Source organism: Micromonospora sp. NPDC002296, assembly GCF_040296145.1.
Classification (GTDB): Bacteria; Actinomycetota; Actinomycetes; order Mycobacteriales; family Micromonosporaceae; genus Micromonospora.
In genome coordinates, this window is sequence record NZ_JBEOWQ010000003.1 from 1 (window position 1) to 113935 (window position 113935).

Genomic DNA, 113935 nt, shown 5'->3' on the forward strand with positions numbered 1-113935 from the left:
AGGTACCCCGGGGATAACAGGCTGATCTTCCCCAAGAGTCCATATCGACGGGATGGTTTGGCACCTCGATGTCGGCTCGTCGCATCCTGGGGCTGTAGCAGGTCCCAAGGGTTGGGCTGTTCGCCCATTAAAGCGGTACGCGAGCTGGGTTTAGAACGTCGTGAGACAGTTCGGTCCCTATCCGCCGTGCGCGTAGGATACTTGAGAAGGGCTGTCCCTAGTACGAGAGGACCGGGACGGACGAACCTCTGGTGTGCCAGTTGTCCTGCCAAGGGCACGGCTGGTTAGCTACGTTCGGAAGGGATAACCGCTGAAAGCATCTAAGCGGGAAGCTCGCTTCAAGATGAGGTATCCCACCCACCTTTGGTGGGGTAAGGCCCCCAGCTAGACTACTGGGTTGATAGGCCGGAAATGTAAGCTCGGTAACGGGTTGAGTTGACCGGTACTAATAGGCCGAGGACTTGACTACTAAGCTGCTACGCGTCCACTGTGCAACTCTCGACAAATGAACAACAGACCAGTGTTTGGTGTTGTTTGATATGTCGATAGAGTTACGGCGGTCATGGCGGAGGGGAAACGCCCGGTTACATTCCGAACCCGGAAGCTAAGCCCTCCAGCGCCGATGGTACTGCACTCGGGAGGGTGTGGGAGAGTAGGACACCGCCGGACATCTTTCGGTCAGGGCCACCCCTTCGGGGGTGGCCCTGACGCGTTTCCGTGACCATTTCCGTGAAACGCCTCCCGTCGGTGCCACCGGGCTCGGTAGCGTCGCTGAGGGACCCGCCGACGCGGCGTTCCCCGCGAGCGTGGCCGGAAAACCGTACGTGGCGTATGCCTCCAGCACTCTTGGGACGCGCGGGTCGGGGTACCTGCCCACAGTTCGACCGGATCTGACCGCCGACAGGCGGAGGCAGGAGTGGTCATGAAGATCGGAATTGTCGGGTCGGGGCACATCGGTGGCACCCTCACCCGTCGGCTGCGCGCCCTGGGTCACGACGTGACGGTGGCAAACTCACGCGGGCCGGCGTCCATCACCGAGCTTGCCCAGGAGACGGGCGCAACCGCAGGGACCGTGGAGCAGGCCGTCGACCATGCCGACCTGGTGGTGATCGCGATTCCGCTGCTGGCGGTGCCGGCGCTGCCCGCGGAACTTTTCGAGGGCAAGGTCGTCGTCGACGCCGACAACTACTACCCGCAGCGAGACGGGGACATCGCCGAGCTGCTGGACCGCAGCCTCAGCTCCAGCCGGTGGACCGCCGAGCACCTCAAGGGCGCCCGGGTGGTGAAGGCGTTCAACAACATCCAGGCCCAACACCTGCTGGAGAACGGTCACCCTGCCGGCTCGGCCGATCGGATCGCCCTGCCGGTGGCCGGCGACGACGCCGAGGCCAAGCGGATCGTGATGGAGCTGGTCGACGCCCTCGGCTTCGACCCGGTCGACGCCGGCACCCTCGACGAGAGCTGGCGGCAGCAGCCCGACACACCCGTCTACGGCACGGACCGCGACGCGGCCGGCGTACGCCAGGGGCTGGCCGCGGCGCGGCCCTGAGCGACCGCCGGGGCGACGTTCCGCGTACCCGATGGAGAATGTGCCCCGCCGGCGTCGCCGGCGGGGCATTCGCGTGCTGGGGCCCGACGGCCGCTCAGTCGCCGGCCCGGCCGCAGACGTAGCGGGGCTCGGCCAGGTACCGCCAGGTGAACTTCTCCCGCTTGACCACCTTGCCGGCCTTCTTGATGATCCGGAAGGCGTCCTGGGTGAAGCCGTCGATGCCGTTGCTGGAGATGCACGACGGGCCGGCATCCAGGTGGATCGTCTTCGGGCTGGTGATGCCCCGGCGGGGGCCGTACTCGGTCTTGACGCTGTCGTAGATCTTCGTGCTCCAGATCGACACGGTCACCGAGCCGGCGGTGTGCGAGGTGTCGATGAGGACGCCGTACGGGGTGTTGTTGCGGAACTTGAAGTCGAGGTTCGGCCAGAAGATCGTCGACTCGATGACGGCCGGGTACCGGCTGAACCAGTACGAGTGCGGCTTGTGCTCGACGTCCTCCAGCCCGGCGTAGTAGGTCGCGTTGAACAGGGTGGTGGTGAACTGGGAGACGCCGCCGCCCACGCCGGGGACGAGCTTGCCGTCGAGGATCACCGGCGCGTCCTGGTAACCCTGGTCGTAGCCGCGCTCGCCGGTGTGGCCGTTGAGCGAGAACGTCTCGCCGGGCAGTACGACGGTGCCGTCGACCTCCTTGGCGACCTGGACGATGTTCTGGCTGCGGGGCGAGGAGAGGCCGCCGGTGAAGTGGGTGGTGAAGCGGGACACCCGCTCCTTGATGCCGAGGCCGGCCAGCTTGGCCGTGGTCACCTCCGGCTGGGTCTCCTTGAGCTGGCCGGTGACGGTGCGGTCGTCGGTGCGGGGCAACACGGCGAGCAGGTCGCGGCTGAGTGCGGTCGCGTCGAGCTGCGTGCCGGGCCGGCCGTCGATCGGCGTCGGCTTGCCGCCGGTGACAACCATCCGGGCGTCGCGGGGTTCCACCTCGATGGCGTCCAGCTTGCCACCGAGGGCGGAGCGTAGCCGCTTCACGTCGATGCGGGGGGTGAGCTTCCCGCTGTCGTCGGCGGCGAAGCGCAGGCCCCGGGCGATGGCGGTGGGCGGGATGGTGACCGCGCCCTTGGGCGTGCGGAGCGTCACCGGGGCGGCGACGGCGGGACGGGCCAGCTCGGCGACGAGCCGGCTGACCTCCTCGTCGGTCGTCGCCGGCCGGGTCTCCACCAGCGGCACGGTCACCGGCTGGCCGGTGAGCCAGCCGTCCCGGACCGCCTGGGCCGAGCGCTGCGGGTCGAGCGCGAGGCCGGGTTTCGGGCGGACCGGCTTCGGGGTCGTACCGGTGAAGATGATCGCCGGCACGGTCCACTCGCGGATCTGGTCGCCGGCGGCCTTGCGCAGGGCGGCGTCGAGCCGGGCGGCGTCGACGGTCACCACCGGCGCGACGGTGCGGGAGCCGACGAGGCGGCTCACCGGGTGGGCCCGTGCTTTGGCTGCCGCGTCGACGGTGGCCTCGACGTCCACCGTGAGCCCCACGTCGGCGGGCTTGACCTCGACGGTCCGTTCGCCGACGGTCATCCGTAGCGGGGCGGTGAGGGAGCCGCCCCGGGCCAGCTCCGTGCGCAGGTCCCGGACCGCGTCGGTGCGGCTGCGTCCGCCGAGCTCGGTGCCGAGGACGCTGGTGCCGCGCGGGACGTCGCCGGCGTAGGCGTACGCGCCGACGCCGGCCACGGCGCCGAGGACCACCGTGGTGATGCCGGCGGCAAGCAGGATCCGCAGTCGCCGGGAACGGGGGCCCGGCCCGCCGCTGCCGGCGACGGTCGCCGCGCTGGGCTCCGGCTCGTCGTCCGGCCAGCTCACCGCGGTCACCTTGACGGTCGGCCGGTCATCGGCGGGCGGTCGTGTTTCGCCGTACAGAGTCACAGCAACCTCGATCGATACGTACCACGTGGGGTGGCCCCCACCCGGAAGACACCTACGGTAACCAACGGCCGGGCGGAGCGGCAGTCTGCGCCCCGACCCCGTCCGCGCAGCGTGTCGACGCCCGCCGCACCGGGTGTGCGTCGCAGCCCCGGTGCCGGGCGGCCGTTGCAGGGTTGGCGGGCGCGGCTGGACGAGCGGGGGCGGAGGCTCGACCGGGCGGCCCGCGCCGCGCGGAGCCCTGGAGCGGGTCTCGGGAGCGAGTGGTGGAGCCGGTGAACCAGTCGCAGCGACTCTTCAGTATCTCGTTACCAAAAAGTTACCGTTGGGCGCCGCGACTACCGCACGTGAAGCGCGCGGCGCGGCCTGCTGCGCTCTGCCCGATTTGCCCGGGCGGATTCCCCGGCGGGCGTTGACTCATGGTGATCGATGTCGATCTCTGTGTTGCGAGATGGTTACCGGTCAGTAGCAAGGGGCTTGTGAGCCGACTCCCTTCGCGGAAGCATCCAATCCGCAGCCCGCGCCGTCCGTCGGGCCCGGCGGACCGCGGCACCACCACGCCGCAGCTTTCCCTCCCGATCCGCCACCGCGCTCGGTGAGCTCCGTCCCAGGAGGACCCGTGAAGGAAGTCGACGAGCTGGTGCCCCGGCCGGAGCCGGGCGAGGACGTCGCCGGCCCGTTCACCGACACCCCGCCCCGGCCCCGGGACCCGCTGCGCGAGCCGTCGCCCGCCGACCGGGGCCACGACAGCACCCAGCTGCGGCTGCCGGCGGTCGGCCGGCAGCCGGGCGGCCCGTACCAGGGCTCGAAGCTGCTCGCGATCGCCCTGGTGCTGCTCGGCGTCTCGGCCGTCGGGGCGCTCGCGCTGCGCGAACAGGGCCCCGTGCAGGCCGCGCCGGCCACGCTCTGCCCCACCCCGTCACGCACGGGCGCGAGCCCGACCGCCGTGAGGCCGTCGGTGTCCGACCCGGCCGGCGAGAGCCCCGGCCCCACCCCGAGCCCGAGTCCCAGCCCGGGGAAGACGTCGGGCGGCAACCTGATCGCCGACCTCACCGACGGCATCGGCGACCTGATCACCGGCGACGACGACGCGCCGGCGGCCGGCGGGACCGGGGTCGCCGGGGCGACGGAGGGCCCTGAGGCGACGGCGCGGGCCACCCCTGCGGCGACCGCCACCCCGACCCGCCGGCCGGCCTCGTCGGCCAAGCCCACCCCGGACGCCTCGGCCGGCACCGGTAGGCCTACCCCGGACGCCTCGGCCGGCACCGGCAGGCCTACCCCGGACGCCTCGGCCGGCACCGGCAAGCCCACCCCGGACGACCCCGGGTGCGCCACCCCGAAGCCCACCGATCCGGGCGAGGTGAAGCCCGGCAAGCCGCTGCCCCGGATCGCCGCCGAGCCCGGCCAGCCCCGGGTCGCGGCGGAGCCGTCGAAGCTCACCGGCTCCGAGGTCACCATGACCGGGCTGCGGTTCGAGGGGATCGTCGAGCTGGACACCGACGCGGGCAAGCTCAGGACGCTCAAGTTCAGCATGGACAAGGCCGTCACCGACGACTTCCTGCTCCAGGCCGGCGGCCCTGGCGGAAAGACCATGCGGTACGCCACCGACCAGCTGACCGTCCAGGGCGACGTGGCCTTCTACGCCACCCGGTTCGTCGGGCGACTGCTCGGCGTCAAGATCACCCTGGCCCCGGACCTGCCGTTCCCGGACGGCATCCCGATCACCTCGCCGTTTCCGATCACCTTCACCGACCCGGTCATCGACCTGGCGTACGTCGACAGCGACGTCCTGACCGCGAAGCCGGAACTCAAGCTCAGCCTGGCCTGACACGGCCACCCGCCGGACGGGGACCAGCGGCCAGGCCGGCCCCGGTTATCGCGCGGCGGTCGGGACCCAGGGGTCCGCCCCTGCTCCCGGCCGCCGTCGTCGCCTCAGATCCGGGCCAGCGCCCGGCGTAGCGGGTCGAGCCCCAGCGCCCCGAGGTCCAGCGCCTGCCGGTGGAACTCCCTGAGGTCGAAGTCGGCGCCCTTGCGGGCCTTCGCGTCCTCCCGGGCCTGGAGCCAGATCCGCTCGCCCACCTTGTACGAGGGGGCCTGCCCCGGCCAGCCGAGGTAGCGGTTCAGCTCGAAGCGCAGGTTCTCGTCCGGCACCCGGCAGTGCGCCCGCATGAACTCCCAGCCCAGGGCCGGGGTCCACCGCTTTCCGGGGTGGAAGCCGAACGGGTTGTCCTTCGGGATCTCCAGCTCCAGGTGCATGCCGATGTCGACGATCACCCGGGCGGCCCGGAACGCCTGCCCGTCGAGCATGCCGAGCTTGTCGCCCGGGTCATCCAGGTAACCCAGCTCGTCCATCAGCCGCTCCGAGTAGAGCGCCCAGCCCTCGCCGTGCCCGGAGACCCAGCAGAGCAGCCGCTGCCAGCGGTTGAGCAGGCCGGCCCGAACGGCGGTCTGCCCGATCTGGAGATGGTGGCCCGGAACGCCCTCGTGGTAGACCGTGGTCACCTCGCGCCAGGTGGAGAAGTCGGTGATCCCCTGCGGCACCGCCCACCACATCCGTCCGGGGCGGGAGAAGTCCTCGCTCGGGCCGGTGTAGTAGATCGCGCCGTCGCTGGTCGGGGCGAGGCAGCACTCGATGCGGCGGACCTGCTCCGGGATGTCGAAGTGGGTGCCGTGCAGCTCACCGACCGCCTTGTCGGCAAGGGCCTGCATCCAGTCCCGGAACGCCTCCTTGCCCTGGATCGTGCGGGCCGGGTCGGCGTCCAGCGCGGCCACCGCCTCGTCGACGGTCGCGCCCGGCCCGACGATCCGGCCGGACACCGTCCGCATCTCGGACTCCAGCCGGGCCAGCTCGGCGAACCCCCAGGCGTACGTCTCGTCGAGGTCGACCTTCGCGCCGAGGAAGTACTGCGAGGCCAGCTCGTACCGCTCCCGGCCGGCGGCCTGCTTGTCCCGCCCGAACGGGGCCAGCTCGTCGCGGAGGAACTGGCCGAACCCGGCGGTGGCCGCGGTGGCCGCCGCCGCGCCCCGGCGCAGCTCCGCGCCGAGCGTGCCGTCCGCGCCGAGCCGCTCGACCAGCCCGTGGAAGAAGTTGTCGCCGTCCGGATCCGTCCAGACGTCGCACTGCTTCGCGACCTCGACGAGCTGGGTCTTCGAGCTGACCTTCCCGGACGCGGCCGCCTCACGCAGCGTCGTCTTGTAGCCCTCCAGGGCGCCGGCGAACCGGTTGAGCCGGGCGGCGATGTCGGCCTGCGCGTCGGCGCTCCCGGTCGGCATCAGGTCGAACACCATGCGGAGTTCGTGCAGGCCGCTGGCGATGACGTTGACCTCGCTGGTCGTCTCCCCGGCGTCGTAGCGGGCGAGGTCCAGGCCGAGGCGCTCCTGCATGGCCTCCTTGGCCGTCCGCTCCGACTCCGACGCGGGTTCGGTGACGTCGAGGTCGGCGAGGGTGCGCCGGGTCAGGTCGGCCCGGGCCGTGTAGCCCTCCGGCGACAGGTCGTCCAGTTGATCGTCGTGTCCGGCGATGCCGACGTAGGTCGCGCCGGTCGGGCTCAGCGCGGCCCAGTCTGCGACGTACCGGTCGGCGAGGTCATCGATTCGTCCCACGGCTGCGACCCTACGCGACCACGCCGCCGCCCTGCCGACCTGTTCAACGTGTTCAGGGCAGCAGCTCGGCCGGGTCGAAGTCGATCGGGAACGGCGCGTCGGCCCGCAGCCGCTCCCCGCTGACCGCCCGCGCGACGGTGTCGTAGCCACCGAACTTGCCGAGGGCGAACAGCTCGACCGCCGCGCGTGCCGCAGCCGGCGGGAGATCTCGACCCGCATGAAGCACGGCAACAGACGGGCCGGGATCGCACCATCACTTGAGATGGTTCCTATGGCGCGGGACACGGCGGCCGAAAAGCGCGGGACTTCGTCGTACGGCTCCGGCAGAGTGTCAGGAGTGACACCGGAGATCACCCCTGACAGATCGGCGCTGCGCAGCTGGCTGCCGGGCTTCCTCGCGCTCGCCGCGATCTGGGGCTCCAGCTTCCTGTTCATCAAGATCGGCATCCGGGAGCTGCACCCGCTGCACCTCACCCTCTACCGGGTCGCCGCCGGGGCGCTGACCCTGCTCGTCCTGCTTCCGCTGCTGCGCGACCGGCTGCCCCGGGAGCCCCGGGTGTGGGCCCACCTCTTCGTGGCCGCCGCCCTCGGCGTGGCCCTGCCGTTCACCCTCTTCGGGTACGGCGAGCAGCGGGTCGAGTCGATGCTCGCCGGGATCTGGAACGCCACCACGCCGCTGGTCGTGCTGCCGCTGGCGGTGCTGGTGTTCCGCACCGAGCGGTTGACCCCGCGCAGCGCGGTCGGGCTGGGGCTGGGCTTCGTCGGGGTGCTCGTGGTGCTGGGCGTCTGGGAGGGCGTCGGCGGGGCGCACTTCACCGGCCAGCTCATGTGCCTCGGCGCGGCGGCCTGCTACGGCGTCGCCATCCCGTACCAGAAGCGGTTCATCGCGGGCAGTTCCCACTCCGGGGTGTCGCTGTCGGCGGCCCAGCTTCTACTGGCGACCGCCCAACTCGCCGCGGTGGGGCCGCTGGTGGCGGGGGCGCCGCCGGTGCCCACCGGCCTCTCGGCCGAGGTGCTCGCCAGCGTGCTCGCGCTGGGCGCGCTCGGCACCGGGCTCGCCTTCGTGATCAACCTGCGCAACATCCGGGTCGCCGGGGCGAGCACCGCCTCCACGGTGACCTACCTGATTCCGATCTTCGCGGTACTGATCGGGGCGTTGGCGCTCGGCGAGCGGCTGAACTGGCACCAGCCGGTCGGCGCGCTGATCGTGCTGGCCGGGGTGGCGGTGACACAGGGCCTGCTCGGCCGGCGCAGGCGGCCGGCGGGGGCTCCCGGCCCGACCGGGGCTCCGCCCGGCCCGGCGGCGGTCGGGAAGACGGCCGCCCCCGCGGTCGACGGGCGGGCCACCCCGGCCGCCGACGGGGGTGGCCGGGGTGCGCCGGCGACCGGGCCCGCCGTCGGCTGATCAGCCCCGGGCCCACTCCACCAGGCGGTCCGCCGGCCAGGTGTTGACCACCCGGTCGGCGGGGACGCCGCACAGCGCCGCACGCTCGCAGCCGAACCGCTGCCAGTCGAGCTGCCCCGGGGCGTGGGCGTCGGTGTTGATCGCGAACCGGCAGCCGGCCTCCAGGGCCCGGCGGATCAACCGCTTCGGCGGGTCCTGCCGCTCGGGGCGAGAGTTGATCTCGACGGCGACGTCGTGCTCGGCGCAGGCGGCGAAGACGGCGTCCGCATCGAAGTCGCTCTCGGCCCGGGTACGCGGCCGGTGCGCCCGGTCGCCCGGCCCCTTCACCCCGGCGGGACGGGAGGCGACCATCCGGCCGGTGCAGTGGCCGAGGATGTCCAGGTTCGGGTCGGCGATCGCGGCCAGCATCCGCCGGGTCATCCTGCCCCGCTCGTCGCCCAGCCCGCTGTGCACCGAGCCGACCACCACGTCGAGGCGGGCCAGCAGCTCCTCGTCCTGGTCGAGCGAGCCGTCGGCGAGGATGTCCACCTCGATCCCGGTGAGGATGCGGAACCCCTCGGGCAGCGCCGCGTTGACCGCCGCCACGTGGTCGAGTTGCTTGCGCAGCCGGTCCGCGGTCAGCCCCCGCGCCACCTTCAGGCGGGGGGAATGGTCGGTCAGCACGACGTACTCGTGGCCCAGCTCGACCGCCGCGAGCGCCATCTCCTCGATCGGCGAGCCGCCGTCGGACCAGTCGGAGTGGGTGTGGCAGTCGCCGCGCAGCGCCGTGCGCAGCGCGGTGGCCGCGGCGTCCAGGTCGGTGCCCTCCGTGGCGACCAGTCGGCGCAGGTAGACCGGCTCCTCGCCGGCCAGCGACTCGGCGACGCAGCGCGCGGTGACGTCGCCGACCCCGGCCAGGTCGGTGAGCGTCCCGGCGCGGGCCCGCTCGGCGGCCTCCTGCGCCGGCAGCGCGGCCAGGACCTTCGCCGCCGAGCGGAACGCCCGGACCCGGTACGTCGCCTCGTTGGCCCGTTCCAGCAGGAAGGCGATGCGGCGGAGGTCGGCGACGGGGTCCCGGGCGGTCATGCCCTGCAACCTACGCCCCGCGCCGCCGGTCGGGGCGACCGGCGGCGCGGGGGTGGTGGTGCGTCGGATCAGGAGTACGGCAGTTTCACGACCGACTGGTTGCCGAGTCCGAGGGTGGTGGGGTTGTTGCCGATCGCCGACCAGACCTCCACCCTGACCGTGCCGCCGGTCAGGTTGCCGAGCGTCCCGCTGCTGGAGGCCAGCCCGGCGGCCTGGGTGTAGTGCTCGTACCCGGCGACCGGGTCGGTGGCGAAGTAGCGGTACGTCTCCACCCGGTCCCAACTCCCGTTGCCGGTCAGGTCGTAGGAGACCCGCACCTGCACCCCGTTGCCGACTGCGGCGCCGGCGTCGAGGAACAGGTCGAACGACGTCTGCCCGCCGGCGTACCCGAGGTTGAGGCCGGTCGCGGTGAACACCCGGGCGTTGGTCGGGGTGCCGTCGTGGTTGCCGTTCGCCGCCGCCACCGTCGTGGTGGCCGCGCCGCCGGCCGCCCCGAGGCCGCCGCCGGTGAGCAGGTACCGCGTCGACGAGCCGGACGGCGGCGGGGTGGTGGTCGGGCTCGGTGACGGGCCGGTCGGGGTGGGGGTCGGCGACGGCCCCGGGCCGCCGCCGGTCGCGTTGCCGCCGCTCCAGGTGTACGCCCCGGTGGTGGCCGTCTTCCCGGCCGCCACCGCGAGCGTGGTCCCGTCGGAGAACCGGACGGTGATCGGCGTCGCGGTGATGTTCGACGCCACATACGTCCGTGCCCCGTTGCGGCTGAAGACGGCGCTCAGCGGGTGGTTCGCGCTGACCGTGGTGTCGACGGTGCCGAGTGCGGCGAGGTTGCGGATCCAGTGGAAGGTGTGCGCCCGGCTCTCCCCCTCCTCCGGCGTGTAGCCGGGGTTCGCCCGCAGGCTCGACAGCGCCGCGTTGCCGTCGCCGAGCGCCTGGAACTGCCAGAGGATGTCCTGCCACACCGTCGGCTGCCCGCCGTTGTTGCGGACCAGCTCCGCCCAGTTGGTGCGGACGTACGCCGGGTCGTAGCCGAGGTAGAGGTGGCCGCCGGTGACCGGCAGCAGGTTGATGCCCTGGATCATTTCCGGCTCGGCGCTGAACCAGGTCGAGTACGCCCCGCCGTCGCCCCACACCATGCCGACCGTGGAGTGCCCGAAGGCGGCCGGGAAGTTCTCGTTGGCGTGGTCGAACCAGTACTCCTGGATCGTCGCCGCCTGGGTGGTGTAGAGGAAGATGCCGGCGTCGCGGACGGCGGTGTCGCCGGTGGCCTGGCCCCACTGGATCAGGGCGTTGGCGAAGTTCATCCCCTCCGACGAGGACTCCTGGTTGTTGCCGGCGCCGAACGAGCCGTGCCCGGAGGCCCAGTCGTGGCCGGCGTAGATGTCGAAGTCCCGCAGGTACGGGAACCGGGTGTCGTTGCGGTCGTAGTTGTCGGCGTCCCGGATGAGCAGGTCCACCATGCCGCCGTAGCGGGCGTCGGTGGCCCACTGCGGGTCGTACTTGGCCAGGGTGGCCGCCGCGGCGATGAAGTAGCCGTAGTGGAAGTGGTGGTCGTTGAGTTCCTGGTCGGACCCGTACGACGCCGGGTAGCCGATCAGGGTGCCCCAGTTCTGGTCGTAGTAGAAGACCTTCGCGGACTTGCCGGGCGAGGCGGTGAACCAGTCGGTGAGGGTGGCCCGGATGGCGTTCAGCGCGCTGTCCCGGGTGGCGGTGTCGTCGACCAGGTCGGCCACCTCGGCGATCCGGGCGGCCCGGCCGAGGCCCTTGCCGGTCCAGTACGTGTCGCCGCCGCGCTGGTCCATCGGGTTGCCCCGGACGGCGGCGAGCTGGTCGCGCAGCGTGTTCAGGTCGGCTCCGGAGCCGTCGCCGACGGCGGGCAGTTCGGGCAGCACCCCCTGGAAGGTCATCGCGGTGCGGAACTGGCTGACGCCGGTGAGCACCTTCATCCGGCCCCGCGCCGACGGGTAGCTCTGGGCGATCGGGGTGGACCCGGTCAGCGCCTTCCACTGGTGCGGGTAGAGGCTCACCACGGTCTGGGTGGCGGTGCCCTCCCGGGCCGTGGTGGTGAACGCGTACGTGGTGGTCATCCGGCTGCTCGCCTGGTCGTAGGCGTACGAGACCCGGGTGCCGGTGACGTGGGCGTGCGCGTACCGGCCGTAGGAGGCGGCCAGGTCGGCGCGCTCCTGCGCGGTGCTGCTCGCGGTGGTGGGCAGCAGGGCGAGGGAGAAGTAGCCCCTGCCGGCCAGCGTGGACGAGATCCGGCCGCCGCTGACCGTCCAGCTCGCCCCGGTCGGGGCGTACCCGACGTAGTCGTGGCCGGCGATGGTGAAGCCGATGGTGGCGCCGCTGTTCGACCAGACGGTCGGGGTGCTGTTGGCGCTGACCACCGCGTCGCCGCCGGTGGTCTGGAAGTACGCGAACGGCAGCCCGTGGCCGATGGTGGCGCGCATGGTCCGGGCCCCGTCGCTCCAGTACGGGGTTACGGTCCAGTCGGTCCAGTTGGCCACCTTCACGGTCGGCGCGGCCAGCCCGGCCACCCCGACGCGGATGTCCTGCACGTACGGGTAGTGGAACTCGCCGACGCCGGTGGCGGTGCCGCTGATCGCCGGGGTGGAGTTGGCGGAGAAACCCAGCCCGTCGGTGAACGTGTCGTAGGAGAGCGGGTGGGCGTGCAGCGGCTCGCTGTAGGCGCAGTCGGTGCGCTTGAACAGCAGCGACGACCACCAGTCGTTGGTGGGCACGGCACCGGCGGGCGCGTCGGCGGTGACGAACTGCCGGGGGTTGGTGGAGAGCTGACCGCACCCGGAGGGCAACGGGCCGACCGGGGTGGTGGTGTAGCTGCCCGCGCCGACCGGGGCGGCCTCGGCGGGGGCGGTGCCGGCGGCGACGGCGAGGCCGCCGGCGACGAGGGCGAGGACGGTGGTCGAGGCGAGGGCCCAGAGGCGGTGGCGGTGTGGTGCGGGAGGTGTCACGGGTGCCTCCATCGCGCGGGGGCGCCGGACGGGCCGGCGGCGGCGTTTGGTGGTAATCGGGAGGTTCGTTACCTGTGAGAGCGCTCTCTCACGATAGGACGTTAACCGCTTGCCGAGACATGCGTCAATGTGTCCGACCGGTTAAGCCGTGATGTCGCGATTGGCCCGAGGGGTGGGCCCGCTCCCGGCGGGCGGCCCCGTCCGGGCCCGGTCAGCCGGCTGCCGGGGCCTTCGGGCAGCCGTGCTTCCGCCGCCACGCGCCCACCTCGGCGGCCGGCTCCCGGTTGCCGAGCCGCCGCCACGAGTCGAGGTAGCGGGCCGGCCAGACCACCCCGCGCCGGATCCACCAGTCGCCCCGGCCCGTGCAGGCAGGCGAGATGCCGAAGTGCACGTGGCAGACGTTGTTCGCGTTGCCCGTCCGGCCCACCCTGCCAACCTGCTGACCGGCCCGCACCCGGCTCCCCGTGTCGATCCCCGCGGTGATCGCGCTGAGGTGCGAGCCGTAGTAGCGCACCCCGTCGTCGCCCAGCAGCGACACCGACAGGCCCCCGTTGTTCGGCCCCAGCGGCCCTCGCCGGTCGAACCGGTCCACCCGGCTCACCTCGAGAATCGTCCCGTCGGTCACCGCCACCACCGGCTCGCCGCAGTCGGCGAAGATGTCCGTCCCCGGGTATGCGGAGTGGGTCGGGTGGTAGTCGACGTTGCCGGCGCGTACCGGGAAGACGTGCCGCAGGCCGCCCCGGGTCGGCGAGGCCGAGGCCGACGGCCGGGCGGCCGTCGGCGCTGGTGCTGCCGTCGGCGCGGCCGGCTGGTCGGCGGTGGCCGGGGCCGTCGGCCCGACCCACCCGCCGCCGTTCGGCGCGGCGGACGGCGGCGCCGAGCAGCCGGCGGCCAGCACCGGCGAGAGCAGCAGCAGGACCGGGTAAGCCGCACGCGCGCGGCGCCGGCGCGAGAAGCGCGAGGGCATCCGGTCATCCTGACAGAACGGTTACGGTTGGGTCGGTACGGTCCGGGGCGCCGCCGGCACCCGTCCCGCGTGCCGGCCGGACCGGCCGGTGCGGGAGCGCCGGCTCGGAAGGAGTGACGGTGACGACGTGGCAGCCTGCCCTCCCGGCCCACCCGGAACCGGGGCGCCCCGGTTCGCGTACCCCCTCGGGGCTCTTCCCCTCCGGGCCGCCGACCCGGCCGACCTGGCGCGAACCGCACCCCGTCACCGGGGCGGGCGTCGCCTCCGGCGGCGCGCTCGCCGCCGCCTGGCTGGCGTTGTTCGGCCTGCTCGGCCGCGACGTCCCCGGATACGCCTGGTGGACCGTCCTTGCCGGCGGGCTGGCCTGGCTGGCCGCCCTGGCGCTCGTCCGGTTCGGCGACCGGGGGGTGGCCACCGGGGTCGCCATCGTCACCGCCGGAGGCTGGAGCGTCGCCGCCGCCGTGGTCGCCGTGCGCTGGGCGAGCGTCGGCGACTGGCCCCTGTGGTGAGACCGCAGCGGGGAGGCGCGAGGTCGATGACCGCACCCCCGCCGCGCCACCACCAGGCCGGCGGCGGGCAGCCGCCGGCCGGTCGGCCGCGCACCGACGGTCGCGGCCCGGTTGCGCACGGAAGTCCCGTCTTGACGTACCCGCTCGGACGGCGCACCCTCGGCGTATGGCCTGGACCACCTCCCGCCCCGACCCCGAGCGGAGCCGCCGCCGCCTACAGATCCTCGCCGAGCTGGCGGGGGCCCGGGCGGAACGCAGGCAGGACCGGCCGCAGCGCGCCCGCACCGAGCAGTTGCGGCAGCTGATCGCCACCCGGCGTCGCGTCGGCGGCTGAGCCGGCACACCCACACTTTCCACGGGATTGACCGGCCCTTCGGGGCGTTGACCGGTCGCCTGCCGATCCGACCGGTTACCGTGCACGCGTACGGGTCGGCGAGTAGGGCCGAGGCTATTTGGGGGGACCGTGTCGTACTTCGCTGCGGCCGTGGTGCGCGACGAGGGCGGCTGGACGGCCGCCGAGGTGAACCTGCGCGGCGCCACCGACGTCGACGAGGTCGCCGACCGGCTGCGCGACGTCGAGCCGGACGCCGACCTGTCGCTGCTCTTCGTCGAGGCCGACGATGCCTACCTGGTCGTCCTGCGCCTCGACGAGGCCGAGGACCTGCGGGTATTCGGCTCCGACTCCGCGTACGCCGAGGAGTCCCGGCTCGGCGCCATGTTGATCGGGGACCTCAAGGGGTCGGTCACCGACTTCGACGACACCGACGAGCCCCGGTCGAACGCGACCGGAGGCGACGACGACAACGAGCAGCCGGCGGTCGACCCGGAGGCCGACCCGGTCGGCGACGCGGACCTCCTGGCCGACCTGGGCATCTCCGCGCAGCGGCTGCTGGCCCTCTGCACGCACGAGGGGATGCTGCCGGCCGACGTCACCGCCGAGGTGTGTCAGATCCTCGGGTGCGTGGACGAGGTCGAGGAGCTGCGTGGCGTCTGATCCGCCGTCCTCCACCGACGGGGCCGGGCTGGCCGGCGGCGGCTCGGCAGCGAGGGGTGCCGCCGAGCCGGCCGATGCGACCGACCCGGCGCTGGGGCCCGTGCGACCGGGCCAGCCGACCCCGGGCGCGGTCGGGCGGATCGGCCCGGGCGCGGACGAGGGCCTGGCGGAGCTGGACGGAGCCGGCCGCCGGCAGCGGCACGAGCTGTGGATGCGCCGGGCGCTCCAGGTGGCCGTCACCGGCCCGGAACCGACTGTCACCGGCCCGCCGGCGGACGACATGGCGACGGACGACGTGCCGGTGGGCGCCGTGGTCTACGGCCCGGACGGGACCGAGTTGGCCGCCGGGCGCAACGAGCGGGAGCTGACCGGGGATCCGACCGCGCATGCGGAGGTGCTGGCGCTGCGCCGGGCCGCCGAGCGCCTGGGCCGCTGGCGGCTCGACGACTGCACCCTGGTGGTGACCCTCGAACCGTGCACGATGTGCGCCGGGGCGATCGTGCTGGCCCGGATCCCGACCGTGGTCTTCGGGGCGTGGGAGCCCAAGACCGGGGCCGCCGGCTCGCTCTGGGACGTGCTGCGCGACCGCCGTCTCAACCACCGCCCCGAGGTGTACGGGGGAGTGTTGGAGGCCGAGAACTCCGCCGTCCTGCGAGCCTTCTTCCGCTGAGGCGCTGCCTCCGCCTGCGGCGTGGCCCGGGGATCGGGCAGGATCGCGCTCGATCCGGGATGTGGTGGCCTCCGGGGCGACCGGACGCCACTGTTTCCCGGATCGAGCGCGACCCTGGGGTACGGAGTGGTCAGGCGACGATGGTGTCCAGGCCGATCTCGACCATCTGGGAGAACGTCTGCTCGCGCTCCTCCGCGGTGGTCTTCTCGCCGGTCTTGATGTGGTCGCTGACCGTGAGGATGGTCAGCGCCCGGGCCTTGAACCGGGCGGCGATCGTGTAGAGCGCCGCGGACTCCATCTCCACCGCCAGCACGCCGTAGTCGGCGAGCGTGTCGTACAGGTCGGGACGGTCGGTGTAGAAGGCGTCCGCCGCGAGGACCGAGCCCACCCGCATGGTGACGCCGCGCCGCTCGGCCACCTCGACCGAGGTACGCAGCAGCCCGAAGTCGGCTACCGGGGCGTAGTCGATCAGCCCGTCGAAGCGCATCCGGTTCATGTTCGAGTCGGTGGAGGAGCCGATCGCCGCCACCACGTCCCGCAGTTGGAGGTCCCCGGCGAGCGCCCCGCAGGAGCCGACCCGGATCAGGGACTTCACGCCGTAGTCGTTGACCAGTTCGTGGGCGTAGATGGAGGCCGACGGCATGCCCATGCCGGAGCCCTGGACGGAGACCTCCACGCCGTTCCAGCGGCCGGTGAAGCCCAGCATGCCCCGAACCGTCGAGTAGCACCTGGCGCCCTCGAGGTAGGTCTCCGCGATCCACTTGGCCCGCAGCGGGTCACCCGGCATCAGGACCCGTTCGGCGATCTCTCCCGGCTTCGCGCCGATGTGCGTACTCATGGCAAAGATCCTGCCAGGCCGATCCGGGCGATACCGGTTCGGCGTCCAGACCCGGCGTCCTGTACCCTTCTCGGCGGTGGCGTGTCCGAGTGGCCTAAGGAGCACGCCTCGAAAGCGTGTGAGGGTTTACGCCCTCCGCGGGTTCAAATCCCGCCGCCACCGCCATATAGCAGGGTGAAATGCCCGGCAGCTCCGCTCGGAGCCGCCGGGCATTTCCTCGTCCGGTCTCAGCTGACTGAGCGGACCTGGTCATGACCGCGATGAGCCGAGCAGGTCATTTTTCGATCTATCGGGTGGACTCGCGGTTGAACAGCTTCTTCGACCAGAGGTAGCCGCCGAGGGTGATGACGACGCACCAGCCGATGGCGATGACGGCACTGTTCCCGATCGGAGTGCCCATCAGGAGACCGCGGATGGTTTCGATGAGCGGGGTGAACGGCTGGTACTCGGCGAACCAGCGCAGCGCGGTCGGCATCGAGTCGGTCGGGACGAACCCGCTGCCGAGGAACGGAAGCAGGACCAGCGGCATGCCGACGTTGCTCGACGACTCGACGGTCTTGCTGGCCAGACCGAATGCGACCGACAGCCAGATGAAGGCGAAGGCCATCATCACCAGGACGCCGGTGAGGGCGAGCCAGTCGCCGAGACCTGCCGACGGCCGGAAGCCGATGAGCAGCGCGACGCCGATGACCACCGCGATGCTGAGCATCGTCTGGACGAGGCTGCCGATGACGTGGCCCGTCAGGACGGAAATGCGGGCGATGGCCATGGTGCGGAACCGGTCGACGATGCCCTCGGTCATGTCCATGGCGACCGAGATGGTGGTGCCCTGAACCGCGGCGGTGATCGTCATCAGGATGATCGCGGGGGTGACGTAGTTGACGTACTCCGCCCGTCCGCCGGAGGGGCCGCCGAGCCCGGCGCCGAGTGTGCCGCCGAGGACGTAGACGAACAGCAGCAAAAAGACGATCGGCATGCCGATGAGCATCACCGTCATGGACGGATAGCGCACCATTCGCGTGAGGTTGCGGCGCAGCATCGTCGCCGAGTCGGTCAGTGCGTACGACACGGTGCTCATCGCGTTGCCACCTTTTCGTTCCTGGGGTTGCCGGTGAGGGCGAGGAAGACGTCGTCGAGGTCGGGGGTGTGCATGCTGAGCGAGTCGACCTCGACCGCGTTCTCGTCAAGCCGGTCGAGCAGGGCCTTCAGCGCACGGGGGCTGCCGTCGTGCGGCACCCGCAGGGCGAGCGCGTCGCTGTCGCGGGACGTCTGGCCCACGACGCGAGCGGCAGACTCGAGGTCGCCGGGGCCGGCGAACCGCAGCAGGATGTGGCCGCCGGGGATGCGGCGCTTGAGTTCGTCCGCGGTGCCCTCGGCGACGATCTTGCCGTGGTCCAGTACCGCGATCCGGTCGGCGAGTTCGTCGGCCTCCTCCAGGTACTGCGTGGTGAGGAAGATGGTGACGCCATCCGCGACCAGCTCCCGCACGATCTGCCACATGCCACGGCGGCTGCGCGGGTCCAGCCCGGTGGTCGGCTCGTCGAGGAAGATCACCTGGGGTGTGCCGACCAGGGTCATCGCGAGGTCAAGCCGCCTGCGCATGCCGCCGGAATAGGTCGCGACCGGCTTCTTGGCCGCGTCGACCAGGTCGAACTGGTCGAGCAGTTCGGCCACCCTGCGCCTGCCCGCCGCCCGACCCAGGTGGTGCAGATCGGCCATCAGGGTCAGGTTCTCCTGGCCGGTCAGCAGGTTGTCGACCGCGGAGAACTGGCCGGTGACGCCGATCGCGGCGCGGACCGCGTCGGGCTCGGCGGCCAGGTCGTGGCCCGCGATTCGTGCGCTGCCCCCGTCGGCGCGGATCAGCGTGGACAGGATCTTCACCGTGGTGGTCTTGCCAGCTCCGTTCGCGCCGAGCAGCGAGAAGACGGTGCCCCGCGGGACGTTCAGGTCGATTCCGTCGAGCACGACGTGGTCGCCGAACGACCTGCGCAGTCCGGTCGCCGTGATCGCCGGCTGGGATGGCGTGGTCATGGGAGGGCCCCTTCGAGAGGTCTGGTCAGGAACGGCGGACGGTGATGTCGCCGAAGGAGGTGTTCGCACGGACTTCGACGGTCTCCTCGGACGTCTTCGGTCCTTGGCCGATGTCGTCCAGCGCGTTGTGCACTCGCCCGTGCCCGGTTTTCAGGTCGAGCCACGCGGCGGTGCCCGCAGCGACACCGATCTCCAGGTCGCCGGTCGCGGTGTGCAGCGTGACCGAGCCGCGCGTGACCTCGCCGATGCGAATGGTTCCGTTGGAGGTCTTGGCTTCCACTCCGGCATCGGCCCGGTCGACGGAGATGTCGCCGTTGGCCGTACGCGCACGCAGCTCGCCGGTGACGGTGCCGATGTCGGTGTTGCCGTTGGAGTTCTTGATGACGGCGGCCCCGCCGATCTCGCCGATGTGAACCCGTCCGCTGCCGGTGGCGACTTCGGCGTTACCGTCGATCGTGTCGACCGTGACGTGGCCACCGGAGGTGTCCAGGCGAAGCTGGCCGATCCGGTCGAGTCGGAAGTGACCGACGGAGGTCTTGAACCGGCACTCCCCCAGCGCGCCGGTGCTGTGGAAGTCCCCGACCGACACGTCACCGTGCACCGCCGAGCCAGTGGGAAGTTCGACGAGCACAGCGACCGACCTGGTCTTCTTGGAGAAGCCGAACACCCGGGCCTTCGGCCCGCGCACGGTCAACGTGCCGTTGGCGTACTCGACGCGGGTCTGCTGTGCGGCCTCCACGTCGGATTCGTCGGACTCGTCGCTCGGCCGCACCTCGACGACGGTGTCGGTGCGGTCGCTCGCGATGAGCCGCACGCCGCCGACGGCGATGTCAATCGTGACGGAGATCGATTCCGGGGTGGCAAAAACAGGCATGGCTGTCCCCTCAAGATGAGTCGGAAGAACATCCCCGCTGGTGGGGGACGTGAAAGGAAGGTAGGGCCGGGTTCGGCTAACGCGCCCAGCCGGTGTAGCGCTGCGCACTGGGCTTGCCGCGCCGCTCGGAGCCGTGGTCGCGCTCCGCGGCTCGCAGCGCGGTCGAGGCGGCACGCACCAGCCACGCGTTGACCGACCGGCCCTCCTTGCCGGCCGCTTCCTCGACCGCGGCCTTGAGCTGTTCCGGGAGGCGGACGTTGATGCGCGCCGTGGCACCGTCCTCGAAGCCCGCCGCGGCTTCGTCGGCCGGCACCGCGCCCCGGTCGGTGGCCTCCTCCTGTGGCTGCTCCGCCTGATGAGGTGCCACGACGAACTCCGGGTCACGGCCACGCAGGCGAACCTGGACCGAACCGGGAGCCAGCTCCCTGGTGATCTCGTCGGCGGCGGCCGACAGTGCTTCGAGCAGGGCGAGCCGGATCGCCGACTCCATCGACACGGTCAACCGCTCGATCAACGCGGTGTCGTTGTCATTACCGGTCTCCACGGCCGTCAGCAGCTCACGACCGAGAGAGGCCACGTACGGGGTCAGGTCCATGGCATCACTATGGCACACGATGGCACCATGGGCAACCGATCTGGCTCAATCTGGCTCAGGATGGCAGCAGAATGATGCCAGTGGTGCCGCAGTGGCTCCGGATCGGTTCAGCCGTCCTTGAGAGCGATGCTGTCGACGGGTGGCGGCCGGCGCGGTCTCAGCGTTCCCGCCGGCACCTGGTCCGCGAAGAACTCGAGCAACTCCCGGTGGACGAAGATGTACCCGTCTCCGACATCACGCAGGAAGAGACACTGCACCGCGTAGTCGAGGAACGGCCGTAGCGGTCGGGGCAGGGCGTCCTCCCGGGCGAGCCGCCGACGGACCAGCCACTGCTCCACGATCGGCCCGACCGCGACGGACGCCAGCAGGTACAGCACCGCCGCCGTCCCGACGAGCAGGCCGTACCGGAAGCCGTCGGCGTCGGTCCGCTGCCAGGCGACGAGCAACCCGGCCGGGGCGCCGGCGATCACGCCGAGGGGCGGCGTAGCGCGGAGGGCGATGCGGAGGCGCTGGCGCAGCGCGGGGCTCGGGACCTCGCGACGTGGGGCACCCCCGGGCGGGCCCACGACGTAGAGGTGGAACGCCACGGTGTTGCCGACGCTCATGGCGAGCAGCGCGGCGAGCGCGAAACCGATCCAGTACGCCAGGCCGGTGAGCAGGCCCGCCCAGCCGTCGGAGAGGCCGAAGATCGCCCCGACCGCGAGCGTGCCGGCGACGACCGATCCGCCGACGGCCGACTTGAACAGGACCTCTGTGAACTCCGCGGCCGTGTCGGTCAGCCAGTTGACCTGGGTCGAACGCCGGCCCTCGGGCCGTCGTCCCCAACGCGCGATCAGGGTGAGGTCGTCGTACTCGCCGAACGCGAGGCCGAGCGCCGTCAGGACGGCGGCCACCGGGCCGGCGGCGATGCCGGGCCGGCCCGCCAGCGCCGCCCCGCAGAGAGTGACCACCAGCCCGACGGCGATGCTGATCGCGGTCCGGCTGTACAGGTCGGGGTTCCTGAGCGGCCAGGTCGGTGACCAGTCAGGGGCCACCAGGTCCAGGACGAAGATGGACTGCTGGCGTGCCCGCATCCGGTCACCGAGCAGCGAGAGGTACCGGGTGGCCTGCTCAGGCCGGTAGCTGGGGTGCGGCCGGTGCCGCAGCATCGTCTCGGTGTACCGGGCGAAGAGCCGGTGCCGGCGGCTGCCGGTGCCGGTCTCCGGGCCGGGACCGTCGGCGTAGGCCAGCGCCATGATGCTGAGCAGCAGCGGCGACCCGGTGAATTCCCACAACTCCTCGTCCGCCGCGAGGGCGTCCCGCAGGCCGGCGAGGGCGGGCCCCGACCGGTTCAGGTGCCGCTCGATCTGCGGCCGGGTCAGCGGCTCGATGGTCACGTTGCCGTAGACGGGCAGGCTGGTCCGCAGCCTTTGGTACTCCGCCGCACGGCAGCAGAGGGCGATCGGGGTGAGGGGCTGTTGGGCGTGGAACGCGGCGATCGCCGCCACGCATTCGTCGCGGCGCGCCTCGACCACCTCGTCGAGGCCGTCGAGCAGGGGCAGGATCTCGCCGGCCGCGACCCATGCCGCGGCCTGGGCCGACGGTATCCCGTACCGCTCGGTGAGCTGCTCGGCGAGCCACTGGGCGAGGGGCTGGCGGCGCGTCGCCCACGACGAGAGGTTCAGGACCACCGGGACGGGCGCGTCCCGGTCCGTCTCGGCCCCGTCGAGCAACTCCCGCGCGAGTTCGAGCAGCGTGGTCGTCTTGCCGGCGCCCGGTGCCCCGAGGATCACCATGGCCCGGTCGAGTCGCTCGAAGATCGTGGCGACCGACGTCCGGTCGTGGAGGACGCCGGTGAAGCCGTCCCGGTGGCTGGCCCGCAGCGTCCACGGGTACCGGCGGTCGTCGGCGGACGCCGTGATGCCCAGTTGGAGCCGCGCCTCCACGTGCAGCGAGCGGTCCAGCACGCTCGTGATCCAGTAGCGGCGTACCCGGTCGAGCAGCACCCGGCGGGCCCGCCCCGCGCTCGCGCCGCCCACCGGACCGGGTTCGCGGGCCCGGCGGATCTCGACCACCGTCAGCGCCGTGGCCACGAGGGCGAGCAACGGCCAGGCGAGCCAGAGGTACGGGGACCAGCGGTCGGGCAGCACCCCCGTGGCGACGTTGGTGACGATCCCCAGCAGGGTCACGCAGACCACCGTGAGGACGACCGTGGTTACCCGACGCATGCGTAGTCTCTACCGTCCGCCGCCGTGGCGCACAACCCGTGATCGGGTGCGGCCGGCGCGCCGTGCGGCTGTCGCTTCGGCGGTCAGCAGGGGCCGTGCCCCTCGGCGAAGAGGCGGCGGGCCCAGTTGGCGTACCCCGCGATGATCTTCCGGACGGTGCGGCCGTCGTGCAGGAAGAGGTACGCGCGGTCGCCGCGTCGGGCCAGCAGGCCGTCGAACCGGTACGTCCCGTGTGGAGCGGCCAACCGGCTGACCCGCCCGTAGCGGGCCCCGACCTGGTCGACGGGTGTGCCGACGGTGACGCCCTCCGGGGTGCGGACCGGATCGTCGAGCCAGAGCAGCACCAGCCGGTCGTCGACGAAGATCGGGCTGGTCTCCTCGTGGCCGGCGAGCGTCGGCCCGCACGCGTCGACCTCGGCGCGGAGTATGCCGCGCCGGGTCAGGTCCGCCTCGGTGTCGCCGAACTCGACGTTGCGCAGGCCCCGCAGGTTGACGACCTCGTCGGTGCCGGACGGTTGGTCGGCACCGGGTCGGTCGGGCGGGCGCAGGTCGCCGACGGCGTCGACCGGCCCCTGTGGACATGCGCCGCTGCCGGCGATCGAGGTAGCCGTCAGTAGTGTCGCAATGAAAACGAATTGTCGCAATCTCATGGAATCCCCCAGTCCCCAACGGGACCGGGGCGCTCAGGTTGCTGCCGATCGGCGGATTCCCTGATTTCCCATTCCTCGGCCAGCTCGTCCCAGTAGTCGGCGGTCAGTCCGCGCCGTCCGTGGATCAGCCAGCCGTCGGCGTTCCGCTCCAGGTGCAGGCCCAGCTCGGCGAACGGGTCGATCCACCGGCCCGGCTCCGCGCCGAGGCGGGTCAACGCCGCGTTCAACGGCCACTGCTCGCGCGGGGAGCCCAACACGTCGTCGAAAAGGGGCCCCCAGCTCACCGCGCCGGCCAGCCAGACCACCGCCGCCTGGTGGCCGACGCCGCCGGAGAACTCGGCCTCCAGGTACGCCACCGGCCCGAGCCGCGACCACCCGGCGAACAGCGCGTTCAGGCCCGGCGAGAGCACCAGCTCGAACGGCTGGTCGGGACCGGGCCCGTCCACGACGAAGTCCGGCAGCGCCCCGGTCAACTCCTCGACCAACTGCGGGGTGACCGGCAGCAGCGCGAAGTCCTGACGCAGGGCGGCGAGCACCGCATGGTCCAGGTCGGCGGTCTGCTCGCGGAGCAGCTCGCCGTCGGCGACCACCGCGCTGAGCTGGTAACTCATCGGAGCCCCCCGGTGTCCACAGCCTGTGGATGGAACATGTGTACGACCGGGGGTGGAGCGCCGGCGCTGCCCCGGAAGATACCGGGTGTGCGCGGCCCCCCCCGTGTCGACGGGGCCCGCCCGCTCAGTACACCGGGCCGCCGCCCTGAGGCCCGGCGATGCGCAGGCCGTAGCGCAAGGGCCAGACGCGTTCGGTACGCATGGTCGAGCCGCTCCACGACGTCGACTGCGGGACGAGACCGCCGGTGGAGCCCCGGAACACGGTGATCGACCCGGACGCGTAGCCGGGGATGTCGCCGGCCACCTCTTCCCCGTACGACGCCACGAGGGCGTCCAGTCCGCCGACGCCGTCGAGGTTCAGCAGCGCGACGGAGGCGCCGAACTTGTCCCCGCGCTCGGACGAATCCGGGACGACCGCGTGGTTCTGGTCGAACTGCTGGGCACCGCTCCCGGTCAGCCCGCCGGCGGCACCCAGGAGCAGGGTGACGACGCCGGCCTCGGCCGTCGAGCCGACGGCCTCGCCGGGCACACCGACCAGCACGTCCGCCCTGCCGTCGCCGGTAACGTCCCCGGTCGCGAGGGTCGCGCCGAAGCGGTCATCGTTCCCGGGGTCGCCCGGCACACCGGCGGTGCGCTGCGTGATGACCCGTACGGCGCTGCCGGACAGGCCGGCGGAGCGGCCCGTGAGGACCGCGATGAGGCCACCGTTGAGGTGCGGGGTCTGGGCGCCGGGCGCACCGGCGATCACCTCGCCCAGCCCGTCGCCGTCCACGTCGCCGATCGCGAGGGCCTCACCCAGGTACCACGCGATGGTGTCGCTGCTGCCCGTCGACCCGTACACCGCCGCTCCGGTCACCGACGTGGCCCCGGTCAGCGAGACCCCGGCCGCTGAGCCCCACATCAGGGTGACCATGCCGGTGCCGTCCCAGGAGACGCCGTCGTTCTCGTGCGGGGCACCGATGGCGAGGTCGGCGTACCCGTCGCTGTTGACCTTGCCGATCGCGAGCGTGAAGCCGAAGTGGTCGTTGCGCTCGGCCGCGCCCGGCACCGCGGCCTGGTCCTGGTGGAGCTGTTGGGCGCCGGTGGCCGTGAGGCCCCCCGATCCGCCGAGCAGTACGGTGACCGTGCCGGCCTCGGCCGCGGCCCCGATCGACTTCCCGGACGCGCCGATCGCGAGGTCGTCGCGGCCGTCCCCGTTGATGTCGCCCGCCGCGAGCGCCGACCCGAACCGGTCGTAGTTCGCCGGATCGCCCGGAATGCCCGGGGAGCTCTGGGTGAAGTGCGTTGCCGAGTCGACGACCAGGCCCGTCCGGCTGCCGGGGAGGACCCAGACGCCGCCGGCGTGGGTCGCGGTGCCCGGGACCACCTCGTCCGAGTCGCCGACAGCCAGGTCGTCGTAGCCGTCGCCGTTGAAGTCGCCCGCCACGAGCGCGGTGCCGAAGCAGCCGCAGCCGCCGTCCGTCGACAGGACGCCCAGGAGGTAGTCGACCTGCGGCGCGGACGAGTAGCGCACCGTCACCACGCCGGTCGGGTAGTGGGGGAGGTTGGTTTCGAAGGGGTCGCCGGTGGCCGCGACGTCGTCGACGCCGTCGCCGTCGAAGTCGGAACGGGTGATACCGGTGGGCTTCACCCGGATGCCGATCTTCTTCACCGGGCCGCCCAGCTTCGCCACCCGTTGATGTTGGAGGACGACGCCCTCCCGGATGACGGTCCGGAAATCGTCCGCCGCCTCCGCGGGGGCGCCGACTGTCAGCCCGGCCAACACAGCCAGAACCGAGACGCTCGCAACTCTCCGACGCACCAGAACCCTCGCTCACTGTGGACGCCCCGACACCTTATATTGACCGCGATAAAGAATCGTCACTGCTCACACGGAAGGACACGAGTGGAACGCCGACTTCTGCATGCGCTGACGGCCATGACTGTCATCATTGCCGGTACGGGCGTGGTGGCCACGCCAGCCTCGGCCAGCGACGCGTGGGGCATCGTCTGCAACCTCAGGGAAAACACCTGGCTCCGCGCCGCACCCCAGAGCGGCTTCGTGCTGCGCACCCTGACGGCCGGGCGCGGATTCCGCTGGCACGGTCAGGTCTGGGCCATCGACGCCGACTCCTGGGTCTACGGCCACGGCGCCGAGGATCCGTCGCTGGACGGCTGGGTCCCGGCCCGCAACACCACCTGCTGAACCCATGGTTGACGGGGACGGCCGTAGGCGACTGCGGCCGTCCCCGCGCCCGGGCTCGCCGGCGAGCCCGGGCCCGCCTGGACGCGCGGCGCCGGACGGCCCAGGTCGAACGGGCCCGGGCCAGGCTCAGGTGCATCCCGGCACAGACAACGCCGGGCCGATCCGGTGAGGGGATCGGCCCGGCGTTCGTGCTGCTCGGACGAGCGGAGGATACGAGATTCGAACTCGTGAGGGTGTAAACCCAACACGCTTTCCAAGCGTGCGCCCTAGGCCTCTAGGCGAATCCTCCGTGGGACAGGATACAGGTCCGTCCCGGCCCCACCACCCCACCACCCCCCGAAGATCGACCGGCGGTCGGGTAGGGTGGGTGTCACCTCCCGTGCGGCGGTATCTCGTGAACCTCCCCAGGGCCGGAAGGCAGCAAGGATAAGCGAGCTCTGCCGGGTGCACGGGAGGCCTTTTTGTCTCCGGGCGCCGGTACCGTACCCGAGGTCAGGGTCACGGGGTGGTGGGTGGTCACGCGTGCCCGACCGGCGCAGAATGGCTCGGTCGAGAGGAGGCGGGACGGGTGGCACTGGCGCTCTACCGCAAGTACCGGCCGCGCACCTTCGCCGAGATCATCGGGCAGGAGCACGTCACCGAGCCGCTGTCGCAGGCGCTGCGCAGCGGGCGGCTCAACCACGCATACCTCTTCTCCGGCCCGCGCGGCTGCGGCAAGACCTCCAGCGCACGCATCCTGGCCCGCTCGCTGAACTGTGAGCAGGGCCCCACCCCGGAGCCGTGCGGGCAGTGTGAGTCCTGCCGCGCGCTGGCCACCGACGGCGGCTCCATCGACGTGCTGGAGATCGACGCGGCCAGCCACGGCGGCGTCGACGACGCCCGGGAGCTGCGCGAGAAGGCGTTCTTCGCGCCGGCGCAGAGCCGGTTCAAGATCTACGTCATCGACGAGGCGCACATGGTCTCGTCGGCCGGCTTCAACGCCCTGCTCAAGCTGGTCGAGGAGCCCCCGGAGTACGTCAAGTTCATCTTCGCCACGACCGAGCCGGAGAAGGTCCTCGGCACGATCAAGTCGCGGACCCACCACTACCCGTTCCGGCTGATCCCGCCGAAGGTGCTCCGGCCATACCTTGAGCAGCTCTGCGAGGCCGAGGGGGCCACCGTCGAACCGGCGGTCTTCCCCCTGGTCGTGCGCGCCGGCGGCGGCAGCGCCCGGGACAGCCTCTCCGTGCTCGACCAGCTCATCGCCGGCGCGGGCCCGGAGGGGGTCAGCTACGCCCGGGCCGCCGCGCTGCTCGGCGTCACCGACTCGGCGCTGATCGACGAGATGTGCGACGCGCTGGCCGCCGGGGACGGCGCGGCGGCGTACGCGACCGTGGACCGGGTGGCGGAGGCCGGGCACGACCCGCGCCGGTTCGCCTCGGACCTGCTGGAGCGGCTGCGCGACCTGATCGTGCTCCAGCAGGTGCCCGACGCCGCCACCAAGGGCCTGATCGACGGGCCGGCCGACGAGATCGAGCGGATGACCGCCCAGTCCCAGCGGCTCGGCCCGGCCACCCTGTCCCGGTGCGCCGACATCGTGCACAACGGCCTGGTCGACATGCGCGGCACCACCGCGCCCCGGCTGCTGCTGGAGCTGATCTGCGCCCGGATGCTGCTGCCGGGCGCGGACGACTCGACCGGTGCCCTGCTCCAGCGCCTGGAGCGGATGGAACGCCGGCTCACCCTCGGTGGCACCGAGCCGCCGCCGGCCGCCGCCGGCCCCGCGCCGGTCGCCCCCACCGCTGCGGTACGCCCCGAGCCGGCCACCCCGCCCACAGCTGCCGCGCCGGCGGCGGCGTCCGCCGCCCCGGCGGGTGGCCCGCCTCCGCCCGCCGCTCCCGTGTCGGCGGCTCCGGCCGCCCCGGTCGCGCCTCGGCGGGAGGTCCCGCCGGAGGCGGTCATGCCCGACCCCGGCACCCCGGCCCCGCCCCGCCCCGGCGCGGCGGCCCCGGGTGCGCTGGACGCGGTGGCGGTGCGTCGGGCGTGGCCCGAGGTGGTCGGCAAGGTCAACCGGACCAACAAGCGGATCGCGGCGCTGATGCGTGACGCGGTGGTCCGGGAGTTGGACGGCGACGTGCTGCTGCTGACCGTGAAGTCGACGGTGCTGGCCAAGATGATGTCCGACCATGCCCAGGTGCTCACCGACGCCCTCTACGAGGAGTTCGGCGGGCGTTGGCAGATCCGCTGCGAGGTCTCCGGCGAGCGTGGCGGCGGCGGCCCTCGGGCGGCGGCTCCCGCGGCGGCCCGTCCGACCCCACAGGCACCGACCGCCCCCGCCGCCCGCCCGACGTCCGGCGTACCGGACGGCCGGGCCGGCGCGGCTCCGGGCGGGCCGGCCACGTCGGCCGGTGGGAACGAGGAGTGGCCCGAACCGGCCCGCCCCGGCGGGGCCACGCCGGCCACGAACGCGACGCAGGAGGACGACTGGCCGGAGGCGGCCCGCCCGGGCGGGACCGACCCCGCCGGGCCGCCCACCGACGGCGCGGGGGCGACCGCCCCGCCCCGGACCCCCGCCGCCGCTGCCCCGACGCGCGAGCCCGCCCCGGCTCGGGGCGCGGGCCCGGAGTCGGCCGCCCCGTCGGCCAACGGTGCCGCCGGCAACGGTGGCGGCGCGGGCGGCGCACCGGTCAGCAGCGCCATCGCCGCCGCGCGGGCGGCGGCGGCCGGCCGCGGCGGCCCGCGTACCCAGAACGGGGCCCGGCGGTCCGCGGACGCGGACTGGGCCGGCGAGCCGCCCTACGACCCCGACTACGACGGGCCGGTGCGCGGCGGTGGACGCCCCGGTCCGGCGGCGTCGGCCACCCCGGCCTACGAGGGCTTCGACCCGGGTGACGAGCCGCTCGACGAGGTGATCGACGAGCGGACCGCCCGGCAGTCCAGCGAGGAGCAGGCGGTGCAGCTGCTCCGGGAGGCGTTCGGCGCCGAGAAGATCGACGAGGTGGACGCCCGCTGACGCGGGTGTCGCCCGTACCGGAGAACGGGCCACGCCCCCGACTAGGCTGGGCGCGGCCGAGCAGACGAGTGCGAGAAGGAGCCCCCGTGCGCCCAGGTGGACAGCCGAACATGCAGCAGATGCTGAAGCAGGCGCAGAAGATGCAGCAGCAGATCGCCAAGGCCCAGGCCGAGCTGGCCGAGGCAGAGCTGACCGGCACCGCCGGCGGCGGCCTCGTCACCGCGACCGTCTCCGGCTCGGGCGACATCAAGAGCATCAAGATCGACCCGAAGGCGGTCGACCCGGAGGACGTGGAGACGCTGGAGGACCTGGTGGTCGCCGCGCTGCACAACGCCGCCGAGGCGGCCCGGGTGCTGACCGAGCAGAAGATGGGTCCGGTCGCGGGCGGCGCGGGCGGCCTCGGCCTCCCCGGTTTCTGAGCCGGCGACCAGATGTACGAAGGTGCCATCCAGGACCTGATCGACGAGCTGGGGCGGCTGCCGGGCGTCGGCCCGAAGAGCGCCCAGCGGATCGCCTTCCACGTCCTGTCGGCGGACCCGGCCGACGTCAACCGGCTGGCCGGGGCGCTGCGCAAGGTCAAGGACCTGGTGCGGTTCTGCACCACCTGCTACAACGTCGCCGAGTCGGAGCAGTGCCGGATCTGCCGGGACCCGCGCCGCACCGACGAGGTGCTCTGCGTGGTCGAGGAGCCGAAGGACGTGGTGGCGGTCGAGCGGACCGGAGAGTTCCGGGGCCGCTATCACGTGCTCGGTGGGGCGATCAACCCGTTGGAGGGGATCGGCCCGGACAACCTGCGCATCCGGGAGCTGCTGACCCGGCTGAGTGGCGGCGCGGTGCGCGAGCTGATCCTCGCCACCGACCCGAACACCGAGGGTGAGGCGACGGCGACGTACCTGGCGCTGATGGTCAAGCCGATGGGCATCGCGGTGACCCGGCTCGCCAGCGGCCTGCCGGTCGGCGGCGACCTGGAGTACGCCGACGAGATCACCCTCGGCCGCGCCTTCGAGGGCCGCCGGGCGGTCTGAGAGTCCGGTTCCCGATGGCGAAACGGTGGGCCGCTGGTGGCGTGTCGGTGACCTCCGTCGCGAGGCTGGTGCTTCTCGCACCCCGCGACGGAGGTCACTGTGCGGAGAATCTTGATACCTGTGCTCGGACTGGCGGTGCTGATGCCGTTGGTCCCTCACGGACGACCGGCATCGGCGGCACCCCCCACTCCGGCCGGACCGAGCGCCGCCGCCCCACAGGACGACCGTAGCGCGCCGGTGGCACCCGACCGCGTCCTCGATCCTGACCGGAGTCTCGGGCCTGGCTGGCGACGGTCCACCGACCGGGCGGTCACCACCTCTGCCGACGAGACCGGCCTGCACGTGCTCGTGGCGGACACCAAAGCGGCGTACCAGTGGCGGACCGCCGCGACTCTCGCCGAGCCGGGCGTGACGACGGACCAGTGGACGGGCCAACTCTGCGTCACCGGCTCCGGGCGGCGAGCCGTCGTGGTCTACGCCCCGCGACAGTTCGCCAACAAGGAGAACCTGCTCAACGCGGGCGCTTTCGCGGCCGTGGTGGACCTGAGCACCGGCGCGGTCACCAAGCTGCCCGAGCGGTACTCCCTGGCGTACCACAACCCGGGCTGCGCGGCCGGTGAGAGCGTGGTGCTGACCCGGCTGGAGCTGCCGGCCACGGCGAATGGGAACGCGGCGGCCCGGACGGTGCTCACCACGGTGGACACCCGCCGGCCCCTCGCCGGTCACCGGGTGTACGCGTCCGGCCAGCTCACCTCGGCTGTCCCGGTCGAGGGCTCGATCCTCGCCGCGAAGGGGGACGCGCTGGTCACGGTCGACAGGAAGGGGACGGTGCGGACGGCGGCCCGGACCGGTGGGACGCCCTTCCGGCTGATGCCGGACGGGTCCCGGGGCGTCGCCTTCCAGGTGGCCCGGACCGACAAGGTCGACCTGCTCCGCTGGACCGGCGGCCGGCTCGCCACCGTGGCCACCGTGCCGAGCGGGACGGTGAAGCTCCGGGCCGGTGGGCAGGGCCGGGTCTTCGCTGTGGGGGCCCGGGCCGGCGCGAGACTCGCCGGACGGAGCCTGCCACCCGGCTGGCGTTCCATCGACGCCCCACCTGACAGCGACGTTTCGCGGACCGGGGACCTGGTCGTGACCCGGGCGGGCACGGGTCGGGAGGCCGCAGGGCCGGCGGCCGGCGACGGCCGGGCGGACCGGGTCCGGATCACGGCCCGGGTCCGCAGCGGCGCGCAGGTCGAGTTCGACGTGGAGCCGTCGGTCGACGCGGCCGGCCGGCGGCTGTCGCCCGCCGTCGGCGGGACGATCGGCGTGGAGGAACCGCGGGCCACGCTCACCGGTCCCGACCCTGCCACGGTCGCCTGGGACGAGGACCGTTCCTGCGCGGTGCCCCGCAACGACCCGATGATCCAGGCGTACCAGCCCACCCGGGAGCAGATGGAGTGGGCGGCCGACCTGGCGGTACGGGGGCAGCTCACCTTCCAGCGGCCGGCCAACTGGTCGAACAACGGGCTGCCGGCGTACTCCCCGCAGGGGATGTTCCCATCGCTTGCCCTCTCCGGCGGCGGGTTCGTGCCGGCGCAGGTGTTCCTCGGGATCCTGGCGCAGGAGTCGAACCTGCTGCAGGCCAGCTTCCACGTGGTGGACGGCCTCGCCGGCAACCCGTTGACCAGCCTGGGCTACTACGGGCTCGATCTGATGAACCCCGACGTCACGAAGATCGACTGGTCGAAGACGGACTGCGGGTACGGTGTCGGCCAAGTTACTACCGGAATGCGGAAGGCCGACACCGGCCAGGTGATCACCGGCGTGCAGTGGGACTACACCAAGCAGAAGGCCGTGGCTCTGGATTACGCCACCAACGCCGCGGCCGGCCTGCGCATCCTTCAGGACAAGTGGAACACCACGCGCAACGCGGGACTGATCGCGAACAACGGTGATCCCCAGTACATCGAGAACTGGTGGTTCGCCATCTGGGCGTACAACACCGGTTTCTACCCGCAGGCAGGGTCGCAGCCCTGGGGGGTCGGCTGGGCCAACAACCCGAGCAACCCGAACTTCCCCCCGGACCGGCAGATGTTCCTGACCGCACCGCTCGACGTGCCGGACGCCAACCCGCCGGTGGACGACGACATCGGATACGACAACGCCAAGCACCCCAACCACTGGTCGTACCCGGAGCGGGTCATGGGCTTCGCGTACACCTCGCTGCGGCGGTACGACTACGAGACGCAGAACTACGCCCCGACGTATGCTACGGCGCAGGTGCGCAACAAGTTGGTGGCGCAGCCATCGCGTCACACGTTCTGCGTCCCTGCCCAGAACGCTTGCGATCCGAACGTCTCACAGGTGCCCGGCGACTATCCGACAGAGAAGCCGGGCCCGTGCACCCGGAACGACCTGAAGTGCTGGTGGAACTCGCCCGTGACGTGGACGGACTGCTCGATCAACTGTGGTCTGGAGAACCGGCGGTACACGACTGTCGAGCCGCGTCCGTTCGGCAGCAGCATCTACGACTCGCAGTGCAGCCGGACCGGCCTGCCGAGCAACGCGCTGATCATCGACGACATCGACAGCGCCAGCGCGCTCGGCCCGCAGGGCTGCGCCCGGGACTACACCCCCGCCGGGAAGTTCTCGTTCAGCTTCGACGGGCGCGCCGGGCCGTCCGGAGGAACGATCTATCCGGGCAAGGTTGACACCCACCAGATCGGCGGCGGCTTCGGCGGCCACTTCTGGTTCACGCATACCCAGGGCTCCACCACTACGCCTGGTAAGGCGACCGGCCGGTGGACGCCGACCACCAGGTTGAACGGGTGGGCGAAGGTCATGGTGCACATCCCGGACCATGGCGCGCACACCCAGCAGGCGCGGTATCGGATCAACACCGGGTCCGGGCAGAAGACGCGGTACATCCCTACCCGTACCGAGGCCCACCGTTGGGTGACCCTGGGGACGTACCAGTTCTCCGACCAGGGAGCCCAGTCGGTGGAGTTGGACAACATCACCGAGGACGGCACGGGGGTCGAGGACGTCGCCTGGGACGCCTTGGCGTTCGTGCCGCTCAGCGCCAAACCCCAGCACTTCGTGGTCGCCATGGGTGACTCGTACGGCTCGGGTGAGGGGGCCGGCAGCTACTTCTACGAGAGCGACAACAACTACGGCAGCCGCGCGTGGAACGCCTGCCGCCGGAGCACCAAGTCCTGGCAGCTGCTGACCCGGCTCCCCGGATCGTCGAGCTCCATCGCCAACCGGTTGGCTGCGCACGACCCGAACGTGGACTTCCAGTTCGTGAGCTGCTCGGGGGCGACCGCGGCGAAGATGGGGAGCACCGTGACCCCCAGTCACTGGCAGAGCCCGCCGCCGAGCATCGGCGGCTACCACCAGGCAGCGGAGGGGCAGTTCCGCGAGATGTCCCAGATCGAGTCGGGGACGCTGGACGGCAACACGACCCTGGTTCTGCTGTCGGCCGGCGGCAACGACGCCAGGTTCGCCGGAACGATGACCTACTGCGCCGAGTCGTCCTGCAACGAGGCGGGCTACGAGGCGCTCGTTCGACAGCGCATCGACAGCTCCGTGACGGAGGTGCGCCAGCTGATCGACTCGACCGCCGCGAAGGCGCCGAACGCAACCATCATGCTGGTCGGGTATCCCCGGCTCTTCGCGGGCTACCACTTGGACTCATGCGTCTTCGGCAGGTTCACGGGCGGCGAGATGGACATGGTCAACCGGCTGGCCCTGTACATGCGGGACGGCCAACGCGACATGGTGGCCCAGGCCCGCGCGGCCGGACTGAAGGTCCAGTACACCGACATGGTCGAGGGCCTGCTCGACCACGGGACGTGCCGCAAGTACGACACCGGCCACGACGTGCTGGTGCCGGACGACATCAACAGCGTCGTCGCCGGCCCGGAGGGTGAGGGTGACTTCCGCATGGTGGAGGGTGACACCGCCGCCACCTGCGTCGGCTGGATCACCGCTGGTCTGAACGTCTGCATCAGCCGGGCGTCCTTCCACCCGAAGGACACCGGTGCGGTGACGTATGCCAACGCCGTATCCTCCCGACTGTCGGCCGTGGGCTACAACTGATCCAGGTCCGTGGGCACCTCGCCGATCGGCGAGGTGCCCACGGACATCGGGAGGTGGCTGTGAAACGGCGGCCGGATGAGCGGGAACCTCTGGCACCGGGGGTCCTGACGGCCCTGCTGCTGATCGCCTTCGTGGGCGGGGCGGTGTGGCTGGAGGCGAAGGCGCGGCAGCACGGAAAGGCCAGCCGGGCGGGCGAGGCGCGGGCGGAGGCGGCGCTGGCACAGCGAGCGCGGGAGTACGCCGACGCGGTGCTCGCCACGGGGGCGACGGCGCCGACCGACGACCGTGTCCTGGCGATCGCCGACGAGATGGGTGTGGAGGTGCGGGAGATTCACCGGACGCCGGACCTGTCCGTGGTCCTGCACGACGCCCAGGGGCACGGCCCGGGTCCCCTGCCCACCGTCGTGACGCAGTGCCACCGGATCACGTTCCGCCGCCCGGCGGTGGCGACCCCCGCCGCGCAGGTCGAACTACTGCCGACCTGTCCGACCGTGACCGCCATCCCGACTCCCTCCCGTTCTGGATCCTGATCCCGCACTCGCCGCTGGCTGAAGTACGCCGGCCGTCGGTCCTTCCGGCGTCCCGATTCACGGTGGGGTGTCTGACATGTGGTCGGACGGGGGCGACGGTCGATGTAACAAGTTCGCATCTATGAATCAGTGCAAATCGCCCCTTTGCTGGCGGCCCGCCGGGCCGACGCGTGCGAGGCGCACCGGTTAAGACACGATCCGGTACCAACCGCTTCCTCGGCAGTTTCCCGGGGGTCCGAACGGCAGCTAAGGTCACGGCCATCGGTGACCCCTGTCACCACGTTGTCCGTACCCCCAAGGACGAGGTGAAGCACCCATGCGTGCACCCAGGCCGAAGGTCGCAATTGCGGCCGTCGCGGTCGCGGCCCTCGCGGTAGCAGGCTGCGCCGAGAGCGACCGCGATGACAGTTCCGGCGGTAGCAAGAAGGACACTCTGGTCTTCGGCGTGGCCGGCGACCCGAAGGTCCTCGACCCCAGCTTCGCCAGCGACGGCGAGTCGCTGCGCGTAGCGCGTCAGGTCTTCGAGACCCTGGTCCGGCCGGAGGAGGGTGGCACCAAGGTCACCCCGGGGCTGGCCGAGTCGTGGACCCCGGACGCAGCCGGCACCACCTGGACGTTCAAGCTCCGCTCGGGCGTGAAGTTCCACGACGGCGCCGACTTCAACGCCGACGCGGTGTGCGTGAACTTCAACCGCTGGTACAACGCCAAGGGCCTCATGCAGAGCCCGGACGTGACCGCGTACTGGCAGGACGTCATGGGCGGGTTCGCCAAGAACGAGAACGCCGACCTGCCGCCGAGCCTGTTCAAGTCGTGCACCGCCAAGGACGCCACCACGGTCGACCTGGCGTTCACCCGGGTCTCCAGCAAGATCCCGGCCGCGCTGATGCTCCCCTCGTTCTCCATCCACAGCCCGAAGGCGCTGGAGCAGTACGACGCCAGCAACGTGGGTGGCACCGCCGAGGACATCAAGTACCCGGCGTACGCGATGGAGCACCCGACCGGCACCGGCCCGTTCAAGTTCAAGGCCTGGGACGTCGCCAACAAGACGCTCACCATCGAGCGCAACGACGACTACTACGGCAACAAGGCCAAGCTGAAGACCCTGATCTACAAGACCATCTCGGACGAGAACGCGCGCAAGCAGGCGCTGCGCTCCGGCGACATCCAGGGCTACGACCTGGTCGGCCCGGCCGACGTCGAGCCGCTGAAGTCCGAGGGCTTCAACATGCTCACCCGCCCGGCGTTCAACGTCCTCTACCTGGCGATCAACCAGAAGGGGAACCCGAAGCTCGCCGACGTCAAGGTTCGCCAGGCGATCGCGTACGCGCTCAACCGCCAGGCGCTGGTCGACTCGAAGCTGCCCCCGGGCGCCAAGGTCGGCGTGAACTTCATGCCGGACACCGTCGAGGGCTTCAACGGCGACGTGGCCAAGTACGACTACAACCCGGAGAAGGCCAAGGCGCTGCTGGCCGAGGCCGGCGCGTCGAACCTGACCCTGCGGTTCCACTACCCGACCGAGGTCACCCGGCCGTACATGCCGAACCCGAAGGACATCTTCGAGCTGCTCTCGGCGGACCTCAAGGCGGTCGGCATCAAGATCGAGGCCATCCCGCTCAAGTGGAGCCCGGACTACCTGAACGCCACCACCTCGGGCAACAAGCACGACATCCACTTCCTCGGCTGGACCGGTGACTACGGCGACGCCTACAACTTCATCGGCACCTTCTTCGACCGGCCGAAGGACGAGTGGGGCTTCACCGACAAGGCCCTCTTCGACCAGTTCAAGGACGCGGACACCACCGCCGACCAGGCGGCCCGGGTGGAGAAGTACAAGGCTCTGAACAAGGCCATCATGGAGCTCGTGCCGGGTGTGCCGATCTCGCACTCGCCGCCGGCGATCGTGTTCGGCAAGGACGTGACCGGGATCAAGGCGAGCCCGCTCACCGACGAGCGGTACGCCACCGCCGAGTTCAAGTCCTGATCTGACGCAACGAACGCGGGCGGGTGCCGTTACCACGGCACCCGCCCGCACCCCTCCGCACCCCCTTCCGAGGCCGCCGTGTTCCGGTTCATCGTCAGACGCCTGCTACAGCTCATACCGACGCTGATCGGGCTCTCCCTCCTGCTGTTCATCTGGCTGCGCCGGCTGCCGGGCGGCCCCGAGACCGCCATCCTGGGTGAGCGCGGCACGCCGGAGATGCGCGCCGCCATCCGCCGCAACTTCGGTCTCGACGAGCCGATCCTGATCCAGTACGGCCGGTTCGTCCGGCGGCTGATCAAGCTGGACCTGGGCACCTCGACCTCCACCAAGCGCCCGGTCGTCACCGAGTTCATCGAGCGGTTCCCCGGCACCGTCGAGCTGACCGTGATGGCCATGGTGATCGCGATCGGGATCGGCATCCCGCTGGGCTACCTGGCCGCCCGCCGTCGGGGCCGGATGCTCGACCACCTCTCGGTCGGCGGGTCGCTGATCGGCATCTGCATCCCGGTCTTCTTCCTGGCGTACGTGCTGAAGGCGGTCTTCTCGGAGAACCTCGGCTGGTTCCCGTCCAGCGGACGGCAGGATCCGACCCTCGGGGCGACCCGGATCACCAACTTCTTCGTCTTCGACGGGCTGATGACCCGGGAGTGGGACGCCGCCGCCGACGCGCTCTGGCACCTGGTGCTGCCGGGCCTCGCGCTGGCCAGCATCCCCCTGGCGATCATCGTCCGGATCACCCGGGCCAGCGTGCTGGAAGTGCTCAACGAGGACTTCGTCCGCACGGCCGAGGCCAAGGGCCTGACCGAGAACACGGTCCGCCGCCGGCACGTGCTGCGCAACGCCATGCTGCCGGTGGTCACCTCGATCGGCCTGCTCACCGGCGGCCTGCTCTCCGGCGCGGTGCTGACCGAGACCGTCTTCGCCTTCAGCGGCATCGGGGCGTTCGTCGCCGAGGCGATCGGCCAGCGCGACTACCCCGTCCTGATGGGCTTCATCCTGATCATCGCGGTGGTGTACGTGCTGGTGAACCTCCTGGTGGACCTCTCATACAGCGTGATCGACCCGAGGGTGAGGGTGCGATGACGGCCATCAGCGGCAAGAAGCGCGAGAAGATCGACCGGCTCGCCGAGTTGGCCGCCCGGGACGACGAGCGCGGCGTGAGCCTCTGGCAGGAGGCGTTCCGCCGGCTGCGGCGCAACCCGGCCGCCATCGTCGGCGCGGTGATCCTGGGCCTGTTCCTGCTGGTCGCCATCGTCGGGCCGTTCCTGGTCCCGCACCCGGCGGACGCCCAGCTCTGGAAGGGCGAGATCCGGGACAACATCGGCTACTTCCCGGGCCCCCGGGCGGAGAACTGGTTCGGCGTCGACCACATCGGCCGTGACGAGTTCAGCCGGATGATCGTCGGTGCCCGGCAGACCCTGCTGGTCGGCATCATCTCCACCCTGATCGGGCTGGCCGTCGGGTCGCTGCTCGGCGGCGTCGCCGGCGCCGCTGCCGGTCTCGGCGGCAAGTGGGGCCGGGCCCTCGACAACGTCATCATGCGCTTCGTCGACATGCTGCTGGCCATGCCGAGCCTGCTGCTCGCGATCAGCATCGCCGCGCTGCTCGGCTCCGGCCTGACCACCGTGATGATCGCGGTCGGCGTGGTCTCCGTGCCGGTCTTCGCCCGGCTGCTGCGCGGCTCGATGATCTCCCAGGCCAACAGCGACTACGTGCTGGCCGCGACGTCGCTGGGCGTGAAGAAGCCGAAGATCGCGCTGACCCACGTGGTGCCGAACTCGCTCGCCCCGGTGATCGTCCAGGCGACGCTGACCCTGGCCACCGCGATCATCGAGGCCGCCGCGCTCTCCTTCCTCGGCCTCGGCAACAACGACGCGTCCATCCCGGAGTGGGGCGTCATGCTCGCCGACGCGCAGCGCTACCTCGACGCCGCGCCCCGGCTGGCCGTCCTGCCCGCCCTCGCGATCATCGTCACCGCGCTCGGTTTCACCCTGCTCGGCGAGGCGATGCGCGAGGCCCTCGACCCGAAGCTGCGGAAGTAGGCCGTCTGTCATGGCACTGCTCGAAGTGGACGACCTCTCCGTCACGTTCGCCCGGCGCGGTCAGCGCACCGTGCACGCCGTCGACGGGGTGTCCTTCGCGGTCGACGCCGGCGAGGTGGTCGGCCTGGTCGGCGAGTCCGGCTGCGGCAAGAGCGTCACCTCGTTGGCCATCATGGGCCTGCTGCCCAAGCAGCCCGGCCTGAAGGTCGGAGGCAAGGCGGTCTTCGACGGCACGGACCTGCTCCAGCTCGACGACCGGTCCCGTCGGGACATCCGGGGCCGGGACGTCGCGATGATCTTCCAGGACCCGCTCTCCTCGCTGAACCCGGTGATCCCGATCGGGTTGCAGGTGACCGAGGTGCTGACCCGGCACCGGGGGATGCGGGGGGAGGCGGCCAAGAAGGAGGCCGCCGACCTGCTCGACCGGGTCGGCATCCCCGACCCGCGCCGCCGGCTCAAGGAGTACCCGCACCAGCTCTCCGGCGGCATGCGGCAGCGCGCCCTGATCGCCATGGCGGTGGCCTGCCAGCCCCGGCTGCTGATCGCCGACGAGCCGACCACCGCGCTGGACGTCACCATCCAGGCGCAGATCCTGGAGCTGCTCAAGGACCTGGTCCGGGACTCCGGCACCGCGCTCGTGATGATCACCCACGACCTGGGGGTGGTCGCCGGCATGTGCGAAACGATCAACGTGCTGTACGGGGGCCGGGTGGTGGAGACGGCCCGCCGACGGCCGTTGTTCCGCGAGCCGCGGCACCCGTACACGGTGGGTCTGCTCGGCTCGGTGCCGCGCCTGGACGCCGGGCGTGGCGAGCGGCTGAACCCGATCCCCGGCTCGGTCCGGGACCTGCTGGCCTGGTCGGACGGCTGCGCCTTCGCCCCACGCTGCACCCGCCGCCTCGACGAGTGCGTGGGGGAGCCGCCGGAGCTGGTGCTCGCCCACGACGGCCGCAGCTACCGGTGCCTCAACCCGGCCCCGGTCCCGGGTACCGTGCCCTCGGGCGTCACCGGCGGCCGGGCCGCGACCGCCCCGGGCACCGTCCCGGCGGCCGGTGCCGCCGCCCCCGTGGTGGCCGACGACGCGACCGCGGGCCCGGTGCCCGCCCCGCGCGAGGAGGAGAAGCCGTGACCGAGAGCGACATCCTCGTCGAGGTCCGCGACCTGAAGGTGCACTTCCCGATCAAGCGGGGAATCCTCCTCGACCGGGTGGTCGGCCACGTCAAGGCGGTCGACGGGGTCGACCTGAGCATCCCGCGCGGGAAGACGTACGGACTGGTCGGCGAGTCCGGCTGCGGCAAGTCCACGCTCGGCCGGGCCCTGCTCCAGCTCACCCCGCCCACCGCCGGCGAGGTCCACTTCGACGGCGTCGAGCTGACCACGCTCCCGGCCGGGAAGCTGCGCACCATGCGCCGCCGAATGCAGATGATCTTCCAGGACCCGATGTCGAGCCTGGACCCCCGGCAGAACGTCGAGTCGATCCTGGTCGAGGGGTTGCAGACCCACGGCATCGGGACCGACCGGGACGACCGGCGGCGGATCATCGGCGAGACCCTCGACGCGGTGGGGCTGCCCCGTTGGGCGCTGTCCCGGTACCCGCACGAGTTCTCCGGCGGCCAGCGGCAGCGCATCGGCATCGCCCGGGCCCTGGTGCTCGGCCCCGAGCTGATCGTCGCCGACGAGCCGGTCTCCGCCCTGGACGTCTCCATCCAGGCCCAGGTGGTGAACCTGCTCGACGAGCTTCAGGACAACCTCGGCCTGACCTACCTGTTCATCGCCCACGACCTTGCCGTGGTCAAGCACATCTCCGACGTGGTCGGCGTGATGTACCTGGGCGCGCTGGTCGAGGAGGCACCGAGCGACCGGCTGTACAGCGAGCCGCTGCACCCGTACACCCGGGCGCTGATGTCGGCCGTGCCGGTGCCCGACCCGGACGTGGAGGACCGGCGGGAGCGGATCCTGCTCGCCGGGGACCTGCCGTCGCCGGCCAACCCGCCGTCGGGCTGCCGGTTCCACACCCGCTGCCCGTGGGCCCAGCCCACCCGCTGCGCCGAGGAGCGGCCGGCACTGCGGGACATCGGCGGCAGCCGGGTCGCCTGCCACTTCGCGGAGCGGATCGCCAGCGGCGAGCTGCGACCGCACAAGGTGAGTGTGCAGATCGTCCGGCCCGAGGATGAGGGCGCGGCCCCGGCCGTCGTCTCCGCCCCCACCGAGCCCGGCTCGTACGTGTGAGCGAGGGGCCCTTGTCGGCGCGGCTCGCGTCGCGGGGGCCCCGGCCAGGTCAGCCCTCCGGGCGGTTGAGCAGGCCGACCGCGATCGTGTGTACGGCGTCCAGCCCGGCCGGGTCGGCCAGCGGGGCCGTCCCGCCGGTCACGACGTACCACTCGTCGGCCTCCCGGTACTGCACGCGGAGGACGACCTGGCCGTCGGCGTACTCCGTGCGCAGGGTCAGTTCACCGGTCACCACGCCGGCCTCGTCGGTCATCACGCCGCCCGGGCCGGGGACGACATCGGCGGTACGGTTCTGCGCCCCGCCGCCGGCCGGAGCGCCCGTGGGCGGGGACGCCGCGGCGTCGGTGGCCCCCGCGTCGGCGGACATGCCGGCGCCCGAGACGTCGGCCGGACCCGCCGGGCCGCCGTCCGCGATCATCCCGGCCGTGGTGGCACCCTCGTTCGTCCCGGCCCCGGTCACGGCTTGCTCGCCCATGTGCAGCCCCCCAGCATGTCGGTCAGGGCGGCCTTCTCGGCACTGGTCACCGTCAGCCGCCAGTGGTGCTTGACCGTCACCCAGTTCTCGGCGTACTTGCACCAGTACGATCGGTTCGCCGGCTTCCACTGGGACGGGTCCTGGTCACCCTTTGCCCGGTTGGAGGAGGCGGAAACCGCGAAGAGCTGCGGTCTTGTGAGATCGTTCGCGAAGTCGCCCCGCTTGGCGTCGTCCCACTCGTCCGCCCCAGAGCGCCACGCGTTGGCCAGCGGCACCATGTGGTCGATGTCCACGTCCGAGGGGTCGGTGAAGACCCGGCCGTCGTACACGCTCTCCCAGTGGCCGGCGACGACGTTGCAGCCGGAGAGCCGGATGTCCTTACCGTCGCGCTTGAGAACGCTGTCCCGCACGTCGCAGTTCTTGCCGGTGTTCCGCCAGTGCGGGAAGTGGTCGCGGCTGTAGCCCTTCATCGAGCCGGCACCGGCGACGGTCAGCTGGCCCAACTGCTCGCTGACGTTGCCGCCGCCGCCGCTGGGCGGTGCCTCGGGCTCGTCGACCGCCGAGCAGCCGGCGGACACGAGGGCGAGCGCCGCGGCAAGCACGGCAGCCCCGGCCACACGACGTCCTGATCTGGTTCGCACAGACGACACCTCTCCAGCTTGCGGGCTCCCGGCGATTGCGCACAGTACCCCGGCACCGTTTCCATGAATCGTGGCGTCCGGCAAATCGACCGGAGGAGGATGGGTACCCGTGACCGAATCCGCACCCACGCCCGCGCTCCGGATGGGCACCCCCGCCGGCCGGGGGACGCTGCTCGCCGCGATCCTCGCCTCCGGCATGGTCTTCCTGGACAGCACCGTGGTCAACGTGGCCCTGCCCCGCCTCGGCGCGGAACTCGGCGCCACAGTGGCCGGTCTCCAGTGGACCATCAACGGGTACCTGCTCATGCTGGCCGCGTTCGTACTGCTCGGCGGGGCGCTCGGCGACCGGTTCGGGCGGCGGCGGGTGTTCCTGATCGGGGTGGTCTGGTTCGCCGTCGCCTCGGCGCTGTGCGGCCTGGCCCAGGGCACCGGCTGGCTGGTCGCGGCCCGGTTCCTCCAGGGTGTCGGGGGTGCGCTGCTCACCCCGGGCTCGCTGTCGGTCATCCAGTCCAGCTTCCACCCCGACGACCGGGGCCGGGCGATCGGGGCATGGTCCGGGCTGGCCGGGGTCTCCACCGCGCTCGGCCCGCTCGTCGGGGGCTGGCTGATCGACGCCCTGTCCTGGCGGTGGATCTTCTTCATCAACCTGCCGCTGGCCGTGCCGGTGGTGCTGGCCGCGCTGCGCTGGGTGCCGGAGAGCCGCGACGAGGACGCCTCGCGTACCGGGGCGGGTCGGCGGCGGTTCGACGTGGCCGGCGCGCTGCTCGGCGCGCTCGGCCTGGGCGGCGTCACGTACGCCCTGATCGACGCGCCGGCCCGGGGCGGTTCGCTGCCGGTGTTGGCGTCGGCGCTGGTCGGGGTGCTCGCCGCCGTCGCGTTCGTGCTGGTGGAACGGCACCGGGGCGACACCGCCATGCTGCCCGTCGGGCTGTTCGGCAGCCGGCTCTTCTCGGTGCTGAACGTCTTCACGGTGGTGATGTACGCGGCGCTGGGCGGGTTCACCTTCTTCCTCGCCGTGTACCTGCAGAACGTGGTGGGCTGGTCGGCGCTGCTCACCGGCCTGGCCACCGTACCCATGACGGTCCTGCTGCTGGTCGGCTCGTCCCGTGCCGGGGCGCTGTCGGCCCGGATCGGCCCCCGGCTGCCGCTGACCGTGGGCCCGGTGGTGGCCGCGATCGGCCTGCTGCTGCTGCGCGGGGTGCGGCCGGGCGCGTCGTACTGGACGGATGTGCTGCCCGGGGTGACCCTCTTCGGCCTGGGCCTGACCCTGGTGGTGGCGCCGCTGACGGCCTCGGTGCTGGCCGCCGTGGCGGACCGGTTCGCGGGGGTGGCCAGCGGGTTCAACAACGCGGCGTCCCGGGCCGGCGGCCTGCTCGCGGTGGCCGCGCTGCCCCTGCTGGTCGGCCTGAGCGGCACCGGGTACGCGCAGAAGGCGGCGCTGACCGACGCGTTCCGGGGCGCGCTGCTCTGGTGCGCGGGCGGGCTGCTGGCCGGGGCGGTGCTGGCCGGTCTGCTGATCCACCGCCCGCCCCGCGAGGCACCCGGCTCGCAGCCGTGTCCGTCGCTGCCAGCCTCGACCCCGCCCGACGGGCGGTAGGCGGCGCCCGGCGGGTGCCGGGCGCCGCCGGGCGACTCAGGCGCGGGCGCGGTTGACGGCGCTGGTGACCGCCTTCACGGAGGCGGTGACGATGTTCGCGTCCACCCCGACGCCCCACACGGTGCGGCCGTCGACCTCGCACTCGACGTACGCGGCGGCCTGCGCGTCCCCGCCGGAGGAGAGGGCGTGCTCGTGGTAGTCGAGCACCCGTACCGCCACGCCCACCGATCCGAGCGCGTTGACGTACGCGTCGATCGGGCCGTTGCCGACGGCGGCCAGCGACCGGATCTGCCCGCCGACGCCCACCCGGGCCTCGATCTCGACCTTGCCGTCGGCGGTGCCGATGGCGTAGCCGGCCAGGGTGACGGCCGGGTCGGGCTGGTGGTCGAGCAGGTAGTGGCCCGCGAAGATCTCCCACATGGTGCCCGGGTCGACCTCGCCGCCGTCGTGGTCGGTGACCTGCTGGACCACGCCGGAGAACTCGATCTGGAGCCGGCGCGGCAGGTCGAGCTGGTGTTCGCTCTTCATGATGTACGCGATGCCGCCCTTGCCGGACTGCGAGTTGACCCGGATGACCGCCTCGTAGGTGCGGCCCAGGTCCTTCGGGTCGATCGGGAGGTACGGCACGGCCCAGGTGTGCTGGTCGACCGGCACCCCGGCCGCCGCCGCGTCGGCGTGCAGGGCGTCGAAGCCCTTCTTGATCGCGTCCTGGTGGGAGCCGGAGAACGCGGTGTAGACCAGGTCGCCCGCGTACGGGTGGCGCTCGTGCACCGGGAGTTGGTTGCAGTACTCCACGGCCCGCTTGACCTCGTCGATGTTGGAGAAGTCGATCATCGGGTCGATGCCCTGGGAGAACAGGTTGAGACCCAGCGTCACCAGGTCGACGTTGCCGGTGCGCTCGCCGTTGCCGAACAGGCAGCCCTCGATCCGGTCGGCGCCGGCCAGCAGGCCCAGCTCGGCGGCGGCCACGCCGGTGCCCCGGTCGTTGTGCGGGTGCAGGCTCAGCACCAGGCTGTCCCGCCGGGGCAGGCGGCGGTGCATCCACTCGATCGAGTCGGCGTACGCGTTCGGGGTGGCCATCTCGACGGTCGCCGGCAGGTTGATGATCAGCTTCCGGTCCGGCGTCGGGTCGATCGCGTCGATCACCGCCGAGCAGACCTCCAGCGCGTACTCCAGCTCGGTGCCCGTGTACGACTCCGGAGAGTACTCGTAGTAGATGTCCGTGTCCGGGGTGTGGATCTCCGCGTACTTCTGGCAGAGCCGCGCGCCGGTGGTGGCGATGTCGGTGATGCCGTCCCGGTCCAGCCCGAAGACCACCCGACGCTGGAGGGTGGAGGTCGAGTTGTAGAAGTGCACGATCGCCCGCTTCGCGCCGCGCAGCGACTCGAAGGTCCGCTCGATCAGGTGCTCCCGGCACTGGGTGAGTACCTGGATGGTCACGTCGTCGGGGATCAGGTCCTGCTCGATGAGCTGCCGTACGAAGTCGAAGTCGGTCTGGCTGGCCGACGGGAAGCCGACCTCGATCTCCTTGTAGCCCATCTGCACCAGGAGCTGGAACATCCGGCGCTTGCGCTCCGGGGACATCGGGTCGATCAGCGCCTGGTTGCCGTCACGCAGGTCGACGGCGCACCAGCGGGGCGCGGCCTCGACGTGCCGGGTCGGCCAGGCGCGGTCCGGCAGGTCGATCCGGAACTGCTGGTGGTACGGCTGGTACCGGTGGTACGGCATCCGGCTGGGACGCTGCTGGGCGATCGGATCGGTGTCAGCGTCGGTGGTGCCGGTGGGTTGAGCCATGACGGAGTGCTCCCCTGAACATGTGGCGTCAGCAATCGGAAGGTCGGCGACGATGCCGGGTCGGCGCGAGGCGCCGATGAGAAAGCGCGAATGTGCTGGACGGCGCGGTTCGACTCCGCGACGAGGTGCCGGCCGGTCAGGCCTCGTCGCGGCGACCAAGGAGAAGGTGCGCCTGCCACATGACAGAGTGACCCTACGTGATGAGGTGAGGGGTGGAAAGGTCGGTCCGGAGTTTGAGATCGACGTCGCAGCCGCCGGCCGGTCCGTGCCGGACGGGTGAGCGCCGGCTCAGTCCCGGCCCGCCGACCCGGCCCGCGCCGACCGGGTCAGCGCAACAGCAGCTCGGCCAGCGGACGGCGGCGGCGCAGGCCGGTCTCCTGCCGCTGCAGCTCCTCGGGCAGGCTGAAGGGGTCGCCGAGCCGGCCGACCGCCGCCACCACCAGGGGACGGATCCCGGCTGGCAGATCCAGGTCGGCGGCGAGCCCGGCGGCGTCGAAGGCGGCCAGCTGGCGCACGTACAGCCCGAGCGCGGTGGCCTGCACGGTGAGGTGCGCCACCGCCTGCCCCAGGTCGTACGCGGCTCGGCCGGCGGGACCGGACACCGCCGACCCGCGACCGTCGCCCACCCCGGCCGACCGGTCCGGTCCGGCGGCGGGGCCCCCCGCGCCGGCCGCTCCCGCGTCGTCGGCGTCGACGGCCCGGGGCGGACGGCCCGGTGCCGCGGTGACGGCCGGGTCGGCCGTCAGGTGGGCGCCGAGCAGCAGGGCGGCGGCGTGCCGGGCCCACCGCTGCTCGGCCGCCGGCAGGTTGGCCAGAATCCGCTTGTACGTCTCGTCGTCGCGGTGCCCGAGGGCGAACCGCCACGGCTGGCGGTTGCCGGCGGAGGGTGCCCAGCGGGCCGCCTCCAGCAGCGAGTCCGCCTCGGCGGAGGGCAGCGCGGCGGTCGGGTCGAATGCCCGGGGGCTCCAGCGGAAGGCGAGCAGCGGGGTGAGGTCGGCCATGGGGCAAGCGTCCCGTATCGGGCATTTTGCCCGAAGGTTAGGGGTGGGAAAATGTGGCCAGAACCACCCGTAACGGGACGCGAGGTCAGGGCGTTCCCGTGGACAGGGGCGTCGGCTCCTCCACGTTCGGCGCCGCGACGCCGAGCGGCTCGCCGTCGGCCACCGGCCCGGCGAGCTGCACGGTCGCTGGGGCCGGCGCCGCCGGACCGGCCAGGACGAGGGTTCCGGTCACGGTCCGCACGGCGGTCGGCGTGCCGTCCGGGGCATAGCAGTAGATCCCGACATCCAGCGGGGCGTTCAGCGAGGCCGAGGTCGAGTCGACCGAGTAGCAGGCCCCGGTCGCCCCCGCCGGCGGCCGGGCCGGGGAGACCGCCAGCGGGGCCAGCCGGTCGGTGAGCACCTCCAGCCAGTCGGTGAACGGGTGCTGCACCCGGGGATCCAGCCGGCTCGGGACGGCGTCGTCCGGGTCGCCGAGGCGTACGCAGCTCGCCGGCTCGGGGCGGCCGGCCGACGGCAGGCCGCACTGGAAGAGCCCGTCGGCGGTGCCGGCGAACGAGACGTCCGCAGTTCCGCCCAGCGCCCCACCCGGGACGTCGACCCGCCAGGTGTCGTCGTTCGCGCTGGTCACCGTGATCGTGCGGTCGGGGCCGTCGCCGGTGAGGGTGTACCGGGCGACGAAGTGCCGGTCCTGGGCCGCCGCGGCCAGGGCGGCCAGCTCCTCCCGGGCGGAGTCGATCGCGGCGGGCGCGGGGTCGCTCGACGGCGGCGAGGTCGTCGCGGCGGGCGGCTCGCCGACGCAGGCGGCGAGCAGGGCCGGCAGGGTGAGCGTGAGGGCGCCGAACAGGCGCCGGGCCACGCGGAGGTGGGCATGCACCGGGTCATTCTGCGGTGTGCCGCCCCCGCCCGGGGGCCCGTGCGACGTCGGTCGGCCGGCGTGTCGCGTACCCCCTGCCGACCTGGTGGGACGGCGGCCGGGCCGGCCCGCGCCGGCCGGATGGTGGGATCACCCGTCCCGGCCGCGTGGGGCGCCGGATACCCTGATGTGGTTTGACATGCGCCGCCGACCGGTTTCCCGGCGGCGTCGGCACGCTCAGGGACTGCTGGGAGGGAGTGCGCCGTCGTGGCACTCGTGGTGCAGAAATACGGCGGGTCCTCCGTCGGGAACGCCGAGCGGATCAAGCGGGTGGCCGAGCGGATCGTCGCCGCCCGCAAGGCCGGCGACGACGTGGTCGTGGTCGTCTCCGCGATGGGTGACACCACCGACGAACTGCTCGACCTGGCCAACCAGGTCAGCCCGCTGCCGCCGGGCCGTGAGCTGGACATGCTGCTCACCGCCGGGGAGCGGATCTCCATGGCGCTGCTCGCCATGGCCATCCACAACCTGGGGTACGAGGCCCGCTCGTTCACCGGCTCGCAGGCCGGTGTGATCACCACCTCGGTGCACGGCCGGGCGCGGATCATCGACGTCACCCCGGGGCGGCTCAAGGGCGCGCTCGACGAGGGCGCGGTCGTCATCGTGGCCGGCTTCCAGGGCGTCTCGCAGGACACCAAGGACGTCACCACGCTGGGCCGGGGCGGCTCGGACACCACGGCGGTGGCCCTGGCCGCCGCGCTGCACGCCGACGTGTGCGAGATCTACACCGACGTCGACGGCGTGTTCACCGCCGACCCGCGGATCGTGCCCAACGCCCGGCACATCCGGGACATCACCTACGAGGAGATGTTGGAGCTGGCCGCCTGCGGCGCCAAGGTGCTGCACCTGCGCAGCGTCGAGTACGCCCGGCGCGCGGGGTTGCCGATCCATGTCCGTTCGTCATACTCGACCAACACCGGCACCATGGTCACCGGATCGATGGAGGACCTTCCCGTGGAACAGGCACTGATCACCGGGGTCGCCCACGACCGCAGCGAGGCGAAGATCACCATCGTCGGGGTCCCGGACGAGCCGGGCGCCGCCGCGCGGATCTTCGACACCGTCGCCGGGGCCGAGATCAACATCGACATGATCGTGCAGAACGTCTCCACCGAGGGCACCGGCCGCACGGACATCTCGTTCACCCTGCCGAAGACCGACGGCCCGACCGCCATGGCCGCGCTCAGCAAGATCCAGGAGCCGGTCAAGTTCAAGGGCCTGCTCTACGACGACCACGTCGGCAAGGTCTCGCTGATCGGCGCGGGGATGCGGTCGCACCCGGGCGTGGCGGCCGGCTTCTTCGCCGCCCTCGGCACCGCCGGGGTCAACATCGAGATGATCTCCACCTCCGAGATCCGGGTCTCCGTGGTCTGTCGGGACACCGACCTCGACAAGGCGGTCCGGGCCATCCACGACGCCTTCGAGCTGGGCGGCGACTCCGAGGCCGTCGTGTACGCGGGGACCGGGCGGTAGCGGCGATGCCGGCGCTGCCCACCCTTGCCGTGGTCGGGGCGACAGGTGCCGTCGGAACCGTGATGTGCGAGCTGCTGTCGTCCCGGCGCAACGTCTGGGGCGAGATCCGGCTGCTCGCCTCCGAGCGGTCGGTGGGGCGGCAGGTGCGCTGCCGGGGCGAGGAGTTGACCGTCGGCGCGCTCACCCCGGAGGCGTTCGACGGCGTCGACGTGGCGATGTTCGACGTGCCGGACGACGTCTCCGCGCGGTGGGCGCCGGTCGCGGTCAGCCGTGGCGCGGTGGCGGTGGACAACTCCGGGGCGTTCCGGATGGACCGGGACGTCCCGCTGGTGGTTCCCGAGATCAACCCCGAGCAGGTGCGTAACCGGCCGAAGGGGATCATCGCCAACGCCAACTGCACCACCCTTGCCATGATCGTCGCGATCGCCCCGCTGCACCGCGAGTACGGCCTGCGCGAGCTGGTGCTCGCCTCGTACCAGGCGGTCTCCGGGGCGGGGCGGGCGGGGGTGGATGCCCTGCACCTACAGCTCGGCAAGATCGCCGGGGACCGGGCGCTCGGCTCCCGGCCGGGTGACGTGCGGCAGGCCGTCGGCGACGAGCTGGGGCCGTTCCCGGCTCCGGTGGCGCTCAACGTGGTGCCCTGGGCCGGCTCGCTCGCCGACGACGGCTGGTCGTCCGAGGAACTGAAGATGCGCAACGAGTCGCGCAAGATCCTCGGGCTGCCCGACCTGAAGGTCTCCGCGACCTGCGTCCGGGTGCCGGTGGTGACCGGGCACTCGGTGGCCGTGCACGCCGTCTTCGCCACCGAGGTGGACGCCGAGGGCGCCCGCGAGGCGCTACGCAACGCCCCCAGCGTGATCCTGGTCGACGACCCGGCCACCGGGGAGTTCCCGATGCCGATCGACGCCGTCGGCACCGACCCGTCCTGGGTCGGCCGTATCCGCCGCGCCGTCGACGACCCGCGCGCCCTCGACCTCTTCGTCACCGGCGACAACCTCCGCAAGGGCGCCGCCCTGAACACAGCCCAGATCGCCGAACTCCTGGCCAAGGAACTGACCCCCCACCCCTGAACCCCTCCCGCCCCCGCCCCGGGACGGGGTGGGTTAGGAGGTGGCCAGGTGGACGGCGTCGCGGCCCTGGCGCTTGACCGCGTAGAGGGCCTGGTCGGCGCGGCGGAGGGTCTGCTCGGGCGACTCGCCGGGATGGGCCAGGGCGACGCCGACGCTGATCGTGCGACCGGTGCCCCGGGCGGCCTCGGCCAGCCGCTCGGCGATCCGGACCGCCTCCTCGGGGCGGCTCACCTCGATCACCGCGACGAACTCGTCCCCGCCGATCCGGTACAACTCGTCGCCCTGGCGCAGCGCCGCCTCCAGCGCCCGGGCCAGCTCGACCAGCAGCCGGTCGCCGGCCTGGTGACCGTACGTGTCGTTGACCGCCTTGAAACCGTCCACGTCGATGGCCAGCAGGGCCGTACGCCCCGGCGTGGCACGAGCGATCCGCTGCCCGAACGGCCCGGTGTGCCGCAGCCCCGTGAGCGGGTCGGAGCTGGCCTGCTCGCGCAGCCGGGCCAGCGTGCGCAGCCGGTCCAGGCAGGTCCACGCCTGCCCGGCGAGCAGCTCCATCAGGTTGACGGTGGTCGAATCGGGCCGCAGCAGCCGCTCGTCGGCGACCAGCAGCACCCCGCCGGAGTCCGGGGGGCCGACCGGCACCGCCACCAGGGTGCGCACTCCGGCGTCGGCGAGCGGGCGGTACTCCGCCGGGGGCGGATGCCCCGTCTCCCCGAGCGTGTAACCGGAGCCGTGCCGGTGGGCCCGGGCGATCATCCCGTGCAGCGCCGGGGCGCCCGCCTCGGTCAGCTCGGCCCGGACGCGGGACTCCAGCTCGCCGGTCGCGCCCGTGGGGACGTCCAGCCGGGGGCCGGTCCCGCCGGCCAGCAGCAGCACCGCCGCGGAGAGGGTGGAGACCTCCCGGGCCGCGCGGATCGCCGCGGTCATCAGGTCCCACTCGGTGGGGGCTGTGGTCAACGCGGCGGCGTGCCGCAGCAGCTTTTCGCTCCGGCTCTCCGCAGGCGGGCCGCCCAGCGCCGTGATCCGGGCGCCGAGCCGGCCGGCGACGCGCTCGGCGGTCTGCCGCCACAGGGCCAGCTCGACCGGCCCGCTCCACTGGAGGTCGAGCACTCCGACCGGGCGGCCCGCCGGGTCGAGTATCGGCACGCAGATCTCGGCGGTCACGTCGGGGCGGGCCGGGAGGGAGTCGGGGGCGGTGGCGACGTCGGGGACGGTGGCACCGATGCCGGAGGCGTACACCCGGCCGACGATGCCGGCCTCCGGCGGGACGGTCGAGAAGACCTGCCAGGCGCCGGTTGCCGCGACGCAGCGGAGCCGGTCCGGCACGGGGAGCAGGACGGAGATGGTGGCCGGCGCGTACCGGGCGAGCGCGGTGACGGTCCACCGGCACGCCTCGACGGCGGTCGACGCCATCGGCAGGCGGACCGTGACGTCCCGGACGAGCCGGTGGTGATCTACGCGCACGTGGTTCCAGACAGGGGAGGGGCGGCTTTCCGATCAAGCGTACTCACCGCAGCTCAGGGACGTTCTTCCAAGATCAATTTCGTCGTACACATGTGCTATCCACAGGGTGTGGACGGAGCCTGTGGATCCGGGCGGCCGGCATTAGCCTGGACCCCCCGGTCGACGTGGAGGACTCGATGCTCATCGCCCAGCTAAGCGACACCCACCCGACCGGGGCGTGCTGACGGCCGTGGACGGGCTGCTCTGGTACGTCGCATACGGGTCCAACATGCACGCCGACCGGCTGAACTGGTACCTGGGCGGGGGCCGTCCCCCGGGCGGGCTGCGGACGTACCCCGGCTGCCGGGACTGCCGGCCGCCGCGCCGGTCGGCGGCGGTGCTGGTGCCCGGCGGGATCTACTTCGCCGGGGAGTCCCGGGCCTGGACCGGCGGGATGGCCTTCTACGACCCGGAGCTGCCCGGGGTGGCCGCAGCCCGGGCGTGGCTGCTCACCAGGGAGCAGTTCGCCGACCTCGCCGCGCAGGAGATGTACCGGGAACCCGGTGCCGACCTCGATCTGATCGAGGTCGCCGTCGCGCGGGGGCGGGCGACCCTCGGCCCCGGCCGGTACGAGACGCTGGTCCGCACCGGCGTCCGGGACGGCGTGCCGATGCTGACCTTCACGGCACCGGGGCGGGCGGCGGACGTCGAGTGGAACGCGCCCGCGCCGGTGTACCTCGCGATGCTCGCCGGGGGCCTACGCGAGGCGCACGGCTGGGACGCGCCGCGGATCGCCGGCTACCTGGCGGACCGGCCCGGGGTGGCCGGCCGGTGGGAGCTTCCCGCCGTCGAGTCGTTGGTCGCCGGGGCGCTCGACGGGTGAGGTGCGGCGCCGTTCGCGTCGGGCCCGTGTGCCGTTCGCGCCGGCCGGGGACGCCGTTCGGCCGCGATCGGTCGACCCGCGGCCGGTAGTTGGCGGCGCGGGGCGCCGCACGGTCCATAGTGGCCGGACGAGTCGGTAGCCTCGTGCACGTTCCACGCCGGCACCGTCAGAGGCCGGCCGTCAACAGGTGGGGGATCGTGTTGAAGAAGAGGTTGACCGGTATCGCCATGGCCGTCGCCGTCGGCGGTTCGCTCGCCGTGGCCGCGCCCGCGCAGGCCGCCACCCCGGCCCTGGAGATCACGAAGGCGTACTACAACTCGCCGGGCACCGACAACCGGTCGAACAGCAGCCTCAACGCCGAGTACGTGAAGCTGACCAACCGCCTGTCCTCGACCGTCAACCTGAAGTCCTGGACCCTGCGCGACAAGTCGAGCCACGTCTACAAGTTCACCAGCGACTTCCGGCTCGCCGCCGGCGCCAGCGTTTACATCCACACCGGCAAGGGCACAAACACCTCGGCCGACCGCTACTGGGGGTCGGGCGCGTACATCTGGAACAACACCGGGGACACCGCGTACGTACGCAACTCCGCCGGCACCCTGATCGACTCCTGCTCGTGGGGGAGCAGCGGCAGCTACACCAACTGCTGACCGCGGGGGCCGGACCCGTCCGGTCGGTGCGGCGGTCGGCTCTCGTGAGGGGGGAGCCGACCGCCGCACCGTCGTCTCAGCCGAGCAGGCCGCGGCGCAGCTCGGGGGCGAGCCGCTCCGGTGGCACCTCGTGGAAGCCGTCCTCCAGGCCCGACGTGCCGCGCCCCCGGCGCCGCGCCGTTCGGTCCGGCATATCCACGAGCGCTGAGGGGCCCGTGCGGCTCCGCAAGGTCATGCTCGTTCACGGAAACTGTGGCTTCCGGCCGCTGGAAGGCCCCAGTTTCCGTGAACGAGCGGCGATCCGTGAACGAGCACGATTCGGGTGTGGGCGTGGTCAGGCGGCCGGTAGCGGGGTTCGCGGTGGCGCGGAGACCGGTGGGCGGCCGTCCTGGGCGGGGGTGAGCAGTCCGCGCAGGGACAACGCGAGCAGCGATGCGGCCAGGCAGCCGCCGACCACGACGGCCACCCAGATCCGGCCGTCCGCCGCGCCGATGAGCGGGCCGGCGGTCACCGGGCCGATCACCCCGCTGATTCCGAAGATCATCGAGCTCATCGCGTTGTACCGGCCGCGCAGCTCGTCGGTGGCCAGCGCGTTGGTGAGCGCGGGCATCACCGGCGAGAGCATCGTCTCGCCGAAGCCGAAGACCGTCGCGCAGGCCACCACACCGAGCGCGGCGACCAACGCGTTGCCGCGCCCGATCAGGCCGGCCGCGCCGAGGACCAGCCAGGCGCCCGCGAAGACCGCCCCGACCAGGGCCAGCGCGCCCGTCCGGCTGCGCCCCTCCATCCGGCGGATCATCAGCAGCTGGGACAGCACGATCATGACGGTGTTGCCGGCCAGGGCCCAGGCCACCACCCGCGGGGTCACCTCGGCCACCCGGACGGCGTACGCGGTGAAGCCGACCTCGATCTGGGCGTACCCGCAGGTGGTGAGGACGAGCCCGAAGACCACCAGCCGGCGGAACGGGCGGTCCCGCAGCACTGTCAGGTAGCCCCCGGCCGACGCCGCACGCCCGCCCGGCCCGGTGCCCGCGATCCGGTGGCCGACCCTCGGCAGACTCATCAGGATCAGTGCCGGCATCAGGTAGCTCACCGCGTCGAGCAGGTAGACCAGTTGGAAGGTCACCGGGCGGGTGACGTCCACGATGGCCCCGGAGATCAGCCCGCCGACCCCGATGCCGAGGTTGAGCAGGGCGAAGTTCAGGCCGTACACCCGTTGCCGCTCGTCGGGGTCGGTCAGCGAGGCGAGGATGGTGTTCTGCCCCGACCAGATCGCGGAGCTGCCGATCGCGATCAGCGTGATCACCGCGAACGCCGACGCGGTCCCGGAGATCAGGGCCAGCGAGCCCGTGCCCGCCGCCTCGACCAGCAGGCACGGCAGTACCACCCGGCGCGCGCCGAACCGGTCGATCAGCGTCCCGCCCAACGGGGACAGCGCCAGGGTGACCACGCCGTACCAGCCGATGACCAGGCCGGCGCGCGGGTCGGAGAGGCCGCGCACGTCGGTCAGGTAGATGAACAGGAACGGCAGGGTGAGGCCGCGACCGACCGCCGAGAGCAGGGTGCCGACGAGGATCCGCCGGGCTTCCGGGCGACGGGGCAGGGCGCGACGCAGCATGTCGGCGATTCTGGGCGGACGGTGCGACAGACCGCGAGCCGTTTTCCGGCGCGTACGCGCTCGGCAGAGCCGGTGGTGACGCGGCCCACAACCGTCGGCGCGGGCGGCGGCCGGGGCTCCCGCCGACCGGGCCGACGACGCCGGCTGGTCGGTCTGCGATCCTGGTCCGGATGACGACGACGACCTGGCGACACCTGCCCGCACCGGCCCGCGAGATCGCCGTGGCGGCCACCGAGGCCGTGTCCGCGGCCCGGGCGCGCGACCGGGAGGCGTACGACGAGGCGGTCGACCGGCTCGCGGGGGCGGACCGGTCCGGCCTGGTGCTGGGCGCGGTGGTCCGGCTGCTGCTGGAGGAGACCCACCCCGACGGGCTGGACGGCGACGACGTCCGGCAGGTGCTGGAGGCCTGCGTTCGGGGCGCGGCGAGCTGGCGGCCGGACGTCGACCCGCACGTGGTGCTGGTGCTGCTGGCCGGCGCCCTCGGGGTGTACGACCCGGACGACGACGCCACCCCGCCCGACCCGGCCGCGCTGGCCCGGCACGCCCCGCTGCTGCTCGCCGACCTGCTGCCCGGGACCGACCGGCCGCTCGACGGCTGGCTGACCGCCGCGTTCGCCGAGATCCGGCGCACCGAGCTGCACGACTGAGCCGCACGGGGCCCGTGCGATTCCGTTCTGCCGCCTGATCCGAGGGGATACGAATGCTGCTTCGGGGAGTCGACGCCGGTGACGTCGACGCGTACCGCCGGATGCGCTGCGATCCGGTGATGATGGCCGACCTCGGCGGGCCGATGCCGCCGGAGTCGGTGCCGGGCCAACTCCGGCACGACATCGACCTGGTGGCGCGGGGCGTCGGGCTGATCAGGATGATCGTGCCCGACCCGGCCGACCCGTCGACGGTGGCCGGCACGGTGACCCTCCACCGGCACGACATCGACGGCGAGCCCGGCGGCGAGATCGGCTGGATGGTGCTGCCGGAGCACCAGGGGCGGGGAGTGGCCAAGCGGGCGGTCCGGCTGCTGCTTGACGAGGCCCGCGAGGACGGGCGCTGGTCGCGGGTGCACGCCTTCCCCGAGGTCGGCAACGGTCCCTCGAACGGCATCTGCCGGTCGCTGGGGTTCGTTCTCCTCGGCGAGCGCGAGACGCCGTTCCGGGGCCGGGTCTTCCGTACCCGACACTGGGTGATCGACCTCTGACCAGGTGACCGGTCCCGGGCGGGCGACGCCGCACGGCGGGTTCGCGGGGCGTTCGCCTGGGAGTCCCGGTTGTGGGAATGTCGTGTCTGTCTATATACATGACAGACGATAGTCCGCCGACCAGGACGGAGCACCATGAACCGTACGCCGCGCATGGCCGCGACCACCCTCGCCGCCACTCTCGTCGCCACCGTCGGACTGGCCAACCCCGCCTGGGCCGCCAGCTACTCCGCCCCACTGCGGACCGCGGTCGCGGCCCTGCCCGTGGCCACCGAGGTACGCACCGGCTACAGCCGGGACCTGTTCCCCCACTGGATCGACGCCGACGGCGACCGCTGCAACACCCGCAACGAGGTCCTGCTCGCCGAGGCGGTCTCCGCGCCGACGATCACCGGCACGTGCACCCTCTCCGGCGGGCGCTGGTACTCCTACTACGACAACGCCTACTGGACGGCGACCGGCGACGTCGACATCGACCACATGGTCCCGCTCGCCGAGGCCTGGGACTCCGGCGCCCGCAACTGGTCCACCAGCCGCCGGCAGGCGTACGCCAACGACCTGGGGGACTCCCGTCCGCTGATCGCCGTGACCGACAACGTCAACCAGTCCAAGGGCGACCAGGACCCGGCCACCTGGATGCCGTCGTACAGCTCCGCCCGGTGCCGCTACGTCAAGGAGTGGGTGGCCACCAAGACCCGCTGGCGGCTCACCGTCGACACTGCCGAGAAGAACGCCCTGACCAGCCTGGCCAACTCCTGCTCCAACGTCACCATCTCGGTCACGTACGCGTACTGATCCGTCATGTCGCCGGTCCGTCAGCGCAGTGTTCGCAGCCGTCCACCGCTGCCCTGTCACTCACGTGGTCACCCAGGAAACACTAGAGGGCACATCCATCGATCGGATGTGCCCTCTGACCTCTGTCGGGGTGGCCGGATTCGAACCGACGACCTCTTCGTCCCGAACTGGCGGCGAGGCGGTCGGATCGGGTGTCGTCCGAGGTCATCCAGCATCCTGAGGGTCGTTGGGGTCGGATGTGGTCGGTTCGGTTGCTGTACTCCACAGCTGTACTTTCTCGGCGGCGTCGAGGAGGTTGCGGGCGGCGGTCGCCACCGGGCAGTTCGGTGTCCGGCAGACCGGGCAACGGCCGTCCGGTCCGGTCCGGTGGTCGCGGAGGATCGCTCGGGCGGTGAAAATCAGCCGGTTGCGGATCTGGGCCAGGGACAAGAATGGTGCGGTCATAGTCAGGTCACCCCGAGGGCGGCGGCGAGTTGAATGATCGTGGCCGGGGCGTGTGGGTCGCGGGCCACCTGGGCGAGGACCTCCCGGCCGGCGGGGCGGTGGCGTATCTCGGCCGGTGCGGTGCGGTCGGCGTCGATCAGCGTCCGGCCGGCGTTGGCTGGGTCGTCCGCTTGGAGGTAGGCGCGGGCGGCGTCGAGCAGGTGGGCGGCGCGGTGTTCGACCGGTAGCCACCGCCAGGCGTCCCGCTTGGTGGTCTTCTCGTGCCAGGCGACCGCGTCGTGTGCATTGCCCAGTTCGAGGGCTGCGGCGGCACGGGCCAGGTCGACCGCCGTCGGCCCGAACGCGGTCCGGTGGTGATCGTGGCCGTCGCCTACCCGGGCTGCCATGTCGGCCGCCTCGCCGATCAGGTCGGCGGTGGCCTGGTCATCGCCGTGGCGGGCCGCCGCCAGAGCCGCCTGCACGAGCAGCGTCCCGCACAGCGACAGTTCGGCGGGGGTGCCGTCGTCCGGGTCGGGCGGGGCGATCCGGTACGCGGCGGCCAGCGTCGCCGACTTCGCCGCCCGCGTCCGGCCCGATGCGCGCAGCACCTGGCCGAGCTGCACTGCTGCGGCTGATACCAGCACCCGATCGCCGGTGGCGGTGGCCATGGCCCGGTCGACGGCCAGCCAGGCCAGGTCGGCTTCGCCGAGCTTCACTAGCAGTGATGTGGCCACCCGGTATGCCTCCACCAGCGACACACGCCCTGCAGCAGGATCCTCGGCGTGGGTGCGTTGCGCGTCGGTCAGTAGTTGCGGTAGCAGGTCGATCGCCTGCGGGTATCGGGCGTGCTGGTAGGTGACCCACGCGTGGGCCACCTCCCGGGCCAGCCGGTCGGCCGGCAGGACGGGGTGGCGAGTTGCTTGCCGACCGAGCGCGATCTCGTACGTCGACAGCGCCGCCCGGATCCGCTCGACGCCCTCGGCCCGCTCGGTCAAGGCTGCGGGTTGCGCGTCTCGGCCAAGAAGTATGGCGGTGTCGATGCGTAGAACGGCGGCGATGTCCTGGAGGGTGGACACCTTGTCGAGGGACCGGACTCCCCGCTCGACCTTGTCGACCCAACTCTTCGACTTGCCGAGCCGGTCGGCGAACACCTGCTGCGACAACTTCCGCCGCCCACGCCAGTACGCCACCCGCCGACCGACCGGCAACAGCTCACTGCTGTCCACGCCGCCACCGCCGGTCCGGCACCGCCCGGGTCGTCTCCTCGACCGGTATCCGATCCGCCTCAGCCTGCGCCAGGATCCGACGTTTGGCAGCTTCCCGTTCCGCCTGCTGGATCTGCTCGCCTCTGCCCTCGGCCGGAACAGCGTCGCTCATCCCTACCTCCGCTGGGGAGGGACGCGACGGCGGGTGCTCTTGGAAGGACCGCCGCCGTCGCGTCCCGTATCGAGGGACGCGACCGCAGCGGCACTGATGCCGGTGGGTGCTCAATCGCGTCCATGCTCGGACGGTAGAGCGGTCGACGTGACGGCAAGCTAACTGTCAGTTAGATTCCGTGAGGCTCGGGATCCAACGGATCGATACCGATGCGAATTGCGAGGTCCCGCAGCTCGGGGGAACCCCGTCGGCGGGCATCCCTGACCATCTGTCCGACGATTTCCCGCACGCTCGGCCGGGACCGCAGCTCAGCGGGTGACGCGTTGTCCGCCTCCAGGAACGCCAGGACCGCCCGGTCCTGGTCGCCGGCCGCATACCAGCCGCGTCCCGCGTCCAGGTGCAGGCGGCATCGGCGGTTCGGGGTACGGACCTGCGACCGGTCGACGCGCCGAGCCTGTTCCGGTGCGCGCTCAGGTGAGCCGTTCTCGACGGCCACACCCACCCGCCAAATCCCGCAGTTCGCCGGGGTGAACTCCATTCGCCACGGGTCGGACCCGGCCCGACGCGCGGCGCTCTCCGCCTCCGCCAAGTGCCCATCCGGGTCGCCGGCGCCCAGCGAGGCAGCCGACATCGCGGAATGCAGATGAAGCATCCCGTACCAGGTCAACGACTCATCGTCCCCCATGTCGCCCAGCCGCTCCGCCGCGCTCGTAGCCACTGCCAGCGACCGCCGCCGACCGCCATGCGTACCCGATGACAAGGCACTCTGCGCCGCAGCGAAGGCTGCGGCAGCAACCTCCGCCGGTCCAGCGAACGTGGCGGCCAACTCAGCACGCTCCGCATACCGCGCCGCCAAGTCGATGTAGCCAAACGGCTTGATCGCCAACACCGTGGTCACGGCAGCCCGGACGAACAAGCGCGGCCCGTCCGGATGCCCGGAGTCGGCGAGCTGCCGAGTGGCCCCGACCAGACCAGGCAGCAACCGCGCAAGCGCCTTGTAGTCACAGGCCATCCTGGCAGCCATCGCCTGGCCCACGGACGCACGCAAGACGGACGGATCCAGCGGATACCCCGGCGCTTCCGGATCATCGTCGAGAGCGCCACGCAGTGCCGGAACAGTGGCGTAAATGGCGAGATCATCTTCACTGCGGGGCAGATGCGGCTGCCCGGTCAGATCAGTGACACTCACACCGAGAGCGCTCGCCAAGGCAATAAGCCGCGAACGCTTGGTGACCGGCCGTCGTCCCGACTCGATCATCGAGATGTAGGAGGCGGTCACACCTACCCGATCGGCCAGTTGCTGCTGCGTCATCCCGGCGGCGTCCCGCCAACTGGCGACGCGCAGCCCAATGTAGTCAGCCATGACTCCTCCTGCACGCGGTCGACGACTTCCGGCGTAGAGCCTGCACAACGGACGGTACGTGCGGTCACGCTTCGCGGCTAGCCCAACACCGCACGCGCGCCGCCAGGTCACCATCAACCGCCAGCCCTCCGGTCGAACCGACCTCTCGCTTGTAAGTTCTGGGCGCTTCGTCTGGCGGGGTCCGTCCGCATCCGCGACCTCGGGCCCCTGTCCGCGCCCGGCAGTCGGCGGCTGGCCTCGTCCCGCTTCGTTGCTGTCACCGTTGCTGTCGCCAGCCACCCCACGAGGTGGGGCGGTTGCTCGTGATCCTCGGATCAGCCCTGACCGCACGAGCCGATGGCCTTGCTCAGCGCCTCGGCGAGTCGCGTTCCAGGCGCTCCAAGTCGCGCTCCCAGGCGGCGATCAGCCCTTCGCTGATGGCGTCGTCGGTAACGCCTCTGCGTATCCAACCGAGATCACGGTCGTTGTAGCGAAGCGCAAACACCAGTCCAAGCTCGCCTGAGACCTGCTCCAGCCACGCCACCAGCCACCGGACCTCGGCAAAGAACCGCCGTTCCACCACAGGCGTCGTCCATGGTCCCGGCGCAAGAAAAGCGTGTGTAAGCCCGATCTGGCGCGCGCCATCCCGGTCGACCTCGTCGAACGCTTCCGCCTTCTCGCCAAACCAGCTCAGTCTGCCGCAATCGCGCTCGTAGGCCCGCAGGAAACGGCTAACGTCCCTGTCGTCCAAGCGTCCCTCGCTGTAAGCAATCAGCTCATCTATCGGCACAGGCATGGTCCGATCCTAAGGACAGGCAGAGAGCTGTCATCCGGACGACCGCGCGCCCGACGGCAGGCCAGCGCCACGACTCCTTGACCCCCAGGCAACCGGCACCGCCACGTGAGCTGCTGTTCTTTGGCCCTTGACCTGGAAACGCGGTCCGCCATCGTCCGTGCTCGTCCGTTGGCGTCCGCACCGATCGTCACTCAGTTAGTCACGCACTCGGCCACCCCCTTGTGCAGAGTCCGAGGTAGGTCCAGGACCATGGCCTCATGGATGAAGCTGCTCGACGGCGGTGGCACCAGCAGCATTCCGGGTCCTGGCTCCAGCTCGTCGCCACCCTTCGGAATGAGGGCTGGGAAGCGCAGGTGACGTGTGAGGCAGCTCCAGTGCAGGTAGAAGGGACTCTGCCGAGTGGCGAGCGGTTCTACTTCCGCGCCCGGCACAGTGACGTGTCATTGGGCATCGGAGGCGACGACCCGGCAGACATCGCCGAGTGGGAAGCCAGCGAGTCACATCAAGAGGCCAGCTACCTGCCCGCCGCCGTCGGCGAGGCCATGATCAGACGACTTGCTCGCCGCTACCTTGAGGAGCGCTAGCCGACCGGGCAAGCACCCTCCCTCAGTTTGGAAGGTGCATAGCCTCAGCTTGGGAATCAGTTTGAAAGGCACCTTGATTGGGCCTGCCGACCCTTGAAGCAGCATGTCCAGCGAGGTCAGCCTATCCCTTCGGTGTCGTGCAATCCCGTCCAATCGTCCGTCGTTGACCCTTGTTAACTGAGAGAGCGGGCACGCATCGGGCACGCCAGCATGGGTGCCATCGTAGCCTCGACATGTCGAAGTCGTGTGTACCGTGCGCGATCCGACTGGGCCGTGCAGGCGTCGAGATCTTGTCCGTCAGCGCGCTTGCGCCTGGGTGGGAAAATATGCAGGTGACAAGAGATTTCGCCGCCCTCCTGGCTCAAGTCGTCCCAGTCTTCGCAATAGCACTTGCGCTGGAAATACGTGCTCTAGGGCCACGCCTGGTGGAGATATCAAAACAAGAGCGAGCAGAAAGGGGGGGTCGGGAACGCTGGCTAGACGAGCCTGTTTCGAAAGCAAGTCTCTTCGAGATGGCGTACGTGATCGCTTGGACAAACATGCCAGCACTCGGAGCATTAGAGATGAAGGCATTGTATGTTGCTGGCGAGGCCAGCAAAGATGTCCCCTTCGGCGCAATCTTCATCGGCATAGGAATCGTGTGCACGATCCCCCTAGTCCAAGGTGCGCTTTACTTTGCCGAGGCACGGGACGCCCGGGGAAAGTCATGGAAGGAAACGACGTTCTGGAGAAAGGCCTTCATTCTTCTGATAATATTTGCAGGACTTACTACAGTGAGCGTATTTGTGTAAACCGCCGCAAGGATTTGCGCCGTCCCGTCTGCCGTCGACCCGCCCTCTTGGGGAGCGGGCCTCCGCCCGGCCCGCCACGTCAAGACGGCCTTGACGGCTCGTACGGACGCTGGCGGGTCGGGTGGTGGTCTGCTCGGCTCGCCCGGGTCGACGGTGGGCGGGATGGCTCCCCACCCCAACCACCCACGGACCGCAAGCCGCCGACGGACCCCCGGCCATCCTGGAGCCGGAGCGCCCCCGCCGGAGGCGCAGTAGCCGCAACCCCGCCACCCACCCGGCAGCCGCCCACGGACCCGGCGTGCGCTCCCCTACGCCGCGCGGTGCTCGCCGCGCGGCCCGGCCGGCTGCCGGCCCACCACCCCACCGGAAACGGCCTGTCGTCATCCGGCGGCCCACCGGGCTCCCCGCCCTCCGCGCCAGCCGCCGGGCGTGTTGCGTGGCCGGCGTGGAGCGACAGCGCAGCGTCGGACGCGCGCCCAGGCGGCGGCGCGTGCGGCCCGTTCAGGGCCGCCTTGATAGACGTACAGAAAGTCCTCCCACACCACTGGCCGGCAGTCGGTCGATCGGTCGGCACCGGGATCACGGCGGGTTGACGTGTCGGTACCCGGTGCTACTCTGGCGATCGTCGAGCACGCCAGCGCGGTCTTCATGCCGGATCGCTGGACTCGACCACTGAGGTGCTGAGCGGCCTTCCTGCCGCTGATGCGGGCCACGTCCCGCCGGTCCTCGATCGCACCGGCCGCCGTGCCGGTTCCCCCGGAATCCGCTGAGCGACCCAGCACGGCCTTTTTGCCGTCCACGATGGTCCGGATTCGCGTACCTCGACGGGTGGGCTTGCCTGCGGCAACTCGCCGGATGCCGACGACCAGGCACCCCACCCGTTCCGGCATCACAAGGTCCAGCAACCTAGAAGGACGCATCTCAGCGGCGGTGTGGCAATGGCCACGCTTCCACCCTCCGGCGTCAGCCGCCCTCTAGGCGGTGCCAGGAGACACCACGAACACCACCGACGGAGGCAGCTCCGCGACCGGTGGCAGTCCGTTGCCTGTTCCTGTCACCCCTTGAGGAGAGATCCGTGTCCACCCTGCTCACCCTGCGCCGCCCCGGCGTCGCCGCCGGCCGTGACGCCCAAGCCCTACATCGCGCCACCAGCCCGGACTTCTTCGGCTGGCTGGAGCACACCCGCGCCGCCGGAGGCTGTACCCGCCCGATCCGCCTGACCGGCACCCTCACTGCCGTCGAGACCGACACCGGCCGCGTCCTGGAGCAGCGGCACACCGACGAACTGCCCGACCGGACGCTCTACAAGGCGTGCGGTAACCGGCGTGCCGCCCAGTGCCCCGACTGCGCCTGGGTCTACGCCGGTGACGCCTTCCAGGTCGTCCGCTGCGGCCTGACCGGCGGCAAGACCATCCCCGCCACCGTTGCCACGCACCCGGTCGTGTTCGCCACCTTCACCGCCCCGTCATTCGGGGCGATCCACCACCGGCACATCCCCCGTCACACCTGTGCCGACCGGCGGCGCTGCGACTGCCGTCCGGCACCCTGCCGTGCCCGCCGCACCGCTGGCACCTGCCAGCACGGGCAGCCCGCGGCGTGCTTTGCCCGCCACGACAGCGATGATCCGCAGCTCGGTCGGCCGCTGTGCCTGGACTGCTACGACCACGACCACCAGGTCGTCTGGAACTACTCCTCGGGCGAGCTGTGGCGACGCACCAAACAGGCCATCGAACGCCACCTCACCGCGCTGTGCCGCCGACGCGGCATTCCCCACGTCCAGGTCACCACCGACTCCAGCCGGGTGCGCCGAGTGCCGTCGGTACGGGTGTCGCACGGCAAGGTTGCCGAGATGCAGCGCCGGGGCGCGGTGCACTTTCACGTCCTGCTCCGCCTCGACGGCGTTGACCCTGACGACCGGCACGTCCTGGTGCCGCCGCCAGCCGGGATCACCGCCGACGACCTCGACGCCGCCGTCCACGCCGCCACCCGACAGATCACCCTCACCACCCCGCCGCATCCCGACCAGCCGCACGGCTGGCCGATCGCCTGGGGCGAGCAGGTCGACGTCCACCGCATCGGCACCAGCGACGGGGACGTGACCGACGGGAAGGTGGCCGCCTACCTCGCCAAGTACGCCACCAAGGCGACCGAGGTGACCGGCCACTGCTCCAACCGACTCACCCCCGACACCATCGACGCCTACGCCGACCCGGAGGGCGACCACCTGGCCCGCCTCATCGACGCCTGCTGGCGGCTCGGCCGCCCCGCCCACCACCACACCACCCACACCGCTACCCCGGCCGGCGAGCGTCAAGCCGGCCTTGACACCAAACCCAACGTCTACGCCGGGCTGCGCCGTTGGGCGCACATGCTCGGCTACGGCGGTCACTTCCTCACCAAGGCCCGTCGCTACTCGGTCACCTTCGGCCTGCTCCGCGACACCCGCGCCGTCTACCGCCGCACCGAGCACGACGACACCGCCGACACGATCACTGTGGGCACGCTGGCCTTCGTCGGCTCCGGCTGGCTCACCAACGGGGACGCCCTTCTCGCCAACACCGCCGCCGCCCAACACCGCGAACGCCAACGCATCGGCCGCGAAGAACTCGCCCACGAAGCCTGGCTGACCGGGGCCGCTGCATGAGCAGAGGCCTCACCCCGCGCTGGTACTCGCCCGCCGAGGTCGCCGTCCTGCTCGGCTTCGGCCTGTCCAAGGTCAAGATGAAGATAGCCACCGGTGAGCTGCGCTCCGTCAAGGACGGCAAGTACCGCCGCGTCCTCCCCGAATGGGTCGACGAGTACGTCCGTGACCAGGTCGAACGGCAGGAGGCCGCCTGATGCCCGGACGCGCACGAGCCAACGGCGAAGGCTCGATCTTCCCATACCGCAATGGCTACGCCGCGTACGTCTGGGTCACCAAACCCGACGGCAAGCGCACCCGCAAGTACGTCTACGGCCAGACCCGCGAAGCCGTCCACGACAAGTGGATCAAACTGCACCAGCAGGCCAAGGCCGGTCCGGTCGCCACCCGCGTTCCCACCCTCGGCGACTACCTGACGTACTGGCACCGCGAGGTCGTGCGCCCCAACCTCGCGCCGCTGACCTGCGCCACGTACGAGACGATTCTTCGGCTGTACGTGATCCCCGGCCTCGGCGGAAAGCGGCTCGACCGGCTTCAGGTGCGCGACGTGCAGACGTGGATCAACGAGGTGGCCCGCGCCTGCCAGTGCTGCGCACAGGGCAAGGACGCCCGCCGCCCGGAGGCCAGATGGCGGTGCTGCGCGCTCGGCCGGTGCTGCGGTGACACTCCGTCGTCCCGCACCGTCAAGGACATCCGGGGCGTGCTGCGTTCGGCGCTCAACCACGCCGCGACCGAGGAACTGGTCACCCGCAACGCCGCCGCCCTGGTCAAGCTCCCACCGGTCCGCCGCCGCAAGGGCAGGGCGTGGACCAGCGACGAGGCGCGTCGCTTCCTGGAGTCCGCGCGGGCCGACCGCGATCCGTTGTACGCCGCGTACGTGCTGATCCTGGTGCTCGGCCTGCGCAAGGGCGAGGTGCTCGGCCTCACCGAGGACGCCGTCGACCTGGCGGCGGGGGAGCTGTCGATCGGCTGGCAGTTGCAGCGGGTCGGCGGCCAGCTATTGCACCGTGAGACCAAGACGCAGACCTCGGACGCCACGCTCCCATTGCCGGACATCTGCGCGGCGGCCCTCGACCTCCGCCAGAGCGCGAGGAAGAACGACCGCGATCAGGCGGGCATCGCCTGGCAGGGCTCGCGGCTGCTGTTCACCACCCGCTACGGAACCCCCGTGGAACCGCGCAACTTCAACCGCTCCTGGGACGCCCGCTGCGCCCGAGCCGGAGTCCGCAAGATCACCGTGCACGACGCCCGGCGTACCTGCGCCACGCTCCTCGTCGATCTGGACGTGCACCCGCGCGTCATCATGCAGGTGCTCCGGCACGCCGAGGTCTCGGTGACGATGGAGATCTACTCCCAGGCGTCCTCGGACGCCACCCGGGACGCGCTCAAGAGGCTGGGCGAGAGCCTGCGATAGCCGCTGCTGTACTCAACTGCTGTACGGAAACACTAGAGGGCACATCCATCGATCGGATGTGCCCTCTGACCTCTGTCGGGGTGGCCGGATTCGAACCGACGACCTCTTCGTCCCGAACGAAGCGCGCTACCAAGCTGCGCCACACCCCGAGGCGTGCGGACAAATAGTAGCCCACCCTGTCCGGCGGTCAAACTCGGTACCCCGTCCGCAGCTGGACACCCCGCCGGGTTCCGGGCTGACCGGAGCCGATGTCGCAGGCGACTCAGCTCCAAAGGCGCGCCCACCAGCCTCCCGGACCCCGGCGGCCTACCGCGCAGGACAGCGGATGCCCAGGCGAACCCGTGCCTGACCGCCCGCCGGACAGCCCGGGGCGGTGCCCGGACCGGCCGGCGGTAGCGCACGCGGGGCAGCTCCAAAGCGGCGTAGATCACACCCGGACAGGCCGACCTGAATCGGGCCGAGTCGTGTCTGACCGGGCGTGGGTCAGCGCGGGATCAGGGTGAGGATGCTCGCCTCCGGGCGGCAGGCGAACCGGACCGGCGCGGTCGGGTGGGTGCCCAGGCCGGCGGAGACGTGCAGCCAGGAGTCGGAGCCGGGCCAACGGTGCAGGCCCTTCGCCATCGACCGGGGCAGCCCGCAGTTGGTCACCAGTGCCCCGTAGCCGGGCACGCAGACCTGGCCGCCGTGGGTGTGGCCGGCGAGCAGCAGGCCGAAGCCGTCCTCGGCCATCCGGTCGAGCACGGCCGGCTCGGGGGAGTGGGCCAGGGCGATCGACAGGTCCGCCGAGGCGGAGACCGGGCCGGCGACGGCGGGGTAGTCGTCCCGCGCGACGTGCGGGTCGTCGACCCCGACCAGCTCGATCAGCCGGCCGCCCGCCTTGACCGTCGTGCGGGCGTTGTTCAGGTCGGCCCAGCCGGCCCCGGTGAGGACGTCACGCAGCTCCTCGTACGGCAGTTCGACGCCCTCGGTGTACTCCCGGTCGGGAAGGAGGTAGCTGAACGGGTTCTTCAACACCGGCCCGGTGTAGTCGTTCGAGCCGAAGACGAACGCGCCGGGCAGGTCCAGCAGCGGGTGCAGGGCGCGCAGCACGCCGGGCACCGCGCCCGGGTCGGCCATGTTGTCCCCGGTGACCACGACCAGGTCCGGGTCCAGCGCCGCGAGCGACGCCACCCAGTCCTGCTTGCGTCGCTGCTCCGGCATCATGTGCAGGTCCGACAGGTGCAGCACCCGCAGCGGCTCGGCGTCGGCCGGCAGCACCGGGACATCGAACCGACGCAGGGTGAACATGTTGCGCTCGACGAGTGACGCGTACGCCAGGGTTGCCGCTCCGGCGGCGGCGGTCCCGAGGGCGAACCGGAATAGTGTGCGCTTTCGCATGCCAACCAGGGTAGTTTCACCGTTCATGAGCACGTTGAAGGACCGCCTCACCGCTGACATGCGCGCCGCACTCAAGGCACGCGACGAGCTGACCACCTCCACCCTGCGGATGGCGCTGGCCGCCGTCGGCACCGCCGAGGTCGCCGGCAAGGTCAAGCGCGAGCTCACCGACGACGAGGTGCTCGGGGTGCTGACCAAGGAGGCGAAGAAGCGGCGCGAGGCCGCCACGGCCTTCGGCGACGCGGGCCGCGCCGAGCAGTCCGCGAAGGAGACCGCCGAGGGCGACGTGCTGGAGCGCTACCTGCCGAAGCAGCTCTCCGACGAGGAGTTGGCCGAGCTGGTCGCGGGGGCGCTAACCGCCGGCGGGTTCAGCGGCAAGGCCCAGATGGGCCCGGCCATGAAGGCGGCCCAAGCCGCGGTGGCGGGTCGGGCCGAGGGGGGCCGGGTGGCCGCCGAGGTACGCCGCCAGCTCGGCCTCTGACGTGGCACCCCCGGCCGAGCGGATCGGCCGGGCGCGTCGTCTGCTCGGGGGACGACGACGCCTGACGCGCCTGGCCGCTGCGGGCGTCGCCGTACTGCTTCTCGTCAGCGCCCCCTGGCTGTGGACGAAGATTGCCGCGCACGGTCACGTGTACGCCGAGTCCGATGCGCCGGCGGCGGACGTCGTCATCGTCCTGGGGACCGAGGTGGCGGCGGACCGACGCAGACCGGCGGAACGGCTCGCCGGCCGCCTGGAGACCGCCGCCGCGCTCGTGCGCGCCGGGCGGGCCCGGGTGATCCTCGTGTCCGGGGACGGCGGCGGCGCGTCCGGCGACGAGCCGGCGGTGATGGCGTCGTACCTGACCGGGCTCGGGGTCGACCCGCGGCGCGTCGTGGCCGACCCGTCCGGTCTGGACACCTACGACAGCTGCGCCCGGGCGCGTGAGGTGTACGGGGTCACCCGGGCGCTGATCGTGACGCAGTCCTACCACCTGTCGCGGGCGGTGACGCTGTGCCGGCGCCTCGGCCTCGACGTCGACGGGGTGGCCGCCCGCTGTGCCGGCTGCGCTGCCACTCTGCTCGCGGAGAAGGCGGTCCGCGACTACTTCGCCAGCGGGAAGGCGGCGTGGGACGCTGCGCGGCGTAGGCCGCCGGCGGTCCGCTCGCCCGCAGACCCTGCTGTCCAGGACGCGCTACGGGACAGCTGAGCCCGTCCGGGCCGCACTGGCCGGGACTGTCGTGGTTGCGCCTCCGCGGTGTGGTGTCCCGGTTGCGGTGACCCAAATCCATGGTCAGTGACGGAACGGGCGGGCACCCCCGAAGGGATGCCCGCCCGTCACCTTGTGGCCGAGGGGGTGGGTCAGCCGGGGCGACCCGGGCGGCCGCCCTGGCCCGGTGGGGTGCCTGGAGCGTTGCCGGTGCCGTCGTTGTTCGGCGGGGTGACCGGTCTGTTGCTGCCGCTGCTGACCTCGATGGTCACCACTCCGCCCTTGATGGTGCGGCCGTTCGGGCTGGTGCCGGCGGCCTTGCCGGCCGCGCAGCTCGACGCCACCCGGCTGGAGGAGACCACCACGTCGAAGCCGGCGCCCTTGAGCCGGTTCTTGGCGGTCTCGAGGTCCTGACACTTCACGTCGGGGATCGAGCGCTGGTCACCCTCCATGATCTTGCCGCTGGGCGGGGTGAACTCGATGCCCTTCTTGCCCTTCATGGCGTCGCGCAGCGTCTCGTACACCGGGGGGTTGATGCCATTCGAGACGTCGTGACCCATCTTCTGGTTGGTCTGCGGCCAGTCCGGGTCGGCCTGGATGCCGGCGACCGCGTACTGCTTGGTCATCGCGACCAGGGAGGAGGTCTTCTCCGAGTCGGTGGTGCCGGACTTGCCGGCGACCGGCTTGCCGACGATGCCGCGCACGTTGCGGGCGGTCGCGCCGACGCACTTGGAGGTCGACGAGCGGTCGCCGACCGGGCAGCGGGCCGCGTCCACGGCGGCCCGGGCGACCTCGGTGCTGATCCGCTGCTCGCAGCGCGGGTTGGCGATGTCCAGCTTCTTACCGTCCGGGCCCTTGATCTCCTGCACCGGGATCGGCTCGCAGTAGTTGCCGTCGGCCGCCAGGGTCGCGTACGCGTTGGCCAGGTCCAGCGGCGTGGTGGCCGAGACGCCCAGGGTGAACGCGCCCCACTGGTGCGCGGCCTCCTTGTTGTTGGCGAACTTGGCGTCCTCGGCCGAGCGGAACTGGATGCCCAGCTTCTGCGCCGCCTTGATCACGTTCTCCGAGCCGACCTGTTGCTGGAGCGGGACGAAGAAGGTGTTCACCGAGCTGCCGAACGCGCTCCACATGTTGTGCACGCCGGCCATCGACTCCACGGAGTTGGTGGGGCAGTAGAAGTGCGTGCCCGGGCAGGCCGCGTTGCTGCTGCTGTTGATGATGTATTCCGACTTGAACTGCTTCGGCGAGTTGATCGTGTAGCTGAGCGGGATGCCCTTTTCCAGGGCGGCGACGATCGTGAAGATCTTGAACGTCGAGCCGGCCTGATACCCCTTGATGTCGCCGCCGCCGGTGAGCAGTGGGATCACCGTGTTGGGGTAGTTGCCCCGGATCTTCTTCTTGGCCTTCGCCGGGTCACTGTTGATCTTGTTCTGCGGCTTCTTCGGATCGTCGATCTTGAAGTTGCGGTTCACCGCGAGGGCGCGGACGCGACCGGTGCCGGGCTCGATCGCCGAGACCATCCGGGCCGCCTTGCTGTTGACCCCGAGGCCCTTGCGGACCGCCTTGTCGGCACCGTTCTGCGCCTGCACGTCGAGCGTGGTGATGATGGTGTAGCCGCCGCTCTTGAGTCGCCGCTCCCGGTCGTACGAGGTCGAGCCGAACGTCTCCTGCTGCAGCCACCAGCGGTAGAAGTAGTCGCAGAAGAAGCCCCACTCCTTCTTGTTGGTGGCGACGCAGCCGTTCGGGGTCTTCTTGTCCTTGACCACCATCTTGGTGGCCTTGGCGGCCTCGCCCTCCTCCTTGGTGATGGCGCCGATGTCGACCATGTTCCCGATGATGTAGTCACGCCGGGCGAGGGCCAGCGGGTATCCGGCCTTGGTGGTCGGGTCGTTGGTGGTCGGGGCCTTCACCATGCCGGCCAGCATGGCCGCCTCGTCGATCCTGAGCTTGCTCGGCGGCTTGCCGAAGTAGACCTGGCTGGCGGCGTAGACGCCGTACGCGCCGTTGCCGAAGGCCGCGATGTTGAGGTAGCGCTCCAGGATCTCGTCCTTGGAGAGCTCCTTGTCGACCTGGAGGGCCAGCCGCATCTCCTTGAGCTTGCGGGCGCTGGTGTCCTCGGTCGCGGCGACCACGTCGGCCGGGTGGGTGGCCGAGTACGCGATGGCCAGCCGGACGTACTGCATCGTCAGGGTCGACGCCCCCTGCTGGGAGTTGGCGCCGGACTGGTTGTTGACGAACGCGCGGGCGATGCCGTTGAGGTCGACGCCGTTGTGCTTGTAGAAGTCGTGGTCCTCGGCGGCGATGATCGCCTTCTGCATGTACGGCGAGATGTCGGCGAGCTTCGCGTTGCGCCGGTTCTCGTCGTACATGATCGCCAGCGGTGTCTTGGCGTCGGAGGCGAGCAGGTGGCTGATCTGGGGCGGGAGGCCCACCATCAGTTCCTTGGGCAGCGCTCCGAAGGTCTCCGCGCCGGCCTTGGCGGCCAGCCCGGACATCGCTACCGCGGGGAAGGCCGCCGCCGCGACCACCACGCCGGCCAGCAGGCCACAGATGAGTAGCGATGCGGCGTTGGTCAGCACATTGTGGTCACGTTTCCGCATCCAGGTCACCTCGACAGAGTACGCGAGTAGGGAATGAGGGGCGCTGGGGCGTCTTTCTCCCATTTCCTGCGCGCGCCGACCTCGTTGTGCTAAACGCACGAACCCTGGTGCGAGGTTGCGTGGATCGGGCGACGAGTCTTCACCGATCGGAGGAGCGGCGCGGAGTTTTCACGTACCCCGGCCGGGTAGACGGGGGCCGAAGGCCCGGGAAGCCGGGAGTGTCCGTAATAGTGGATTTTGCCGACAACGTTGCGTAATCAGTCGACTACAGAGCATGATGGTGGCGGTGACCGAGCCACGCGTCGTCCGGGCCGCCCGGGGGGTCGGGCGGACGGCAGAAGTATTCGACGGCTGGTCGCGCGACGTCGGTAGGTACTGCAAGGGGGGACGTGTACACATGGGCATGATCACTGACTGGCCGTCGCTGGCGGCGTGTCAGAACGGGGACCCGGACGCGCTGTTCGTGCAGGGCGCTGAGCAGAACGTGGCGAAGCGGATCTGCCGGAGCTGCCCAGTTCGGTACGAGTGCCTGGCCGACGCGCTCGACAACCGGATCGAGTTCGGGGTGTGGGGTGGCATGACCGAGCGGGAACGCCGGGCCCTGCTGCGCCGGCACCCCCAGGTCGCGAGCTGGCGGAAGATGTTCGAGGCGGCCATGAAGAAGAACGCCAAGGACAAGCCCGGCAAGGACAAGGTCCTGGTCACGGCCGGCTGACGCCGGTCACGGCCGGCTGATCGCCGCGCCGATCGTCCGCAGCCCGTCGATGTCGTGCACGTCGGCGGGCTGCGCCGTCACCGACACCGCCGGCACCTGCGGGAACGCCTCGCTGAACCGGGCCGCCACCCGCTGCTCGCGGTGCGCCTGCTGGGCCAGCGCGGCGTGGGCCCGCAGCACGTCCACGGTCCCGGAGTGCCCGCCGGCCTCGGCCAGCCGGTCGGCGGCGGCCAGGCTGGTCGCCGCGTCCAGGGAGTCGACCGCCGGCCGGTGCACCCGGTTGAGCACCAGGCCGGCCAGCGGCATCCGTTCCTTGCCCAGCCGACCGGCGAAGTACGCCGCCTCCCGGACCGCGTCCGGCTCCGGGGCCGCGACCAGCAGGAAGGCCGTCTCCCGCGCCTGCAGGATCCGGTACGTCTGCTCGGCCCGCTGCCGGAAGCCGCCGAACATCGAGTCCAGCGCGGCCACGAAACCGGACAGGTCGGTGAGCAACTGGGCGCCGAGCACCTTCTGCACCACCTTCGAGAACATGCCGAAGCTCGCGGTGACGATGCTGAACATGCTCCGGCCCCCGCTGCGCGCCGGTGCCAGCAGCATCCGCAGCATCCGCCCGTCGAGGAAGCGGGACAGCCGGGCCGGCGCGTCCAGGAAGTCCAGCGCCGAGCGGGACGGTGGGGTGTCCACCACGATCAGGTCCCACTCGCCCCGGGCGTGCAGCTGGCCGAGCTTCTCCATCGCCATGTACTCCTGCGTGCCGGCGAACGTGGAGCTCATGGCCTGGTAGAAGGGGTTGGCGAAGATCTCCGCCGCCTTCGCCGGGTCGGTGTGCTGGAGCACCACGTCGTCGAAGGTCCGCTTCATGTCGAGCATCATGGCGTGCAGCTCGCCCCCGCTGGCCTCGACGTCGATGCCCTTGACCTGGCGGGGAGTGTTGTCCAGCTCGGTCAGGCCGAGCGACTGGGCCAACCGGCGGGCCGGGTCGATGGTGAGCACCACCGTACGCCGACCGTGCTGCTCGGCGGCCCGCAGCGCGAGCGCGGCGGCGGTGGTCGTCTTGCCCACCCCGCCCGCCCCGCAGCACACCACGATCCGCACGCCGGGGTCGGCGAGGATCTGGTCGACGTCCAGCTGCGGCGCCGCGTCTTCGGAAGGCACCAATCGAGCGTATCGGGCTTCGGGGGATCTCCGCGCCGTGCTGGCTGCAGTGTGCGTCACTCCGCCCGGACGAGCGCCCGGGCCAGCGTTTCGAGGCCCGCCCGGTCGACCCCGTCGGGCAGCAGCGGCAGCTCGGTCAGGGTGAACCCCAGCTCGACCAGTTCGGTCCGCAGCGAATCCTCCAACTCCCGGCGGATCAGCTGGTCGCGCGCCTCGGCGGCGAGCCCGGCGACGGTGTTCCGGTCGGCGGGCAGCCCGGCGGCGACCAGCCCGCGCTTCAGCTCCGCCGCGCTCACCGCCCGGCCCGCGGGTCGCGGCGGCCGGGCCGCGTTGACGACCACCCGGCCCACCGGGAAGCCGAGCTTGGTCAGCTCGGCGATCGCGTCGACGGTCTCCTGGACCGGCATCTCCTCCAGGAGCGTCACCACGTGCACCGCGGTCATCGGGGAGCGCAGCAGCGCGGCGACCCCCTCGCTCTGGGTCTTGATCGGGCCCACCTTGGCCAGCCGGGCCGTCTCCGCCGTCACGTTGAGGAACCGGCCGATCCGCCCGGTCGGCGGCGCGTCCAGCACCACCGCGTCGTACGCCCGGCGCTGGCCGGCGGTGCGGGTGGTGGCCTCCTTGACCTTGCCGGTCAGCAGCACGTCGCGCAGGCCGGGGGCGATGGTGGTGGCGAAGTCGATCGCCCCGAACTTGCGCAGTGCCCGGCCGGCGGCGCCGAGCTTGTAGAACATGTCGAGGTACTCCAGCAGGGCCTCTTCGGCGTCCACCGCCAGGGCACGCACCTCGCCGCCGCCGGGGGCGGTGATCAGGTGCCGCTCGGCGTACGGCAGCGGGTCGGTGCCGAAGAGCTGGGCGATGCCCTGCCGCCCCTCGACCTCGACCAGCAGGGTGCGCCGGCCCTCGGTGGCCAGCGCCATGGCCAGCGCCGCCGCCACGCTGGTCTTGCCGGTGCCGCCCTTGCCGGTCACCACGTGGAGGCGTGCCGGCCACTCGGCGCCGGTCGGGTCGGCCCGCCGTTCAGCTGCTCGCACCCGTCGAGCCTATCCACCCGGCGGCCCGGGCGGCGGCGGCCGGCCCCTGGGTGGTCCGGGCCGGTCGCCGCCCGAGCGGTCAGGCGATCTCGCAGACCCACCAGCCGGTCTTCCGCACGACCGTGAAACGGAGGTCCTGGTCGGCGACCTTCTCGTCGGACGTGGTCATGGTCACCTTGGTGCTGACCGTGGCCCGGTCGCCGGTCTGGTTGTCCACCTTCGGGCTGGGCCAGGAGAACCGGGGGCTCTTGTGCTGCTCGACGTACCCGCGCACCTCCGCCACCTTCGCGGCGATCTTCTTCTCGTCCCGCGACGCGGCGCAGACGTGGCTGGCGGCCTTTTTCGCGTCCTGCTCGCGGTAGACGGCGGTGAGGAAGGAGACCACCGCCTCGGCCGGCTCCTTCGCGCCCTCGCCGCTCTCGACGTTGCGCAGGGTGAGGAAGGCGGCGGTCCCACCGCCGCCGCACAGCAACAGCGCCAGGACGGCCACGATCGAGGCGATCAGCACGCCGCGCCGTTTCTTCGGCGCCGCCGGGGCTGCGGCGGGGTACGGCGGGTAGCCCGGCGGGATCGCGCCCGCAGGGCTACCCGGGCCGCCGGGCGCGCCGAACTGGACCGGGCCGCCGACCGGGGGCGGGCCCCCGAACTGGACCGGGCCACCGGCCGGGGGTGGGCTACTGAACTGGGGCGGGCCACCGGCCGGGGGTGGACCACTGAACTGAGGCGGGCCACTGAACTGAGGCGGGCCCCCGAACTGGGCGGGTCCGCCGGCCTGGGGTGGGCCGCCGAACTGGGGTGGGCCGCCGACCTGAGCGGGGCCGCCGACCGGGCCGGGTGTGGTGCCGGGCGGGACCTGGCCGGGCGGGACCTGGCCGGGCGGGACCTGGCCGGGCGGGACCTGGCCGGGCAGGAGGTGGTCGGGCGGGGCCTGCTGGGGTGTGGCCTGGCCGGGCGGGCCGGGGAGGCGGTCGCCGGAGGGCGGACCGCTGGGCGTGCCGGTGGCGCCGCCGTCGGGCGGTTGGGTCATGTCGATCCCCCGGGGTACGGCCGTCGTCGTCGCGCGGACGCGAGGGCTGTCGAACGAAGGCGGACGGGCCGTGCGCGTCGTCCGTCGGAAGGGTAGCGGTGAACGGCCCGGCGGGTGGGTCCCCGGGCCGGGCGGGGGGCGCGTCGATCATCAAGCGCCGATCCGCGCCATCCGGTACCGGACCCCCGATCTGTCGCATATGTGACTTGAGGTGTCCGGACATGCGCGTCCCGTTGTTCCTGTCGGGAATCGGTCCTACGTTCGTGCCGGCGCGGGGGGACGGATCGGCAGATGTCCGAGCCACATGGTGACGACTTGATCAGGTGCGAGGCCCGGAGGCAGTACATGCGCGACACCGAGAACATCTCCCGAGCCCAGTTCCCGTCCTGCGGCAGCGCCCGGTGGGGCGGGACCGGCCCTGTGGGCGAGGAGGGACCGGTCACGGGCCTGCCGTTCAACGAACGGTCCTACCGGCGGCTCACCGACCCGGGGGAGATGCTGCGGACCCTGAGTCGCCCGGCCGAGCGCTCCCGGGACGAGGAGGAGCCGGGGTACGTCATCCACCTGCCGATCCGGGTGGCAGACCTGGCGGCGGCGGCCGCGCTGGCCGGCAAGGTCGCGATCTCGCTGGGCTTCCTGCCCGAGCTGGACGCCGGCGAGACCACCGTCTCCACCGCCGACGACCAGAACAACCGGCACCGGGTCTTCTGCGACCTCCTGCTGCCCGACCGGTCCCGCTGCCCCCAGCGGTACGACCACGAGGGGCCCTGCGGCGAGCCGCCAACCACCCCGGAGCAGCGTCCCGCGCCGCCCGGCGGCGCCGGATCGTAGGCTGTGGGCGGAAACGTCACTGCCTTCTAGGGAGCCCTGCGCCGATGCAGAAGTGGGAATACTCGACCGTGCCGCTGCTGGTCCACGCGACCAAGCAGATCCTCGACAACTGGGGTGAGGACGGTTGGGAACTCGTGTCCGTGGTGCCCGGCCCCAACCCGGAGCAGCTCGTCGCGTACCTCAAGCGCCCGAAGGCGTGAGCGACGTGAGCAACGGACCGCACGCCAAGCTCGCCGAGCTCGGGCTGACCCTGCCCGAGGTGGTGCCCCCGGTGGCCAGCTACGTGCCGGCCGTCCAGTCCGGGCAGCACGTCTACGTCTCGGGGCAGCTCCCTGTGGCGCAGGGCAAGCTGCTGGCTACCGGGAAGGTGGGCGCCGGGGTCTCCGCCGAGCAGGCCAAGGACCTGGCGCAGCGGTGTGCCCTGAACGCCCTCGCCGCCGTCGACGCGCTGGTCGGCCTGGAGAACGTCGTCAAGATCGTCAAGGTGACCGGGTTCGTGGCGAGCGCCCCGGGCTTCACCGGCCAGCCGGGCGTGATCAACGGCGCGTCCGACCTGTTCGGCGCGGTCTTCGGCGAGGCCGGCCGGCACGCCCGCTCCGCGGTCGGCGTCGCCGAACTCCCCCTCGACGCCCCCGTCGAGGTCGAGCTGATCGTCGAGGTCGCCTGATCCCCTCCCGTTCCCCGCGATCATGCACTCAGGGCCCGGATCAAAGCCGTGAACGGGCACAAATCCCGGGCCGTAAGTGCAAGATCGCGGGGAGCGGCGGGCGGGGTCGTACGATCGCTGACATGACGGGGCACATCACGGCGGCCGTGGGGGCGTTGGCGGGCGAGCTGCCCGGGTGGGTGACGCTGCTGCGCGCGCCGAACCCGGGGCCGATGACCCTCGACGGCACCAACACCTGGGTGCTGCGGTCCGGCCCCGGCGAGCCGGCCGTGGTGATCGATCCCGGGCCGGCCGACGACGGGCACCTGACCGCGATCGCGGCGCACGGCCCGGTCGCCACCGTGCTGATCACCCACGGCCACCCGGACCACACCGAGGGCTCGCCCCGGCTGCGCGAGCTGCTCGGGGGCGTGCCCGTGCGGGCCGTCCACCCGGCGCACAGCCACGGCGGGCCGCCGCTCGACCCGGGCGGCGACCTCGACCAGGCGGGCCTGGTCATCCGGTCGCTCCCCGCGCCGGGCCACACCGCCGACTCGATCTGCTTCCTCGTGGAGCGCGACGGCGAGCGGGTGGTGCTCACCGGCGACACCATCCTGGGCCGGGGCACCACCGTCGTCGCCCACCCGGACGGGCACCTCGGGGACTACCTGACCAGCCTGGAGCTGCTGTCGACGTACCGGGGGGTGCCGGCGCTGCCGGGGCACGGCCCGGCGCTGGCCGACTGCGGGGTCGCCGCCGAGTTCTACCTCGCCCACCGCCGCGCCCGGCTCGACCAGGTCCGGCGGGCGGTCGCCGAGGGCGCCACCACCGCGCCCGAGGTGGTGGCGCGGGTGTACGCCGACGTGGACCGCTCGCTGTGGTGGGCGGCCGAGTGGTCGGTCCGGGCCCAGCTGGAGTACCTGGGGGTCGCCCCGGACGGGGTGGAGCGGCCGTGACCTGCCCGGTCTGCGGCACGCTGGCCGTCCCGGGGGCGCGGTTCTGCCACAACTGCGGCGTCGCACTGCCGGCCGCCGCCGCCCTGCCGACCGCCGAGCGGCGGGTGGTCACCGTGCTCTTCGGCGACCTGTCCGACTTCACCTCCTGGTCGGAGGACCTCGACCCGGAGCGGGTCGGCGCGGTCACCGACCGGGTGCTCGCCTCCCTCGCCGGGGCGGTGAAGACCTTCGGCGGGCACGTCGACAAGCTGACCGGCGACGGGATCATGGCGGTCTTCGGCGCCCCGGTCGCCCACGAGGACGACGCCGAACGGGCCGTCCGCGCCGCGCTGTCCATGCAGCGGGCGGTGCGCCGGGTGCTCGACGACGAGCGGGGCGGCGGTGCGCCCCTCGGCCTGCGGGTCGGGCTGAACACCGGCGACGTGATCGCCGGCATCCAGGCGGCGATCGAGTACACGGTCATCGGCGACACCGTGAACACCGCCGCCCGGCTCGCCGACGCCGCCGCCGTCGGCGCGGTCTACGCGGGAGCCCGCACCTCGGCCGCGACCCGGCACGTGGCGTCCTGGCGGACGCTGCGCCCGCTGCGGCTCAAGGGCAAGCGTGAGCCGGTCGAGGCGTACGAGCTGCTCGGCCTGCTCGACGCGCCGGGCACCCGGTCCGGCCTCGGCGACGAGGCGCCGTTCGTCGGCCGCGAGACCGAAGTCGGCCGGGTGGCCGGCCGGCTCGCCGAGGTGATCGACAGCGGCGAGCCCCGGGTGCTGCTGATGACCGCCGAGGCGGGGATCGGCAAGTCCCGGTTCTCCGCCGAGGTGGAACGCCTCGCCGCCGGCTACGACGTCGGCCCCGGCCGGTACGCCGCGCACACCGGCGCCCGGGTGCTCTCGGTGCGCTGCGCCGCGTTCGGCGAGCGCCGCCGGCTGGCGCCCCTGGCCGACCTGGTCCGGGCCGCCGTCGGCCTGCCCAACGACCCGGCCACCGCGCTGACCCGCCCGGCCGTGGAGGAGCGGCTGCGCCGGCTCGGCCAGCGCCTCGGCCGGCTCCGCGACGACGTTGCCCCCGTCGCCGTCGACCAGCTCCTGGCCCTGCTCGGGTACGCCGACCTGCCCGCCGGGAGCCCGGCCGACCAGGGCGAGTGGGGTTCCGCCCAGCCGCCCGTCGATGCGGACGCCGTGCCGAACGCGGTGGCCGACCTGCTCAGCGCCCTGGCCGCCGAGGCACCTCTCGTGGTGATCGTCGACGACCTGCACGACGCCACCGCCGAGACCATCCGGGCGCTCGGGCTGGCCCTGTCCCGGATCACCGGGCCGGTGCTGGTGCTGCTGCTCGGCCGCCCCGAGCTGGTGCGTACCGCCGGGGCGCTGACCCGGGTGGCGGACGCCGAGGTCCACGCGCTGCCCCCGCTGCGCGGCGCCGACGCGGCCCGGCTGCTCACCAGCTACCTCGGCGGCGGGAAGCTGCCGCAGCCCGACGCCGACCGGCTGCTCATCACGGCCCAGGGCAATCCGTTCTACCTCGCCGAGCTGGTCACCCTGCTGATGGAGCGGGGCGCGCTGACCGCCGTGGCCGACCGGTCCGCCCCCGCCAACGCCGGCTGGCGGCTCGCGCCCGGCTCGCTCGGCAGCCGGCTGCTCTCCCGGGACCTGGCCGCCGTGCTCGCCGCCCGGATCGACGCGCTGCCGCCGGACGCCCGGTCGGTGCTGCGGGACGCCGCCGTGGTCGGCGACACCGTGCCGGCGGGTGCCCTGGAGGCGCTGCGCGAGCAGCGCGCCGGGTGGGCCGGCCGGCCGGCCGCCGTGGTGGCCGTGGAGCTCGACCGGGCCGTCGAGGAGCTGCTGCAACGCCGGATGCTGCACCGGACCCGCACCGGGTACGCCTTTGCCACGCCGCTGATGCGGGAGGCCGCGTACTCCGGGGTGAGCAAGGCCGAGCTGGCCGAGCGGCACGCCGCGCTGGCCCGCTGGGCGGTGCCCGGCGTGCCCGGTGGGCCAGCCGCCCCGGGCGGGTTCACCGACGCGGCCCGGGACGCGTTCGTCGCCGAGCACGTGGAGCGGGCCGCCGCGCTCGCCGACGCGGTGAAGCTGCGCCCGGACGCGCCGGCGCGCACCGTCGCCACCCTCGGGGTGACCGCGCTGGGCCGGGCCGCCCGCCGCTCGTTGCAGGCCGGGGAGCCGGCCGTGGCCGTCGAGTACGCCGAGCGCGCCGCCGAGCTGGCCCGGGACGGGTTGCCTTCGGCCGACCGGGTGGCGCACGCCCGCGCCCTGCTCCAGGTCGGCCGGGCGGCCGACGCGCTCGCCTACGCGGAGAAGATCGCCGCCAACGCCGGGGACGACGCCGTCGCCCGGACCAGCGCCCTGCTGCTCGCCGGGCAGGCCCACCAGACCCAGGGCGACCAGGCCCGGGCGGCGGCCTGCTGGCAGGAGGCGTTGCAGGTGGCCACGGCCGGCGAACTGCCGGCCCTGCGCGCCTCGGCGATGCGCCGGCTCGGCATGGCCGACTTCGTAGCCGGCCGGCTGGGTCAGGCGAGCAGCCGGCTCGCGGCGTCGTACCAGGTCAGCCTGACCGCGCAGGACCGGCGGGGGCAGGCGTGGTCGTTGCAGAACCTGGCCTGGGTGACCACCACCCGGGGTGACTTCGCCGGCGCCGACGCGGTGCTCGGCCGGGCCGCCCGGCTCTTCGCCGAGCTGAAGGACCCGTACGGGCGGGCCTGGCTGCGCGGCACCACGGCGTTCGCCCGGCTGCTCGCCGGCCGGCTGGGGGAGGCGTGCCGGCTCGCGCGGGTCTTCCTCCCGTTCGGCGAGCGGGTCGGCGAGGCGTGGGCGGTCGGCACGCTGCGCGCGGTGGAGGCGTTCGCCGGCGCGGAGCTGGGCGAGATCGCCGAGGCCGACCGGGCGGCCCGCCGGGCGTACCGGGACTTCGCCGAGGTCTCCGACGACTGGGGGCAGGGCTTCGCCCTGGTGGCGCGCGGGGTGGTCGCCCGCGGGCTGGGCGAGCCGGAGCACGCCGCGGACCTGCTCGGCGACGCGATGTCGTACGCCGAACGGACCTCGCACCCGCTGCTCACCGGGATGGCCGGCACGCTGCGCGGCTTCGTGGCGCTGGACATGGGCGACTGCGACACCGCCGAGCGTTCGGCGCGCGCGGTGCTGACCGCCGTCGAGCCGCACAACCCGCAGGCGCCCGCTCAGGTGGGCCCCCGGGTGCTGCTGGCCACCGCCCGGCTGGCCGCCGGTGACTCCGCCACGGCCGTGGGGCTGCTCGCCCCGGTGGCCACCGCCTCCACGAACGCGCCGTCGCTGCTGTTCTCCCGCCGTCAGACCATGGCCCGGTACGCCTCGGCGTTGCTCGCCCACGGCCAGCACGAGCAGGCCCTGGACTGGGCCCACCGGGCGGTCGCCGTCCCGGCGGAGGACGTGCGCAGCCAGGTGATCGCGGCGAGCGTGCTGGCCGAGGCGCTGGCCGCCTGCGGCCGGCCCGCCGAGGCGCTGGCCAGCGCCGAGGAGGCCGTCCGCCTGGCGTACGCGACGGAGCAGCGCAGCGAGCGGCTGGCGGCGAACGCGTTGCGGGTCCGCCTGCGGGGGTGAGCGAGACGCCGGTCCGGCGCGTCGCGGCGGGCCTCGTCGCGTCCCGCCGGACGGCCGGCGCGCGGGTCGGTTAGTCTGCCGGTTCCGCCGATGCGACGGCGGATGGCCCCGGTTACGGTGTCATTTCCGAGTGGTGGTCCGCTGTGGCGACCGTGCCGGTCCTGGGGAGGACGCGATGAGGCTGCCACGCTCCAGCGCCGGCTGGACGATCGCGGTCTTCGGCGTCCTGGCGCTGCTGATGGGCGCGCTCGGGCTGCTCTGGCCGGAGGCCCAGCTGCGGATGCTCGGCTTCGAGGTGCCGCAGAGCCGGGCCGCCGGTGACTACACGGGCACCTTCCTGACCGCGTCCTCCATGGCGTCGTTCAACATGGGGGTCTACTACCTGCTGGCGACCGCCACCGAGTGGCGGCCCTTCTACCGGTTCACGGTCCTCTTCCGGCTGGTCACCTTCACCGTGTTCACCATCGCGGTGCTGGCCGACATCGCGCCGGGTCGGTTCTTCACGGTGGCGCTCTGGGAGGGGCTGGGCGCGGTCGCCACCGCCGTGGCCCTGCGTCGGGACGCCCGCCGGCCTGCCGTGACACCACCGGCCGCGCACGGTGACCGGTCGGGCGCGGTGGACGGTGTCGTCCCGCCCGCTGACGCGAACCGCTGAGCGGCCGGGCCATTGGGTATTTTCGAACAGTGACCGACACCTCGCCCGGCGCCCGGCGGGTGCCCATCGTGCCCGGTCTAACCGATTTGGAAGCATTTGCCCGGGGCGGCTATGCCACCGTGTACCGGGCCACCCAGATCTCCGTCGGGCGCGAGGTCGCGGTCAAGGTGGAGAACCGCACCCTGGACAACGACCGGGACCAGGCCCGGTTCCTGCGCGAGGCGCGGGCGGCCGGGAGGATGTCGTCGCACCCGCACGTGGTGGACCTGTTCGACGTCGGGGTCACCGTCGACCGGCACCCCTACCTGATCATGGAGCTGTGCGACGGGTCGTACGCCGAGCGGATGCGCACCTCGCCGCTGGGCGCGGCGGAGACCCGCGACCTCGGTGTGAAGATCGCCGACGCGCTGGCCCACTCGCACGCCAACGGGGTGCTGCACCGCGACGTCAAGCCGGCGAACATCCTGCACTCCCACTTCAACCCGGCGGTGCTGGCCGACTTCGGGCTCGCCGTGCTGGCCGAGGTGCGTGACGCGTCGGTCACCCTGGAGGTGCTCACCCCCGCGTACGCGCCGCCGGAGATGTTCAACCACAGCCCGCCGTCTCCCGCGGTCGACGTGTACGCCCTCTGCGCCACCCTCTACGCCGTGATGCACGGCCGCCCGCCCCGCTGGCAGTCCGAGCGCAATCCCAGCCTGGTCACCGTGCTGGAGATGTTCCACCAGCCGATCCCCGGGCTGCCCGGTGCACCGGAGGAACTGCTCGACGTGCTCCGGGCGGGCATGGCGAACGACCCGGGTGCCCGCCCGTCCGCGGTGGAGCTGCGCGGCCTGCTCGCCGCCCTGCCGCTGGACCCGGTCAGCGCGCCGGTCAGCGGGGCTCCCGTGTCCGGCGGCCCGTCCTCGGGCGGCCTGTCCGGCCCGACGACCGGCACCATCACCGGCAGTCCGTCCACCTCGGGAGGCCTGTACGGCACTGGCCGGCCGGGCCGGCCCGCCCCGCGTCCCCCGGTCGAGGACGACCACCCCACCGTGTCGACGACGTCCGGCCGGCGCTGGCGGCGGCGCTGGTTCCTCGGCGGGGCCGGGGCGCTCGCGCTGGCCGCGTCGGCCGGCGGCGGCGCCTGGGTGGCCGGGGGCGCCCCGGCAGCCTTGACGCCCACGCCGGTCGCCAGCGCGGTCGCCACGTCGACGATCGGGCCGTGGGGCGCGCTGCCGGGCTGTGTGCCGGGTTCGCCGGGAACCGGGGGGCTGCCGACGGGCGCGCGGTGCGTCGCCGAGCTGGAGTGCTTCGGGCCGGTGCGGGTGCGCGGCACCCGGGCCGAGGCCCCCCGGCTGCCCTGCGACGGCCGGCACACCTGGGAGACCTACGCAGCCGGCGAGCTGCCCGCCACCCTGGTCGGCGCGGGACACGCCCAGGTCAGCGCCGACCCGGCGGTGCGGCGGGTCTGCAACCCGATGACGTTCCGGCTGACCAGCGGCATCGCGTACGCCAGCGGCTGGCACCTGGAGGTGCTGCCGCCGGAGGGGGCGGACACCGACCGGACGTACCGCTGCCTGGCCGGTCGCGGCGTCGACGGGCTCGACGAGCCGACCCTCACCGGTCGCTGACCCCGCCCGTGCGCCGGCGGCGCTCCTGGACCGCCCGGAGCGCGCTCCGGCTGTCCAGGGCCTCCAGCGTGTCCGCGTCGACGCCGCCCAGGCCGGCGATCCCCGGCGTCGGCCACTCCGCCGGACCGTCGCCCGTGCGCTCGCGGGCCTCCTCGCGGCGCTGCCGCGCCTCGGTCACCGACACCCCGGCGACCATCACCAGCAGGACGCAGAGCAGGGCGAGCACCACCGCCAGGATGCTGCGCGGACGCCACCAGGCCAGCGTCACCAGCAGGGCGAGCGCCGCGACCGAGGCGGCGACCGCCCCGGCGAGCGCGTCGGGCCGAGGGAATCGGGTCACCCGTCAAGGATGGCGGAGCCGGCGCGCGTGTCAACCACGAATGATCTGTTGCATCAGTCGGGGAAATGACCCTCTCCCGGGCCTTTTGTGGGCGGTGTTCCTGGGCTCGGTTTCCTAGAGTGACGCAGGTCGAGGTTTCCTCGACGCGTCCTGTTTCCCACCGGAAGGCAACCGCATGCCACGGAGAACCCGGTCCCTGGCCGCAGCAGGAATCGCCGGCATCGTCCTCGCCGGAACGGCCGTCGCGCCCGCCGGCGCGGCGCCGACCACCGTCGGCTGGGGTCGTCCGGCCACGTCGGACCGGACCGACCCGGTCGAGGCCCGGCGGGTCGACCGCGTCCCCACCCCGAAGCTCGACTGGTACGCCTGCTACGGCTACGCCGAGTGCGCCACCGTCGACCTGCCGCGCGACTACGACTCCCCGACCGGCGCCACCACGGAGGTGGCGGTGCTGCGGGTCAAGGCCCGCGACCAGCAGCGCCGGATCGGCAGCCTCTTCGTCAACCCGGGTGGCCCCGGCGGCTCCGGGACGGACATCGCGCTCGCCGCGCCGTACTTCCTCGGCGACGACCTGCTGGACCGGTTCGACATCGTCGGCGTCGACCCGCGCGGCGTCGTGGCCAGCGAGAACGTCCGGTGCTTCCCGTCGGTCAAGGAGCAGACCAAGGCGTACGCGGGGCTGAACGTGGCCTTCCCGTGGACGAAGGCCGAGGAGAAGGCGTACGTGGCCGCGTCGAAGGCGGTCGGCAAGGGCTGTTCCACCACCGGCAGGCCGCTGACCGGCGCGATGTCCACGGCCGAGGTCGCCCGGGACATGGACGTGCTGCGGCGGGCGGTCGGCGACCCGAAGCTGACCTACCTCGGCTTCAGCTACGGCACCGCGCTGGGCCAGTACTACGCCAACATGTTCCCCGACCGGGTCCGCGCCCTGGTCGTCGACGGCGTGCTCAACCCGAACGCCTGGGTCGGCCAGGGTAAGGCGCGCAACCAGCTCCAGGAGACCCGGCTGCGCAGCGCCGACGGCGCGTACGCGGCGCTGCGCGAGATCCTGGTGCGCTGCGACGAGGCCGGGACGGCGGCCTGCCCGCTCGCGGCCGGCGATCCGGTCGCCTCGTTCGAGCTGGTGGCGAAGCGGCTGCGCAAGAAGCCCGTGGTCATCGACGACCCGGACACCGGGGAGACGTACACCGTCAGCTACGCCGACTTCGTCGGGGCCGCGCTGAACGCCCTCTACAGCCCGTCCGGCTACGAGGACATCGTCACGATCACCGCCGAACTGCTGGTGCTCACCGACCCCGGGTCGGCCACCGCAGCCCGCCGCGCCGAGGCCCGGACGGCGATCGCCCGGCGGGCCGCCACCGCCGGCCAGCAGGTGCGCAGGGGGTACGACTTCCCGTACGACAACACCCTGGAAACCTTCCTCGGGGTGGACTGCACCGACGCGTACCACCCGAAGGACGCCGGTGCCTGGCCGGCGCTGGCCGCCAAGGAGGACGAGCGGGCCCCGTACTTCGGCCGGCTCTGGGCCTGGCTCACCGCGTCGTGCGCCCGCAACACCTGGACGGTCCGTGACGAGGACGCCTACACCGGCCCGTTCACCCGGCGGACCAGCGCCCCGGTGCTGGTGGTCGGCAACTACTGGGACCCGGCGACCAACTACCAGGGCGCGGTCGGCTCGGCGGCGCTGCTGCCGAACAGCCGCCTGCTCAGCAGCGACAGTTGGGGGCACACCGCGTACGGCACCTCGGCGTGCGCGACGGGCGCGATCGACGCGTACCTGATCAGGGGGACCCTGCCGGCGAAGGGCAAGGTCTGCGTCGGTGACATCCAGCCGTTCGCGGAGCAACCCGAGGAGGCGGCGGCCGAGCGGGCCCCGGCGGCCAAGAGCGCCCTGGCCAACCGGGGCGCCCCGGCCCGGGGCGAGCCGAAGCGGCTGCCGCCGGTGGCGGCCCCGCAGCCCGGGATCGGCTCGCTGACCGTCCGTTGAGGACAACTCGGGGGTACGGCGGCGCTCGGGCGCCCGTCGTACCCCCGGGCCTGGCCGCGCGGATGAGCACGCGGATGGACGCGAGCCGCTACCCTCGGTGTCCCGCAGGGTACCCGTCAGTGAGGTCGCCGATGAATCAGTTCCTCACCCGGTCCCGGGTCCGCTCGGTCGCCACCACCCTGGCGGTCGCGCTGACCCTGACCCTTGCCGCTGCCGCCGGTTGCGACAGCCGGCAGGAGCCGCAGATCCCTTCCGTGAAGGAGACGCTGAGCAAGACGCACATCTACGGCCAGCCGACGCTGAAGATCGGCGTCTCCACCACCGGCCCGCTGATGGGCGAGCTGCACGGCGGCACCTACAGCGGGTTCGACGTCGAGATCGCCCGGTACATCGCCGCCCAGCTCGGCTACGAGGGCGACAAGCGGATCGAGTGGGTGCCGGTGGCCACGGAGGACCGTATTCCCGCCCTCCAGGGTGGGGCGGTCGACCTGGTGGTCTCCACCTTCTCGATGACCGAGGAGCGCGAGAAGCTGGTCAGCTTCGCCGGGCCGTACCTGGTGACGACCCAGGAGGCGATGGTCCCGACCCGGCTGAAGGACAGCATCCACACCATCGAGGACCTGCGCGATCCCCGCTACAAGGTCTGCACCAGCGGCGGCTCCACCACCGAGGCCGAGCTGGGGAGGCACCAGATCAGGGTGTTCGTGGTCAAGGAGGTCGGCGACTGCATCGACGGCATCCTCGAGGGGCGCTACGACGCGGTCAGCTCGGACGAGACCATCCTCGCCGGCTTCCTCTCCAAACACCCGAAAGACTTCACGATCATCGACATGCCCTTCGGCACCAGCGAGCAGATCGGCGTCGGGGTGCCGATCAGCGACCCGGCGCTGCGCGACCTCGTCGCGTTCTTCCTCGACAAGAGCTACCAGCAGGGGCGTAAAGGGCTGAGCAGCCCCTGGCTCACCGCGTACCACCAGACGCTCGGGCCGTGGCTGAGGGCGCCCAAGGTCCAGCCCCCGCCGCTGAAGGTGCCGGAGCTGGTGGACTTCGACGACAAGGCGCCCCGGTAGTGACCGCCCCGCCCGTCACCGACGCCGACGTGGACGCCGGAACGCCGACGCCCCGGCCCGGCGAGGCGCGGCACCTGGACGAGCGCCGGGCCCGGGCCAGCCAGTCGTTCTGGACGGCAGTGGTGGCCGTGCCCGCCGTGTTCTCGGTGCTCCGGCTCGGCGTGGAGGCCGGCGGGGAGCTCCAGACCACCCTCCTGCTGGTCGCCAACGTCGGGCCGGTCAACCTGCTCGCCGGCTTCCTCACCACGGCTGCCCGGCTGCTCTCCACCGGTCTGGTCGCGGTGTTCGCCCTCGGCGCGGTCCTCGGGGTCAGCGTGGACCGGCTGCCCGGGTACCGCCGCCCGCTCTTCGCCCGCTGGGCGGACATCACCCCGGCCTGGTTCGTGGTGGCCAGCTTCCTGCTCGCCCTGATCACCTGGCCGCTGCTCTACCTGCCGCTGCTGCTGCCCGCGTTCGCCGCCGCGTTCCAACTCCGCCCGGAGCGGCTGCACGACCTGCGCGCGGCCCGGGCGCTGATCGTCGCGGCCCTGCTCGGCGGGTACCTCTTCCTGCTGACGCCGACCCTGCTCGACGCCTGGCAACAGCGGGAACAACTGGTCATGGCGCTGCTCGTCGTCCCTCCGGTGCTCGCGCTCGGCATCGCCGGGCCGTTGCCCGGGGCGGTGATCCGGCCGCTGGCCTCGGCCACCGAGGCCGCCGTGTTGGCCATGCTGATGTGGGCGGCGCTGCCGGTGATCAGCACGCCGGTGCTGCCGCTGACCGTCAGCACCGTGCAGACCGAGTCCGGCGTGATGGAGGACGTGCGCGGCCACGTGGTCGTCGTCGACGACGTGAACATGGTGCTGCTCCAGGAACAGGGCGGCGTGCGGTACGTGCCGATCGACCAGGTGAAGGCGCAGGTGCTCTGCCCGAGCGAGGAGGAACTGCCCCGACACCGGCTGCGGGTGCACGACTTCCACGTGGAGGACTCGCTGCTGGAGGGGCTCGGACGCCGGGTCCGCCCGCTGCACCGCATCGACGCCGCCTGCCGCGCGACGGGCTGACTTCGCCTTCGGTCAGCGCTCGGGGACGGCGGCCGGCAGCACGCCCTCCCTGAGCAGGCTCTCCCCGACGAGGCAGGCGTGCTCGGCGGCGTCGGCCAGTTCGGCGGCGATCTCCGGGCTGGCCGAGGCAACCGCTGCCGACAGCAGCACGTCGACCGGCGTCGGGCCGGCCAACCAGCGTCGCATCGACTCCTCCGCGTCGCCGTGCAGGGAGCCGCCGTACGACCAGTGGTGGATGACGTCGGCCAGGTGCCGGGCGGGGGCCTCGCCCGGGACGCCCGCGAACCCGGCCAGGTACGGCCCGACGTCGACCCCCAGCTCAGCGACCGCGTCCAGCAGGTCCTGAGCGGGCGGGGCGGACGGGTACCCGCCGAGGGTCCGGCACCACCAGACGCGCACGAAGTGCTCGACCGCGTCCCGCTCCGCGGCCGGCCAGTTTTGCCACCGGCCGCTGATCCGGCGGGTCACCCGGTCCGGCCAGACCCAGTGCTCCATCTCGCCGGTCGCGTACGCCTCCAGCAGCCGGGGCAGCAGGTGCGGGAACTCCGTCTCGTCCCCCCAGGTGCCCGGGTTCATCAGGTAGGTGCCGAGCTGGTCCGGGGCCAGCTTCCGCAGCGGCGTACGCGCGAACAGCGCCACGTCGGCCGGGTCCACGCAGTGCTCGCAGGCGGTCATGTCGGCCGGCAGCGGGTGGTGGGCGAAGGCGGCGTACAGCCGCTCCACCGCCCGCTCGAACTCGACATCATTCCGCACGGGCCCAGTATTCCGACCCGGTCAACGCGAATCCCGGAACGAAATGGCCCCTCCAGGGGCCGCTTCCTTCCACGATCTCGATCGTCTGGATCTTGACGGGCGTCGGCGGTGCTGGGTGACTCACGGTGGGCGTGGCAGGATCGCGCAGGTGACCAGCAGACCCACCGCCGCGCAGCACCTGCTCGACCTCGCGCGGCTGCGCCGCGTCCGCGACCGGATCGACCGGGAGTACGCGCAGCCGCTGGACGTCGAGGCGCTCGCCCGAGGCGCGCACATCTCGGCCGGGCACCTCAGCCGCGAGTTCCGGCTCGCCTACGGTGAGTCGCCGTACAGCTATCTGATGACGCGGCGGATCGAGCGCGCGATGGCGCTGCTGCGTCGCGGCGACCTCAGCGTCACCGAGGTCTGTTTCGCGGTCGGCTGCGCGTCGCTGGGTACCTTCAGCACCCGCTTCACCGAGCTGGTCGGCGTGCCGCCCAGCGTCTACCGCCGCCAGGCGGCAGCCGCGACGGCGGGGATGCCGTCGTGTGTGGCGAAACAGGTGACCAGACCGATCAGGAATCGAGAAGCGCAGGTCACGGCGCTGCACCTAGCCTGATTGCCATGGACATCACCATTCACACGACCTTCCTGCCGCACACCGACCCGGACGCCTCCCTGGCCTTCTACCGCGACACTCTCGGCTTCGAGGTCCGCAACGACGTCGGCGGCGGCAAGATGCGCTGGATCACGGTCGGCCCCGCCGGCCAGCCCGGCACGTCCATCCTCCTGGCTCCGCCGGCCACCGACCCCGGCATCACCGACGACGAGCGCCGCATCATCGCCGAGATGATGGCCAAGGGCACGTACGGCTGGATCATGCTGGCCACCTCCGACCTCGACGGCACCTTCGAGAGGCTGCAGGCCGGCGACGCCGAGGTCGTCCAGGAGCCGACCGAGCAGCCGTACGGGACCCGCGACTGTGCCTTCCGCGACCCCGCCGGCAACCTGATCCGCATCCAGGAACTGCGCTAGCTCGACCCGCGACCCGCGCCGACGGCACCGTGAAGCCGCCGGGTGCGGGGGTGCCGGACGCCTCACCCGGCGGGACGCACCGATTGGACACTGTAAGTACTGGCGGTCGGTGAGGCCCGAGTTGCTACCTTCCGTGACAGCCAGCCGCGCCCGCCGGTACCCACCCGCCCGCTTTGCTCTGCTGCCCTCCTGGCAACACCAGCTTTGAGCAGGAGAATCTCCAAATCAATCCGGGGTGATGCCTGTGCGCTGATTTCACATCGAGTGACTGTTGCCTCCGCCGCAGCAGAGCAAAGGGATCGCGGAGGGGGTGGCCCGGGCCCGACTTCGGTAACCCTTGGTGACTGTCTGCGGGATTGTTGGGCTCGCCAGCACCCGCGGCAACGTCTGCCAAGTTCTGAGCCTGCTCGTATGCGAAGGAGAATTCGTTGCGCTGGAACAAGTGGATTCGACAGCTCCACCGGTGGGTGTCCATCGCCTTCACTGTGACCGTGATCCTCGGCTTCGGCGCGGCGAGCGGGGCGCTGCCCGACTGGGTGTTCTACCTGCCGCTGCTTCCGCTCGCCCTGCTGCTCTTCACCGGCCTGTACATGTTCGTGCTGCCGTACGCCGCCAAGCGGCGCGGCGGGCGAGGCGCGGTGTCGAGGCCAGCCGCGCCGTGACACCCCGGGCCGCCGACGTTGAGTGGCGGCTCGGACGCCCTGCCCGTGCGTGCTCCTGAGGCAGAACGGGGACCGGTCGGTTCACGGCAGAGCCGGCTGGTCAGTGGCAGAGCACCGCCACGTTGACGAAGAGGCCGCACGAGGCGATCGTCGTCAACGTGATCGCGCTGGCCGCCCGGAGCGCGAAGTGGGCGCGACCGCGTCCGCGCCGGGTGATCGATAACGTCTGTTCCAGGACGACCAGGACCAGCCAGCCGAACAGCATGGCCGTCAGGTAGAAGTCCCAGGCGGGGTTCGCGAACGTGCTCGCGTTGCCGTTTCCGCGGAGACAGACCCGGAAACCGCTGAGCCGGGAGGGCCGCTTGCGGTCTTCGATCATCAGCTCAGCCTATTGGCATCTTGGGCTCAACCACCCCTGCTCTCAGCCTCCGCTCTCCGTCGCGGACGGTAGCGGCCGTTGGTAGAGGGCTGGATGCAGGCGCCGTGATCGGGCTGAAGGTTCTACTGTGCATGGCTCGTCTAGTCGATCTACATGTGCCATCATCTCCGGTGAATCGGTGACGATCAGTTCGATGGGGAGAAGACGCATGCGGTTGATGAGGCTCTGTGTCGCCGTGCTCGGCGCGTTCGTCCTCGCCCTCACCTCGGCGGTCCCGGCCTCGGCGGCCACCACGGCAACACACGACCTCTGGGTCTGGAACGTCGCGGGCTGGACCATGCACCGGGCCTCGACCACCGACGGCCTCATTCCGGCCCTGACCGGCTCGATCCGTGCCCGGGGCGCCGACTTCGTCGGCCTCAACGAGCTCTGCTACCAGCAGTACCAGGCGATCGTCGCCGACCTGAGGGCCTCCGGCTGGCCGCAGGACTCCACCAACTTCGCCCGCTTCGAGTCGTCCCGCGACACGGTCTGCAACGGGCAGGCGTTCGGCAACGCCATCTTCAGCAGGGCACCGCTCGGTGCGGCGAACCGCTACACGTTGCCGTCGGACGGCAGTGCCGAGCGGCGGACCCTGCTCTGCGCCCCGCTGTCCGCCCGCCCGCACCTGCGGTTCTGCGCCACGCACATCACGCCGTCGAACACGGTCATCAACGGCACGGCGATCAACGTGCAGCAACTGAACTCGGTGCGCAGCCGGCTGGAGGCCTTCGCGGCGAACGGTGACACGGTGCTCATCGCCGGGGACTTCAACTCCCAGCCCCACTACGGCCGGCTGAACAACTGGTACGCGCCAAGTCTCAACGTGGCCAACAACGCCAGCAACACCGGCTTCTACCGGGAGCTGGACGACCTGGACTCCCGCTGTGTCGGCTACGGCGAGACCACCGTCGGGGCCGGCAACACCGGCGGGCCGTGCGGCCTCGGCAACAAGATCGACTTGATCTTCGTACGGGAGAACCGGCTCGCGGGCAGCTACACCGCCGATTCGCTGGCCATTCCGACCACCTGCACGATCGGTGCCTGCTCGGATCACCGTGTGGTGACTGGCACGGTGACGGTCAGCATCAACTAAGCATGGCCGTGTCCTGCTGACCCGGGCACACTAGGCTCGCGCAACGGATCTGCGCGGTCCGGGGCGGTGTGCGGGGAGTGGCTGCGTTTGGACGATCAAGCCCGCCGGCTGTACGAAGATCGACCGTTGCGCGACCGCGTCGCCCTTGGCGTTGAGCTGGTAGCCGTCGAGCCAGATCCAGTGGTCGTAGGTGATCCAGTCCTTGTGTACCCGGATCAGCCGGAAGAAGATCGGCTGAACGAACTGTGGGCTCGCCGCCCGGGTCACGTGAGCCGCCGCGGTCGGCGATCGCGTGGATCTTGGAGCCGGGCTTGCCTCGGTCGACCGGGCTGGGTCCGGTCAGGTTTCCCTTTTGACCGCCCGTACGTTCATGGCGTCGATGCTTGCCCGGGACCAGTCGATCTGCCCGGCCGCACCGAGGACGTCGAGCACGGCCCGGTGCAGAGCGGTCATCACCCCCGCCGCGACCCACTGGGCGAACCGGCGGTGCGTGGTGCGCCAGTGCACCGGGAAAGAACCGGGCAGCTTGCGCCGGGAGCAGCCGGACTCCAACACGTACAGAAGAATCGCCGCGAGCGTCGTCCGATCATCGCTACGGGACCGCCCACCACCTTGATGCCTTTCCGGGTGCGGGGGCAGCAACGGCTGCGCGAGGTGCCACAACGCGTCCGGGCTGTACTTCTCCACAATCCACACCCAGTGAACGAACGACCTTGCACTTCAACAACCCCAACTGACACACGGTCTAAGGCGGGATAGCGAGGAGGATAACGGCGTAGGGTCAGCGGGCGGGGACGATGGGGCCGCGGTGCAGCCAGTCGATGAGGTCGGGCTCGGCCAGCTTCGCGACCCGATCCTCGTATCGTCGCAGGTCATCTTCGTCGAGCAGGTCCCGCCACTGGCCGCTGACACCCTGGTTGAAGAACCGCTCCGGATCGCTCCACATCGCTGCGACCGGGGTCAGAGCCTCCGCCCGGCCGCGCATCGAGTCGAATGTCGCTGCCCGCACCAGATCCGGCCAGCGCGACTCCGGCACCTCGATTCCGAGGCGCCCGGCGAGGAACCTCATCTGGCCTTCAAGATCTGACTTCAGATCGTCGTAGTGCAGCAGCAGCACGTTGGGCCGCTCCCGCTCGGCCCAGAACCCTGACAGGTGGTGCAGCATCGACGGCAGGCCCACCTGCACATTGGTGTCCTCCAGCCAGGCCCAGAACCGGTTGTACGCGGACTCCGCAGGCGCCGGAGCCGTACCGGCGGGCTCCTGCGCCGGGTTACCGCCGGCCGTCAGCATCGCGTCGAAGGCCTCCTGGGCGATGTTCTGGGAATGGGCGTCCCAGGAGATCGCGACGTCCCGCGGATCCCGACCGACCGCGACGTAGGTCACCCCATCACGGATGGGCAGCCCGTCGAAGGGCGTATGAGTCTTGATGAAACGGCGATGCCGCTGCGCCTCGTAGAACGCGAAGATGTCGTCCCGGCTGCGAGTCAACATGTCGAGCCAGTAGGTGAGGTCGTCCAGCCGTGCCGGCAGCTCCGGTGTCTGGAAGATCAGCAAGGCGCAGATCGTCTGGGTCCACGTCGTCCCGCACTTTGCGGGGGTCGAAACCACGATGTCACCTTCGCGGAGCGGAAAGCCCTCCCACCGTCCGCTGTCCATGAGCTCGTTCTGGTACCGAACCGTCGGTTGGCGCAACGGTCCTCCCCGCTTTCCGTTGGTCAATCCATAGTCGACTAAACCTATCGAACCGGGCGACCGTCGACCAGCCTGCGGGCCGATTCGAAGATCCCGGCACCCTCGTACGCCTTCGTCGCGCTCTCTGGTGCGATCGGGCTGCAGTAGCAACACCGGCTTCTACCGTGAGTTGGATAACCTGGACTCCCGCTGCGTCGGCTATGGCGAAACCACCGTCGCGGACGGCAGCACCGGCGGGCCGTGTGGCCTCGGCAACAAGATCGACTTGATCTTCGTACGGGAGAACCGGCTCGCGGGCAGCTACACCGCCGACTCGCTGGCCATTCCGACCACCTGCACGATCGGCGCCTGCTCGGATCACCGTGTGGTGACTGGCACGGTGACGGTCAGCATCAACTGATGCATGCGCCCGAGTCTCGCCAAGCACCTTGCGCCGGATTGAGCAGGGTCGGGTGGGCTTGAAAGGTGCACTGCCTGAGCTCGGTGTGCGGACTAGTCGACGCCGTAGGCATCCAGGAGAGCCGTGGTGTACGCGGGGGCGAGCGCCCGGACCGCAGTCTCCGGCATAGCACCATTCAGAGCCTCAACCGCCAGGCTCACGCCCTGGGAGCGGCGGCGTCCGAACAGTTCGCGGAGGTGCCCCACGCCTTGACGCACGCTGTCGCCAGCGACGTCATCAGCGCTGATCTCACGCAGCCGCCGGCCGACCTGCTCAGGCGGGTCTGCCTGCATGAGGCGGATAACGTCGCTCGCGTCCTTCGGCTTCAGGCGGGAAGGCTTTGCCTGTGCGTCCCGGAGCCGTTCGTGCAGCTTGTGCGCCTTGGCCACGAATAGCGCGGCGCTGCCGGCCACCGGCACCAGCACGGCACGCGGGTCGGCCTCCGGATCGAGGCTGGAGATCATGACGTCCGAGTGGTCCGCTACCGCCGCCTCCAGTCCAGGAGTGCGTCGCGTGGCGTTCTTGCCGTGCTCAGGCAGTTGCGCAGACCTGCGGCCCTTTCCTGCCAGCGCCTCCGGCACCAACAGGTCCACCGGCACCATCACCTGCTGGCCAGCGATGAGCACAGGCCGTTCCCAGATTCCTGGTTCTGTGGTCAGTGAGAATCCGGCGGATTCCATCGCCTGCTTCAGTGCCGGGTTGGCGCCGAGCACCCGAGGGTCAAGGGCAAGATCTGCATCCGTGGTGTACGGCGCGATGCTGACGTCAAGCTCGGCTTCACCGGTGCGTACGTAGATCGCCTGTGCGCCGGCCAGGATCACTGCCTTGCGGTGTTCGGCGAGCGCGTCGAGGGCATCCAGGAGGACACGACGCGCTGCCACATACAGCGGTGAGGTCGCCGGTGACGTCATGGAGAGTGACCCTATGCATCGGATTCCGTGAGATCCCGTAAGCGCCACTGCGATTCGTGTTTCTGCATCCAGTCGATGAGCGCGTGCCCCTCCTCAGGCAATCGTCCGTTCCCGCCGAGGCAATCGAGCACCAGCTGGCTCAGACCGACATGAGTGCGGCCCGAGACTCGGCGTGACCGGGCTAGCTGCGCCTCATCCTCTGGCCGCAACAGCACCACATCTGCGCCCCGGTCGGCTGGCAGCAGTCGTCCGAAGTTGCGCATCTCGGCGGGATCGCTGGTGTAGAGCACCAATTGGGCCGCCGCAGCAACCGGTGCGACCGCCGACGCAGCAAACGACCCCGTGATCACCGCTGGCGGGGCGTCGTCATCTCCGAGCCGTTTGAACAACTCGCCCGCGCCTGCCGGCGCGACGAACAGTGTGCTGGCGTTGGTCTTCAATAGGTCGTAGCGCTCGGAGGCGGCCACCAGAAGAGCGGGCCAGTCGACCTCGGTAACGGTGCCCCTGCGTTCGCGATCCACTATGGCCTGGTCGTCGAGTGACTGCAGGAGACTGGAGACGTAGCCGCGATTCAGGCCACCGATCCGCGCCAGATCGGTCAGCCGGAGCGGGGGAGCGACGTCGGCCAGCAGGCGAACGAGGCGCCGCGCCTTGGGGCCGTGGAGTCGGGCCGGACCGCGCTGAGCCGGGTACGGATCGCGGTCCGCTCCCTGCATCCTGACGAACACCGCCGGCCGTTCGGCGCGTAGGTGGATGTTTCCCGTCAGGTCGAGGTACGAGTAGCCGCGTTCCTCCAACAGGGCTCGGGATCGAGGGCTCAGCCAGGGCGTAACCACCAAGATCACCGGGTTTTGCGTCGCTCGCTGAGCCAGGTCCGCCAGGCGTTGATCGGCCCTTTCCACCTCCCGAGGTGTGAAAGACGTCTTCGCCTCGACAAGGATCAGCGTGGAGGTGCCGTGGTGCTCCTCCAACTGCCAGAGCGCGTCCCCGGAGCCTGGTTCCGCCGCCTGCCCGTCGATCATGGCGTCAGTCAGTTCGAAGTGCGCCGGGAGCAGGGCAGCCAATCGGCTTCGTGCGACTTTCAGCAGCTCTGGCTCGGGCGTCTCCACCCTCGAAGTTTGGCATGCGCCCGAGTTTGCTGTCGTGCCAAACACGCCATTTCACCAAACTTGACGGCGAGGGGGTGAAGTTTGACGTTGCCTCTCTGCCCGGATGGTGGTCTTCGTCTTCGTGACACCCCAGGGAGAGGCTGAGCATGGCCGTGTCCCTGCTGACCCGGGCACACTAGGCTCCCGCAACGGATCTGCGCGGTCCGGGGCGGTGTGCCGGGAGTGGCTGCGTTTGGACGATCAAGCCCGCCGGCTGTACGAAGATCGACCGTTGCGCGACCGCGTCGCCCTTGGCGTTGAGCTGGTAGCCGTCGAGCCAGATCCAGTGGTCGTAGGTGATCCAGTCCTTGTGTACCCGGATCAGCCGGAAGAAGATCGGCTGAACGAACTGCGGGCTCGCCGCCCGGGTCACGTGGAAGACCATCCCCGCGCGGAAGTCGATCACGCCAGCCACCCGAGGAACCGGCGGTGGAGCGTCCCCGCCGGGGCCCAGCTCATGTCCTGACTGGCGGCCACGAGGTACGAGCCCATGTAGAGCGCCAGGGCGACCGGCGAGGCCGCGTACTCCTGGAGCAGTTCGTGTCGGCGGGCGGCGCAGGGCCAGGGGGCGGCGCAGCCACCGCAGAGCCAGATGGGCAGGACGGGGCCGTGTTCGGTCACTGGTCCTCACCCGGCCAGTGGCCCCGGTTGATCGGGATCTTGTGTCTATGCCGGCAGGGCAGTTCGTTGCCGCACTTGCAGACGTACCGCCACCTGATCCACGACCAGACCGGCTTGTGCCGGCGAGCGAGGGTCATCGCGACTGCGGCCAGGTACTGGCCGTAGGTGACGCGTCTGCCCATCCCATGCCTCCTCGGGTGAGGGGCGTGGCAGCCGGGCCACTCAGGGTCATCCGACCGCCGCACCCTGCGCTCAGGCAACACCCCGAAAGCCCGGATCGCAATGTTTCATTTCGGGTGAAAGGCGGCTAGGCTTTCATTCTGAAAGGCTTCATTGCTCACGGTGGTCGAGAGGTGGTTACATACCGAGCGCAGGTGTCGCCCGGTATGTAGTCACAGGAAGGCAGGGGTCAGTGACGACGGATACCGGCTCGACAGTCCCCAGGCGGCAACTCGGGCGTTACCTGCGGCAGCTTCGCGAGGAAGCACGCATGACAGTCAAGGCGGCGGCCGACGCGCTGGAGTGGTCCACGCCGAAGATGTGGCGGATCGAGACCGGCGCGACGTCCATGCGGTCGCTGGACGTGGAAGCGATGTGCCGCCTTTACACAGCGTCACCAGAAATTACCGAGGCGCTGATGGGCCTCGCGAAGGAGACGAAGGCTCGCGGCTGGTGGCACTCCTACGGGGACGCCATCCCGGAGTGGTTCGAGCTGTACGTGGGACTGGAAGCCGGCGCGTCCCGTCTCCGCAAGTACGAGCCGCTGCTGATCCCCGGGCTGCTTCAGACCAAGGCGTACGCCACCCAGGTCTACGAGATTGGACGCCCGGACATGACCGCCGAGGAGGTCGATCGAGGCGTGGCGGTGCGGCTGGGCCGCCAAGCCCTGCTGACGCGCACCATGCCGCGCGCTCCGCAGGTCGACATCATGCTCGATGAGGCGGTGCTGCGGCGCGGCGTGGACGCTGAGCAACTCAACCACGTTGTCACCGTCAGCCGTCAGCCCAACGTGTCCGTGCGGGTACTTCCGTTCGGCGTGGGCCTGCACCGCGCCGGCTTGGCCAACGGCGCGTTCACGATCCTCGACTTCGATGGCGGCAGTGAGCCGTCGATCATTTACTCCGATGGCCTCACCGGCGCTCTATACCTCGACAAACCCGCCGAGGTCGCCGCTTACGGGGACGTGTGGTCCGCCATCGAGAAGAAGGCTCTGAGCGAGGCGCAATCTCGCAAGCTCATCGCATCAGTCGCAGGGGAGTAGCAGCCATGACCACGCTCAAGTGGAAGAAACCCAGCCGCAGCAACGCGGGCGGAGACTGCGTCGAGGTCGCTACGCCTCCCCAGGTCGTCCTGGTCCGCGACAGCAAGGACCCGCAGGGCCCGGTCCTACACTTCGCGGCCGGCCAGTGGACCGGCTTCGTCAAGGGCGTCAAGGGCGGGAGCTTCGACGCCTGACTCGGGTAGGCGAAATTGCTTACAACCTCCGCCGGGATAGCGATCACAGCGACGCGCTCGCGACACAGCGGGTGAGATCCAGCGGCACGCTGCGGGAACTCGGCGGACCCAACGAGGAGAGCCTTGACCAGCATCTCTGCCGGTCAGGGGTAGCATCTGTACCTGTTGGCGGGTGAGGATTCGAACCTTCGATGCTTTCGCGACGGATTTACAGCTCGTTCAAGATCTCAGTACGACTTGTCCTGCCCCAGCACATGCTGCGCGACGAAGTTCAGGATCATCTCCCGGCTCACCGGCGCGATCCGCCCCGCCCGTACTGCCCCCAACAGCGTCGCCACCCCGTACTCCGTGGTCATGCCCGCCCCGCCCAACGCCTGCACGGCCGTGTCCACGGCGAGCGCGGCGGCCTCCCCGGCCGCGTACTTCGCCATGTTCCCGGCCACCCCGGCCTCCAGGTCCCGCCCCGCGTCGTACAGCGTCGCCGCCTTGTGGATCATCAGCCGGGCCAGCTCCACCTGCACAGCCGCGTGGGCGAGCGGGTGCGACACCCCCTGGTGCGTACCGATGCTCCGACCGCCCCAGACCTTTCGCGTAGCCGTGTACTCGCTGGCCCGCTCGATGGCGTACCGGCCGGTGCCGGCGCCCATCGCGGCGACCGTGATCCGCTCCGGGTTGAGGCCGGCGAACAGCGCGGGCAGGCCGGCGTCCAGCGACCCGCCGACCAGGGCGTCGGCGGGCAGCCGCACGTCGTCGAGGTAGAGCAGGAACTGGTTCTCCGGGGAGACGATCTCCATGTCCAGCTTGGAGCGGGTCAGGCCGGGCGCGTCGGTGGGCACCATGAACAGGGCCGGCTTGAGCTTGCCGGTGGACGAGTCCTCGGTACGGGCCACCACCAGCACGTACTGCGCCTCGTCGACGCCCGAGATGTAGCACTTGCGGCCCGAGAGCAGCCAGTCGTCGCCGTCGCGGCGGGCCACGGTGCCGAGGCGGTGGAAGTTCGAGCCGGCCTCCGGCTCGGTGATGGCGAAGACCACCTTGAGCGAGCCATCCGCCATCCCGGGCAGGAAGTGCTCGCGCTGCTCCTCGGTGCCGTGCTTGGTGATGATCGTGGCGACGATGGCGGGGGAGACCACGAGCAGCAGCAGGGGACAGCCGGCGGCGGCCAGTTCCTCGCAGACGATGACCAGCTCGGTGATGCCGCCGCCCCCGCCGCCGTACTCGGTGGGGATGTTGACGCCGAGGTAGCCGAGCCGGCCGGCTTCGTCCCACAGCTCGGTGGTGTGCCCGCCGGCCTTCGCCTTCTCGACGAAGTAGCCGTGGCCGTACCTGCGGCCCAGCGCCCGGACGGCGTCGCGGAGCTGGTCCTGCTCGTCGGTGAGGTCGAAGTTCATCGGGGGTCCTCCTCGGGGTTGACCACGGCCAGCACGGCCCCGGTGTCGACCTGGCCGCCGGCCGGCACCGGCAGCTCGGCCACCACGCCGTCGGCCGGGGCGAGCACGGGATGTTCCAGCTTCATCGCCTCCAGAGTCAGCAGCAGGTCACCGGCGGCGACCCGCTGACCGACCTCGACGTGCACCCGGGCCACCGCGCCGGGCAGCGGCGCGAGCAGCGACCCGGCGGCCAGTTCCGCGGTGGGCAGCGGGAAGCGCGGCAGCTCGACCAGGCTCGCCGCCCCGTCCGGGCCGTCCACGAAGACCGCCGACCCCACCCGGTGTACGCGGAAAGTCCGTCGCACCCCGTCGACGTCGAGCGTCACCCGGTCGTGGGTGGCCCCGACGAGGGTGACGGTCGGCGCGTCGTCGCCGGAGCCGTCCCCGGCCACCGGATGCGTCGACCACTCGGCGAGTGCGCCCGCGCGGTCCAGCCGGTACCGCACCTCGATCTCGCCGCCGGGGCCGGTGAACCGGGCGACCTGCGGGAACGCCGGCACGTTGCGCCAGCCCGAGGGGAGCCCGGCGAGCACCGTGGCCGTCGACCGGCGGGCCGCCGCCGAGGCGAGCGCGGCGGCGAGAGCCGCGAGGGGCACCCCGTCGGGCGGCAACAGCGGGGCGAAGACCCCGTCGTGTCGGTCCAGGAAGCCGGTGTCCACCTCGGCGGCGCGGAACTCGGGGCTGCGCAGCACCCGTACCAGCAGGTCCCGGTTGGTGGTCACCCCGTGCAGCTCGGCCCGGGCCAGCGCGCCGGCCAGCAGGCGGGCCGCCTCCGCGCGGGTCGGGGCCCAGGCGACCAGCTTGGCCAGCATCGAGTCGTAGTGCACGCCGACCGTCGAGCCGTCGACGACGCCCGAGTCGAGGCGCAGCCCGCGGGTCGGGGCGAACTCGCCCGCCACGCCGGGGATCGCGAATCGGTGCAGGGTACCGGTGGCGGGCCGGAAGCCCTCCGCCGGGTCCTCGGCGCACAGCCGTACCTCGATCGCGTGGCCGGTGACGGGCGGGGTGGCCGCCAGGGGCAGCGGCTCGCCCTCGGCGACCAGCAGTTGCAGCCGGACCAGGTCCAGCCCCGTGACCGCCTCGGTGACCGGGTGCTCCACCTGGAGGCGGGTGTTCATCTCCAGGAAGAAGAATGCCCCGTCGGGCGCGAGCAGGAACTCCACCGTCCCCGCGCCGACGTAGCCGACCGCCCGGCCGGCCGCGACCGCCGCGGCGTGCAGCCGCTCCCGCACCCCGTCGGGCAGGAGCGCGGGGGCCTCCTCGACGATCTTCTGGTGCCGGCGCTGGATCGAGCAGTCCCGCTCACCGAGCGCCAGGATCGTGCCGTGGGTGTCGCCGAAGACCTGCACCTCGACGTGCCGGCCCCGCTCGACGTACCGCTCCACGAAGACCGTGCCGTCGCCGAACGCGCCGGCCGCCTCCCGCCGGGCACTGGCCACGGCCTCGGCCAGGCCGGCGGCCTCCCGGACGATCCGCATGCCCCGGCCGCCGCCCCCGGCGGACGCCTTCACCAGCACCGGGAAGTCGGTGATCTCGTCGGCCTCGGTCCAGGTGGGCAGCATCGGCACGCCCGCGTCGGCCAGGAGCGCCTTCGCCGCCATCTTGTCGCCCATCGCGGCGATCGCCTTGGCTGGCGGGCCGACCCAGGTCAGGCCCGCGTCGGTCACCGCCGCCGCGAACTCGGCGTTCTCGGCGAGGAAGCCGTAGCCCGGGTGCACGGCGTCCGCGCCGGCCTTGCGGGCCGCGTCGAGGATCAAATCGATCCGCAGGTACGTCTCGGCGGGCGTGTTCCCCGGCAGGCGTACGGCCTGGTCGGCCTCGGCCACGAACGGCGCGTCCGCGTCGGCGTCGGAGTGCACGGCCACCGTCTCGACGCCCAACATCCGGCAGGTGGCGAGGACCCGCCGGGCGATCTCGCCCCGGTTGGCCACGAGAAGTCGAGTGATCATGAACGGCAGCCCCTCACATTCGGAAGACGCCGAAGTTGTCAGCGCCCCTGACCGGTCCGTTGTGGATCGCCGACAGGCAGAGCCCGAGGACGGTGCGGGTGTCCCGGGGGTCGATCACCCCGTCGTCGTAGAGCCGCCCGGAGAGGAACAGCGCCCCGGACTGGGACTCGATCTGCTGCTCGACCATCATCCGCATCGCGGCGTCGGAGTCCTCGTCGTACTCGCTCCCCCGGGCGGCGGCGGCCTGCCGGGCCACGATCGACAGCACCCCGGCCAACTGCGCCGGCCCCATCACGGCCGACTTGGCGTTCGGCCAGGTGAACAGGAACCGTGGCTCGTACGCCCGCCCGCACATGCCGTAGTTGCCGGCCCCGTACGAAGCGCCCAGGTTCACCGTCAGGTGCGGGACCTTCGAGTTCGACACTGCGTTGATCATCAGCGCGCCGTGCTTGATGATGCCGCGCTGCTCGTAGGAGGTGCCGACCATGTAGCCGGTGGTGTTCTGGAGGAAGACCAGCGGGGTGTCGGAGGCGTTGGCGAGCTGGATGAACTGGGCCGCCTTCTGCGCCTCCTCGCTGAACAGCACGCCCCGGGCGTTGGCCAGCACGCCGACCGGGTACCCGTGCAGCTCGCCCCACCCGGTCACCAGGGCCGTCCCGTACGCCGGCTTGAACTCGTCGAACTCACTGCCGTCGAGCACCCGGGCCAGCACCTCGCGCGGGTCGAACGGCACCTTCAGGTCGGCGCTGGCGATGCCGAGCAGCTCCTCCGGGTCGTACTTCGGGGGCTGCGGCACCGGGTTGCGCGGCGGCGGGCCCTGCTTGCGCCAGTTGAGCCGACGGACGCACTGGCGGGCCAGCCGGATGCCGTCCCGCTCGTCGGCGGCGAGGAAGTCGGCGAGGCCGGACGTGGTGGCGTGCATCGCCGCGCCGCCCAGGGACTCGTCGTCGGTGACCTCGCCGGTGGCCATCCTCACCAGGGGCGGCCCGGCCAGGTAGACCTGCGACCGGTCCCGGATCATGATCACGTGGTCGGACATCCCCGGCACGTACGCGCCGCCGGCCGTGGCGTTGCCGAAGACCACGCTGACCGTGGGGATCCGCTCGGCCGAGAGCCGGGTCAGGTCGCGGAACACCCGGCCACCCGGGATGAAGATCTCCGCCTGGGTGGGCAGGTCCGCCCCGGCGCTCTCCACCAGGTTGACCATCGGCAGCCGGTTGGTCAGGGCGATTTCGCCGGCCCGCCGGGTCTTCGCGAGCGACCACGGGTTCACCGCGCCGCCGCGTACCGTCGGGTCGTTGGCGACGATCAGGCACTCCACGCCCTCGACCACCCCGATCCCGGTGACCACGCTGGCCCCGACCGGGAAGTCCGTCCCGTACGCGGCGACCGTCGACAGCTCCAGGAACGGGCTGTCCGGGTCGAGCAGCAGCTCGATCCGCTCGCGGGGGAGCAGCTTGCCCCGCCTGTGATGCCGGGTCACGTACTTCTCGCCGCCGCCCGCGCGGGCCCGGTCGAGGGCCGCGTCCAGCTCGGCGAGGCGCTCAAGCAGCGCCTCCCGGTTGGCGGAGCAGACCGGCGAGGACGGGTCGAGCGCGCTGTCCAGTGTGGTCACAGGCTCATGCCCTTCGCGATGATCTCGTTCATGATCTCGGTGGTGCCGCCGCCGATGCCGAGGATGCGGGCGTCCCGGTAGTGCCGCTCCACCTCGGCGTCGCGCAGGTAGCCGTACCCGCCGTGCAGTTGCAGCGAGGCGTCGACGACGAAATCGCAGGCCGCCACCGCGACGTTCTTCGCCATCGCCACCTCGGTCACCACCGGCTCGCCGGCGGCGACCCGGGCGGCCACGTCGTGCACGTACGCGCGGGCCGCCTCGGCACGGGTGTGCATCTCGGCCAGCCGGTGCCGGATCAACTGCCGGCTGGCCAGCGGCCGGCCGAACGTGGACCGGTCCCGGCACCAGCCCACGGCCAGCTCGACGCAGCGCTGCGCGGTCGCGTACGCCTGGGTGGCCAGCGACAGCCGCTCGGCGGCGAAGTGCTGCACGATCGCCAGGAACCCGGTGTTCTCCTCGCCGATCCGGTTGTCCACCGGCACCCGCACGTCGGCGAAGGACAGCTCGGCGGTGTCCGAGCAGTGCCAGCCGAGCTTCTCCAGCCGCCGGCCGACGGTGAACCCGGGCGTGCCCTTGTCGATCACCAGCAGGGTGAGCTCCCCGCTGCCGGGGAAGCCGGTGCAGACCGCCGTGGTCACGAAGTCCGCCCGTGCGCCGCTGGTGATGTAGGTCTTCGACCCGTTCACCACGTAGTGGTCGCCGTCGCGTCGGGCATGGGTGCGGATCGCGGCGACGTCGGAGCCGCCGTCCGGCTCGGTGATGGCCAGCGCGCCGATCATCGCCCCGTCGAGCGTGGGCCGGACGTACCGGTCGACCAGGTCGTCGTCGCCGGAGGCCACCATGTGCGGCAGCGCGATGCCGTGCGTGAACAGCGCCGCGACCAGCCCGGACGAGCCGCCCGACCGGATGATCTCCTCGGTCACTACGATCGAGTCGAGCAGGTCACCGCCGCTGCCCCCGACGGACTCGGGGAACCCGATGCCGAGCAGGCCCAGTTTCGCGGCGGTGGCATGCAGCTCCCGGGGCACCTCGCCGGCCCGCTCCCAGCCGGTCAGGTGCGGCAGCACCTCCTTCGTGACGAACGCCCTGGTCAGCTCGCGTAGCTGCCGCCGCTCGGGAGTGTCCACGATGGTCATCGGGCCACCTCCCCGGCTGGCCCGGTGTTCCCGACCGGCGGCCCCGTGGGCAGGTCGACCACGCGGGAGCGGAGCAGCTCGCCGAGCGCCTTGGCCTGCGGGTCGAACCGGGTGGAGGCGGCCACCCCCTGGCCCAGCAGCCCCCGGAGCACGAAGTTGACCGCCCGCAGGTTCGGCAGCTCGTACCGTTCGACGGTCAGCGGGGCCGTCTCCGGCAGCAGCTCGGCCAGCCGCTCGACGGTCAGCCAGCCGCGCAGCCACGCCCAGGTCGCGTCGGTGCGGGCCCAGACGCCGAGGTTCGCGTCGCCGCCCTTGTCGCCCGAGCGCGCCCCCACCAGCTCGCCCAGCGCCCTCCGCCGACTGGCGCGCGACGACAGGTCGCCCCCGGCCGGCGGCCGGTGCCGCACCGGGTCCTCCGGCGTACCCGTCACGGGCGGCGGCGCGATCGGGACCCGCTCGCCGGACGGGAGGACGGCGACGTGCTCGACCCCGACCTGCGGCACCGCGTCGGCGGTGAACACCCCGTACGGGGTTGCGTCGCCGGGCAGCGTGGTCAGCGTGCAGCCCGGATAGGAGGCCAGCGCCAGCTCCACCGCGGCGGCCGAGAACGCCCGCCCGGCCCGCGCCTTGTCGCCGTCACGCAGGTGTACGTGCAGCAGCGCGCTCGCCGCCTCCGTGTCGACGGCGTCCGGGTGGTCGGTGCGGGCCAGGACGAACTCCAGCCCGTCCGTGCCGACCGCCGCCTCGACCTGACCCCGGACCAGGGCCGCCTTGGCCGGGATGTCCAGGCCGCACAGGACGAACGTCATCGAGTTGCGGAACCCGCCGAGGTTGTTCACCCCGACCTTGAGGGTGTCCGGCGGAGGGGTGCCCCGGACCCCGGTGACCCGGACCCGGTCCGGGCCGTCCGCGATCAGTTCGACGGTGTCCAGCCGGGTCACCACGTCCGGGCCCAGGTAGTCCGGGCCGCCCACCTCGTACAGGAGCTGGGCGGTGACCGTCTCCACGGTGACCGCGCCGCCCGTGCCGGGGTGCTTGGTGAGCACCGACGAGCCGTCCGGGTGGATCTCCGCGATCGGGAAGCCGGGGCGGTGGCCGCCGTCCGGCAGTTCGGTGAAGAAGCTGAAGTTGCCGCCGGTGACCTGCGCCCCGCACTCGATCAGGTGCCCGGCGACGGTCGCCCCGGCCAGCGCGTCGAGGTCGCCGTGCCCCCAGCCGAACCGGGCGATGGCCGGCCCGACCGCCAGGGACGCGTCGGTGACCCGGCCGGTGACCACCACGTCCGCCCCGGCGTCGAGACAGGCGGCGATCCCGAACGCGCCCAGGTACGCGTTCGCGGTGAGCGCGTCCGGGCGGGCGAGGGCGTCGCCCTCCACGTACCCGATCCGGGCGGTGAGGCCGAGCCGGTCGGCGAGCGACCCGATCGCGGCGGCCAGGCCGGCCGGGTTCAACCCGCCGGCGTTCGTCACGATCCGCACCCCGCGCTCCAACGCGGTGCCGAGACAGCCCTCCAGTTGGCGCAGGAACGTCTTCGCGTACCCGAGGCCGGGGTCGCGCAGCCGGTCCCGGCCGAGGATCAGCATGGTCAGCTCGGCCAGGTAGTCGCCGGTCAACACGTCGAGTTCGCCGCCGTCGAGCATCTCCCGCCAGGCGGTGGCCCGGTCGCCGTAGAAGCCGGACGCGTTGCCGACCCGCAGCGGCGCGGTCACGCCGTCGCCCCGGCGCCGCGCGGCCCGCCGGGCGGCGTCGTCGGCCCGGGGGAGGCGGCCGACCCGGCCAGCGGCTCGCGGCCGGCGCCGGGCGGGCCGGCGAACGCCTGCGCCACGTCGAGCCACTCGTCGGCGACCGGCCCGACGGCCATCAGGGCCAGGTCTGCGCGGTGCCGGCGCTGGGTGACCAGCAGGCAGAAGTCGCGCGCCGGCCCGGTGACCCGGTCGGCGGCGTCCGCCGGGCCGTGGGCCCAGGTGCCGCCGTCCGGCGCGGCGAGTTCCAGCCGCACCGGTGCCGTCGGCGCGGCCCGGCCGTGGGCCGCGAAGCCGTGCCCGAGGGTACGGAAGCCGAGGTGCGCGACGTGCCGGAGCCGGGCGGTCGGGGCCCGGGTGACGCCGAGCGCGTCCGCCACGTCCTCGCCGTGCGCCCAGGTCTCCATGATCCGGGCGGTGGCCATCGAGGTGGCCGACATCCGGGTGCCGTACCAGGGCAGCTTCGCCCCGGCCGGAACGGCGGCGAGGGCCTCGGCCAGCGCGGCGCGGCCCGCCCGCCAGCGGGCCAGCAGCTCGGCCGGCGGGGCGAGGAACTGCTCCGCGCCGTCATCGACCAGCCGGGTCGGATCGGGGGCCGAGGTGACCGAGGCGAAGAACGCCCCGGGGTCGGTGGCGGCGAGCAGGGCGACGTGGTCGGTCCACGCCAGGTGGGCGATCTGGTGGGCGACCGTCCAGCCGGCCGCCGGGGTGGGCCGCCTCCAATCGCCCGCCGGCAGGGGGGCGACCAGGGCGTCCAGCTCCCCGGACTCGCCGGTCAGGTCGGCGAGCAGGTCCGTGAGCAGGTCCGTGCGGTCGGCCATGGGACCTCCAGGGCTGGTCGGGCCGGGCCTCGGCGGCCCAGGCTGGTCGGGCCGGGCCTCGGTGGCCCGGTCAGGGCGTGAGCAGGGCGGCGAGCTGACGTTTCCAGGTGCTGAGCAGGGCGGCCCGGCGGGCCGAGTCGTCGGTGAGCAGGTTGGCCACCCCGAGCCCGCGCAGCAGGTCGAGGGTGGCCTGCACGGCCTCCCGGACCCCGGGACGGCGCTCGTCGACGCCGAGCAGCGCGACGGTCAGTCGGTGCATCTCCCGGCCCACCCGGGCCTCCAGCGGCACCAGGGCACCCCGCAACTCGGCGTCGGTGCGGGCGGCGACCCACAGTTCGAGGGCGGCGACGAAGAGCGGCCCGGTGAACGCCACGCCGAGCAGGTCGATCACCCGGTCGAGCCGCTGCGGCCCGGCGGGCAGCGCCTCGGCCTCGATGCGCAGCTCCTCGGCCCGGCGCTCGGCGAGGTGCGCGACGGCGGCGGTTACCAGGGCGGCCTTCGTGGGGTAGTGGTGCAGCTGGGCACCCCGCGAGACGCCGGCCCGGGCCGCCACCACGGTGGTGGTCGTGCCCGACCAGCCGTGCTCGACGAGGCACTCGACGGTCGCCTCCAACAGCCGGGCCTGGGTGGCGCGGCTGCGCTCCTGCTGAGGGACGCGGGTCGATGTGGAGGTCACGGGGACAGCGTGCCGCCGCCGAAACAAACAGTCAAGCCTGACTTTTTCGCCCCCGGAGCGTCGCCGCGTATTCGCCGCGCACCCACACCCGCTCGCCCGCGCACCCGGACTGTCCGCCCGCACATCCGCCCGTGTGCTCGCCCGCGCATCCGGTAGGCCGGCGGTCGTTGGCCGAGCTGGGGTACGGCAGGGGACCGACATGCACACGTGGCCCAACCGTGACCCGTGCTCCGCTCCCTATGGAGCTGCCCGCATGAACGGGGCACTCCAGGGCGGGGGTGGTGGCGGGTATGGGGCTGTCCGCATTAGCGGGGCAGCCCAGGGCCGGGTGGTGGCGGGGTGGCAAGGGCGGGGGCGTCTGCTCCGGGTCGTGCTGCCGGCTGGGCGCGTGGGCGGGGCAGCTCCATAGTGCCCGCGAGGTGGTGTCTCCGCGGTTGCGAGGGCGGAGCGAGAAGCGAGTAGTGAGAAGCGCGCGGGGCAGGGCGGGACGGACACCCGTTGGCCGCAGCCGGTGGTCGCCACCCCTCCCCGGGCGGCTCGGTGCGGGGCAGACGGCTCGGTGCGGAAAGACGGCTCGAGCGAGGCAGGCGGCTTGGGCCGGGCATCCCGGCCTGGTCGCGCGGGCGCCGGGTGCTGGGTCAGGTGTCGGGTGTCGGGTCAGCGGCCGTCGCGGGGGCCGAAAACGGCGAGCGCGTCGGCGTCGCTGTGCCGGGAGCGCAGGTACTCGTCGGCCCACGCGGTGGCGTCGGGGAAGCCCGACTCCGCTGCCACCCGGGCGCAGGCGGCGTCGACGTCGAACGCCGTACGCCGCAGCTGCACCCCGGGCCCGAGCAGCGCCCAGTCCGCGCCGGGCCCGCCGTACGGCATGCCGATGCTGCCCGGGTTGACCACCAGGCGGCGGTCGACCAGCCGGGCGAACGGCATGTGGGTGTGCCCGCAGACCACCGTGCGGACCTCGGCCGGGACGCCCGCGAGGACCTCCGCCCAGCGGGCCAGCCGGGAGTCGACGAGGGCGACCTCCTCGTCGTCGCGGGGCGTGGCGTGGCAGAAGAGCACCTCGCCCAGCCCGGCTACCGGCAGGGTGACCGTCAGCGGGAGTGCGGCCAGCCGGGCGACCTGGTCATCCCGGAGTTGCCCGGCGGCCCAGTCCGATACGTCGATCCTGGATGGTTTGCCGGCCCGTGTCTCGACCAGTTCCCGGTCGGCGTTGCCGCCCACCCAGCGGACCCGGTCACCGAGCCCGGCCAGCAGGTCCAGCACTTCGACGGGCTGGGGGCCGGCGGCGATGTCGCCGGTGAGCACGATCAGGTCGGCGGCGGCGACGTCCGGCTCGGCCAGCACCGCCTCCAGCGGGGGCAGCGCGCCGTGGATGTCGGACAGGACTGCGACATGTGCCAGCATCGACCCACCGTCTCGCCCGCCGGCCGTGCCGTCCAGCGATTCTGCCCCGGGCAGACAGGACCGGGGACAGGACGGGGCAGGGCCGAGCGGGCGTGGTCAGACGCGGGCGCGGCGGGCCAGGCGCTCCGGGTCCAGGATGATGATGCTCTTGCCGTCCAGCCGCAGCCAGCCGCGCGAGGCGAAGTCGGCGAGCGCCTTGTTGACGGTCTCCCGGGAGGCGCCGACGAGCTGGGCGATCTCCTCCTGGGTCAGGTCGTGGGTCACCCGCAGCACGCCACCGTCGCGGGTGCCGAACCGGCCGGCCATCTGGAGCAGGTTCTTTGCGACCCGTCCCGGCACGTCGGTGAAGATCAGGTCGGCCAGCGAGTCGTTCGTCCGGCGCAGCCGGCGGGCCAGCACCCGCAGCAGTTGTTCGGCGATCTCGGGCCGGTTGTTCAGCCACGGCCGCAGGGCCTGCTTGCGCAGCCGCACCAGGCGGGTGTCGGTCACCGCGGTGGCCGTTGCCGTCCGGGGGCCCGGGTCGAAGAGCGACAGCTCGCCGACCATGTCCGACGGGCCCATCACGGCGATCAGGTTCTGCCGACCGTCGGCCGCCCGACGGCCGACCTTGATCTTGCCGGACAGGAGGATGTAGAGACTGTCGCCGGGCTCGCCCTCGTTGAACACGACCTCGCCCTTGCGGACCTCGATCGTCTCCATCTCCTTGGCGAGCGCCTCGGCAGCCTCCGGGTCGACCCCCTGAAAGATTCCGCTGCGGGCCAGTACCTCATCCATCGCGCACCTCCGCCTACGCGTGCCGTCCGTCGGCCGGGTCCGCCGTCCGCTGATCCCTCGCGCGAGGCCAGTCTAGGCGCACGTGAGCAGCAATCAGAGGTGCACCCCTGGAATCTTGATCGTTGGACGTAACCTGCCCGGCCTGATCAACCACTATGATCGCCGGTCCGAAGGGCCCCAGCCGTCCTCGACGCGCCCGGGACGTAGGGTCTGCGGCGTGCTGACCGAGCCGACCCTGACCAGCCGCCACGAGGACGGGTGGGACGTGCCGCTGCTCGTCTGGCGCGCCGAACGGCCGCTGCTCGCGGTCAGCTCCGCGCCGCTCGGCGGCGGGATCGGCGTCCGGAACTGGGTGGTCAACGCGACCGTCCCGATGTCGTACCACCGGGACGACCCGGCCGAGCACCTGGCCGAACTGGCCGGCCAGCTCGGCCTGGACGGGCCCGGCGTCGGGCTGCTGACCGGTGTCGACGTTGCCGAGGTGGTCGCCCGGACCGACACCGGGGTGCGGGTCTGGGCCACGGTCGGGCTGGGCACCCCACTCCAGGCGGCCGAGCCGGCTCCGGCCGAGCCCGCTCCGGCCGGGACGCGGGTCGGCACCGTCAACATCGTGGTCCAGGCGCCCGCCCGGCTCGGCGACGCCGCGCTGGTCAACGCGGTGGCCACCGCGACCGAGGCGAAGGTGCAGGCGATCCGGGAGCTGGGGCTGGCGGCCACCGGCACCCCCACGGACGCGATCACCGTGCTCTGCCCGGTCGACGGGGCCCCGGCCGCGTACGGCGGGCCCCGCTCCACCTGGGGGGCACCACTGGCCCGGGCCGTGCACGCCGCCGTGCTCGCCGGCGGGGCTGGTCTCGTGGTCCCGTGGTCGCAGCGGTACACGGCCTGAAGTTCGACCGATCGGCCATCGTCAGCGCGTTGTCCGGCGGGTAGGGTCGCGGGCGATGTATGCTGCTGCCCCCTCCGGAATCCGTTCGCGCCGACGGGCCACGCTCGCCCTCGGCGTGCTGCTGACCGCGCTGCTCGCCGCCGGCTGCGCGCAACCCGGCGACGAACTGGTCTGGCAACCCGGGACCGAGGGCGGCACAACCGGCACGGCCGGTGCCCCGACCTCGGCCGGCACGCCGAAGGCCGGGGCGAAGAGCGTCTCGCTCTCCGCCACCGGCGACATCATCATGGGCAACGCGCCGAACCGGCTCCCGCCGGGCGGCGGGAAGGGGTTCTTCGACTCGGTCAAGGATGCCCTCGCCGCCGACCTGGTGATGGGCAACCTGGAGGAGCCGCTGACGGTGGACACCGGCACCGGCAAGTGCGGGGTCAACTCGACCCGGTGCTTCCAGTTCCGCGCCCCGCCGGAGTACGCCGCCCACCTGCGCGACGCCGGGTTCGAGCTGCTCAACCAGGCCAACAACCACGGGTACGACTACGGTCCCAAGGGCTACCAGAACACCCAGCGGGCGTTGGAGAAGTACGACCTGGCGCACACCGGCGCGCCCGACCAGATCACCGTGGTCGAGGCCGAGGGCGTCAAGATCGCGGTGGCCGGCTTCTCGTCGTACGTCTGGTCCAACAGTCTGGTCGACATCGACGCCGCCCGCGCGGTGGTCAAGAAGGCCGCCACCATGGCCGACCTGGTCGTGGTGCAGGTGCACATGGGCGGCGAGGGAGCCGACAAGACCCGGGTCCGGCCGGGCACCGAGATGTTCCTCGGCGAGAACCGGGGCGACCCGGTGAAGTTCTCGCACGCCATGATCGACGCCGGGGCGGACCTGATCGTCGGCCACGGCCCGCACGTGCTGCGCGGCATCGAGTTCTACCAGGGCCGGCTGATCGCCTACAGCCTCGGCAACTTCGCCGGCGGCGGCAACTCGCTGAGCAACAACGGCCGGCTGGGCTGGGGCGGCGTGCTCAAGGTGTCGCTCAAGCCGGACGGAAGCTTCGCCGGCGGATCGTTCGCCTCGACGTACATGAACTCGATCGGCAAGCCGACCATGGACCCGGACGACCGGGGCCTCGGCCTGATCAAGCAGCTCACCCGGACGGACTTCCCGCAGACCGGCGCCCGGTTCGACGACAAGGGCCGCATCACCGAGCGGTGACCGGGCGCACCCGCCGCAGGCGCGACGCGCCCCCCTGCGCACGCGACGCGCCGTCACCGGGTCGACGTAGGCTTCCGTCGTGACCACCAGTCCCCCCGGAGCCGCCGAGACCGAACTCGGCCGCACGCGCCGCGCCCGGAAGATCGGCCGGGTGCTGACCGAGACCCACCCCGACGCGCACTGCGAGCTGGACCACGCCAACCCGCTGGAGCTGGCCGTCGCCACGATCCTGTCCGCGCAGTGCACGGACAAGAAGGTCAACGAGGTAACCCCGAAGCTGTTCGGCCGGTACCCGACGGCAGCCGACTACGCCGGCGCCGACCGGGCGGAGCTGGAGGAGCTGATCCGGCCCACCGGCTTCTACCGCAACAAGACCGACTCGCTGATCAAGCTGGGCCGGGGCCTCGTCGAGCAGTACGACGGCCGGGTGCCGGGGAAGCTCGCCGACCTGGTCACGCTGCCCGGGATCGGCCGCAAGACCGCCAACGTCATCCTCGGTAACGCCTTCGACGTCCCCGGCATCACCGTCGACACCCACTTCCAGCGGCTGGTGCACCGCTGGCGGCTGACCGACGAGACCGACCCCGTCAAGATCGAGCACGCGATCGGCGCGATGTACCCGAAGCGCGACTGGACGATGCTGTCGCACCGGATCATCTTCCACGGCAGGCGGGTCTGCCACGCCCGCAAGCCGGCCTGCGGGGCCTGCACCCTGACAAAGCTCTGCCCGTCGTACGGCACGGGGCCGACCGAGCCCACCCTCGCCGCGAAGCTGCTCAAGGGCCCCCGGGCGCGCGACCTGGCCGCCGCCGCAGGCGTCGACCCGGAGCTGGTGCCGCAGCAGGCGGTCGTGGCGGAGGCACCGTGAAACGCCGCCTCGCCGCCCTGCTCCTGCCGCTGGCCCTGCTCGCCGCCGGCTGCACGGCCTCGGCCGGCGACCCCGCGCCGCCCGAGCCCCGGAAGAACACCCGGCCGTCGCCGTTCGCCGCCTGTGCGGCCCTGACCGCGCCGCCGGCCACGGCGACCCCGACCGCGTCCGTGCCGACCGCGTCCGGGGCCGCCCCGGTCGGTGGGTCGGTGCTGCCCGAGTTGACGCTGCCCTGCTTCACCGGCGGCGACCCGGTCGCGCTGCGGGACGTCCGGGGGCCGGCCGTGATCAACCTGTGGGCGTCCTGGTGCCCGCCCTGCCGCAAGGAGCTGCCCGCCTTCCAGCGGCTCAGCGAGCGCGGTGCCGGCCGGCTCCAGGTGATCGGGGTGAACGCCCGGGACAGCCGGGACGCCGCCCAGTCGATCGGCGAGGACTTCGGCATCCGCTTCCCCGTCCTGTTCGACCAGGGCGACAGCCTGAGCCGGGGGCTCAACCGCAACGCCATCCCGCTGACCGTGTTCGTCGACGCCGACGGCCGGGTCCGGCACGTCGACGTGTCCGGGGCGCTGGACGACGCCCGCCTGGCCGAGCTGGTCCGCCGACACCTCGGGCTGGAGGTGTCCGCGTGACCCGGCAGCCCCCGCCCTGGATCGATCCGCTGCTGGCCCGGCTCGGCACCGCGCGGGTCGAGGACTTCACCCGGATCGCGACCCCGAGCAGCGGCGGTCGGGAGAGCGCCGTGCTGGTGCTGCTGGCCGAGGAGCCGGGGGCCGGCCCGGACGTGTTGGTCCTCCAGCGCGCCGCGACCCTGCGCAACCACGCCGGGCAGCCGGCCTTCCCCGGCGGGGCGGCCGACCCGACCGACGCCGACTCCGCCGCCACCGCGCTGCGCGAGGCCAACGAGGAGGTCGACCTCGACCCGGCCAGCGTCACCGTGCTGGCCGAGCTGCCGAAGCTGTGGATCCCGGTCAGCGACTTCGTGGTGACCCCGGTGCTCGGCTGGTGGCACCGGCCGCACCCGGTGCACCCCCGGGAACCGGCCGAGGTCGCGCACGTCGCCCGGCTGCCGGTCGCCGAACTCGTCGACCCGGCCAACCGCATGCGGGTACGCCACCCGAGTGGCTGGATCGGCCCGGCCTTCTCGGTGCGCGGCATGCTGGTCTGGGGCTTCACCGCCGGGGTGCTCGCCACCCTGCTGGAGATGGGCGGCTGGGCCCGATCCTGGCCGCGCGACCGGGTCGTGGACCTGCCGCCCACCGATGCCGCCCCGGCACCGTCGGCCGGCACCGACTCCGTCGACGAGATGGCCGGCCCGCTCACCTGACGTCACGTTCCGCGAGCGGCGGTCCGCCGCCGAGCCCGGTGCCCGTACCCTTGGGGCGTGTCCGCCGTGGATCTCGTCCTGCTACTGCTCATGCTCGTGTTCGCGATCAGCGGATACCGTCAGGGCTTCGTCATCGGGGTGCTGTCGTTCTCCGGCTTCTTCGTGGGCGCCCTGGTCGGACTCCAGGCCGGCCCACTGCTGGCCCGCCAGTTCGCGGACAACGGCGCCCGCGTACTGATCTCCCTCGTCGCGGTCTTCGGGCTGGCCGTGGTGGGCCAGGCGCTGGCCGGGTGGGTCGGCTCCCACCTGCGCCAGACGATCACCAGCGACGTCGGCAGGCGGGCCGACGACATCGGCGGGGCGCTCGTCTCGCTCGTCGCCGTCATGCTGGTGGCCTGGCTGGTGGCCGTGCCGCTGGGCTCGTCGTCGCTGCCCTGGCTCGCCTCCTCGGTGCGCAACAGCGCGCTGCTCACCGTGGTCGACCGGGTGCTGCCGGACAAGGCGCAGGAGTTGTCCAACGCGCTGCGGGAAACGGTCGACACGAACGGCTTCCCGGACGTCTTCGGTGACCTCGCGCCCACCCGGGCCCGGCAGGTCGACCCGCCCGACCCCGCGCTCGCCGGTTCCCAGGTGGTCGCCAACGGCCGGCGCTC

General features: G+C 72.1%; 107 protein-coding genes, 3 tRNA genes, 2 rRNA genes, 1 other RNA gene and 2 pseudogenes (1 of these 115 cut by a window edge). 61 read left to right on the forward strand and 54 right to left on the reverse strand.

The annotated features are described in order from the left end of the window. The 3 genes from ABT023_RS03185 to ABT023_RS03195 form a co-directional block, all read left to right on the forward strand. Positions 1-469, forward strand: a 23S ribosomal RNA gene (locus ABT023_RS03185); the annotation flags it as partial. A gap of 83 nt (positions 470-552) precedes the next feature. After that, a 5S ribosomal RNA gene (rrf, locus tag ABT023_RS03190) occupies positions 553-669 on the forward strand. A gap of 253 nt (positions 670-922) precedes the next feature. Beyond that, positions 923-1549, forward strand: coding sequence for an NADPH-dependent F420 reductase (locus tag ABT023_RS03195; RefSeq protein ID WP_350881148.1), 627 nt, complete (start codon positions 923-925; stop codon positions 1547-1549). Positions 1550-1643: 94 nt separating this feature from the next. Here the strand turns inward: ABT023_RS03195 and ABT023_RS03200 are convergent, their stop codons facing one another. Further along, entirely contained in the window at positions 1644-3458 is a 1815-nt protein-coding gene (locus tag ABT023_RS03200) for a VanW family protein (protein ID WP_350881150.1), read from the reverse strand. Positions 3459-4074: 616 nt separating this feature from the next. Between ABT023_RS03200 and ABT023_RS03205 the strand changes: the two genes are divergently transcribed. Continuing rightward, positions 4075-5283, forward strand: a complete 1209-nt coding sequence (locus ABT023_RS03205) for a hypothetical protein (RefSeq protein ID WP_350881152.1) — start codon at positions 4075-4077, stop codon at positions 5281-5283. Between the two features lie 104 nt (positions 5284-5387). On the opposite strand, the gene ABT023_RS03210 is transcribed toward ABT023_RS03205, so the two are convergent. Both ABT023_RS03210 and ABT023_RS03215 read right to left on the reverse strand, forming a co-directional pair. Beyond that, complete coding sequence (locus ABT023_RS03210) at positions 5388-7058, reverse strand: DUF885 domain-containing protein (RefSeq protein ID WP_350881154.1); 1671 nt, start codon at positions 7056-7058, stop codon at positions 5388-5390. A 52-nt stretch (positions 7059-7110) separates the two neighbouring features. After that, a complete protein-coding gene (locus ABT023_RS03215) occupies positions 7111-7284 on the reverse strand; it encodes a hypothetical protein (protein ID WP_350881155.1) in 174 nt (57 codons plus the stop codon). 111 nt (positions 7285-7395) lie between these two features. Between ABT023_RS03215 and ABT023_RS03220 the strand changes: the two genes are divergently transcribed. Next, positions 7396-8463, forward strand: coding sequence for a DMT family transporter (locus ABT023_RS03220; protein ID WP_350881157.1), 1068 nt, complete (start codon positions 7396-7398; stop codon positions 8461-8463). Here the strand turns inward: ABT023_RS03220 and ABT023_RS03225 are convergent, their stop codons facing one another. The 3 genes from ABT023_RS03225 to ABT023_RS03235 form a co-directional block, all read right to left on the reverse strand. Then, the gene (locus tag ABT023_RS03225) at positions 8464-9528 is read right to left on the reverse strand and encodes a PHP domain-containing protein (RefSeq protein ID WP_350881159.1); all 1065 of its coding nucleotides are present in this window, start codon (positions 9526-9528) and stop codon (positions 8464-8466) included. Between the two features lie 68 nt (positions 9529-9596). Then, positions 9597-12494, reverse strand: coding sequence for a glycosyl hydrolase (locus ABT023_RS03230; RefSeq protein WP_350881161.1), 2898 nt, complete (start codon positions 12492-12494; stop codon positions 9597-9599). A 211-nt stretch (positions 12495-12705) separates the two neighbouring features. After that, entirely contained in the window at positions 12706-13461 is a 756-nt protein-coding gene (locus ABT023_RS03235) for a M23 family metallopeptidase (RefSeq protein WP_350881163.1), read from the reverse strand. Positions 13462-13580: 119 nt separating this feature from the next. Here ABT023_RS03235 and ABT023_RS03240 point away from each other — a divergent pair, with 119 nt between their 5' ends. The 4 genes from ABT023_RS03240 (at position 13581) to ABT023_RS03255 (ending at position 15634) form a co-directional block, all read left to right on the forward strand. Continuing rightward, positions 13581-13970 carry a hypothetical protein gene (locus ABT023_RS03240; RefSeq protein WP_350881165.1) on the forward strand — a complete coding sequence of 130 codons (390 nt, stop codon included), beginning with the start codon at positions 13581-13583 and terminating at the stop codon, positions 13968-13970. A gap of 166 nt (positions 13971-14136) precedes the next feature. Continuing rightward, positions 14137-14304: a hypothetical protein gene (locus ABT023_RS03245; protein WP_350881167.1), complete on the forward strand. Its 168-nt coding sequence runs from the start codon at positions 14137-14139 to the stop codon at positions 14302-14304. 129 nt (positions 14305-14433) lie between these two features. Then, complete coding sequence (locus tag ABT023_RS03250; protein ID WP_350881169.1) at positions 14434-14964, forward strand: tRNA adenosine deaminase-associated protein; 531 nt, start codon at positions 14434-14436, stop codon at positions 14962-14964. A gap of 211 nt (positions 14965-15175) precedes the next feature. Then, positions 15176-15634, forward strand: a complete 459-nt coding sequence (locus ABT023_RS03255; protein ID WP_350881615.1) for a nucleoside deaminase — start codon at positions 15176-15178, stop codon at positions 15632-15634. Positions 15635-15764: 130 nt separating this feature from the next. Here ABT023_RS03255 and deoD read toward each other — a convergent pair whose 3' ends face one another. Continuing rightward, on the reverse strand, positions 15765-16472 hold the full coding sequence (deoD, locus tag ABT023_RS03260) for a purine-nucleoside phosphorylase (protein ID WP_350881171.1): 708 nt from the start codon (positions 16470-16472) through the stop codon (positions 15765-15767). A gap of 75 nt (positions 16473-16547) precedes the next feature. Here deoD and ABT023_RS03265 point away from each other — a divergent pair. After that, positions 16548-16637: transfer RNA gene (locus tag ABT023_RS03265), tRNA-Ser, on the forward strand. 121 nt (positions 16638-16758) lie between these two features. On the opposite strand, the gene ABT023_RS03270 is transcribed toward ABT023_RS03265, so the two are convergent. The 8 genes from ABT023_RS03270 to ABT023_RS03305 all read right to left on the reverse strand — a co-directional run bounded on the left by ABT023_RS03270 (position 16759) and on the right by ABT023_RS03305 (position 25112). Further along, on the reverse strand, positions 16759-17550 hold the full coding sequence (locus ABT023_RS03270) for an ABC transporter permease (protein WP_350881173.1): 792 nt from the start codon (positions 17548-17550) through the stop codon (positions 16759-16761). Further along, complete coding sequence (locus ABT023_RS03275; RefSeq protein WP_350881175.1) at positions 17547-18503, reverse strand: ATP-binding cassette domain-containing protein; 957 nt, start codon at positions 18501-18503, stop codon at positions 17547-17549. The genes ABT023_RS03270 and ABT023_RS03275 overlap by 4 nt, the downstream gene beginning before the upstream one ends. 25 nt (positions 18504-18528) lie before the next feature. Continuing rightward, positions 18529-19485 (reverse strand): DUF4097 family beta strand repeat-containing protein, encoded by a 957-nt coding sequence (locus tag ABT023_RS03280; protein ID WP_350881177.1) that lies wholly within the window; start codon positions 19483-19485, stop codon positions 18529-18531. After that, positions 19454-19972 (reverse strand): toxin-antitoxin system HicB family antitoxin, encoded by a 519-nt coding sequence (locus tag ABT023_RS03285; protein ID WP_350881179.1) that lies wholly within the window; start codon positions 19970-19972, stop codon positions 19454-19456. Before ABT023_RS03285 ends, ABT023_RS03280 begins: the two co-directional genes overlap by 32 nt. A gap of 107 nt (positions 19973-20079) precedes the next feature. Beyond that, positions 20080-22179 carry an NACHT domain-containing protein gene (locus ABT023_RS03290; RefSeq protein WP_350881181.1) on the reverse strand — a complete coding sequence of 700 codons (2100 nt, stop codon included), beginning with the start codon at positions 22177-22179 and terminating at the stop codon, positions 20080-20082. An 83-nt stretch (positions 22180-22262) separates the two neighbouring features. Next, on the reverse strand, positions 22263-22793 hold the full coding sequence (locus ABT023_RS03295) for a hypothetical protein (protein ID WP_502890587.1): 531 nt from the start codon (positions 22791-22793) through the stop codon (positions 22263-22265). 32 nt (positions 22794-22825) lie between these two features. Continuing rightward, positions 22826-23440 (reverse strand): hypothetical protein, encoded by a 615-nt coding sequence (locus tag ABT023_RS03300; RefSeq protein WP_350881184.1) that lies wholly within the window; start codon positions 23438-23440, stop codon positions 22826-22828. Positions 23441-23564: 124 nt separating this feature from the next. After that, complete coding sequence (locus ABT023_RS03305) at positions 23565-25112, reverse strand: hypothetical protein (protein WP_350881186.1); 1548 nt, start codon at positions 25110-25112, stop codon at positions 23565-23567. 246 nt (positions 25113-25358) lie between these two features. On the opposite strand from ABT023_RS03305, the gene ABT023_RS03310 reads away from it, so the two are divergent. After that, a complete protein-coding gene (locus ABT023_RS03310) occupies positions 25359-25625 on the forward strand; it encodes a hypothetical protein (RefSeq protein ID WP_266263048.1) in 267 nt (88 codons plus the stop codon). A gap of 204 nt (positions 25626-25829) precedes the next feature. Here the strand turns inward: ABT023_RS03310 and ABT023_RS03315 are convergent. Then, positions 25830-25914 (reverse strand) — tRNA-Ser (locus ABT023_RS03315). 82 nt (positions 25915-25996) lie between these two features. Here ABT023_RS03315 and ffs point away from each other — a divergent pair. The 11 genes from ffs to ABT023_RS03370 all read left to right on the forward strand — a co-directional run bounded on the left by ffs (position 25997) and on the right by ABT023_RS03370 (position 40507). After that, positions 25997-26086: signal recognition particle sRNA small type (gene ffs / locus ABT023_RS03320), an RNA gene on the forward strand. A gap of 107 nt (positions 26087-26193) precedes the next feature. After that, positions 26194-28617, forward strand: coding sequence for a DNA polymerase III subunit gamma and tau (locus tag ABT023_RS03325; RefSeq protein WP_350881188.1), 2424 nt, complete (start codon positions 26194-26196; stop codon positions 28615-28617). Positions 28618-28727: 110 nt separating this feature from the next. Further along, entirely contained in the window at positions 28728-29036 is a 309-nt protein-coding gene (locus tag ABT023_RS03330; protein WP_201754419.1) for a YbaB/EbfC family nucleoid-associated protein, read from the forward strand. Positions 29037-29048: 12 nt separating this feature from the next. Next, a complete protein-coding gene (recR, locus tag ABT023_RS03335) occupies positions 29049-29642 on the forward strand; it encodes a recombination mediator RecR (RefSeq protein ID WP_350881190.1) in 594 nt (197 codons plus the stop codon). Positions 29643-29879: 237 nt separating this feature from the next. After that, positions 29880-33725 (forward strand): golvesin C-terminal-like domain-containing protein, encoded by a 3846-nt coding sequence (locus tag ABT023_RS03340; RefSeq protein WP_350881192.1) that lies wholly within the window; start codon positions 29880-29882, stop codon positions 33723-33725. 59 nt (positions 33726-33784) lie between these two features. Beyond that, the gene (locus ABT023_RS03345) at positions 33785-34255 is read left to right on the forward strand and encodes a hypothetical protein (RefSeq protein WP_350881194.1); all 471 of its coding nucleotides are present in this window, start codon (positions 33785-33787) and stop codon (positions 34253-34255) included. Between the two features lie 316 nt (positions 34256-34571). Then, entirely contained in the window at positions 34572-36236 is a 1665-nt protein-coding gene (locus ABT023_RS03350; RefSeq protein ID WP_350881196.1) for an ABC transporter substrate-binding protein, read from the forward strand. Between the two features lie 78 nt (positions 36237-36314). Further along, positions 36315-37319, forward strand: coding sequence for an ABC transporter permease (locus tag ABT023_RS03355; protein ID WP_350881198.1), 1005 nt, complete (start codon positions 36315-36317; stop codon positions 37317-37319). Next, on the forward strand, positions 37316-38278 hold the full coding sequence (locus ABT023_RS03360; protein WP_350881200.1) for an ABC transporter permease: 963 nt from the start codon (positions 37316-37318) through the stop codon (positions 38276-38278). The genes ABT023_RS03355 and ABT023_RS03360 overlap by 4 nt, the downstream gene beginning before the upstream one ends. A 10-nt stretch (positions 38279-38288) precedes the next feature. Further along, on the forward strand, positions 38289-39407 hold the full coding sequence (locus tag ABT023_RS03365) for an ABC transporter ATP-binding protein (RefSeq protein WP_350881202.1): 1119 nt from the start codon (positions 38289-38291) through the stop codon (positions 39405-39407). Beyond that, the gene (locus ABT023_RS03370; RefSeq protein WP_350881204.1) at positions 39404-40507 is read left to right on the forward strand and encodes an ABC transporter ATP-binding protein; all 1104 of its coding nucleotides are present in this window, start codon (positions 39404-39406) and stop codon (positions 40505-40507) included. The genes ABT023_RS03365 and ABT023_RS03370 overlap by 4 nt, the downstream gene beginning before the upstream one ends. Before the next feature lie 49 nt (positions 40508-40556). On the opposite strand, the gene ABT023_RS03375 is transcribed toward ABT023_RS03370, so the two are convergent. Both ABT023_RS03375 and ABT023_RS03380 read right to left on the reverse strand, forming a co-directional pair. Continuing rightward, positions 40557-40982, reverse strand: a complete 426-nt coding sequence (locus ABT023_RS03375) for a hypothetical protein (RefSeq protein WP_350881206.1) — start codon at positions 40980-40982, stop codon at positions 40557-40559. Next, complete coding sequence (locus ABT023_RS03380) at positions 40964-41599, reverse strand: HNH endonuclease family protein (protein WP_502890578.1); 636 nt, start codon at positions 41597-41599, stop codon at positions 40964-40966. Before ABT023_RS03380 ends, ABT023_RS03375 begins: the two co-directional genes overlap by 19 nt. Before the next feature lie 166 nt (positions 41600-41765). Between ABT023_RS03380 and ABT023_RS03385 the strand changes: the two genes are divergently transcribed. Next, on the forward strand, positions 41766-43220 hold the full coding sequence (locus ABT023_RS03385; protein WP_350881617.1) for an MFS transporter: 1455 nt from the start codon (positions 41766-41768) through the stop codon (positions 43218-43220). A gap of 36 nt (positions 43221-43256) precedes the next feature. Here the strand turns inward: ABT023_RS03385 and leuA are convergent, their stop codons facing one another. The 3 genes from leuA to ABT023_RS03400 form a co-directional block, all read right to left on the reverse strand. Continuing rightward, positions 43257-45014, reverse strand: coding sequence for a 2-isopropylmalate synthase (gene leuA, locus ABT023_RS03390; RefSeq protein ID WP_350881209.1), 1758 nt, complete (start codon positions 45012-45014; stop codon positions 43257-43259). A 326-nt stretch (positions 45015-45340) separates the two neighbouring features. Beyond that, positions 45341-46015: a nitroreductase family protein gene (locus ABT023_RS03395; RefSeq protein ID WP_350881211.1), complete on the reverse strand. Its 675-nt coding sequence runs from the start codon at positions 46013-46015 to the stop codon at positions 45341-45343. A gap of 85 nt (positions 46016-46100) precedes the next feature. After that, complete coding sequence (locus ABT023_RS03400; protein ID WP_350881212.1) at positions 46101-46889, reverse strand: hypothetical protein; 789 nt, start codon at positions 46887-46889, stop codon at positions 46101-46103. A gap of 246 nt (positions 46890-47135) precedes the next feature. Here ABT023_RS03400 and ABT023_RS03405 point away from each other — a divergent pair, with 246 nt between their 5' ends. Beyond that, positions 47136-48401, forward strand: coding sequence for an aspartate kinase (locus tag ABT023_RS03405; protein ID WP_350881214.1), 1266 nt, complete (start codon positions 47136-47138; stop codon positions 48399-48401). Positions 48402-48406: 5 nt separating this feature from the next. Continuing rightward, positions 48407-49471, forward strand: coding sequence for an aspartate-semialdehyde dehydrogenase (locus ABT023_RS03410; protein WP_350881216.1), 1065 nt, complete (start codon positions 48407-48409; stop codon positions 49469-49471). Between the two features lie 33 nt (positions 49472-49504). Here ABT023_RS03410 and ABT023_RS03415 read toward each other — a convergent pair whose 3' ends face one another. Then, a complete protein-coding gene (locus ABT023_RS03415; RefSeq protein ID WP_350881619.1) occupies positions 49505-50881 on the reverse strand; it encodes a GGDEF domain-containing protein in 1377 nt (458 codons plus the stop codon). A 268-nt stretch (positions 50882-51149) separates the two neighbouring features. Here ABT023_RS03415 and ABT023_RS03420 point away from each other — a divergent pair, with 268 nt between their 5' ends. After that, complete coding sequence (locus ABT023_RS03420; protein ID WP_350881218.1) at positions 51150-51794, forward strand: histone deacetylase; 645 nt, start codon at positions 51150-51152, stop codon at positions 51792-51794. A gap of 197 nt (positions 51795-51991) precedes the next feature. Further along, a complete protein-coding gene (locus ABT023_RS03425; protein ID WP_350881220.1) occupies positions 51992-52444 on the forward strand; it encodes a lamin tail domain-containing protein in 453 nt (150 codons plus the stop codon). A gap of 334 nt (positions 52445-52778) precedes the next feature. Here the strand turns inward: ABT023_RS03425 and ABT023_RS03430 are convergent, their stop codons facing one another. Continuing rightward, complete coding sequence (locus tag ABT023_RS03430) at positions 52779-54062, reverse strand: MFS transporter (RefSeq protein ID WP_350881222.1); 1284 nt, start codon at positions 54060-54062, stop codon at positions 52779-52781. 170 nt (positions 54063-54232) lie between these two features. On the opposite strand from ABT023_RS03430, the gene ABT023_RS03435 reads away from it, so the two are divergent. The 3 genes from ABT023_RS03435 to ABT023_RS03445 all read left to right on the forward strand — a co-directional run bounded on the left by ABT023_RS03435 (position 54233) and on the right by ABT023_RS03445 (position 56052). Then, positions 54233-54709 carry a hypothetical protein gene (locus ABT023_RS03435; RefSeq protein ID WP_350881224.1) on the forward strand — a complete coding sequence of 159 codons (477 nt, stop codon included), beginning with the start codon at positions 54233-54235 and terminating at the stop codon, positions 54707-54709. 53 nt (positions 54710-54762) lie between these two features. Continuing rightward, entirely contained in the window at positions 54763-55257 is a 495-nt protein-coding gene (locus tag ABT023_RS03440) for a GNAT family N-acetyltransferase (protein ID WP_350881226.1), read from the forward strand. Between the two features lie 135 nt (positions 55258-55392). Beyond that, positions 55393-56052, forward strand: a complete 660-nt coding sequence (locus ABT023_RS03445) for an HNH endonuclease family protein (protein WP_350881228.1) — start codon at positions 55393-55395, stop codon at positions 56050-56052. Positions 56053-56256: 204 nt separating this feature from the next. On the opposite strand, the gene ABT023_RS03450 is transcribed toward ABT023_RS03445, so the two are convergent. From ABT023_RS03450 to ABT023_RS03470, 5 genes are all read right to left on the reverse strand, one after another. Continuing rightward, positions 56257-56496, reverse strand: coding sequence for a hypothetical protein (locus tag ABT023_RS03450; protein ID WP_350881230.1), 240 nt, complete (start codon positions 56494-56496; stop codon positions 56257-56259). Positions 56497-56498: 2 nt separating this feature from the next. Further along, entirely contained in the window at positions 56499-57701 is a 1203-nt protein-coding gene (locus ABT023_RS03455; protein WP_350881232.1) for a helix-turn-helix domain-containing protein, read from the reverse strand. Further along, positions 57688-57852 (reverse strand): hypothetical protein, encoded by a 165-nt coding sequence (locus tag ABT023_RS03460; protein ID WP_350881234.1) that lies wholly within the window; start codon positions 57850-57852, stop codon positions 57688-57690. Before ABT023_RS03460 ends, ABT023_RS03455 begins: the two co-directional genes overlap by 14 nt. A 169-nt stretch (positions 57853-58021) precedes the next feature. Beyond that, positions 58022-59215, reverse strand: a complete 1194-nt coding sequence (locus ABT023_RS03465; protein WP_350881236.1) for a helix-turn-helix domain-containing protein — start codon at positions 59213-59215, stop codon at positions 58022-58024. Between the two features lie 346 nt (positions 59216-59561). Further along, entirely contained in the window at positions 59562-59990 is a 429-nt protein-coding gene (locus tag ABT023_RS03470; protein ID WP_350881238.1) for a hypothetical protein, read from the reverse strand. Positions 59991-60247: 257 nt separating this feature from the next. On the opposite strand from ABT023_RS03470, the gene ABT023_RS03475 reads away from it, so the two are divergent. The 5 genes from ABT023_RS03475 to ABT023_RS03495 all read left to right on the forward strand — a co-directional run bounded on the left by ABT023_RS03475 (position 60248) and on the right by ABT023_RS03495 (position 65420). Further along, entirely contained in the window at positions 60248-60574 is a 327-nt protein-coding gene (locus ABT023_RS03475; RefSeq protein WP_350881240.1) for a hypothetical protein, read from the forward strand. 332 nt (positions 60575-60906) lie between these two features. Beyond that, entirely contained in the window at positions 60907-61365 is a 459-nt protein-coding gene (locus ABT023_RS03480) for a hypothetical protein (RefSeq protein ID WP_350881242.1), read from the forward strand. A 1075-nt stretch (positions 61366-62440) separates the two neighbouring features. Next, positions 62441-64009 carry a replication initiator gene (locus ABT023_RS03485; RefSeq protein WP_350881244.1) on the forward strand — a complete coding sequence of 523 codons (1569 nt, stop codon included), beginning with the start codon at positions 62441-62443 and terminating at the stop codon, positions 64007-64009. Next, positions 64006-64203: an excisionase family DNA-binding protein gene (locus tag ABT023_RS03490; protein ID WP_350881246.1), complete on the forward strand. Its 198-nt coding sequence runs from the start codon at positions 64006-64008 to the stop codon at positions 64201-64203. Before ABT023_RS03485 ends, ABT023_RS03490 begins: the two co-directional genes overlap by 4 nt. Continuing rightward, positions 64203-65420, forward strand: a complete 1218-nt coding sequence (locus ABT023_RS03495; protein ID WP_350881248.1) for a tyrosine-type recombinase/integrase — start codon at positions 64203-64205, stop codon at positions 65418-65420. The genes ABT023_RS03490 and ABT023_RS03495 overlap by 1 nt, the downstream gene beginning before the upstream one ends. A gap of 75 nt (positions 65421-65495) precedes the next feature. Here ABT023_RS03495 and ABT023_RS03500 read toward each other — a convergent pair. Beyond that, positions 65496-65569: transfer RNA gene (locus tag ABT023_RS03500), tRNA-Pro, on the reverse strand. A gap of 334 nt (positions 65570-65903) precedes the next feature. Next, the gene (locus tag ABT023_RS03505; RefSeq protein ID WP_350881250.1) at positions 65904-66797 is read right to left on the reverse strand and encodes a metallophosphoesterase; all 894 of its coding nucleotides are present in this window, start codon (positions 66795-66797) and stop codon (positions 65904-65906) included. A gap of 25 nt (positions 66798-66822) precedes the next feature. Here ABT023_RS03505 and ABT023_RS03510 point away from each other — a divergent pair, with 25 nt between their 5' ends. Together ABT023_RS03510 and ABT023_RS03515 are read left to right on the forward strand one after the other, a co-directional pair. Further along, positions 66823-67278, forward strand: coding sequence for a GatB/YqeY domain-containing protein (locus tag ABT023_RS03510; RefSeq protein WP_350881252.1), 456 nt, complete (start codon positions 66823-66825; stop codon positions 67276-67278). A 1-nt stretch (position 67279) separates the two neighbouring features. Further along, complete coding sequence (locus tag ABT023_RS03515; protein WP_350881254.1) at positions 67280-67984, forward strand: SanA/YdcF family protein; 705 nt, start codon at positions 67280-67282, stop codon at positions 67982-67984. 152 nt (positions 67985-68136) lie between these two features. On the opposite strand, the gene ABT023_RS03520 is transcribed toward ABT023_RS03515, so the two are convergent. Further along, entirely contained in the window at positions 68137-70584 is a 2448-nt protein-coding gene (locus ABT023_RS03520; RefSeq protein ID WP_350881256.1) for a transglycosylase domain-containing protein, read from the reverse strand. 397 nt (positions 70585-70981) lie between these two features. Between ABT023_RS03520 and ABT023_RS03525 the strand changes: the two genes are divergently transcribed. Next, complete coding sequence (locus ABT023_RS03525) at positions 70982-71299, forward strand: WhiB family transcriptional regulator (RefSeq protein ID WP_350881258.1); 318 nt, start codon at positions 70982-70984, stop codon at positions 71297-71299. A 6-nt stretch (positions 71300-71305) separates the two neighbouring features. Here the strand turns inward: ABT023_RS03525 and bagB are convergent, their stop codons facing one another. The 3 genes and pseudogenes from bagB to ABT023_RS29055 all read right to left on the reverse strand — a co-directional run. After that, positions 71306-72457, reverse strand: coding sequence for an ArsA family ATPase (gene bagB / locus ABT023_RS03530; protein WP_350881260.1), 1152 nt, complete (start codon positions 72455-72457; stop codon positions 71306-71308). Positions 72458-72510: 53 nt separating this feature from the next. After that, positions 72511-73488: an ATPase BagA gene (gene bagA / locus ABT023_RS03535; protein ID WP_350881262.1), complete on the reverse strand. Its 978-nt coding sequence runs from the start codon at positions 73486-73488 to the stop codon at positions 72511-72513. Positions 73489-73567: 79 nt separating this feature from the next. Further along, positions 73568-74119 (reverse strand): annotated as a pseudogene (locus tag ABT023_RS29055) (Rv0361 family membrane protein); the annotation flags it as partial. Positions 74120-74860: 741 nt separating this feature from the next. Here ABT023_RS29055 and ABT023_RS03545 point away from each other — a divergent pair. From ABT023_RS03545 to ABT023_RS03575, 7 genes are all read left to right on the forward strand, one after another. Continuing rightward, on the forward strand, positions 74861-75346 hold the full coding sequence (locus ABT023_RS03545; RefSeq protein ID WP_350881266.1) for a hypothetical protein: 486 nt from the start codon (positions 74861-74863) through the stop codon (positions 75344-75346). Positions 75347-75390: 44 nt separating this feature from the next. Next, a complete protein-coding gene (sp36, locus tag ABT023_RS03550; protein ID WP_018222171.1) occupies positions 75391-75546 on the forward strand; it encodes a Sp36 family protein in 156 nt (51 codons plus the stop codon). Positions 75547-75551: 5 nt separating this feature from the next. Further along, positions 75552-76013: a RidA family protein gene (locus ABT023_RS03555; RefSeq protein WP_350881268.1), complete on the forward strand. Its 462-nt coding sequence runs from the start codon at positions 75552-75554 to the stop codon at positions 76011-76013. Positions 76014-76135: 122 nt separating this feature from the next. Continuing rightward, complete coding sequence (locus ABT023_RS03560; RefSeq protein WP_350881270.1) at positions 76136-76948, forward strand: MBL fold metallo-hydrolase; 813 nt, start codon at positions 76136-76138, stop codon at positions 76946-76948. Beyond that, positions 76945-80532, forward strand: a complete 3588-nt coding sequence (locus ABT023_RS03565; RefSeq protein ID WP_350881272.1) for an adenylate/guanylate cyclase domain-containing protein — start codon at positions 76945-76947, stop codon at positions 80530-80532. The genes ABT023_RS03560 and ABT023_RS03565 overlap by 4 nt, the downstream gene beginning before the upstream one ends. Before the next feature lie 175 nt (positions 80533-80707). Next, positions 80708-81187, forward strand: coding sequence for a hypothetical protein (locus ABT023_RS03570; protein WP_350881273.1), 480 nt, complete (start codon positions 80708-80710; stop codon positions 81185-81187). A 29-nt stretch (positions 81188-81216) separates the two neighbouring features. Further along, positions 81217-82797: a serine/threonine-protein kinase gene (locus tag ABT023_RS03575; RefSeq protein ID WP_350881274.1), complete on the forward strand. Its 1581-nt coding sequence runs from the start codon at positions 81217-81219 to the stop codon at positions 82795-82797. Here the strand turns inward: ABT023_RS03575 and ABT023_RS03580 are convergent. Then, positions 82784-83137, reverse strand: a complete 354-nt coding sequence (locus ABT023_RS03580; protein ID WP_350881276.1) for a hypothetical protein — start codon at positions 83135-83137, stop codon at positions 82784-82786. The two genes, ABT023_RS03575 and ABT023_RS03580, sit on opposite strands and share 14 nt — an antisense overlap. A gap of 175 nt (positions 83138-83312) precedes the next feature. Between ABT023_RS03580 and ABT023_RS03585 the strand changes: the two genes are divergently transcribed. The 3 genes from ABT023_RS03585 to ABT023_RS03595 all read left to right on the forward strand — a co-directional run bounded on the left by ABT023_RS03585 (position 83313) and on the right by ABT023_RS03595 (position 87237). Beyond that, the gene (locus tag ABT023_RS03585) at positions 83313-85124 is read left to right on the forward strand and encodes an alpha/beta hydrolase (protein WP_350881278.1); all 1812 of its coding nucleotides are present in this window, start codon (positions 83313-83315) and stop codon (positions 85122-85124) included. Between the two features lie 131 nt (positions 85125-85255). Continuing rightward, positions 85256-86194 carry a transporter substrate-binding domain-containing protein gene (locus tag ABT023_RS03590; RefSeq protein ID WP_350881280.1) on the forward strand — a complete coding sequence of 313 codons (939 nt, stop codon included), beginning with the start codon at positions 85256-85258 and terminating at the stop codon, positions 86192-86194. Then, positions 86194-87237 carry a hypothetical protein gene (locus tag ABT023_RS03595; protein ID WP_350881282.1) on the forward strand — a complete coding sequence of 348 codons (1044 nt, stop codon included), beginning with the start codon at positions 86194-86196 and terminating at the stop codon, positions 87235-87237. Before ABT023_RS03590 ends, ABT023_RS03595 begins: the two co-directional genes overlap by 1 nt. Positions 87238-87249: 12 nt before the next feature. Here the strand turns inward: ABT023_RS03595 and ABT023_RS03600 are convergent, their stop codons facing one another. Further along, positions 87250-87990, reverse strand: a complete 741-nt coding sequence (locus tag ABT023_RS03600) for a hypothetical protein (protein WP_350881284.1) — start codon at positions 87988-87990, stop codon at positions 87250-87252. A gap of 148 nt (positions 87991-88138) precedes the next feature. Between ABT023_RS03600 and ABT023_RS03605 the strand changes: the two genes are divergently transcribed. From ABT023_RS03605 to ABT023_RS03615, 3 genes are all read left to right on the forward strand, one after another. Then, on the forward strand, positions 88139-88588 hold the full coding sequence (locus tag ABT023_RS03605) for a helix-turn-helix transcriptional regulator (protein WP_350881286.1): 450 nt from the start codon (positions 88139-88141) through the stop codon (positions 88586-88588). Positions 88589-88593: 5 nt separating this feature from the next. Beyond that, positions 88594-89004, forward strand: a complete 411-nt coding sequence (locus tag ABT023_RS03610) for a VOC family protein (protein WP_350881288.1) — start codon at positions 88594-88596, stop codon at positions 89002-89004. Between the two features lie 428 nt (positions 89005-89432). Next, positions 89433-89666 carry a hypothetical protein gene (locus ABT023_RS03615; RefSeq protein WP_350881290.1) on the forward strand — a complete coding sequence of 78 codons (234 nt, stop codon included), beginning with the start codon at positions 89433-89435 and terminating at the stop codon, positions 89664-89666. Positions 89667-89766: 100 nt separating this feature from the next. On the opposite strand, the gene ABT023_RS03620 is transcribed toward ABT023_RS03615, so the two are convergent. Next, on the reverse strand, positions 89767-90045 hold the full coding sequence (locus ABT023_RS03620) for a hypothetical protein (RefSeq protein WP_350881292.1): 279 nt from the start codon (positions 90043-90045) through the stop codon (positions 89767-89769). A 208-nt stretch (positions 90046-90253) separates the two neighbouring features. On the opposite strand from ABT023_RS03620, the gene ABT023_RS03625 reads away from it, so the two are divergent. After that, positions 90254-91180, forward strand: a complete 927-nt coding sequence (locus ABT023_RS03625; RefSeq protein ID WP_502890579.1) for an endonuclease/exonuclease/phosphatase family protein — start codon at positions 90254-90256, stop codon at positions 91178-91180. A gap of 30 nt (positions 91181-91210) precedes the next feature. On the opposite strand, the gene ABT023_RS03630 is transcribed toward ABT023_RS03625, so the two are convergent. From ABT023_RS03630 to ABT023_RS03640, 3 genes are all read right to left on the reverse strand, one after another. Further along, entirely contained in the window at positions 91211-91447 is a 237-nt protein-coding gene (locus ABT023_RS03630; protein ID WP_350881294.1) for a hypothetical protein, read from the reverse strand. A 72-nt stretch (positions 91448-91519) separates the two neighbouring features. Next, positions 91520-91867: a transposase gene (locus tag ABT023_RS03635; RefSeq protein ID WP_350881296.1), complete on the reverse strand. Its 348-nt coding sequence runs from the start codon at positions 91865-91867 to the stop codon at positions 91520-91522. 94 nt (positions 91868-91961) lie between these two features. Next, positions 91962-92837 carry a sulfotransferase domain-containing protein gene (locus ABT023_RS03640; protein WP_350881298.1) on the reverse strand — a complete coding sequence of 292 codons (876 nt, stop codon included), beginning with the start codon at positions 92835-92837 and terminating at the stop codon, positions 91962-91964. A gap of 178 nt (positions 92838-93015) precedes the next feature. Between ABT023_RS03640 and ABT023_RS03645 the strand changes: the two are divergent. Further along, positions 93016-93273 (forward strand): annotated as a pseudogene (locus ABT023_RS03645) (endonuclease/exonuclease/phosphatase family protein); the annotation flags it as partial. A 92-nt stretch (positions 93274-93365) separates the two neighbouring features. On the opposite strand, the gene ABT023_RS03650 reads toward ABT023_RS03645, so the two are convergent. The 5 genes from ABT023_RS03650 to ABT023_RS03670 all read right to left on the reverse strand — a co-directional run bounded on the left by ABT023_RS03650 (position 93366) and on the right by ABT023_RS03670 (position 96174). Then, a complete protein-coding gene (locus ABT023_RS03650; protein WP_350881301.1) occupies positions 93366-94223 on the reverse strand; it encodes a hypothetical protein in 858 nt (285 codons plus the stop codon). An 11-nt stretch (positions 94224-94234) separates the two neighbouring features. Continuing rightward, a complete protein-coding gene (locus ABT023_RS03655) occupies positions 94235-95332 on the reverse strand; it encodes a hypothetical protein (protein WP_350881303.1) in 1098 nt (365 codons plus the stop codon). Between the two features lie 175 nt (positions 95333-95507). Next, the gene (locus ABT023_RS03660; RefSeq protein WP_502890588.1) at positions 95508-95756 is read right to left on the reverse strand and encodes a hypothetical protein; all 249 of its coding nucleotides are present in this window, start codon (positions 95754-95756) and stop codon (positions 95508-95510) included. Between the two features lie 17 nt (positions 95757-95773). Then, a complete protein-coding gene (locus tag ABT023_RS03665; RefSeq protein WP_350881305.1) occupies positions 95774-95992 on the reverse strand; it encodes a hypothetical protein in 219 nt (72 codons plus the stop codon). Then, positions 95989-96174 carry a hypothetical protein gene (locus ABT023_RS03670; RefSeq protein ID WP_350881307.1) on the reverse strand — a complete coding sequence of 62 codons (186 nt, stop codon included), beginning with the start codon at positions 96172-96174 and terminating at the stop codon, positions 95989-95991. The genes ABT023_RS03665 and ABT023_RS03670 overlap by 4 nt, the downstream gene beginning before the upstream one ends. Positions 96175-96404: 230 nt before the next feature. On the opposite strand from ABT023_RS03670, the gene ABT023_RS03675 reads away from it, so the two are divergent. Both ABT023_RS03675 and ABT023_RS03680 read left to right on the forward strand, forming a co-directional pair. Then, positions 96405-97253 carry a helix-turn-helix domain-containing protein gene (locus ABT023_RS03675; protein WP_350881309.1) on the forward strand — a complete coding sequence of 283 codons (849 nt, stop codon included), beginning with the start codon at positions 96405-96407 and terminating at the stop codon, positions 97251-97253. A 5-nt stretch (positions 97254-97258) separates the two neighbouring features. Continuing rightward, positions 97259-97447 (forward strand): DUF397 domain-containing protein, encoded by a 189-nt coding sequence (locus ABT023_RS03680; RefSeq protein ID WP_350881311.1) that lies wholly within the window; start codon positions 97259-97261, stop codon positions 97445-97447. Positions 97448-97674: 227 nt separating this feature from the next. Here the strand turns inward: ABT023_RS03680 and ABT023_RS03685 are convergent, their stop codons facing one another. The 9 genes from ABT023_RS03685 to ABT023_RS03725 form a co-directional block, all read right to left on the reverse strand. Next, positions 97675-98838 (reverse strand): acyl-CoA dehydrogenase family protein, encoded by a 1164-nt coding sequence (locus tag ABT023_RS03685; protein ID WP_350881313.1) that lies wholly within the window; start codon positions 98836-98838, stop codon positions 97675-97677. Further along, on the reverse strand, positions 98835-100826 hold the full coding sequence (locus tag ABT023_RS03690) for an ATP-binding protein (RefSeq protein ID WP_350881315.1): 1992 nt from the start codon (positions 100824-100826) through the stop codon (positions 98835-98837). The genes ABT023_RS03685 and ABT023_RS03690 overlap by 4 nt, the downstream gene beginning before the upstream one ends. Positions 100827-100839: 13 nt before the next feature. Beyond that, positions 100840-102441: an acyl-CoA carboxylase subunit beta gene (locus ABT023_RS03695; protein WP_350881317.1), complete on the reverse strand. Its 1602-nt coding sequence runs from the start codon at positions 102439-102441 to the stop codon at positions 100840-100842. Further along, positions 102438-103577 carry an acyl-CoA dehydrogenase family protein gene (locus ABT023_RS03700; RefSeq protein ID WP_350881319.1) on the reverse strand — a complete coding sequence of 380 codons (1140 nt, stop codon included), beginning with the start codon at positions 103575-103577 and terminating at the stop codon, positions 102438-102440. The genes ABT023_RS03695 and ABT023_RS03700 overlap by 4 nt, the downstream gene beginning before the upstream one ends. Next, positions 103574-105286, reverse strand: a complete 1713-nt coding sequence (locus tag ABT023_RS03705) for an acyclic terpene utilization AtuA family protein (RefSeq protein WP_350881321.1) — start codon at positions 105284-105286, stop codon at positions 103574-103576. The genes ABT023_RS03700 and ABT023_RS03705 overlap by 4 nt, the downstream gene beginning before the upstream one ends. After that, entirely contained in the window at positions 105283-106140 is an 858-nt protein-coding gene (locus ABT023_RS03710; protein WP_350881323.1) for a TIGR03084 family metal-binding protein, read from the reverse strand. The genes ABT023_RS03705 and ABT023_RS03710 overlap by 4 nt, the downstream gene beginning before the upstream one ends. A 70-nt stretch (positions 106141-106210) precedes the next feature. Beyond that, positions 106211-106816, reverse strand: coding sequence for a TetR/AcrR family transcriptional regulator (locus ABT023_RS03715; RefSeq protein WP_350881325.1), 606 nt, complete (start codon positions 106814-106816; stop codon positions 106211-106213). A 657-nt stretch (positions 106817-107473) separates the two neighbouring features. Next, positions 107474-108217 (reverse strand): metallophosphoesterase family protein, encoded by a 744-nt coding sequence (locus ABT023_RS03720; RefSeq protein WP_350881327.1) that lies wholly within the window; start codon positions 108215-108217, stop codon positions 107474-107476. A gap of 96 nt (positions 108218-108313) precedes the next feature. Beyond that, positions 108314-108991: a Crp/Fnr family transcriptional regulator gene (locus ABT023_RS03725; RefSeq protein WP_007073398.1), complete on the reverse strand. Its 678-nt coding sequence runs from the start codon at positions 108989-108991 to the stop codon at positions 108314-108316. Positions 108992-109208: 217 nt separating this feature from the next. On the opposite strand from ABT023_RS03725, the gene ABT023_RS03730 reads away from it, so the two are divergent. From ABT023_RS03730 to ABT023_RS03755, 6 genes are all read left to right on the forward strand, one after another. Next, the gene (locus ABT023_RS03730) at positions 109209-109880 is read left to right on the forward strand and encodes an adenosylcobinamide amidohydrolase (RefSeq protein ID WP_350881329.1); all 672 of its coding nucleotides are present in this window, start codon (positions 109209-109211) and stop codon (positions 109878-109880) included. A gap of 55 nt (positions 109881-109935) precedes the next feature. Continuing rightward, positions 109936-111090 carry a CapA family protein gene (locus ABT023_RS03735; RefSeq protein WP_350881331.1) on the forward strand — a complete coding sequence of 385 codons (1155 nt, stop codon included), beginning with the start codon at positions 109936-109938 and terminating at the stop codon, positions 111088-111090. 79 nt (positions 111091-111169) lie between these two features. Continuing rightward, positions 111170-111958, forward strand: coding sequence for an endonuclease III (nth, locus tag ABT023_RS03740; RefSeq protein WP_350881333.1), 789 nt, complete (start codon positions 111170-111172; stop codon positions 111956-111958). After that, on the forward strand, positions 111955-112587 hold the full coding sequence (locus ABT023_RS03745; protein WP_350881335.1) for a TlpA family protein disulfide reductase: 633 nt from the start codon (positions 111955-111957) through the stop codon (positions 112585-112587). Before nth ends, ABT023_RS03745 begins: the two co-directional genes overlap by 4 nt. Further along, entirely contained in the window at positions 112584-113282 is a 699-nt protein-coding gene (locus tag ABT023_RS03750) for an NUDIX hydrolase (protein WP_350881337.1), read from the forward strand. Before ABT023_RS03745 ends, ABT023_RS03750 begins: the two co-directional genes overlap by 4 nt. Before the next feature lie 57 nt (positions 113283-113339). Continuing rightward, positions 113340-113935, forward strand: the 5' portion of a protein-coding gene (locus ABT023_RS03755; RefSeq protein ID WP_350881339.1) for a MarP family serine protease. 583 nt of this gene lie beyond the right edge of the window; the window shows 596 of its 1179 coding nt (coding positions 1-596); its start codon is at positions 113340-113342; the stop codon falls past the right edge of the window.

Bases quoted from the DNA above. Each gene is read 5' to 3' on its own strand.
- ABT023_RS03195 (WP_350881148.1), top strand. From the start codon at position 923: ATGAAGATCGGAATTGTCGGGTCGGGGCACATCGGTGGCACCCTCACC.
- ABT023_RS03225 (WP_350881159.1), bottom strand. From the start codon at position 9,528: ATGACCGCCCGGGACCCCGTCGCCGACCTCCGCCGCATCGCCTTCCTG.
- ABT023_RS03235 (WP_350881163.1), bottom strand. From the start codon at position 13,461: ATGCCCTCGCGCTTCTCGCGCCGGCGCCGCGCGCGTGCGGCTTACCCG.
- ABT023_RS03245 (WP_350881167.1), top strand. From the start codon at position 14,137: ATGGCCTGGACCACCTCCCGCCCCGACCCCGAGCGGAGCCGCCGCCGC.
- ABT023_RS03255 (WP_350881615.1), top strand. From the start codon at position 15,176: ATGCGCCGGGCGCTCCAGGTGGCCGTCACCGGCCCGGAACCGACTGTC.
- deoD (WP_350881171.1), bottom strand. From the start codon at position 16,472: ATGAGTACGCACATCGGCGCGAAGCCGGGAGAGATCGCCGAACGGGTC.
- ABT023_RS03270 (WP_350881173.1), bottom strand. From the start codon at position 17,550: ATGAGCACCGTGTCGTACGCACTGACCGACTCGGCGACGATGCTGCGC.
- ABT023_RS03275 (WP_350881175.1), bottom strand. From the start codon at position 18,503: ATGACCACGCCATCCCAGCCGGCGATCACGGCGACCGGACTGCGCAGG.
- ABT023_RS03285 (WP_350881179.1), bottom strand. From the start codon at position 19,972: ATGGACCTGACCCCGTACGTGGCCTCTCTCGGTCGTGAGCTGCTGACG.
- ABT023_RS03290 (WP_350881181.1), bottom strand. From the start codon at position 22,179: ATGCGTCGGGTAACCACGGTCGTCCTCACGGTGGTCTGCGTGACCCTG.
- ABT023_RS03300 (WP_350881184.1), bottom strand. From the start codon at position 23,440: ATGAGTTACCAGCTCAGCGCGGTGGTCGCCGACGGCGAGCTGCTCCGC.
- ABT023_RS03310 (WP_266263048.1), top strand. From the start codon at position 25,359: ATGACTGTCATCATTGCCGGTACGGGCGTGGTGGCCACGCCAGCCTCG.
- ABT023_RS03330 (WP_201754419.1), top strand. From the start codon at position 28,728: ATGCAGCAGATGCTGAAGCAGGCGCAGAAGATGCAGCAGCAGATCGCC.
- recR (WP_350881190.1), top strand. From the start codon at position 29,049: ATGTACGAAGGTGCCATCCAGGACCTGATCGACGAGCTGGGGCGGCTG.
- ABT023_RS03350 (WP_350881196.1), top strand. From the start codon at position 34,572: ATGCGTGCACCCAGGCCGAAGGTCGCAATTGCGGCCGTCGCGGTCGCG.
- ABT023_RS03360 (WP_350881200.1), top strand. From the start codon at position 37,316: ATGACGGCCATCAGCGGCAAGAAGCGCGAGAAGATCGACCGGCTCGCC.
- ABT023_RS03365 (WP_350881202.1), top strand. From the start codon at position 38,289: ATGGCACTGCTCGAAGTGGACGACCTCTCCGTCACGTTCGCCCGGCGC.
- ABT023_RS03375 (WP_350881206.1), bottom strand. From the start codon at position 40,982: ATGGGCGAGCAAGCCGTGACCGGGGCCGGGACGAACGAGGGTGCCACC.
- ABT023_RS03385 (WP_350881617.1), top strand. From the start codon at position 41,766: ATGGGCACCCCCGCCGGCCGGGGGACGCTGCTCGCCGCGATCCTCGCC.
- leuA (WP_350881209.1), bottom strand. From the start codon at position 45,014: ATGGCTCAACCCACCGGCACCACCGACGCTGACACCGATCCGATCGCC.
- ABT023_RS03395 (WP_350881211.1), bottom strand. From the start codon at position 46,015: ATGGCCGACCTCACCCCGCTGCTCGCCTTCCGCTGGAGCCCCCGGGCA.
- ABT023_RS03410 (WP_350881216.1), top strand. From the start codon at position 48,407: ATGCCGGCGCTGCCCACCCTTGCCGTGGTCGGGGCGACAGGTGCCGTC.
- ABT023_RS03415 (WP_350881619.1), bottom strand. From the start codon at position 50,881: ATGGCGTCGACCGCCGTCGAGGCGTGCCGGTGGACCGTCACCGCGCTC.
- ABT023_RS03430 (WP_350881222.1), bottom strand. From the start codon at position 54,062: ATGCTGCGTCGCGCCCTGCCCCGTCGCCCGGAAGCCCGGCGGATCCTC.
- ABT023_RS03435 (WP_350881224.1), top strand. From the start codon at position 54,233: ATGACGACGACGACCTGGCGACACCTGCCCGCACCGGCCCGCGAGATC.
- ABT023_RS03440 (WP_350881226.1), top strand. From the start codon at position 54,763: ATGCTGCTTCGGGGAGTCGACGCCGGTGACGTCGACGCGTACCGCCGG.
- ABT023_RS03445 (WP_350881228.1), top strand. From the start codon at position 55,393: ATGAACCGTACGCCGCGCATGGCCGCGACCACCCTCGCCGCCACTCTC.
- ABT023_RS03450 (WP_350881230.1), bottom strand. From the start codon at position 56,496: ATGACCGCACCATTCTTGTCCCTGGCCCAGATCCGCAACCGGCTGATT.
- ABT023_RS03460 (WP_350881234.1), bottom strand. From the start codon at position 57,852: ATGAGCGACGCTGTTCCGGCCGAGGGCAGAGGCGAGCAGATCCAGCAG.
- ABT023_RS03465 (WP_350881236.1), bottom strand. From the start codon at position 59,215: ATGGCTGACTACATTGGGCTGCGCGTCGCCAGTTGGCGGGACGCCGCC.
- ABT023_RS03470 (WP_350881238.1), bottom strand. From the start codon at position 59,990: ATGCCTGTGCCGATAGATGAGCTGATTGCTTACAGCGAGGGACGCTTG.
- ABT023_RS03475 (WP_350881240.1), top strand. From the start codon at position 60,248: ATGGATGAAGCTGCTCGACGGCGGTGGCACCAGCAGCATTCCGGGTCC.
- ABT023_RS03490 (WP_350881246.1), top strand. From the start codon at position 64,006: ATGAGCAGAGGCCTCACCCCGCGCTGGTACTCGCCCGCCGAGGTCGCC.
- ABT023_RS03495 (WP_350881248.1), top strand. From the start codon at position 64,203: ATGCCCGGACGCGCACGAGCCAACGGCGAAGGCTCGATCTTCCCATAC.
- ABT023_RS03505 (WP_350881250.1), bottom strand. From the start codon at position 66,797: ATGCGAAAGCGCACACTATTCCGGTTCGCCCTCGGGACCGCCGCCGCC.
- ABT023_RS03510 (WP_350881252.1), top strand. From the start codon at position 66,823: ATGAGCACGTTGAAGGACCGCCTCACCGCTGACATGCGCGCCGCACTC.
- ABT023_RS03520 (WP_350881256.1), bottom strand. From the start codon at position 70,584: ATGCGGAAACGTGACCACAATGTGCTGACCAACGCCGCATCGCTACTC.
- ABT023_RS03525 (WP_350881258.1), top strand. From the start codon at position 70,982: ATGGGCATGATCACTGACTGGCCGTCGCTGGCGGCGTGTCAGAACGGG.
- ABT023_RS03545 (WP_350881266.1), top strand. From the start codon at position 74,861: ATGCGCGACACCGAGAACATCTCCCGAGCCCAGTTCCCGTCCTGCGGC.
- sp36 (WP_018222171.1), top strand. From the start codon at position 75,391: ATGCAGAAGTGGGAATACTCGACCGTGCCGCTGCTGGTCCACGCGACC.
- ABT023_RS03560 (WP_350881270.1), top strand. From the start codon at position 76,136: ATGACGGGGCACATCACGGCGGCCGTGGGGGCGTTGGCGGGCGAGCTG.
- ABT023_RS03570 (WP_350881273.1), top strand. From the start codon at position 80,708: ATGAGGCTGCCACGCTCCAGCGCCGGCTGGACGATCGCGGTCTTCGGC.
- ABT023_RS03585 (WP_350881278.1), top strand. From the start codon at position 83,313: ATGCCACGGAGAACCCGGTCCCTGGCCGCAGCAGGAATCGCCGGCATC.
- ABT023_RS03590 (WP_350881280.1), top strand. From the start codon at position 85,256: ATGAATCAGTTCCTCACCCGGTCCCGGGTCCGCTCGGTCGCCACCACC.
- ABT023_RS03610 (WP_350881288.1), top strand. From the start codon at position 88,594: ATGGACATCACCATTCACACGACCTTCCTGCCGCACACCGACCCGGAC.
- ABT023_RS03620 (WP_350881292.1), bottom strand. From the start codon at position 90,045: ATGATCGAAGACCGCAAGCGGCCCTCCCGGCTCAGCGGTTTCCGGGTC.
- ABT023_RS03625 (WP_502890579.1), top strand. From the start codon at position 90,254: ATGCGGTTGATGAGGCTCTGTGTCGCCGTGCTCGGCGCGTTCGTCCTC.
- ABT023_RS03640 (WP_350881298.1), bottom strand. From the start codon at position 92,837: ATGGACAGCGGACGGTGGGAGGGCTTTCCGCTCCGCGAAGGTGACATC.
- ABT023_RS03650 (WP_350881301.1), bottom strand. From the start codon at position 94,223: ATGACGTCACCGGCGACCTCACCGCTGTATGTGGCAGCGCGTCGTGTC.
- ABT023_RS03660 (WP_502890588.1), bottom strand. From the start codon at position 95,756: ATGGTCTTCCACGTGACCCGGGCGGCGAGCCCGCAGTTCGTTCAGCCG.
- ABT023_RS03670 (WP_350881307.1), bottom strand. From the start codon at position 96,174: ATGGGCAGACGCGTCACCTACGGCCAGTACCTGGCCGCAGTCGCGATG.
- ABT023_RS03680 (WP_350881311.1), top strand. From the start codon at position 97,259: ATGACCACGCTCAAGTGGAAGAAACCCAGCCGCAGCAACGCGGGCGGA.
- ABT023_RS03685 (WP_350881313.1), bottom strand. From the start codon at position 98,838: ATGAACTTCGACCTCACCGACGAGCAGGACCAGCTCCGCGACGCCGTC.
- ABT023_RS03690 (WP_350881315.1), bottom strand. From the start codon at position 100,826: ATGATCACTCGACTTCTCGTGGCCAACCGGGGCGAGATCGCCCGGCGG.
- ABT023_RS03700 (WP_350881319.1), bottom strand. From the start codon at position 103,577: ATGACCATCGTGGACACTCCCGAGCGGCGGCAGCTACGCGAGCTGACC.
- ABT023_RS03710 (WP_350881323.1), bottom strand. From the start codon at position 106,140: ATGGCCGACCGCACGGACCTGCTCACGGACCTGCTCGCCGACCTGACC.
- ABT023_RS03720 (WP_350881327.1), bottom strand. From the start codon at position 108,217: ATGCTGGCACATGTCGCAGTCCTGTCCGACATCCACGGCGCGCTGCCC.
- ABT023_RS03725 (WP_007073398.1), bottom strand. From the start codon at position 108,991: ATGGATGAGGTACTGGCCCGCAGCGGAATCTTTCAGGGGGTCGACCCG.
- ABT023_RS03735 (WP_350881331.1), top strand. From the start codon at position 109,936: ATGTATGCTGCTGCCCCCTCCGGAATCCGTTCGCGCCGACGGGCCACG.